Genomic DNA, 115343 nt, shown 5'->3' with positions numbered 1-115343 from the left:
CCCGGCAGCAGCTTCGTGCCCGCGGGCAGCTCGACGTCGCGCCACACCTTCCACTCGTGCTCGTGGCGGACGTTGCCCGCCTCGAACGAGATGGAGCCGGCGTCGATCTCGGCGACGAGGTCGACGATGTGGCGCAGCTCGAGGTCCGTGGTGTGCGGACCGTGCCACGAGCCCCAGCACAGGTGGATGCGGACCTGGTCGCGGGGCAGGCCCGCGATGGCGTGGTTGATCGCGTCGATGCGGGTGCGCAGGAAGGCGCGGTAGTCCGCGACGGACGGCTCGGGGTTGATCTGGTCCCAGCTCTCGGCGAGCGAGGGGTCGTCGAGCTGGACGGTGAGGCCCGCGTCGGTGATCGCCTTGTACTCCTCGCGCATCACGTCCGCCCAGGCCCAGATGTGCTCCTCCTCGGACGCGAAGTAGGAGTTGCCGATGCGAGCCGCGCTGCCCGGCGCCAGCGAGGTGATGAAGCCGGTCTCGAGGCCCGCCGCGTCGAGCCCGCCGCGCAGGTGCGCGATGTCGGAGGCGATCGCATCGTGCCCCCGGTAGGACAGCGGAGCGACGGCCTCGGGCCAGAACGGCGGCTCGCCCATGAGCACACCCGAGGTCGGGTCGAAGTACGCGGCCGCGAAGCGGACCCAGTCCCGACGGTCCTCCATCGAGGTGAGGCGGACGTTGCCGGGCGACGACCGGACGGGACCGGGTCGCGGGGCGTCCGCCTGCGGCAGCGCCAGGCCGGCGGTCCGCTGGAAGGAGTACGACCACCAGGCGCCGAAGTCGTGCGCGGCGGTCATCGCCTTGCCGTACTCGCCGTCGCCGACGATCGTGATGCCGGCGTCCACCTGGCGCTGGACCAGGTCGGTCACGGCCTGGGCCGCGAGCTGCCTGTACTGGTCCGTGAGGACGAGCGTGAAGCCGTCGTCCGCGATGGCGAGCGCCTTGGTGGCCTCCACGAGCTCGGGCGAGCGCGGCAGCGATCCGGCGGTGGTGGTCTGGATGGTGAGATCGGACATCGAGGCTCCTCTATGCGCGGGCGTTCACCCGCAGGTCTGCAGGGACAGCCCGCCGGCAATGCCCACTCGACGTGGATCCGAGGCCTCGTTTGATGCGCGGCGGTGGCGCCATCATGCCCGGTTGCGCGCGCCTCGGCAAAGCGGGAGGGTCAGCCGACGACCGCGGCGGCGGCCACCAGCTCGGGGATGGCCTTCTCGATCGCCTCGGGCGTCGCCGTGAGGCTGAGGCGGAAGTGGCCGGGCCGGTCGAAGAGCGTGCCCGGCATGATGAGCACGCCGCGCTCGGCCAGGCGAGCGGCGAGCGCCTCGCCGTCGCCGCCGGGCGCCTCGGCCCACAGGTAGAACGTCCCTTCGACGGGCGTGAGCCGGTAGCCGGCCTCGGAGAGCGCCCCGTGGAGCCGGTCCCGCCGTCGCTGCAGCTCCCCGACGTCGATCGACACGGACTCGAGGTCCGGCACGGCGTACTGCATGAGCGCGTCCGGGAAGCCCCAGCCGATCGACAGCTGGCCCGGCACGAAAGCATCTCGGAGCGTGGTCCGCACGTCCGCGGGCATGAGGGGACCGAGCGCGAGGTAGCCCAGCCGCTGGCCCGGGGCGAGCAGGATCTTGCCGTAGCTGTAGTCGATGACGGTCCAGGGGTAGACCGCGGCGGGGCTGGTGAAGCCGATGCCGTCGAAGCGGATGCGTCGATAGGGCTCGTCGGAGAGCACCCAGATGCGACGGCCGATGGCCGCGGACCGCTCCTCGAGCGCCGCCGCGAGGCGCTCGAGCTGGTCCCGCGGGTACACGCGGCCGGTGGGGTTCGCGGGAGAGTTCACCACGACGATGCGCGTGCGCGGCGTCACCGCGGCCGCGATCGCGTCGACGTCGAGATCGAAGGTCTCGGGGTCGAGGTCCACGGGCACGGGCACCACACCGCTGATGCGCAGCATCGGGGCGTAGCAGAACCACCCTGGCACCGGCACGATCACCTCGTCGCCCTCGTCGGCGAGGAGGTGGAAGGCCAGGTCGATCGCGCCGAACGCCCCCTGGGTGAGCGCGATGTCGGCGGCCTCGAACGGCAGGTCGAGCTCGTCGCGCAGCCCCGCCGCGATCGCCTCCTGAGCCGGCGCCTCGTTCGTCTTGTACGCGAACCATTGCTCCGAACGCGGCTCCACCCCCGCGCGCAGCGCGTCGACGAGGCCGCTCAGGGGCATCTCGTGCGGGTTGCCGAACGTGAGGTCCGCGATGCCGGGCTCGTCCGCCCGCCGTCCCACCTCCGCGAGGAAGGCCGCCATCGGCCCGATCTCGTCCTCCGCCGCGCGCGCCCGTGCCGACAGCTCCATGACATCCCCCCTGCACCCGGCCCGGTGCCGGCCCCCGTCCATCGTCACCGCCGTGGCGGCGACCCGCAAGCGGGGCGCCGCCTCACGCACGATTCACGCGGGGACGGGCGCCGCCTCGTGGAGATAGCGGGAGTAGGCGGGAAGCGTGAGGAAGGTGGGGAACTCCTCGCCCAGGCACAGCTCGCGCAGCAGCGCGGCCGCGTCGTCGAACCGGTCGTCCGGCGTGCGCTCGAGCCCACCGACGACCTCCCCGATCACGTCCGCGACCCAGCCGGCGGTCACGGCCCGGCCCTCCGCCGTGACCACCCGCAGCTGGATCCACTGCCACAGCTGGGAGCGGCTGATCTCGGCGGTGGCGACGTCCTCCATGAGGTTGTCGATCGCGGCGGCGCCGGTGCCGCGCAGCCAGCTCTCGACGTACCGCAGGCCAGCAGCGACGTTCGCCCGGACGCCCGCGGCCGTCACCTGCGCCCCGGGGATGCGGGTGTCGAGCAGGTCACCCGCGGTGACCCGGACATCGTCGCGGCGTCGGTCCCGCTGGTCCGGGCGGTCGCCCAGCACCGCATCGAACTCCGTGCGCGCGACCTCGACGAGTCCCGGGTGGGCCACCCAGCTGCCGTCGAAGCCGTCGCCGGCCTCGCGGCGCTTGTCCGCCGCGACCTGGGCGAGGGCCCGCGCGGTCGCCTCGGGATCCCTCCGGTTCGGGATGAACGCGCTCATGCCGCCGATGGCCTGCGCGCCGCGCCGGTGGCATGTCGACACGAGCAGCTCGGTGTAGGCGCGCATGAACGGCACGGTCATCGTGATCGCGGACCGGTCGGGCAGCAGGTGGTCCGCGCCCCGGGCGCGGTAGCACTTGATCATCGAGAAGATGTAGTCCCACCGGCCCGCGTTGAGGCCGGCGCAGTGGTCGCGCAGCTCGTAGAGCATCTCCTCCATCTCGAACGCGGCGGGCAGGGTCTCGATGAGCATCGTCACGCGGATCGTGCCGTGCTCGAGGCCCAGGTGCTCCTCCGTGAGCGTGAGGACCTGGTCCCACAGCCGCGCCTCGAGGTGGCTCTCCATCTTGGGCAGGTAGAGGTAGGGCCCCGAGCCAGATGCCACGAGCGCGTGAGCGTTCGTGAGCACGTAGAGGGCCATGTCGACGAGCGACGCCGACGTCGGGTGCCGGTGACCGTGCGGGTCGACGTGGAGCAGATGGCCCTCGACCAGGTGCCACCCCCGCGGCCGGAACACGATCGTCGGCCTCTCCTCTCCCAGGCAGTACTCGCGGCCGTCGGGGCTCGTGTGGGCGATCGTGCCCCGGATCGCGTCCGCGAGGTTGAGCTGGCCCTCGATCATGTTCGCCCAGGTGGGCGTGTTCGCGTCCTCGTGGTCGGCGAGCCACACCCGTGCGCCCGAGTTCATCGCGTTGATCGTCATCTTGCGGTCGGTCGGCCCGGTGATCTCGACGCGGCGGTCCTCGAGGCCCGGACCGGGGCCGGCGACCGCCCAGGCGGGATCCTCGCGGATCGCGCGCGTCTCGGGCAGGAAGCCCGGGTCCGCGCCCGCGGCGATCGCCTCGGCACGCTCCTGGCGGGCGTGGAGGAGCTCCGCCCGGATCCCCGCGAAGCGCCGGTGGAGGCGCGCGAGGAAGGCGAGCGCCTCGTCCGTGAGGATCTCGTCGTACCGGTCCCCCATCGGACCGGCGATCTCGATGCGTGTGTCGCACATGGCTCCTCCTAGAACTGCTCGGCCTCGGTCGAGCCCACGAGCGCGAGCGTCGATGCGGTGGGGTTGAGCGCGGTCGAGATCCGGTCGAAGTACCCGGTGCCCACCTCGGCCTGGTGCTTGGTGGCGGTGTAGCCGCGGGCCTCCGCCGCGAGCTCCGCCTCCTGCAGCCGCACGTAGGCGCTCATCTGGGTGGCGGCGTAGTCCTGCGCCAGCTCGAACATGCCGTGGTTGAGCGAGTGGAAGCCCGCGAGGGTGATGAACTGGAACGCGTAGCCCATCGCGGCCAGCTCGCGCTGGAACGAGGCGATCTGGGCGTCGTCGAGGTGGCGCCGCCAGTTGAAGCTCGGCGAGCAGTTGTACGCGAGGCGCTGCTCCGGGTGCTCCGCATGGATCGCCTCGGCGAACCGGCGCGCCAGCTCGAGGTCCGGCGTCGACGACTCGACCCACAGCAGATCGGCGTACGGCGCGTACGCGAGGCCCCGGGCGATCACCGGCTCGATGCCGCCCCGCACCTCGTAGAACCCCTCCGCCGTGCGCTCCCCGGTGAGGAACTCGCGGTCCCGCTCGTCGACGTCGGACGTGAGGAGCGTCGCGGCGAGCGCGTCGGTCCGCGCGATGATCACGCTGGGGGCGCCGGCGACGTCCGCCGCCAGCCTCGCCGCGTTGAGGGTCCTCACGTGCTGGGAGGTGGGCACGAGCACCTTGCCGCCCATGTGGCCGCACTTCTTCTCCGAGGCGAGCTGGTCCTCCCAGTGCACCCCGGCCGCGCCCGCGCCGATCATCGCCTGCATGAGCTCGTAGGCGTTGAGCGGGCCGCCGAAGCCGGCCTCCGCGTCGGCCACGATGGGTGCGAGCCAGTCGCGCGACGTGGCGCCGGTCTCGGCGTGCTCGATCTGCGCGGCGCGCAGCAGCGCGTTGTTGATGCGGCGCACCACCGCCGGGACGGAGTTGGCCGGGTACAGGCTCTGGTCGGGGTACGTCTGCCCGGCGAGGTTGGCGTCCGCGGCGACCTGCCAGCCGGACAGGTAGATGGCCTTGAGGCCCGCGCGCACCTGCTGGACCGCCTGGTTGCCGGTGAGCGCCCCGAGCGCCGCGACCCACTGCTCGGGACGGCTGCGGTTGGTCTCGATCATGTCCCACAGGTGCTCCGCGCCGCGGCGGGCCAGCGTCGCGTCCTCGCGGACGGGCCCGCGCAGGCGGATCACGTCCTCGGCCGCGTAGTCGCGGCGGACACCGGACCAGCGGGGGTCCCACGCCCACTCGGCCTCGAGGTCGGCGGCGCTCTGGATCTGATCCCCGGGGCGGATCGTGGTGTTCATGTCGGCTCCTGTTCCCGCCACGTCGTCGTGGTCGTGACTCGACCGTAGGCAGCACGGAAGGGACGATGCGGTGGTCGCCCGGGCAGAACTTCGCGCGAATTTCTGGCGAACAGAACACGGGCGTGCCAAGATCGGCCCATGACCACGCCTCCGGCGGGCCTCGACGACGAGGCGGGCCCCACACCCCTGTCCATCGGCCGGCGCGTGCGCGCGCTCCGCCAGGCCCGCGGCATGACCGTCGCGCAGCTCGGCGAGGCCATCGACCGCGCCGCGTCGCAGGTCTCCGTCATCGAGAACGGGCGCCGCGAGCTGCGCGTGTCCGAGCTGCGCACCCTCGCGACCGCGCTCGGCGCCTCGCTCGACGACCTGCTCGACCCGACGCCGCCATCGCGCCGCGACGCCCTCGAGATGGAGCTCGCCCGCGTGCAGGAGGGTCCGCTGTTCGCCTCCCTGCGGCTCCCCCGCCTCGCGGCGCGCAAGTCCCTGCCCGACGAGGCGATCGAGACGATCCTGGCGATGCACGCGGAGCTCGTGCGCCTGCACGAGCGTCGGGCCTCGACCCCCGAGGAGGCGCGCCGCGCCAACACGGAGCTGCGCCAGGTGCAGCGGGGGCGGGCCAACTACTACCCCGAGCTCGAGGCGACCGCCCGGAAGCTCCACGCCGCGATCGGCCACGCCGGCGGGCCGCTGTCGCACTCCGCCGCATCGTCCCTCGCCGCCCACCTGGGCTACACGCTGCACTACGTGCACGACCTGCCGGTGACCACCCGCTCGGTGACCGATGGCCGGCACGGACGCATCTACCTGCCCATCCGCCACGACGGCACCGAGCGCCGCGTGGTCCTGCTGCAGGCGCTCGCCGCGTCGGTGCTCGGTCACGAGGAGCCTCGCGACTATGCGGCGCTGCTGCGCCAACGCGTCGAGGCGAACTACCTCGCGGCGGCGCTGATGATGCCCGAGGAGTCGGCGGTCGGCATGCTCGTCGAGGCCAAGGCCGCGCGCGAGCTGTCCGTCGAGGACCTGCGCGACGCGTTCTCCGTGAGCTACGAGGCCGCGGCGCACCGCTTCTGCAACCTCGCGACGGAGCACCTTGGGCTGCCGGTGCACTTCCTCAAGGTGAACTCCTCGGGCGTGCTGTCGAAGGCCTACGAGAACGACGACGTGCGCTTCCCGCAGGACGCGCTCGGCAACGTCCTGGGCCAGCGCGTGTGCCGGCAGTGGAGCGCGCGGCAGGTGTTCGAGCGCGACGACCGCTACGGCATCTACCACCAGTACACCGACAAGCCGAACGGCACCTACTGGTGCACCTCGGCGGTCCAGACCGACGCGAGCGGCGACTTCTCGGTCTCGGTGGGCACGCAGTACGCGCATTCGAAGTGGTTCCGGGGGCGGGACACCACGACGCGGCGCTACTCGAGCTGCCCCGAGCCGGACTGCTGCGGCGCGCCCTCCCCCGCGCTCGCGGCGCGCTGGGACGGCACCGCGCGCCCGGCCGCCCGCATCAACTCGTCGCTCCTCGCGGCGACGCCGTCGGGCTCCGCGACGGGAATCGACCGGATCGCCGTGTACGAGTTCCTCGAGGAGCACGCGCCGGACGCGTGAGCCGCGGTCACCATGTGCGAGCGAAGACACGCGCGAATGTCCTTCAAATCTTTCTAAAGAATTGGTAACGTCCCTCGCGTGAGCAAGGACGCCACCATCCGCACCCTGCGCCTCATCGGCGCCTCCGTCATCCTGTCCGCCCTGGGATTCCAGGCGTGGGCCGACCTCACGTACGGCACGTTCACGTGGGGGCAGCTGCCGGGATACTTCACGCCGCTCGCCAACCTGGCCGGCATCGTCGCGCTCCTGGCCGCATCCCGCGTGAGCCGCCCCGAGGCGCGGTGGGTCACCGTGCTGCGCGTCAACTCGGCGACCTACCTCGTCGTGGTGGGAGCCGTCTACTGGGCGCTCCTCGCCCCGTTCACCACCCCGTACTTCCCGTGGGCGAACGCGATCCTCCACGGCGGATCGGGCGCGATCCTCGTGCTCGACTGGATCCTCATCGGTGGTCGGCGGAGGCTGCCGCTCGGCACCCTCTGGAGCGTGCTGGGCCTGCCCGCGGCATGGGTGTCCTACCTGCTGTTCCGCGCCTTCCTCGACGGGTGGGTGCCGTACCCGTTCCTCGATCCCGCGCGCGGCCTCGCGGCGATCCTGGCCACGCTCGGCGCGATCGCGGCGGTGGGCCTCGGCGTCTCCGGGATCCTGCGCGTCCTCGCGGTGCTGCGTCCCGCGACCTTCTGGCCGGGGCCCGTCCGGGCGCGCGTCCCCGCGCGGGGTGCGCAGCCGCCCCGCGACTGACGCCATCGTCGCCCTGCGGGCCGCCTCCACGAGGGCTACGTTGATCGAGGGGGAGCTCACCTGGCAGCAGGGCCGAGGAGGGTCATGATGGCATCCGCACGCGACGACCGTGGGACGGAGCCGTCCGGGCCCCACGGCTTCACCAACGACTTCGACGACTTCTCCGAGTCCTGGTTCAGGATCCCGCGAGGGCCCATGCCGCCGCAGATGGCGTACGAGATCGTGCACGAGGAGGCGATGCTCGACGGCAACGCCCGCCTCAACCTCGCGACGTTCGTCGGCACCTGGATGGACGAGCATGCCAACCGGCTGTACGCCGAGACGTTCGACAAGAACATGATCGACAAGGACGAGTATCCCAAGACCGCGGAGATCGAGACCCGGTGCTGGCGAATCCTGGCCGACCTCTGGCATGCCCCGGACCCCGAGAGCACCATCGGCACCTCGACGATCGGATCGTCGGAGGCGGCGATGCTCGCGGGCCTCGCCCTCATGCGACGGTGGAGGGCGCGCCGCCGGGAGGCGGGTCTCCCGACGGACCGCCCCAACCTCGTGATGAGCGCCGCGGTCCAGGTGTGCTGGGAGAAGTTCTGCAACTACTGGGACATCGAGGCCCGGCTGGTGCCCGTCTCGCTCGCGCACCCGACCTTCGACGGCCACGACCTCGCCTCGTACGTCGACGAGAACACCATCGGCGTGGTCGCCATCATGGGCGTCACCTACACCGGCGCGTACGAGCCCGTCGCCGACATCGCCCGTGCGCTCGACCGCATCCAGGAGGACACGGGCCTCGACGTGCCCGTCCACGTGGACGGCGCCTCCGGCGCCATGGTCGCCCCGTTCATCCAGCCCGAGATCGCGTGGGACTTCCAGGTGGACCGGGTGGTATCGATCAACACCTCGGGCCACAAGTACGGCCTCGTGTACCCCGGCCTGGGCTGGGTGGTGTGGCGCACGAGGGACCACCTGCCGGACGACATGATCTTCTCGGTGAGCTACCTCGGCGGCGACATGCCGACGCTCGCCCTCAACTTCTCGCGTCCCGGCGCGCAGGTGCTGCTCCAGTACTACCTGTTCCTCCGGCTCGGCTTCGAGGGCTATCGAGCCGTCCATCAGCACACCCAGGACGTCGCCCTCTTCACGTCCGGAGAGATCGCGCGCATGGGGCCGTTCGAGCTGGTGAGCGACGGCGGCGACATCCCCGTCTTCGCGTGGCGCCTCAAGGACGGCCACACCGACAACTGGACCCTCTACAACCTGTCCGACAAGCTCCGCGCCCGCGGTTGGCAGGTTCCCGCGTACCCCCTGCCCGAGGACATGCAGGACGTCACCGTGCAGCGCATCGTCGTGCGGCGCGGCCGTCGCGTCGCCGCTCGCGACTTCCTCAAGGACTTCCGGGCCTGCGTCGAGTACCTCGACGGCCTCTCCGGCCCCATCCCCGTGGAGCGCGAGGGCTCCGGCTTCCACCACTGACGGTCAGGAGGGCGCGACCTCGGCGGTCGCGCCGGGGCGCACGAGCACGGCGGCGGCGAGGAAGCACAGGCCGCCGAGCACGGTGCCGAGGTTCGCCCACAGCTGGCTCACGAAGGTCGTGGTCTCCGGCACCACGTAGGCGCCGATCGCGGACACCCCGAACGCGACCGAGCCGGCCATGTTGAGCCAGGCCGCCTCGGGCGTGCGCGCGCGGATGTGCCACAGCTCGTCGCGCCGGCGGGAGGCGGCCAGCGCCAGCACCCCGGAGACGAGGAACGCGAGCGATCCCCACGCGTTCGAGCGCCAGCCGATCCCGACCGCGTCGGGAGCGGCGATCGCGGCCAGCAGCGCGACGAACGTGCTGATGTTGAACAGCAGGGTCCCGACGGCCTGGACGGCGGCCGCCCACCAGTCGAGGCGATCGCCCGCGGGGGCACCGCGCCGGGGTGCCCGACGACCGCTGAGGAGCAGCTGGATCAGCCCCGCGGCGGTGAAGAGCAGCGATCCCGTGAAGAACGTCACACCGGTCGCGATCGCACCCACCGCATCGGCGTACCAGGGCAGCGCCCCGACGATGAAGCACAGCGACCCGAGGGCGAAGCCCACCGCCTCCGCCCGCAGCCGGATGTACCTGCGAGGAGACACCGCCTCGCGCCCCTGTGCGGCCATGCTTCGACTCTAGGTCCGCGGCACGCGTACGCGCCGGGCGAGCGGCTGTCCCAGGGGGCCTCGGTCGACAACCGTGAGCCCCCGGATGCATAGCGCATCGAAGGATCCGAGTTGAGTCTCGTAATCAATTTGTTATCTTCTTTCGAGACATTTCAAGGAGTACCGCTTGTTCTTCGCCCGACTGCCCTTCCCCCGCCGTGCCCAGCGCGCCGCCTCCGCCACCGTGGCGGGCGGCGCGCTCAGCCTCGGCTACGCCACCGCCGCGCTCGCCTCCCCCGCGGGCACGCCCGCGGATGCATCGGAGCTGCCGTCGCAGGCGCAGGAGACCGTGCGCACCGCGGAGCTGACCGTCGCGCCGATCTCCGCTGACGCGGAGGCCAGCTGGGGCGGCGCCGAGGTCCCGGAGGTGGAGGTCACGCCCCTCTGGGAGCAGCCGAAGCAGATCGCGAAGGCGCGCCGCCTGGCCTCGGACCCCGAGGTCGTCACCACCGCCGCGGTGCACCTCCGTGCGGACGCGTCGGTGGACGCCGACTCGCTCACCGTCGTTCCCGAAGGGTCCGAGCTCGGCACGGACGCCGATGCGGTCACCCAGGGACGCTTCACCCGCGTCTACACGGAGGACGGGCTCACGGGATTCATCGCGACCCGCCTCCTCGACGACTACGTGGTCGAGGTCGAGGAGACCGCCGCGTCGACCTCGACCTCCTCGTCGTCGGGCTCCAGCACGGCGAGCGGGTCCAGCAGCACCGCCTCGTCGAGCACCGCGTCGTCCGCCAGCTACGCGAGCATCGTCTCGGCCGCGCTGTCGCAGGTGGGCTCCGCGTACGCGTTCGCGTCGGCGACCCCGGGCGCCTTCGACTGCTCGGGCCTGGTGTCGTGGGCGTACGCCCAGGTGGGCAAGAGCGTCCCGCACTCCTCGAGCGCCATCCGCGCCACCGGCACGGTGATCCCCGCCTCGGCCGCGCAGCCGGGCGACATCATCTGGTCCCCGGGGCACGTCTCGATCTACCTCGGCAACGGCCAGCAGGTCGAGGCGGTCGGACCCGGCAGCGGCGTGCAGCAGACGAGCATCTGGCAGTCGAGCCCGGTGTTCCTGCGCTTCTGACGCGGGACGCCGGCACCTCGGGCGCCCGCCGGTCGGCGATCCCGGCCGGGGCGCGGTACGGTCGCGCCATGAGCCACATCTCCGGTACACCGATCACCCTCACCCACGGCGACCAGGTCGCCACGCTCGCGACGATCGGTGCGGCGCTCCGCGCGTACACCGTCGGCGGGCGCGACGTCGTGGTCCCGTTCGGGGCCGACGAGATCGCCCCCGCCTTCCACGGCATGGTGCTCGCCCCGTGGCCCAACCGTCTGCGCGACGGCCGCTACGACTTCGGCGGCCGCGAGCTGCAGGTGGCGCTCACCGAGCCCGGACGAGGCACCGCCCTCCACGGCCTCGTGTGCTGGGAGGACTGGACCGTCGCATCGTCCACCGGCGCGGAGGCGACGCTCACGCTCGACCTGCCCGCGAGTCCCGGCTACCCGTTCCAGCTGTCGCTCGCCGTCACCTACGCGCTGACCGACGACGGCCTCACCATCACCACCGTGGCACGCAACGCCGGCACCGAGGCGCTCCCCTACGGCGTGGGCTTCCACCCGTGGTTCGCGCCGGGCGGCACCCCGCTCGACGAGTGCACGCTCCAGCTCGACGCCTCCTCGCGCGTGACGGTCGACGACCGCCTCCTGCCCGCCGATGTGGTGCCCGTGGACGGCGACTTCGACCTGCGCACGCCGCGCGACCTGCCCGGCGTCGCCTTCGACGACGCCTGGGTGGACCCGATCCTCGACGCCGACGGCCGCTCGTGGGCGCGCCTGGGCTGGGCCGACGGATCGACCGTCGAGATCTGGGCGGACTCCGAGGCGACCGCCTGGCAGATCTGCACGGGCGACGAGGTGCCGGGAGTGAAGCGCGCGGGCGTCGCGATCGAGCCGATGAGCTGCATCGCCGACGCCTTCCGCACCGGCGACCACCTCGTCACCCTCGAGCCGGGCGCGACCCACGCGCTGACGTGGGGCATGCGCCTGCGCTGACCCGGTGCCACGTGCGACGCCCCCGACCTCCGGCCGGGGGCGTCGGCGCGCGGCCCGCGTCCGATCACGCCACGGTGCGGCGACGCGCGACCCCGACGATGACGAGCAGCACGCCCGTGACCGCGACCACGACGAGCGCGGCGATCGCCGCGCCTCCCGGGCCGATGCCGAGGGAGGCGCCGAGCAGCCGCCTGCCGGCATCGGTCGGCAGCAGCAGGACGGACCCGGACAGCGCGGCGGGCACGGTCGACGACGTGCCCACGGCCAGCGTCGCGACGCCCACCATCGCTGCGAGGATCCGCCCGACCCCGCCGAGCGCCGCGGCGAGACCGGCGTTGGCGACGGCGAAGACCGTCCCGATGCCCATGGTCGCCAGGCCGAACAGGACGCGCGGCCCGAGCCCGGCGTCGACGAAGCGAGCGACCGCGATGCCGACGACCGCGCCCTGCGCGAGCCCGACGAGCGCGGACGCGCGCACCGCGCCGCCCGCGATCGCCGCCGTGGAGGCGGCGGTGAGGAGGCGGCGGCGCGGCACGGCACGATGCGCGAGCGCAGCCACGATGCCCCCGACCCACAGGCCGACCACCGCGAACAGCGGGACGGAGACGACGCCGTCGGGCGCGGGCGCCACCGTCGTGGCGACCGGCCGGGAGGCGACCGTCGACAACGTGGCGATCGCGTTGTCCCCGTAGGTGGGGATCTGGTCCGCCGCGTCCGCGAGGCCGTCCGCGAGCTGGCCCGCGCCGTCGTCGAGGTCCGCCGCGCCCGAGTCGACCGACCCCGCGCCCTGCGCGACCTCGGCACCCCCGGCCGCGGAGTCCGCGGCACCCGCGGCGACCTCCTCGCCACCGGCGGCGGACGCGTCCGCCCCGTCGACCAGGCCGGGCATGCCCGCCGCGAGGGCCGCGTTGCCGGCGGCGACCTGGTCGGCGCCGCCGGCCAGCGCATCCACCGCCTGCTGTGCCGAGCGCAGGCGCGCCACCAGCGCGGTGCCACGTGTGCAGCCGGGCTGGCGGGGCCGCGCGCAGAGGTCGGCGACGAACGCGGAGGCCTCCGCGACGCTCGCGCCCAGGACGGCCGCCTCGGTGTCGAGCGCGGCCGCCACCTCGCCCGCCCCGGCCGCGAGCCGGGCGGTCTCCCCCGGCAACGCCTGCACCGAGGCGGCGAGGCGGTCGAGGCCTGCCGCCAGCGTCGCCGCACCCTCGTCGAGCGAGTCCAGCCCGGCCTCGAGCCGGTCGGCACCGGCGGCGAGCTGCTCGGCGCCGGACGCGAGCGAGTCCGCGCCTTCCGCCAGCTGCGCCGCTCCGTCCGCCGCCTGCGCGACCGAGGACTGGATCTGGTTGAAGCCGTCGTAGACGTTCGTGAGGTAGCGCGCGGTGAGCTGCTGGTTGAGGCTCGCGACCGCCGCCTCGACCACCACCTCGGTGAGCGCCGGGTCGAGGAACGCGGTGGCCGGGGTGGTCGTGACGTGGATCGTCGCCGCCACGGCGTCCTTCGCGGGCCCGGACAGCGAGGTCGCGTCGGCGGAGAACGACGGCGGGATCCGCACGATCGCGGCGTACGTGCCGCTGTCCAGCCCCTCCCTCGCGTCGGACTCGTTCGTGAGGACCCAGGTGAAGCTCGGACCGGACGGGGCCGGGCTCGCACTCGCGTCCGGGCCCGGGTCGTCGGGTGCTCCCGTGCCCGCCTGCCCCCCGATGAGCTCGCCCGCGAACTCCCGCCCCAGGGGCACCGTCTGGCCGTCGACCTGCACGGGGTCGTCGGCGTTGACGATGGCAGCGGTGACCCGGTCGAGGTCCTCCGACGGTGCGGCCAGCGCCCACGCGAGCAGGCCCGCCACCACGAGCGGCACGAGCAGAACGCCGAGCAGCGCGCGCCATCCCCAGCGCTCGGCGCCGGCGGTGCCGTCGAACGGCCGCGCGCTCATACGGCGGCCCCCGCCCGCCGCGCCGCGGGCACGGGCCCCAGGTCGACGCCGCGGATGCGCGCACCGGCCGGGAGGAGGCCGACGACGTCGACCTCGTGCTCGCTCGCCAGCACGAGCGTGAGGGCCTCCCCCGTGCGGCCGGGCACGGTCCGACGGAGATCGTCGAGCGCACGTGCCAGCGCCGCCCGGTCGGCGGCATCGGGCGCGAGCGCCGCGCCGTCGACGGCGAGCACCACCGTGCGGTGCCCGGCGGCGGCGTCCGCGAGGCGGGCCGGCGCATCGTCCTCACCCGCGAGCCGCACGTAGCCGGAACGGCTCCTCACCGAGGCTGCCCGCACGGGCAGCACGAGCCCGGCCACCTTCGCACGCCCCACGGCCACGGGTGTGCGACCCGTGAGGCCGAGCAGCACGCGCGTGCGCGCGGCCGCGTCCCCGCCCTCGACGACGAGCACGTCGCCGGGCTCGACGATGGTGGAGAGCGCGCGTGCGGCATCGGGCATCCCGTGGATGCGCACCCCCTCGAGCGCGATCGCGACGCGGTCGCCCGGCACGGGCCAGTCGGCGAGGGCATCCTCCGCGGCAAGTCCGGCTCCCTCGACGTCGAAGTGCGGCAGCGCACGGTCGAGAGACCGGGGGAACCACCACGTCGCATGACCGAAGAGCGCGAGCACCGCGGGGATGAGCGTCATCCGGACCAGGAACGCGTCGCATGCCACGCCGACGGCGAGGCCCAGCGCGATCGGCTGGATGGAGGCCTCCCCACCGCGCACGAAGCCGCCGAACACGGCGGTCATGATGATCGCGGCCGCGGTGACCACCCGCGCCGACCCGACGAAGCCGTGGTGGATGGCGCGCCGCGGCTCCGCCCGGTCGAGGTAGGCCTCGCGCATCCGGCTCACGAGGAACACCTCGTAGTCCATCGCCAGCCCGAACAGCACCCCCATCACGATGATGGGCATGAAGCTGATGATCGACCCGACGTGCGCCACCTCGAGCGGTCCCGTGAGCGCGCCGTCGACGAACACGAGCGACGTCACCCCGAACGCGACCCCGATCGACAGGAGGTAGCCCAGCGCTGCCGTGACGGGCACGACGAGCGACCGGAACACCATCGCGAGGAGCACGAGCGACAGCCCGACGACGAGCAGCGCGAACGGCACCAGCGCGCCGCCCAGCGTGTCGGAGATGTCGATCCCGACCGCGGTGTACCCGGTGACGGACAGCTCGACCGCGTACTCCTCGAGCCACGTCGGCTCGAGCGCGCGCAGCGCGTGCACGAGCCGCTCGGTGCGCTCCGAGTCGGGCGCGCCGGCCGGGATGGCCTGGATGATCGCCGTGTCGCCGGTCTGGTTGGGCGTCGCGAGCGCGATCGAGGCGACTCCGGGGACCGCGGCCACCTCGTCGGCGAGGTCGTCCACGAGCGTGACCGGATCCGTGCTCTGGATGACCGACCCGGTCAGCAGCAGCGGCCCGTTGAAGCCGGGCCCGAAGTGCTCGGCGACAAGGTCGTAGGTGGTCCGTCCCGGCTCGCCCTCCGGAAGGGATCCCGCGTCGGGCAGCGCGAGCCGGAGGTCGAGCGCTGGCACCGCAGCCGCGCCCAGGACCCCGACGACCAGCACGACCGTGACCGGCGGCCACCTCGTGACGGCACGCACCCACCCGCCGAAGAACCCGCCGACCGGCTCCTGCTCCTCGCCCGCGGCGTCGGCGTCATCGTCCACGCCGACGTCGTCGGACACCGCCGCATCGTCCTCGCCTGGCGGCGGTGCGTGGGAGGGCCGGTACCGCCGTCCGACCGCATGCCAGCGGGCGAAGCCGAGCAGCGCCGGGGTGAGCGTGAGCCCGATGAGCGCGGCGGCGGCCACGCCGGCGGCGGCCGCCACGCCCGTGACCGTGAGGAACGGGATGCCGGCGACCGACAGTCCGAGCAGCGCGATGATGACGGTGGTCGCGGCGAAGACGACCGCGGATCCCGCGGTGGCGATCGCGCGCGGCGCGGACTCCTCGGGCGCCATGCCGCGGCGCAGCTGGTCCTGATGGCGGCTGATGACGAAGAGCGCGTAGTCCACGCCCACGGCGAGGCCGAGCATCACGGCCAGCAGCGGCGCGGTCGACGTGATGGTCACCCAGCGCGTCACCGCGAAGACCAGGGCGACAGCGATCCCGACGCCGAGCGTCGCGGTCACGAGCGGCATGCCCGCGGCGATGAGGGAGGCGAACGTGATCGCGAGCACCACGTAGGCGAGACCGAGGCTGGTGACCTCGCTCGCGCCGATGCCCGGATCGGTCTGCGAGAACAGCTGGCCGCCGACCGCGACCCGGGAACCGTCCGGCAGCGCGTCCTCGAGGTGCCGCCCCGCGCGCTGCAGCGCCGCCTCCGTCGACGGGAGCACCTGCGGGACCTGGACCGAGAGCTGGATCGGCACGAGGGCGGCCGAGCCGTCGGGCGCGATGTTGCTGCTCGTGGTGCCGCCATAGGGCGAGGTGGCGCCGGCGACCTGGTCGATCTGCTGGATCTGGTCGACCGCGTCCTCGACCGCCGCCTGGAACCCGCGGCCCGTGACCTCGCGCCCGTCCGGGGCGACCGCGATGAGCTGCGCGGACGTCCCGGAGAACTGCGGGAAGGTGCGCGCGAGGGCGTCGAGGGCGTCCTGCGACTCGGTGCCGGGGAACGTGTAGCTGTTGTTGGTGCCCGTGCCGACGAAGGACGCGAGCGCGATGGCGACCCCGAGCACGACGATCCAGCCCGCGAGCACGAGGCGGCGCGCCTCGTAGGCCCACCGGCCCAGGGCGTAGAGCATCGCGGACATCGGCTCACCTCGCTCCGCTCGCACCGGTGGGGAGGCGGCCCAGTGAGAGGAATCGTCACGAATGCTGCGCGTTCGCCAGGCTACGCCCGGGCTCGGGGCCCGGCAACGGGAGCCGAGGTGCGGCTAGATCTCGGTGAGCGCGAGGCCGTCGATGTCGCGCTGCTCCCACTCGTCGAAGGGGTCGTCGGCGACCGCGGCGCGCGCGATCGGTGCGAGGCGCTCGAAGTCCTCACGCGACTCGAAGATCGCGAGCCCGACGAGCCGGTCCGAGCGCTCATCGGCGAGCGTGTGGATCCGCACCAGGCCCGCCTGGCCGCGGATGGCGGCGCCGTAGCGGTGCATCGAGTCGACGAGAGCGTCGCGGTGCTCCGGGTGGGGGTGATGGACCGACATCAGCACGAACATGAGCCCACCCTAGATCGGTCGGCTCAGTCGCGCTCGACCCACCGGTCGATGGCCCATACCAGGGCGAACGCGAGCCCGGGCTCCACCCCGTCGAGGATGTCGATCGTGTACTTGTCGCGGACGGTCACCCACTTCTGGGTGATCTGCACCGCGACCGTGCCGTCCTCCTTGCGCAGCGTGTAGTCCTTCTCGATCACGTTGCCCTCGAGAAGCCACTCGTCGCCCGATGCGAGGGAGACCTCGATCTTGTCCTTGACGAACTTGAACGGCTGGGCGTGGAGGTGGGCCGCCTGCTCGCCCGCGGGATCGGTGACGTCCATGCGCTTGGGGATGCCGAACATCCTCCCGGTGACCTCGTACAGCAGCGCGCCGTCGGGGCCCTGGACGTCGGCGCGCGGGCGCGGCCCGACCTTGCCGTCGACGAAGAAGAGCTGCTCCTCGGTGTCGGGAGCGAGGATCTGGAAGTCGCGTCCCATGCCGAACTTGCTCTTCATGAGGTAGCGCGTGTACCCCTCGGGGACCGGTGGCAGGGCCATGGTTCGCTCCAATCGCTTCGGTGCCGCCACGGTAGCGCGCGCACCGCCGGGAGACCAGGGACGATGCGGCGTGCCGCTACTCGCGGCCCTCGTCGAGCGGGATCAGCATGGTCCGGAACTCCTCGGCGCCGGCGTGCAGCCCCCAGATGCGGTCCGCGACCTCGTCGAGCGTGTAGCGCAGCTTCGGGATGGCGCCGGGGATGACCAGCTGCACCACCCGAACGCCCTCCTCCGAGAGCGCATCGTGCAGCATCTCGCCATATGCGCTCTCGGCGGGGAACGCGACCGAGGTGCCGGCGAAGCCCGCGCGCGCCTGGACGGACGTCCCGCCGTTGATGAGGACGATGCTGCCCTCGCCGGCCGCGCGCATCGCGGGCAGGACGGCGCGGGCGGCATGGATGAGGCCGAGCGCGGAGAACCGCAGCGCCTCGAGCGCGAGGTCGGGCGTGAGGTCGAGGACGGGCTTGAGATAGTCGCGCGAGGGCAGCGGGCTGTACTGGAGCGCCGTGATCGGGCCGAGCTCTGCCGCCGCGCGTGCCAGCGCATCGTCGAGCGACGCGCCGTCGCGCACGTCGGCGGCGTAGCCGCGGGCCGTGACGCCGTCCCCGGCGAGCTCCTCCGCGAGGGCGTCGAGCCTGCCCTGGTCGCGCGAGATGAGGGCGACCGAGAAGCCCTCGCGGGCGAACCTGCGTGCGACGGCCGCACCGAGTCCTGGTCCTGCTCCGACGATCGCGAGCGTGGGCATGGGTGTCTCCTTCGACTGTTGGGGCTCGCCTCCGACCCTAGCGCGCGCCGTCACCCGGCCTCGAGCCGTCGTCCTTGCGGTCGGCGTCCTCGCCCTCGTCGCGCGTCGCGTCCCCGTGGTCCGGGCCGTCACCGTCGTCCGCGTCGTCCGCCTCCTCGTCCTCCCGTCGCCTCGCGGCCACGGCGCCCGTCTGCGCCGAGTGCGCCGCGGTCGCGGTGCCGAAGTAGAAGGCCGCGACGGCGGTCACGAGCGTGCCGACGGTGGTGACGAGCTGCTTGGCGATGTCGTCGGAGGTCGCGGTGTTGCGCGACGGCGGGTACAGGATCACGTCGTACACGGTCTCGCCGTCGACGAGGCGCGGCGTGGCCTCCTTGAGGAGCTCCGTCGGGATGCCGTTGTACCGGTCCTGCGTGATCCCGGTGAGCTCGCGGACGTCCGCGGTGTCGGCGGTCTGCTGCGTGCTGTTGAAGATGAAGATCGCGGCGATGAAGAACAGCATGATGAGCAGCAGCGCGATCACCGCGCGGATGCTGCCGGCGGGCAGGCCCATCGCCTGCGACGCGTCGTGCAGCTTGAGACGTTTGAGGACGACGGCCAGCGCCGAGATCACGAGGACCAGCACCACGGCCGCCGCCACGAAGACCAGCGACAGCGCCGCCTCCGGGCTGTCCTGCGTCTCGGTGGCGAGGCGTCCGAGCAGGTAGACCGAGGCCCCCAGGACGCCGACGGAGATCACGGCGGAGAGGAACAGCGCCCACAGCGCCGAGTACCGCGGCGTCGCCGTCGCGTCGTGATAGACCCACCGCCTGAACCAGCCGCGCACGCCTGCCATGACAACCCCCTTGGCCCCGCTGCGAAGGGTGATCCCCTCCACTGTAGGTCGGATGCGCGGACCGGGCGCGGCGTGGGACGGGCCCCTCCCGCCGGAGGGGCCCGCGGTGGCGGCGGTCAGGCCGCCGCAGGGTGCTCGATGTGGTCGACGACGCGGTCGAGCCGCGCCTGGACGCGCGCGATCATGGACTTGCGTCCGAGGCGGTAGCTCAGGGTGACGTCCGGGACCCGGACCTCCACCCCGAGGCGCGTGCCTCCGTCCTCCGGCTCGAACGTCCAGATGAACGTGTCGGGCGGGAATCCGTGGTGCGGCCGGTGGTGTCCCCGCATCCACAGGGTCGGGACCGCCTCGAACACGATCCGCTCGTCCGGGACCTCCTCCGTGAAGGTGAAGGCGACGTCCTCGTCCAGCGGGAACGGCGCCGGGTACCGGAGCTGCGCGGTGGTGCCCGGGCCCGCGTCGGTGACATCGGCGTCGACCACCTCGATGGGGTCGCCGTCGTGGAGCTTGCGCGGGTCGCGGCAGTATTCGAACACGGTGTGCACGGGCGCGTCGACGTGAGCCGACAACGCGAAGTAGGGCTGCGTCACAGTCATGTTGCTCACCCCCTCTCGCGACCGAGACGGTGGTGGTGCGCCCACCTCTCCAGCCTACGTCCGCGGCGCCTCCGCCGTCGGGGTGGCCGGACGCTCAGGCACCGCGCTCCGGCAGCGGTCCGGCCGGCGCCCCCTCCACGCGCGCGAGGACGAAGTAGTACGGGATGCGCGGGTCGCCGGCTGCCCGCCCGGCCATCACGCCGAGCAGGGTGTCGCGGTCGACGCGCACGAAGTGGTCGTGGATGGGTCGGGAGTCGTACGTCATGGTCGCCGTGACCTTGCCCCGGTGCGCGCAGTCGGCCAGCCACGCGCCGCCGCCGGCGAGCCCGGCGTCGGCGACCAGCGTGCCGTCGGGGTCGCGGCAGACGATGGGCTGGACGTGGGCGTCGTCGACGAAGTTCTTTCCGAACCATCCGGACCGCTCGAGCGTGCTATGGATGCGGTGGCCGGTGTCGATGCCGGTGCCCCGCCACAGACCGGTGAGATCGGCGGCGCGCGCCTCGGGCAGCACGTCCCACAGGGCGGCGAGCTCGTCGGCGTCGCCCTGCCCGGCCGCCGCGATCGCCCGGACGCGGTCCGCGGCGGTACCGCCGCGCGTCGCCGCCGCACCGGCCGGCGTCGCCCCGTCCTCGCGCATCACGAGCACCGCCTTGACGGCGGCTCCGGTGCGCGCGGCCGCCACCGCATCGTCCAGGCGCGAGAACGGGAAGGGCGAGACCAGCCTCTCCAGCGGGAAGAGGCCCGCGCGCCATAGCCCGACCAGCAGCGGGACGGCCTCGGTAGGGACGGCGTCCCCCTCGATCACGCCCGTGAGCGTGCGCCCCCACAGCAGGGCCGTCTGGCTGACGGTCACCGGGTTGCCTCCCCGCCGCAGCGCGACCGTCGCGCACGTGCCGGGCGTGGCGAGCGCCCCGATCGCGAGGTCGAGGGCCTCCTGGCTGCCGACGGTGTCGAGCGCGTGCTCGAACGACCCGCGGCGCACCTCGAGCTCCGCGGGCGCCAGCGCGCGCGTCGCGCCCAGCGCCAGCGCGAGCTCGCGGCGGGCGGGATCGGGTTCGACGACAGTGACGGCGGCGCACCCGCGTGCCCGCGCGGCCATGAGGCCCGCGAGGCCCACGCTGCCCGCGCCGACGACGAGCAGCCGGTCCTCGTGCGCGGGCGCGAGCACGTTGAGCACCGTCCCGGCGCCGGTGAGCACCCCGCAGCCCAGAGGCGCGGCGAGGGCGAACGGCAGGTCCTCGCCGAGGGGCACCACGTTGGTCTCGCGTGCGATGGCGCGCGTCGCCCACGAGGACTGCGCCATCCATGCGGCGCGGATGGGCTCGCCGGCCCGGTCCGCGACGGTCGCGGAGCCGTCCGGACGCGCGCCGCGGTAGTTGCGCGCCGCGAACTCCTCGCAGTACGCGGGGTGACCGTCCCGGCAGCGGCGGCATCCGCCGCACGAGTCGAACGTGAGCACCACCCGGTCCCCCGGCGCGACGCGCGTCACCGCGTCGCCCACCCGCACCACCGTGCCGGCGCCCTCGTGCCCGAACACCGCGGGGTACGCGAACGGCGAGCCGCCGTCGATCGCGGTGAGGTCCGTATGACAGATGCCGGACGCGGCGACGTCAACGAGCACCTCGTCGGGCCGCAGCGCGTCGAGGCGCACCTCCGCGGTGACGGGCTCGGACCCGCTGGAGTGCACGACGGCGGCGAGGACCGGGGTCTCGAGGCTCATCCCATTCCTTCCGTACGGCGTTGTACGAACACGGACCGCGCCGGTGCGGTCGCGTCCAGTGTGGACTCTCCGGACCCGGATGTCACGGAATTTGTTAATCCGCATTCACATGAGCGGCGGGGGGAGGGCCCCCCGGCGGCGGCGCGACGCGTCCACGTGCCGCGGACGGCCCGGCGGGGCGTCCGCTAGTGTCGCGCTCACCCACGACCCCTCGCGATGGAGCCCCGCCGGCCATGGAACAGCTCGACACGATCGTCATCGGAGCCGGCGTCGCCGGCCTGACCGCGGCACGGCTGCTCGCCGACGCAGGGAGGCGCGTCGCGGTGCTCGAGGCACGTGACCGCATCGGCGGGCGGGTGTGGACCGACCGCAGAGACGGCCTCGGGACGGACCTGGGCGCCTCGTGGATCCACGGCGTCGACGGCTGCCCGGTCGCCGCGGCGGTCGAGGCGTTCGGGATGCGCACCACGGAGTTCACCGTCGGCAGCTACCAGCCCGACGGCCGCCCGATCGCATACTTCTCCCCCGCCGCCGCCCGGCTGACGGACGATGCGGCGGCGCGCTTCGCGGACGACGTGCACGCCGTCGACGCGGTGCTCGCGGGTGAGGTCGCGCGCTCCGGCCCGCACGACTCGTACCGGGACGTCACCGAGCGCGCGCTCGCCGCGCAGGGCTGGGGCGGCGCGCGCACGGCGCGCGTGCGCGAGTTCCTCGAGCACCGGTCCGAGGAGCAGTACGGCGCGTGGATCGAGGACCTCGCCGCGCATGGGCTGGACGACGATGACGTCGAAGGCGACGAGGTCATCTTCCCCGACGGCTACGACCGGCTGCCACAGGCCCTCGCGGACGGGCTGGACGTGCGCCTGGCGCACGTCGTCACGCGGCTGCGCTGGTCCGCCGACGGGGTGCGGGTCGCCACGGCCGCCGGCGCCGAGCTGCGAGCCTCGACCGCCGTGCTCACCGTCCCCGTCGGCGTGCTCAAGTCCGGCGACCTCGCGATCACGCCACCGCTTCCGGAGCCCGTGGCGGGTGCCCTCGCACGGCTGGAGATGAACCGCTTCGAGAAGGTCGTGCTGCGCTTCCCCTCGCGCTTCTGGGACGACGGCGTGCACGCCGTCCGCCAGCAGGGTCCCGAGGGCCGCCGCTGGCACTCCTTCTACGACCTCACCCGCCTGCACGACGCGCCCACCCTGCTGACCTTCGCGGCCGGCCCCACCGCCCGCGAGATCGAGGGATGGGACGATGCGCGGGTCGCGGCCTCCGTGATGGAGCAGCTGCGGCGCCTGTACGGGGAACGCGCCGAGGAGCCGGTCTCCGTCCAGGTGACGGCATGGCATGCCGACCCCTTCGCGCGCGGCTCGTACGCGTACATGACGGTGGGCTCGACCACCGCGGACCACGACGATCTCGCGACCCCCGTGGGCGACGTCCTCCACCTCGCCGGCGAGGCGACGTGGACCGACGACCCGGCCACCGTGCCCGCGGCGATGCTCTCCGGGCATCGCGCGGCCGGGCGGATCCTGGGCCGCACGGTCCCGATCGAACGGCTGTGGTCGCGGGCCTGAAGGTCGAGCGGCTCAGGCCCGGTGATCGTCGAACGCGAGGGTGATGCCTCCGTGGGAGGCGGTGCAGATGAGGACGTAGCCGTCGCGCTCAGCGGTGCCGGTCGCCAGGCCGCTCGCGGCGTCGGGCTGCGCCGTGGCCGCCGCCGCGACGGCCTCGCGCACGATGCCGGCGTCCAGGTCGAGCGAGTCCGCGAGGTGGGCCGCGAGCGCGACCAGGCCCGTCCGCGCGAGCTCGCCGCTCGCGTCGAGCAGCAGCAGTCCGTCCGGCCCGTCGGACACCCGGCCGCCGAGGTCGATGAACCGCTCGACCTCGGCGATGTTGGCATCGAACGCACGGTCGAGGGCCGTGCCGACCGCCGCGACGGGCGCGGCCACCACGCCCTCCTCCAGCGCGGGCGCCGCTCCGGCGCCGGGGATGGCGCACGCCGCGAGCACGACCGCGAGCGCCACCACCACGCCGATCCCGCTGCCGCTCCTGATACCCGTTCCGTCGGGCGTGGTCGTCATGATCCTCAGGCTCCCTCGTGCTCGCGCTGCCGTTCAGCGATGACCCCAGCCTCGCGGGCACGGGCGCCCGCCGCATCGTCCAGCCGTGGTCTTCCCGGCGTACCGCGGCTGCGGTACGGCAGGCCCGATGAGGCCCGCGCGGGATTCCTGCCCGTCGCCCTGGCCACGACGCACCCGGTCACCTTGCGGGGCCGTGCCGACGGTGCTGCAATGGACGGGACGCGAGATGCCGGCGCACCGACCAGGGGGGACGGGAAGCGCATGAGCAGCAACGAGCACCACCGTGATGCGAGCGCCATGAGGCCTGCGTCCACGCCCAGGCTCCCCCACCCTCGCGAGCCGGGCCGCCACCGCCCCGCCTCGATCGCCGCGCCCGAACCCCAGGCCCTGAGCGGCCGGATGCCGGCCTGGGCGCGCATCCCCGGAACATGGGCCGGCACGGCACAGGAACGGTCCCCAGCATGGCCACCACCAGCAGCACCCCCACGCCCTTCTCGGTCGACGCGGAGAGGCTGGGCGAGCTCGGCGCGGTCTTCCGTGGCGCGCTCGTCACGCCCACCGACCCCGGGTACGACGATCTGCGGCGGCTCGACAACGCCGCCATCGACCGTCGACCCGCGCTGATCATCCGGTGCACCGGACCGGCCGACGTCGTCGACGGCGTCAACCTCGCTCGCACCACGGGCGCTCCCCTCGCGATCCGCTCGGGCGGCCACCACGTCGGCGGGCACGGCTCGGTCGACGACGGCATCGTGCTCGACCTGCGCGACATGAAGGGCGTCTGGGTCGATCCCGCCAACCTGACCGTGCGCGTGCAGGGCGGCGCCACCTGGGGCCAGGTCGACCGCGAGACCCAGGCCTTCGGGCTCGCGGTGCCCGGCGGGATCGTGTCGACCACGGGCGTGGGCGGCCTGACCCTCGGCGGCGGGGTCGGCTGGCTCGTCCGGAAGTGGGGGCTGAGCTGCGACAGCCTGCTGTCCGCCCGCATCGTGCTCGCCTCCGGCGAGGTGGTGACCGCGAGCGCGACGGAGCACGCGGACCTGTTCTGGGCGATCCGCGGCGGCGGCGGCAACTTCGGCGTCGCCGTCGACCTCACGTTCCGGGCGCACCCGCTCGGCCCGGAGATCGCGGCGGCCTTCGTGCTCCACCCGCTCGCCGGCTCCGAGGGCGTGCTGCGTGGCTGGCGCGACCTCGCCGTCGACGCGCCCGACGAGGTGACCTCGCGGGCGATGCTGTGGACGATGGCGGACGACGACACCGCGCCGCCGCCGGCCCGCGGGCGCGACGTCCTCATCATCGGCGCGGTCTACGCGGGCGACGCCTCGCGAGGCCGCGAGGCGCTGGCGCCCTACCGCGCGCTCGGCGAGCCGCTCGTCGACATGAGCGACATGCTCGGCGACTACCGGTTCCTCCAGTACGCCCTGGACGGCGACGACACTCCCGTCCACTCGTACTGGAAGTCCCTCTACCTCGATCGTCTCGACGACGAGGCCCTCTCCTTCGTCTATGCCCGTGCGCTCGAGCGGCCGGACCCGAGGATCCTCGTCCACCTCCCCGCGATGGGCGGCGCGTGCGGGCGCGTGGGCGCGGCGGACACCGCCTTCGGCGACCGGAGCGCGCCGTTCATGCTGAGCGTCGACGGCATGACGGAGGACGCGGCGCGCCTGCCCGAGGTGCGCGCCTGGGTGCGCGCCACCGTCGAGGCCGCGCGGGGCCTCGACGGGGCGGGAGGCACGTACCTCAACTTCGTCGGGGACGATGCGTCGGACCGTCAGGTGGTCGACCAGCAGTACGGCGCGAACCTGGGCCGGCTGCGCGAGGTCAAGCGGACCTACGACCCGGACAACCTCTTCCGCATCAACAACAACATCCTCCCGGCCTAGGACGCCGCCGACGCTCCGAAGGGGGTGCCGCAGCCAGGGGTCTGCCAGGTAGCATCGGCCACGAGCGCACGCCCCGCCGCTCGGCCGTCAGAGCACCCAGCGTCGTCGATCCCCAAGGTCCGGAACCGTCGGACCGCCCGGAAGGTGATCCCGTGAGCAGTCGCCGCCCGTCAGCCAGCCGTCTGGCCTGGACCGCGATGCTCGGCGTCGGGGCGGCCGCGCTCGCGATCACCGCGGCGGTCACGCGCGCGGACGCGCCCGCGGCGGCCCCGAGCACGCCCGCCGCCAGCCCGGCAGCGACGTCGCCCACGCCGACACCCTCGCCCACCCCTGCCGATCCGGATGTGCTCGCCGACGTCGAGCTGGACGCGCTCCAGCAGAAGCAGATCGACGCGCTCCGGGACTTCGCGTCCTGGCTCGAGGAGAACGCGGCCGCGGGCTTCATCGGCGAGGTCGGCTGGCCGTCCGCCACCGACAGCGACTGGGACGAGCTGGGCGAGTACTGGTACCTGCTGGCCGACCAGGAGGGCCTGTGGACGGCCGCCTGGGCCGCGGGCAGCCACTGGTCCTCCGGCTACCCGCTCGTCACCTACGGCGACTCTGGGAGCGGTTCGCTCGACACCGCGAGCGGGCAGGCGCGGGTCATCGAGGCGCTGCAGGCGGGGCAGGATGCGGACGGCACGGGCGCCCGCCACGGCGTCTCCCTCGCGGGCCTCGAGTTCGGCACCGAGAACGGGTTCAGCAGCGCCGACCCCGGCACGCTCGGCACCGACTACTTCGCCGAGCCGGTCGCCTCCTACGCGTGGCTCGCCGGGCGCGGAATCGACCTCGTGCGCCTGCCCGTGCGGTGGGAGCGGCTGCAGCCCGCGCTCGAGGGCCGGCTCGACCCCGCCCAGGTCGCCGCGGTCACGGCGCAGCTCGACGCGGCCTCCGCGGCCGGCATCGACGTGATCCTCGACCTGCACAACTACGGGGCCTACGTCACCGACGCCGGCACCCAGCTGCTGGGCTCCGACGCGCTGCCGGGCGCACGCATGACGGACGTGTGGCTGCGGATCGCCCGCACCTGGGGCGACCACCCCGCGCTGCTCGGCTACGGCCTCATGAACGAGCCCCACGACCTCGGCGGCGGCGACGAGCGCGGCGCGGCGGCCGTGTGGGAGCAGATGACCCAGGAGACGGTCGCGGCGTTGCGCGCCGCCGGCGACGAGCACCTGCTCGTCGTCGCGGGGTACGACTGGTCGAGCCTCGCGCGGTGGCGGTCGACCCACCCGACGGGGTGGATCGACGACGCCTCCGGGAACTTCCTCTACGAGGCCCACCACTACTGGGACGCCTACGGCGAGGGCAAGTACGTGCTCCCCTACGCCGACGAGCTGGCGGCGACGCCCGCAGGCTAGGACGCGGCCTTGTCCAGCTCCGACGCCGGCACGGCCACCGCCTCCTGCTCCGCGACGCGGGAGGGCTCCGCGCGCAGCGCCTCGTCCATGAGGCCCGCGACCCTGAGACCGTCGCGCACCGCGTAGTTGGTGCCGCGGTCCTCGGGGAACACCTGGGAGAAGTTCGCGAGGAAGTAGCCGGGCAGGGGCGTGACCATCTCGGGGATGCGCGACTGGAAGGTCACGTCGACGATGTGCTGGGCGTTGCGGAAACGGAAGATGTGCGACTCGGTGACGAGGTCGCGCCGGAACTCGGGCAGAAGCCGCTCGAGGCCGGCGTACCAGCGCTCCCGCAGCTCGTCCTCGTCCATCGTCATGACCTCGTCGTCGTTCTGCACGTAGTCGCCGACGTAGTAGATGTACCGGCCGCCCGTGTTCTCGGTGCCGATGAGCGAGTCCAGGCTGAGGAACACGAGGAAGGGCGCGTCCAGATCGTGGATCTGGTGCCAGTAGGTGTCGGTGATCGGCTCGCTCGTCGTCACGACCATGAGCGCCGCGCCGAGGTAGTCGATGTCCGTGAGCTGCTTCGAGTACTCGGCGGTCATGGCGGGGTGGTCCTTCGCGGCGCGCGCGAGGGCGTTGCTCGGGATGGCCCCCAGCACCGCGTCGAAGCGTCGCTCCTCGCCGTCGATCACCAGCGCGGGCCGGCCGTCGACCTCGGTGAACGCCTGGATGGGCGTGCTGGGGCGCAGCACGGCCCCCCGCGCCTCGAGCTCCTCGAGCCAGCGGTCGACCATGATGCGGAAGCCGCCCTCGAAGTAGCCGAGCCGCTCGGTCTGCTCGCCCTTGATCTTCGACGTCTGGCGCACGTGGATGCGCGTCCACAGCCACGCCATCGTGACCTTGTCCCAGTACACGTCGAACTTGCCCACGAGCAGCGGCTTCCACACGATGTCGGTCGCGCGCTTGCCGTTGACCTTGCACAGCCAGTCGTAGGCCGTGACGGTCGTCAGCGGCTGCCACCTCTTGAGCGACAGGGTGCGCAGCCCGGTGAGGCCGGTGCGGACCCGGTCGACGAACGACAGGGGCTTGAAGGACAGCAGCTCGAGAGGGGTCGTGAAGCCGTACCGCTTGCCCTCGTGGAACGCCTTGATCGAGCTCGGGTAGAAGTCCAGCCTGTCGCGGATGCCGAGCTCCTCGGCCATCCCGATCATCCACTCGTCGGTCGTGTAGAGGAAGTGGTACGCGCGCTCGAGCGGGAAGCCGTCGGCGAGCTCGAAGCCGGCGACGAGCCCCCCGAACGTCGGGGCGGCCTCGTACACCTCGACGTGATGGCCCGCCTTGGCGAGCTCGTAGGCGGCCGTGAGGCCGGTGAAGCCGCCGCCGACGATGGCGACGCGTGCGGGTGCGGTCCCGGTCATGATGCTGTCCCTTCCTCAGGAGTGGCGAACGTGAGCTTCTTGTTGAGCGTGTACTGGAGGATCACGACCACCGGCAGGGTCGCGCCCTTGGCGAGCAGCGCGTCGACGTGCAGCCCGTCCACGAGGACCGCGAGCATGAGCGTGCTCACGACGTACCCGGCGCCGGTGACGAGGGTGAACGACAGGAACCGTGCGACGATGCGGTCCTTCACCTTGAAGTTGAGGAGGCTGTTCGCCGCGAAGCTGACGATCATCGCGACGAACGTCGAGGTCGTATTCGCGAGCACGGGGTGCATCCCGGCTCCGACGGCGAGTAGCGCGTAGATGCCCACGTCGACGGCGAGCGCGCCACCGCCGATCGCGACGTAGAGCAGGAACCGGCGGTAGCGGTCCGCGAGCGCGAGCAGCCGGGCCGATGGGGTGGGGGTGGCGGTGACGGCGTTCATGGGTTCTCCTCGGCGTGCGGGTCAGGCGAGCGGGACGGTGACGTCCGTCGGCAGGCTCCGCTGGAAGCGGTGCCACGAGTAGGTCCAGGCGAAGTCCGCGAGCGTGCTGTCCCACGTACCGGTGTCGGGGTCGATCTGCGACGCGACCTGCGTGCGGTAGAGCGCCGCCGGGTCGTATCCGATGTCGCGCACCTGCGCGACCATCGCGAGCGTGGACCCCGCGGGCAGCCCCGGGGAATCGGCCGCGTAGGACACGAGCTGCGGCACGAGCGTGTCGAGGATGTCGCTCGCGCGCTCCTCGCCGGCCAGCTCCTCGCGCAGCAGGGTCGGCACGAGCCGCAGCGTGTCCTCGCCGAAGCGGTCCGCGCCCGCGCCCGTGAGGCGCGACGCGCGCTCGAGCTCGCCGTCCTGGGTGAGGACCACCCAGTTGGGCACCGTCCCGCGCTCGTCCGCGACGCGCCCGAGGAACGCGTAGCCGTCGTCGACCAGCCGCTGCCAGTCGTGGTCGGGCAGCTCCTCGGCCAGGCGGCGGTACAGCACCGGGTCGAAGTACGAGGGGTTGACGAGCTGGTCGTCGACGGAGCCGTCCGCGGACGAGTCGACGAGGCGCAGCCCGTCGACCGTGAAGGTGCAGCGGCTCCACCAGTCGTCCGCGATGTCCGAGGCCTCGGCCCGGAGCCCGCCGAGCTCCCACGCGTCCGCCGCGTCGAGGAGCAGGCCGATGAAGCGCTGGTCGGCGGCGCACACGGTGTCGGGGCTGGCGAGCTCGCCGTCGCCGAGCTCGTCGGTGATCCACTGCCACGACGCGAGCGAGTCCGCCTCGCGGTGGCGCAGGTGGTCGGTCGTCCAGGCCCAGATGCCGCGGAAGGCCGCCTGGTCGTCCTGCGCGAGCGCCTGCTCGAGCGCGAGGGCCTGGTCCAGCGACGTGGTGGTGCCGGGCTCGTCCTCGAGCACCTGGCCGTACGAGACGAGCCAGTCGTCGCGGAACCGCTCCCATGCGTCCTGCAGCACGATCTCGTTCCGGCTCTTCGTCCGCCACACCTGCACCCAGTCGCCGTTGGTGGAGATGCGCGCGTCGAGGTCGATGAAGCTCGAGGAGCCCGACGTGTACGACGCCACGAGCTCGGAGTGGGCGAGCACCTCGGCCATGCGCGGCACGGTGCCCTGCGCGATCTGGTCGAGCACCTCGTGGGTGAGGACGAGGTACTCGATGTCGCGCCAGTCGTCGGCGTAGGACTCGCGCAGCTCCGGGTCGTACTCGGCGTTGAAGAAGTACATGGTCCCGGAGTAGCCGCCCTCCTGGGCGAGCTCGGGGTAGACGTAGTTGTCCGCGGCGATGACCGCGTCGGGGTCGACCTCCTGCTCGATCCATTCGACGGCCGCGACCTGGTTGGCGGTCTCGTCGGTGACGAGGTGCTTCTGGTCGGCGACCATGACGTAGCCGGCGACGATCGCGACCGCCGCGGCCGAGCCGATCACCGGGCGCAGCGCTCCGGGTGGAGCGATCTCGGTGATCCTCGCCACGAGGATGCCGACCGCGAGCGCGAGGAACGGCAGCGCGGGCACCACGTAGAGGTCGATGACGATGCCGCCGCGCGCGAGGAACAGGCAGTACGACAGGATGAAGACGACGACCGCGACGGTGCCGGCGTCGCGGAAGCGGCGGAGCACCATCATCGCCAGCAGCGCGAGGGTCGCCCCCGCGCCGATCACCATGGTGAACTGGTCCTTCACCAGCCAGGACCCGACGGCGAGCTGGAAGCTGGATTCGGCCTCCCACGGCCACGCGAAGTCGCCGCGCCCCAGCTGCAGCCCGAAGGTGTCGACGAGGCTCACCCGGGCGGGTACGCCGTCCGCGTCGACGGGCGCCGGCAGCAGCTCGTCGTTGAGCATCGCGTACACGAAGAACAGCAGCACCGTCCCGCCGGCGCTCGCGAGCCAGTGCAGCACCGCGTGCTTGCGCTGGGGGCCCGCGGCGCCGGCCCACAGCAGCACGAGGAAGCCGATGCCGAAGAACGCGGCGTTGAGCTTGGTGAGCACTGCGACGCCGAACGCGATGCCGCTGCCGATGGTGCGGCCGAGCGTGAGCGGACGCCGCACCAGCAGGAGGATCGCGAGCAGCACCCACAGCACCATGAGGTTGTCGAGCAGCACGCGTCGCTGGAAGTAGATCCCGAGCGGCGACAGCGCGAACACGAGCGCGGCGATCATGCCGGCGGTGATACGGCCGTGGGTGAGCCGCTTGCCGACGAGGTAGACGAGGAAGGTGTTCGCGACGTGCACGAGCAGCATGAGCACGCGGCCCGCCTCGAGCATCCCGCCGAAGAGCGCGCCGCCGCCGGTCGCGCCGAGCCAGCCGCCGATGCCCATCCACCCGAGCGGGGCGTGGTCGTAGCGGTAGGTGTTGACGTCGAGCTGACCCTCGGTGATGAACGCCCAGCCGCGCGACAGGTAGGTCGCCTCGTCGTTCTCGAAGTAGGGGTAGCCGAACATGTTCCAGGCGTGGAGCACCGCGCTGACCACCAGCACCGCGACCACGAGGACCACCTCGGTGCGACGCGACGCGCGGGGCTTGGCATGCGCCCGGATCGGGCGCACCGCCAGGGTCGTCACGCGGCCTCCTGGGCCATCACGGGTGCGAGCACCGGGCGGGCCTCGGCGGCGCCGATGCGGTGCCGACCGGTGTGGACGGTCTTCTCCCAGCCTCGCCGGCCGGTGACCTCGCGGTAGCCCGCGCGCACCGCGCTGACCATGAGCAGCCCCTGGTACGGGATGAAGCTCACGACGAGCGCGAGGTAGCGGTACGGGGAGATCCGGAGCCCCTGGTCCTTGCCGAACTCGTACAGGCCGAGCACGCTCGTCGCGAGCATCACGACGGCGAGCATGAGCGGCACGAAGGTGAGCAGGCTGACGAGCACGGGCAGCTTCATCGTGAGGCCGATGAGGATGAAGAGCGGCGCGCACGCGATCACGATCGCCATGAAGGTGGGCGCGGTGAGCACGGAGCCGATGAGCACCTTCTGCCGCAGGCTCGGCAGCCGCAGCCAGTCGCCCTTGCGGATGACCTGCAGGAAACCCTGGTTCCAGCGCGTGCGCTGCTTGATGAAGGCGCCGGTCGAGTGCGGCACCTCCTCGCGGGTGACGTGCTCGGCGTCGTACATGACGCCGAACCGCTTCCCGGCGAGGCTCAGCCGGATCCCCAGGTCGGCGTCCTCCGTGAGGCCGTGCTCGTCCCAGCCGTCGACCTCGCGGAGGTCGGAGGCGCGGAAGAACACGGTGTTGCCGCCGAGCGGCACGGCGCCCTCCTTGGCGAAGTAGTGCATCCGGGACTTGAACCAGAAGAAGTACTCGAGCACGTTGTGGGCGCTGAACCAGTGGCTGTCGTGATCCATCAGCTGCACGCCGCACTGGAGCACGTCGATCGCGCGCCGCTGGTAGAGCGTGTCGACGATCGAGAAGATCTCGGGGCTGACGTCGTCCTCCGAGTCGAAGATCGTCACGATCTCGTGCCTCGCCGCCTCGAGCCCCAGGTTCATGGCCCGCGACTTGCCGGGCCGACCGCGGAACACGAGCACGGTGACGTTGGAGAGGTCGTGCTCGCGGGCCGCCTCCTCGGCCGCCGCGATGGTCTCCGTGTCGTCCGCGGTGCAGATCACCATCAGCTCGACGAGGTGGCTGGGATACCGCGCCTCGCCGAGCTTGCGGAGGGTCTCGCCGATGACGTCGGCCTCGTGGCGCGCGGGCAGCAGCACGGTGAAGCCGTGCTTCGGCCGCGCGAAGGTCGCGGGCCTGCCCGCCGCCTGGATCCGCTCGGGCGAGTCCCAGATGTAGAGCGTCTGGACCAGGCTGGCGACGGCCTGCACGAGCAGCACCACCGCGATGGTCAGGACGAAGGCGGTGACGATCTCATGCGACACGGCGCAGCTCCGGGGTGGTCGGGAGGACCGATGGGGTGGTGCCGGAGGTCCGGCGCCGCCAGTCCCAGATGTAGTGGCTGCTCACCCAGTAGTTCACGGTGACGGCGATCGCGATGCCGAGCGCCTGGGCGAAGAGGTAGAAGACGCCGAGGTTGGAGAACACGACGAACGCGCTGAAGATCACCGTCTGGGTGAGGGCGCTCGCCCCCTCGAACTTGAGGAGGTTGGCGAGGATCTGGCGGGCGCCGAGCACCCCGCCGGTACGCCGGTACCGCCGGAACGTGAAGCCGGTGTGCCAGCAGAAGTTCCACAGGATGGAGATCTGGATGGCGGCGGCGGACAGCAGCCAGATGCCGTCGTCCACCGGGTCCTCGGGCATGAGGATCCTGCGCAGCGCCCACAGCGAGCCGAGGTTGACGAGGGTGCCGGAGGCGCCGACGAGCAGGAAGCGCACGAGCTGCTTGAACGGCGAGTCGTCGTTGAGCTGCAGCGCGATCCGGATGAACTCGAGGACGTCCTTGACGCTCGCCTTGGACACGCCGTGCGCCCGCGTGTGGAAGCTGATGGGCACCTCGGTGACCTTCCATCCGCCGCTCGAGAAGGCGTTGGCGAGGAAGATCTGGAAGCCGTAGCCGCGAGCCTTGACGCGGCCGAAGTCGATCGAGGCGAGCACCGTCCGTCGCATCGCTCGGAAGTTCGTGGTGAGCTCGCGCAGCCCCGGATCGATGCCGCCGACCCCGCGCGCCACCGAGCCGGCGACGCGCGTGCGCACGATCTGGCTCAGCGGCCAGTCGCCGGGGATGAGCCCGCCCGGCGTGTACCGCGATCCGACCGCGACGTCGGCACCGTCGGAGATCGCCGCGAGCAGCGGCAGCACGTCGAGCGGCGCGTGCGAGAAGTCGGCGTCCATCGTCATGACGACCTCGTACCCCAGCTCGAGCGCCTCGCCGAACGCGAGCTCGAGGGCCTTGCCCAGCCCCTGCTTGGTGCCCCGCGACAGGAGCAGCCGGCCGCGGTAGCGCCCCGCCGCGAGCTCCTCCACGATCTCGCCGGTGCCGTCGGGCGACCGGTCGTCACGCACGAGGACGTGCAGGTCCCAGCCGGTGCGCTTCCGCGTCGGCAGCGCGAACAGCTGCTCGAGCAGGGCCGCGATGTTGCCCGACTCGTTGTAGGTGGGGACGATCATCAGCGCGGTCCGCGGGGGCGCGGTCCGGCGCGGCTCGTGGTCGGGCTGGATCGGGTAGGAAGCCATCGCCGTGGTCCTCACTGGTTCCGTGGGCAGGGTCCGCGTACAGTCGCCACGAGCCCAGCCGCGAACGGGCACGGCGGAGCGTCAGCAGAGCGGGTGGATTCCGGAGAGGAGTCGACGTATGCGTCGCTCCGATCCTGGCCCCCCCAGCACCGCGGCAACGCTGACAACCGCCAACCTAGCGGCGGTGTAACCGGTTGTATAGGACGAAACGGACATTTAACATACTCGTCACATAGGGTTCGCCTGCGGGTCCCGCCCGCGTCGCGCACCCGCGGGGAATGCGCGGCCCCCGCGCCACCGTTGCCCCTGGCACAGGACGATGCGGGTGCCGGGAGGACGGGAGGCGGGCGTGAGCGACGGCGACGGCGGCGTGACCGACGCGGAGGGCCTCAGCAGCCCGACCGGGGCCGAGCCCTCGCTGCGCGCGGCCCGGGGCCCCGACGGCGCCGCCCCGCGCGTGCTGGTGCTCGGAGCGACGGGCTACATCGGCGGCAGGCTCGTGCCGCGCCTGCTCGCCGGCGGCTACCGCGTGCGCGTGCTGTCGAGGTCCGCGCGCCGCATCGACGCGCTGCCGTGGGCGCATGCCGTCGAGGTGGTGGAGGGCGACGCCTCCGATCCCGAGGCGCTGGGCCGCGCCATGGCGGACGTCGACGTCGTCTACTACCTCGTGCACTCGATGCACGCCGGCCGCGACTACGGCAGGCTCGACCGGGCGATCGCCCTCACCGTCGCGAAGGCGGCGGCGGGGCACGGCGTGGGACGCATCGTCTACCTCAGCGGCCTGCATCCCGACGGCGTCGAGCTCTCCGCGCACCTCGCGTCGCGTCAGGAGGTCGGCGACATCCTCATCGCGTCCGCGACGCCGACGCTCGTGCTCCAGGCCGGGGTGGTCATCGGCTCGGGCTCCGCGTCGTTCGAGATGATCCGCCACCTCACCGAGGTGCTCCCCTACATGCCGGCGCCGCGTTGGGTCCGCAACCGCATCCAGCCGATCGCGGTCCGGGACGTCCTCTACTACCTGCTGGCCGCCGCGCGTGCGGAGGGCGACCTCGACCGCGAGTACGACATCGGCGGGCCCGACGTGATGCGGTACTCCGAGATGATGAACGGCTACGCCGCCGTGGCCGGCCTGCCGACGCGCGTCATCACGGCGCTGCCGGTCCTCACCCCGAGCCTCGCCTCGCACTGGGTGGGGCTCGTCACGCCGGTCCCGCGCCAGATCGCGCGCCCGCTGGTCGAGTCGCTGCTCCACTCGTGCGTCGTGAAGGACGATGCGATCGACGGCCTCATCCCTCCCCCGCCTGGCGGGCTCACCGGCTACGCCGACTCCGTCCGCCTGGCGCTCGGCCGCATCGAGATCGACCGTGTCGAGACCAGCTGGGTCGACGCGCGCGTGCCCGACGCGCCCAGCGACCCCATGCCGAGCGACCCCGACTGGGCCGGGCGGACCGTGTTCAGGGACGCCCGCACCAAGCCGACCAGCGCGACACCCGCGGCCGTGTGGGAGGTGATCTCGCAGATCGGCGGCGCAACCGGCTGGTACTCCGCGTCGGTGCTGTGGGCGGCGCGGGGCCTCGTCGACCGGCTGTCGGGCGGGGTTGGGCTGCGTCGCGGGCGTCGCACCCAGGGCAGCGTCACTGTCGGCGACGCGATCGACGTGTGGCGGGTCGAGCATGTCGAACCGGGGCGGCTGCTGCGTCTGCGTGCCGAGATGCGGGTGCCGGGCAGCGCGTGGCTCGAGCTGGGCGTCGACCCGACCGAGGACGGCTCCACCTACTGGCAGCGTGCCGTCTTCTTCCCCCGCGGCCTCACGGGTCGCCTCTACTGGCTGTCGATGCTGCCGTTCCACGGCCTCATCTTCAGCGGCATGGTCAACCGCATCGTCGCCGAGGCCGAGGGCGAGGCGGCTGTCGCGGGCTGAACCGGGCCTCCGGACCGCCCGGGTGTCAGTTCGCGACCGGCGAGTAAGTGTCGTACTGCTCGATCACCGCGCGCACGCGCGCCACCGCATCGTCACTCAGGTCCGCGTCGCCGGCGACCTGATGGAGCGCGTCCACGGCGAGGTTGCCGTACTTGTGGCCGGCGTCCTCGGGCACGGCGGTCGAGAGGATGAGGTCGATGACACCCTGGAAGGCGGTCACCACCGGGATCCACACCATGTCGTCGCTCACCTGCTCCGAGCGCTGGCCCGGCAGCAGCCACGCCGGCTCGGACCAGATCACGCTGGGCCCGATCCACACGATCGGGTCGTTGCCGTGCTGGAGGTACGCGACGCGGGTGTCCTCCCACGCGCCGGGCAGCGCCTCAAGGCCGCCCCACTCGTCGGACCAGCGGACGTGCTCGCCGTCGTCGAGCACGGGCAGGGAGTACGGGCTGCCCGCGTCGCGGGCGTCCTCCTCCTCGATCCAGATGGGCGTGAACGACGGCGTCCCCGCGAGCACGGCGCCCTCGGTCGAGGCCAGCAGGTCCGCTGCATCGTCGTAGGCCGACTGGATGCCGAAGCTGCCGAGGCTGAGCCCGTACACGAGCAGCTGCGGGCGATCGTCCTCGGGCAGTGCCTCCCACCAGGCGGTGACCGCCCGCACGAGCGCGGTGGTGCCGTCCTGCGACAGGTCCGGGGTGAGGAGGGCCGAGACGGGGCTGCCGGTCGCGCCGTACTGGAGCGTGACGAGCGCGGTGTCGCCCGCGTGCAGGTACTCGAAGCCGTCGATCGCGGCGGGGTCGAGCCAGCCGCTCCCGGTGGTGCCGGCGATCATCAGCACGGAGCGGTCCGCGGCGCCGGTGCGCTCCAGCTCGTCCACCGCGATCTGTGCGCGCTCGTCGAACGTGCCCGGCACGTCCACCCCGACGTAGACGCGGATGGGCTCGACGGCGGGCGCCCCGGTCACGAGCTCGATGTCGGCGGCGGTCGGCCCGCCCGCGACGACCTTCACCCCGGCCTGGCCGAGGTCCTCCCACGCGACGAGGCTGTCGGCGCTGCCCGAGCGGAGCGGGCTCGTCGGCTGGGCGTACTCGGGGTCGTACTGGCGGTTCTTGTGCTCCGAGGCCAGCGTCAGCAGCCACGACAGGACCGACAGCCCGATCGAGAGCACCGCGAGCATCGCGACGACGGTCGCGGCGCCTGTGGCGGACGCGGCCACCCGGGGGCGGGACCCCCGACCGGGGATGCGCGGTGCGATGAGCCGGTGGAGGCTGCGGTAGCCCGCTGCCACGCCGCGGCCGATCGCGAAGGCCAGCCACGCGCCGATCGCGAAGAACACCGCCGCGACGAACCAGTCGAAGCCGTTGGTATCGGGCATCCCGACGGCCTCGCGCACCGAGTTCTGCCAGCCGAGCGCGAAGGGCATGAGCGCCGCCGCGCCCGCGAGCCCGATGAGGGCGACCGCCCACACGGGTGCCTCGGCGGCGGCCGGCAGCCGGCCGCGCGACAGGCGGGCGACGCCGCGCCACAGCAGCACGCCCACGCCGTAGCCGACGGCGAACGCGAGACCCGACACGAAGCCCTGGCCCCACGCGGGACGCGGCAGGAGCGAGGGCGTGAGGGACAGGGCGAGCGCGACGAGCCCGACGGTCGCACCGGCGACGTCCAAGCGGGAGCCGATGCGCACGATCTTGACCATGTACCTCACCTTTCGTCGCCCTCACCCTAGCGGTGACGCGGCCGCGTCCGGCCGCGCATCGTCCGCCGCCGCCACCCTGCGCCGGCGGGGCCCGCGTGTCACGATGAGGCGAGGCCATCGAGGAGGGACACGTGTCGACGTACCCGAGCATCGAGGACCACGGGCTGATCGGCGACCTCCAGACCGCCGCGCTCGTCGCGACCGACGGCAGCGTCGACTGGTTCTGCGCGCCCCGCTTCGACTCGCCGAGCGTCTTCGCGTCCCTGCTCGACGCCGAGCGGGGCGGGCGGTGCCGGATCCGTCCCGTCGCGGAGGACTACGTGAGCCGGCAGCTCTACCTTCCGGACACCGCGGTGCTCGTGACGAGGTTCATGACCGATGGGGGGGTCGGCGAGGTGGTCGACTTCATGCCCGTGGTCGGCACGGCACCCACCGAACGCCATCGCCTCGTCCGGCTCGTCCGCGTGGTGCGCGGCACGATGGAGTTCGAGGGCGAGATCCAGCCGCGCTTCGACTACGGGCGGGCGGGCCACCGGGTGGAGCAGGCCGGCGTGGACGGCGCCGTGGTCGCCTCGCGGGACGCGACGCTCACCGTGCACCGCATCGGCGACGTGGTCACGCACGACGGCAGGCGCGCGGGGGCGATGGCGCCGTCCGGGGACGGGCTGCGCATCTCCGGCACCCTCGCCGCGGGCGACGTCACCGGCGTGGTCCTCGAGACCGGCGGCGCCGCTCCGGCCCGCGTCTCGCCGGAAGAGGTCGAGATCCTGCTGCGGGAGACCACCCGCTTCTGGCGGGAGTGGAACAACCGGTCCACCTACCGGGGCCGCTGGCGGGAGATGGTGTCGCGCTCGGCTATGACGCTGAAGCTGATGACGTACGCCCCCACCGGAGCGCTCGTCGCCGCGCCGACCGCGGGGCTGCCCGAGCAGGTCGGCGGGGAGCGCAACTGGGACTACCGCTACACGTGGGTGAGGGACGCCTCGCTATCGGTGCACGCGCTGCTGGGCCTCGGCTACACGGAGGAGGCCGCCGCCTTCGGGGTGTGGCTGATGGACCGGGTCCACGAGAGCGCCGGCGAGGGCTCCGGCCCGCTCAAGATCATGTACCGCGTCGACGGCACGTCGGATCTCGTGGAGGAGAGCCTCGACCACCTCGACGGGTACAAGGGGTCGCGTCCCGTGCGCATCGGCAACGGGGCCGCCGATCAGCTCCAGCTCGACATCTACGGCGAGGCGCTCGAGGCGATCTTCGTCGCCGTCGAGTCGGGGCTCGAGCTCGCCCACGCCGGCTGGCGCCAGCTCACCGAGCTGCTCACGTGGGTGGCCGAGAACTGGGACCGGCCCGAGGAGGGCATCTGGGAGACGCGCGGCGGCGCGCAGCGCTTCACGTACGGGCGCGTGATGTGCTGGATCGCGCTCGATCGGGGCATCAGGCTCGCCCGCCGTCACGGCCGTCCCGCGCCGGTCGAGGAGTGGACGCGGGCGCGCGACGCGATCTACGGCCGGATCATGGAGCGCGGCTGGGACGGCGAGCGCGGCGCGTTCGTGCAGCACGACCGGACCGACGTCCTCGACGCGTCGCTGCTGCTCATGCCCATCGTCGGGTTCATCGCACCGCTCGACCCCATGTGGCTGTCGACGCTGCGCGCGATGCGCGAGGAGCTCGTGTCGGACAGCCTCGTGTACCGGTACAACCCGAGCGCCTCCCCCGACGGACTGTCCGGCTCCGAGGGGACGTTCACGCTGTGCTCGTTCTTCTATGTCGACGCGCTCGCCCGCTCGGGCTTCCTCGAGGAGGCCGAGCTCACCTTCGGCAAGATGCACACGTACGCCAACCACCTGGGCCTGTACGCCGAGGAGATCGGGCTCACCGGCGAGCAGCTCGGCAACTTCCCGCAGGCCTTCAGCCACCTCGCGCTCATCAACGCCGCGATCGTGCTCGACCGGCACCTCGACGCGGGCCAGGACCTCGTGGGCCCGACGGTGCGGGAGGCGATGCGGCGGCTCGACGAGCCGGGCGCCGGCGACGGATCGTGGCGGGTCCCGGGCACGCCGGGCGACCGGTAGCCGCTCGTCGGTAGAATCGAGCGGGTGTCCGAGACCACCCTCCCCTCCTCGCGCGAGCACCGCATCGACCCCGACGACCTCGCGACCACGCTGCGCGTGCTCGCCTCGCTGAGCGACGTCGGCGAGGACGACCCCGACTTCGCGACCGTGCGCAACGCGACCGCCGCGATGATCAAGTCGGTCAAGCGCAGCCGGCGCCAGGAGCGCCGCGCCGCCATCGCGACCGCCGACAGCGCGGTGGTCGCGGCGACGGCCACCGGCGCCGCGGACCGCATCGACGACGAGACCCGCGGGCTGACCCTCGAGGCGCGGGCGTCGTCGCCGACCGCCGGCACCTACCTCAAGGCACGTCCCTGCTACATCTGCAAGCAGAAGTACACCCAGGTCGACGCGTTCTACCACCAGCTGTGCCCCGCATGCGCGGAGACGGGCCACGCCAAGCGGCACGCCCGCACGGACCTGCGCGGCCGCCGCGCGCTGCTCACGGGCGGGCGCGCGAAGATCGGCATGCACATCGCGCTGCGCCTGCTGCGCGACGGCGCCGACCTCACCGTCACCACCCGCTTCCCCCGCGACGCGGTGCGACGCTTCGCGGCGATGCCCGACGCCGCCGAGTGGCTCCACCGCGTCACCGTGGTCGGCATCGACCTGCGCGATCCCGCGCAGGTGGTCGCGCTCGCGGACTCGGTCGCGGCGCACGGGCCGCTCGACATCCTCATCAACAACGCCGCGCAGACGGTGCGCCGCTCCCCCGGCGCGTACGCCCCGCTCGTCGACGCCGAGCAGGCCCCCATCCCGCACGGGCTGTGGGAGGACGGCCGCGGACCGCAGCTGCTCACCCTGGGCCGCACCAGCGACGCGCACCCGCTGAGCATCGAGTCGTCCGTCGCCACGCATCCGCTGCTCGCGTCCGCGCACCTCGAGGAGATGGGCGCCCACGACGCGCAGCGCCTCACGGACCTCGCGCTCGCGCCCGGATCGTCCTCGCTCGAGAGGCTCGCCGACGGCAGCGCCATCGACGCAGGAGGGCTGGTACCCGACCTGCACGACTCGAACTCGTGGGTGCAGGCCGTGGGCGAGGTCACCCCGCTCGAGCTGCTCGAGGTGCAGCTGTGCAACTCGACCGCGCCGTTCATCCTCATCAACCGCCTGCGTCCGGCCCTCGCGGCGGCGGCCGCCGCATCGTCCACCGGCCGTTCCTACGTGGTCAACGTGTCCGCGATGGAGGGCGTGTTCGAGCGCGGCTACAAGGGGCCGGGCCACCCGCACACCAACATGGCGAAGGCGGCGCTCAACATGCTCACCCGCACCAGCGCGCGGGAGATGTTCGAGTCGGACCGGATCCTCATGACCAGCGTCGACACCGGCTGGATCACCGACGAGCGCCCGCACCCCACCAAGGTGCGGCTCGCGGAGGAGGGCTTCCACGCGCCGCTGGACCTGGTCGACGGCGCGGCGCGGGTCTACGACCCGGTGGTGCGGGGCGAGGCGGGCGAGGACCTCTTCGGGGTGTTCCTCAAGGACTACGTTCCCTCGCGGTGGTGACCCGGTGATCCGCCTCCCCGCGCCCGGACGGCGCGTCGTGGTGCGCTACCTCCTGCCCACCGGGCAGGCGACCGATGCGCTGGGCACCCTCCTCAGCGCGGACGCCGAGGCGGTGGTGGTCGAGACCCGCCGCGGGACCGTGCGCGTCGCCGGGGACGCCATCGTCGCCGCCAAGGAGGTGCCGCCGGCGCCGCCGCGGCGGGCCCCACGGGCGACCGCGGACGGTCGACCGGCAGATTCCTGACCGTCGCATCGTCCCTCGATGCCGCGTTCGGGACCGCGGGCGCCTACGGTGGTCACATGACTTCCGAGAGCGTCGAGACCGACGCAACCGACGCTCCCACGCAGACCTTCGCCGACCTGGGCCTCGACGGGCCCATCCTCAAGGCGCTCAAGGCCGTCGGGTACGAGACCCCGTCCGCCATCCAGGCGGAGACCATCCCGCTGCTGCTCAGCGGCCGCGACGTGGTGGGTCTGGCCCAGACCGGCACGGGCAAGACCGCCGCCTTCGCCCTTCCGATCCTCGCGCGCCTCGACAAGTCCCAGAAGACTCCGCAGGCGCTGGTGCTCGCGCCGACCCGCGAGCTCGCGCTGCAGGTCTGCGAGGCCTTCGAGCGGTACGCGGCGGACCTCAAGGGCGTCCACGTGCTCCCCGTCTACGGCGGGCAGGGCTACGGCGTGCAGCTGTCGGCCCTGCGGCGCGGCGTGCACGTGGTGGTCGGCACCCCCGGCCGCATCATGGACCACCTCGACAAGGGCACGCTCGACCTGTCCGAGCTCAAGTACCTGGTGCTCGACGAGGCCGACGAGATGCTCAAGATGGGCTTCGCCGAGGACGTCGAGACGATCCTCGCGTCCACGCCGGACGACAAGCAGGTCGCGCTGTTCTCCGCGACGATGCCGGCTCAGATCCGCCGGCTGTCGCAGCGCTACCTCGACGACCCAGCCGAGATCACGGTCAAGCGCAAGACCACGACCTCGTCCACGATCACCCAGCGCTACCTCATCGTGTCGTACCAGCAGAAGATGGACGCGCTCACGCGCCTCCTCGAGGTCGAGAACTTCGAGGCGATGATCGTGTTCACGCGTACCAAGAACGACACCGAGACCGTCGCCGAGCGCCTGCGCGCGCGCGGCCTCGCGGCCGCGGCGATCAGCGGCGACGTCGCGCAGGCGCAGCGCGAGCGCACCATCAAGCAGCTCAAGGACGGCAAGCTCGACATCCTCGTCGCGACGGACGTCGCCGCGCGCGGCCTCGACGTCGACCGCATCAGCCACGTCGTCAACTTCGACATCCCGATCGACACCGAGTCGTACGTCCACCGCGTGGGCCGCACCGGCCGCGCGGGCCGCACGGGCGACGCCATCAGCTTCATCACGCCGCGCGAGCGCCGCCTGCTCACGGCGATCGAGAAGGCGACCCGCCAGCCCCTCACGGAGATGCACTGGCCCTCCGCGGACGAGGTCAACGCGACGCGTCTGGCGCGCTTCGACGACTCGATCACGGCCGCGCTCGAGCAGGCCGACCGGATCAGCCGCTTCCGCGACATCATCGCCCACTACGTCGAGCACCACGACGTGCCCGAGGCGGACGTCGCCGCGGCGCTCGCGGTGGTCGCGCAGGGCGACACTCCTCTGCTGCTCGACCCTGCCGACGAGCCCAAGCGGCAGTCCTTCGCCCCCGACCGTCGCGCGCGCGACGCCCGCGGGGACGATGCGCGCGGCGGCCGCGACGACCGCGGCGGCCGCGCCTCGCGGGGCCCGAGCGAGGGCTTCACCGCCTACCGCATCGAGGTGGGCAAGCGTCACAAGGTCGAGCCGAGGCAGATCGTGGGCGCGCTCGCCAACGAGGGCGGCTTCTCGCGCGGCGACTTCGGCAAGATCACGATCCTGCCGGAGTTCTCGCTGGTGGAGCTGCCGTCCTCGCTGCCGCCGTCGGCGTTCGACCGGCTGCGCGGGACCCGCATCTCGGGCCGGCTGATCGAGATCAAGCCCGACGGCGGGGGCCCGTCGCGCAGCGGCGGTGGGCGCGGGGGCTCTCGCGGCGGCTACGGCGACCGCGATGGCGGGTCGCGCGGTGGGCGCTACGGCGACCGCGACCGCGGCGGACGGGAGGACCGCGGACCCCGCAAGCCGCGCCGTTCCTACTAGGGCACGCGCCGCCGTCCGGCAGCGGCTCACGGAGGGGACGGTCCGGCTCACCCCACGATGGTCCGTCGAACGGACGGTCAGCGCGCGACGAGACCGTCCGGGTCGAGGACCTCGGCGGGGGCGGTGAGGACCTGCTCTCCCCCGTCCCAGGTCACCTGGAGGACGACCTCGTCCGCGAGGTCGACCACCTCCGCCAGGTAGTCGCCGGTCCCGTCGAGGTGCCGCGTGTCCCCGACCTCGATGCCGAGCGCGCCGTCCTCCGGGACCTCGTCGTGGGGGGTGCCGGCGGGATAGATCCGGTCGACGCCGTCGACGGGCAGCGTCGCGGCGCCAGCCGGGATGTACGCGTCGAGCGCCTCGTCGAGCACGACGGCCACGGCGACATCGTCCAGCACCTCGTCGGAGATGTTGGCGACGGTGCCGGCGATGCGGAGCGCGGGGCCGTCGTCGGTGGCGACGATCGAGACCGTGGGGTCGGTGAGCGCGAATGCGTCTGCCTCGGTATCGTCCCCATCCGAGCAGCCCGCCAGGGATGCGGACACCAGGACCGCTCCGATCGCCCGCGCGGTCCACCACGAACGTGCTCCCATGATGCCCCCATCCCGCGCATCGTCCTCGGTGACGACGTCGCTGGTAGACAGAGCCTAGCGCCACGTCGCCGGCGCTCCTCCCCGGCGGGTGCCTCGTCCTGGAGGGGCTGACCGTCCGCCCCTGCTCTCCGTCCGCACGGGCTAGAGATCCGCGAGCAGCTCGCTCACCGTCGCGATCACAGCGGGCTGCACCGGCCCTCGGTGGCCGATCTCCACGTGGCTGCCTCCTTCGACGATGGTGAGCTCGGCGTCATAGCCCGCCTCATCGAGCGCCTCGACGAAATCCTCGGAGACGCTCAGGGGCACGTCGTACCAGGCGAAGTCCTCCGCGTCACCGTGGAGCGCCCGCACGACCAGGTCCGGGTTTCCACCGATGTTGGCGTAGGGATCCGCCGCCTCGTCGACAGGCGGGTCGGGCGTCGCACGATCGCGCATGTAGTCGACGGAGGCGATGTCGTAGGGACCCTCGTAGCCGACGAAGCCGGTGGGCAGAGCGTCCTCGTCCGCCGCGACCGCGCAGTCCTCGAGGTGCTCCCCGCCACCGAGGGCGGCGGCCGCGCCCACGCCGGCGCCGAACGAGTGACCCACGAACACGACGCGCGAGGTATCCCCGCCGTGCCGGCCCGCATCGGCCACCGCGGCCGAGACCGCGCACGCGAGATTCTCGACCGCCTCCGGCACGGGGCCCGCTCCGGAGGGCCACGTGAGGTTGTACGTGATCGCGCCGTTCGCCGCGATGCCGGTCGCCCAGCCCTTCAATGCGGAGCGGCTCTGCGCCGTGCCATGCGCCAGGATCACCACCGGCCAGGACCCGTCCTCTACGGGCTCGAGCACCTGCATGTCGTGCAGCACCGATGCGGGCTCGGTGTAGGGCACCGTGCGCGGGTCTGCCACCTCGCAGCCATCGGAGGGACACATCGACCTCGAATCCTGTGCGGAGCAACCTGCCCCGCACAGGGCCAACGCGAGAATCGCTCCCGCATGCTGCAGTCGCATGAGCCACCTCCCACCGGTGGCGAGTCCCTCTTCCATTCTCCTCCTCGCCCACACCCTTGGCGCGGCGGGCCGGTCCGACATGCCCCAGGGTTCCGCTACCCGATCAGGTGTGGCGTGCGGGTGGGGATGGCGCGCATCTTTTGACGGTCTGCCAGGGCGCCCGTACGTTGAAGGGAAGTACGCGCGCGACGCCGCGCCGTTCCAGCGAGGAGCGCCGCCATCCCCGACACCGGCCTGATCCTCATCATCGGAGACGATCCCGCCTGCGCCGCGGAGCTGCAGGAGGTGGTCGAGGCCGGCGGCTACGCGGTCACCACCGCGGCCGGCAGCGCCTTCGCGCTCGACGCCGTCATGCGCGTCTCCCCCGACCTCGTCATGGTCGATCCGAGCATCTCGGGCGTCCACCCGTCCACGTTCATCCGGGACCTCAAGGCGAACCCCCGCACGCAGGACACCCCCGTCATCCTCATCGCCAACGCGGACGACCCCACCTCGCGCGCGCTCGGCCTCGAGGCGGGCGACGACCTGATCAGCCGCCCCTTCGACCCCCGAGAGGTGCTCGCGCGGGTGGAGCGCCAGGTCACCGTCTCGAAGGTGCGCATGGCGCTGCGCGAGTCGGAGGCGAAGTTCAGGTCCGTGATGGAGTCGGCCATCGACGCGATCATCTCGGCGGACGCCCGCGGACGCATCCGGTCGTGGAACACGGCCGCGGCGGCGCTGTTCGGCTACACCGAGGACGAGGTGATCGGACGCCCGCTCGAGCTCATCATCCCGCCGACCTACCGGCAGCAGCACCGTACCGGCGTGGACCGCGTCTCGGGCGGCGGCGAGACCCACGTGATCGGCAAGACTGTCGAGCTCTCCGGGCTGCGCGCGAACGGCACCGAGTTCCCGGTCGAGCTGTCGCTCGCGACCTGGTTCCTCGACGACTCGCGCTACTACACGGGCATCATCCGCGACATCAGCGAGCGCAAGCAGGCCGAGGAGAAGTTCCGGTCCGTCACCGAGTCGGCGATCGACGCGATCATCTCCGCGGACCACTCGGGCGAGATCATCAGCTGGAACAAGGCCGCCACCAGGATCCTCGGCTACACGGAGGACGAGGTGGTCGGGCACCGGCTCGAGATGATCATCCCGCCACGCTTCCACGAGGCGCATCGCGCGGGCATGGCACGCTTCACGGCGACAGGCGAGGCGCACGTGATCGGCAAGACCGTCGAGCTTGCCGCGATCCACCGGTCCGGCGAGGAGCTGCCGATCGAGCTGTCGCTGTCGACCTGGACGGTGCGGGACGCGCGCTACTACACGGGCATCATCCGCGACATCCGCGAACGCAAGCGCGCCGAGGACGCGCTGCGTACCAGCGAGGCCGAGCTGCGCGAGCGCACCGAGGAGCTCGGGCGGAAGAACGATGCGCTGGTCGAGACCCTGGCCCGGTTGAACGAGATGCAGGACCAGCTGGTGATCCAGGAGAAGATGGCCTCGCTGGGCAAGCTCAGCGCCGGGATGGCGCACGAGATCAACAATCCCGCGGCGTCCGCGCAGCGCGGAGCGGCTCAGCTCCGTACGGCCTTCGCGCGGCTCGACCAGATCCACCGGCGGTTGTGCGCGGTCGGCCTGACCTCTCCCCAGCGCGCGGAGATCGATCGGCTCGACACGCTCATCGTCGACCGGGCGCTGCGTCCGGCGGAGCTCAACGCCGTCACGCGCAGCGATCGCGAGGAGCGGCTCGAGGAGTGGCTCGCGGAGCTCGACGGCGAGGTGGCCGGCGACGTGGCCGCATCCCTCGTCAGCCTCGGGTTCACGACCGAGGACTTGGACCGCCTCCGCGCCCTCTTCGACGACGCGGCGATGCCGATCGTGGTCGAGTGGGTCGGATTCACCTACACGATCCATTCGCTCTTCTCCGAGATCGCCGTCGGCACGAGCCGGATCGTCGAGCTGGTGAAGGCGCTGAAGACCTACACCTACATGGACCAGGCACCGGTGCGGGAGACGGACGTGCGCGAGGGCCTCGACAACACCCTGATCATCCTGCAGAACAAGCTGAAGAAGGGCGTGACCGTGGTGCGGGAGTACGAGGAGGACCTGCCCCGGATCCAGGCGTTCGCGAGCGAGCTCAACCAGGTGTGGACGAACATCGTCGACAACGCCGTCGACGCCATGGACGGCGAGGGACGCATCGTCGTACGAGCGTTCCACCGCGACCCGTGGGTGGTGGTGCAGATCGAGGACGACGGCCCCGTGATCCCCCGTGAGGTCAGGTCGCAGATCTTCGACCCGTTCTTCACCACCAAGGGCCCCGGAGAGGGAACCGGCCTGGGTCTCAACATCTCGAGGTCCATCGTCGTGCAGAAGCACCACGGCGAGATCGATGTCACCTCGCGCCCGGGCCAGACCTGCTTCGAGGTCAGGCTCCCGGTCGACTACTCGCCGCCGGAGCTCTAGGGGTTCACCATGGCCAAGCCGATCATCCTCGCCGTCGACGACGAGCCGCACGTCCTGAACGCCGTCGCGCGCGACCTCCAGGAGCGCTACCGCGGCGACTACCGCATCGTGAAGGCGCTGTCCGGGCAGGAGGCCCTCGAGGCGGTCCAGGAGTTCAAGCGGCGCGGCAGCGCGGTCGCCCTGCTCGTGGTGGACCAGCGGATGCCGGGGATGAGCGGCGTGGAGCTGCTGACAGAGGCCATCACCTTGTACCCCGACGCGAAGCGGGTGCTGCTGACGGCGTACGCCGACACCAACGCCGCGATCGCCAGCATCAACGAGGTCGCCCTCGACTACTACCTGATGAAGCCGTGGGATCCTCCGGAGGAACAGCTCTACCCCGTCCTCGACGACCTGCTGGACGGCTGGGCCGCGCACGTCCCCGTGCCCTACGACGGCATCAGGGTCGCGGGCACGCTGTGGTCGCCGCGCTCGCACGCGGTCAAGGAGTTCCTCGCGCGCGGACAGATCCCGTACCAGTGGCTCGACATCGAGAAGGACGACGAGGCGCGCGCCCTCGTCGAGGCGTCCACCGGGGACCGGAGCGTGGTCCCCGTGCTGTTCTTCCCCGACGGGACCCTCCTCGAGGACCCCGACCTGCACGTGCTGGCCGACAAGGTGGGGCTGAGGACGCCGGCGCTCAAGCCGTTCTACGACCTCATCGTCATCGGCGCCGGCCCCGCGGGCCTCGCGGCCGCGGTGTACGGAGCCTCCGAGGGGCTGCGCACGGTGGTGGTCGAGCGGGAGGTCCCGGGAGGGCAGGCGGGGACGAGCGCACGCATCGAGAACTATCTGGGGTTCCCCCAGGGCATCGGGGGCGCGGACCTCGCGAGGCGCGCCGCGACCCAGGCGAGGCGGCTCGGCGCGGAGCTGCTGGTCACGCAAGAGGTCACCGGGGTGCGGTTGGAGGGGCCGTACCGCATCGTCACGCTCGACGACGGCAGCGAGCTGAGGTGTCATGCGCTGCTGATCGCGACCGGCGTGACCCTCCGGACCCTCGACGTCCCTGGGCTCGAGCCGCTGCTCGGCGCATCGGTCTACTACGGCGCGGCCACGTCGGAGGCGTCGAACTACCGCGACCGCGACGTGCTCGTCGTCGGGGGCGCGAACTCCGCCGGGCAGGGCGCGTTGTTCCTGTCGAGGTTCGCGCGCAGCGTCACCATCCTGGTGCGCAAGGACTCGCTCCGCCACAGCATGTCCCAGTACCTGATCGACCAGATCGACCGCACGCCCAACATCGCGGTGAGACCGAGCACGGAGATCTCCGCCGTCACCGGCGACGCGCGTCTCGAGACCGTGACGCTCGTGGACCGTGGGTCCGGCGAGAGCACGACGATGCCGGCCGACGCGATCTTCATCTTCGTGGGCGCGGTCGCGAGGTCGGACCTGGTCGCCGAGCTCGTCGAGCTCGACTCCGCGGGCTTCGTCCTGACCGGACAGGACCTGGTCGCGGGCGGCAGGCGTCCGCGCGGCTGGCACCTGCAGCGTGACCCGCTGCTGATGGAGTCGAGCGTCCCGGGCATCTTCGCCGCGGGCGACGTGCGTCACGATGTGGTGCGCCGGGTCGCCTCCGCCGTGGGCCAGGGCTCGGTCGCGGTGAGCGCGGTGCACCGCTACCTCGAGACCGTCTGAGAGGGTGCGCTCCCGGCGGGGCCGGCGGGCCGGGGTCGGCGACGGCGCCGGCGCCGGCGCTATCGACCCGCGAGGATGTCCCGCCAGTCCTCCGGGACACGACCCGCGGGCCCGGGCGCCGGCTGATCCTCCGGGTGGCTCGTGGGCTCGGCGAGCGGCGGTCCGTCGAGGAAGGTCTCGCCCGGGAAGTCCCAGCACCAGTCCTCCCCCGGCTCGTAGCTCTGGACCACGGGGTGGCCCGTCGCGGCGGCGTGCCGTCGGGCGTGGGTGCTCAGCGATCCGTCGCAGCACCCGACATGACCGCACCGGGCGCAGCGCCGCAGGTGCCACCACCAGCCTCCGGTCTGCTCGCACTCGAGGCAACCGGGCCCGCTCGGCGGCACGGTGGTGTCGAAGGCATCAGCTGCTCCGGTCGGCATCGCATCCTCCTCGTCGAGCGGCAACCCACGGCAGAACCCGTGACCGCCCACCCCGCAGGCGCGGAGCCGGGCGGACCGCTGATGATGAGGGTAACCAGTCGCGACCTTCCTCGGGCGGCGGGCCGAGACGGGAGGCCGGTGAGCATCGCACCGGACCTCGCTACGTCTCCCCGCACCGCTGACGGCGGCTCGAACCCGAGGGTCCGAGCCGCCGCAGCAGTCCAGGGTGCGCGAACGCGCGTCAGTCGCAGAATCCGTCCAAGGCGAGGGCTCCATGCGACCATCGTCAGCAGGGCACGATGCGATGGACCGCCAGGAGGATCCACGTGGCAGCAGTGGGAACGGAGAGCTCCGAGCTCGCGGCGTCGCAGATCTCTCGCGCGCTCGAGGCTCTCGCGGGGCGCAGCATCGCGGTCCTCACCGGCGCCGGCGTGTCGACCGACTCCGGCATCCCAGACTATCGCGGCGACGGTTCCCCTCGGCGCACGCCCATGACGTTCCAGGAGTTCACGGGCGACGAGGCGAAGCGGCGACGCTACTGGGTCGGCTCGCACCTGGGTTGGAGGTCCTTCTCCTCCACGCGCCCGAACCGGGGGCATCGCGCGCTCGCCGCGCTCGAGGCCGCCGGCAAGGTCACCGGCCTCGTCACTCAGAACGTGGACGGGCTCCACCTGCGGGCGGGCTCGCGCGAGGTGGTCGAGCTTCACGGCGACATGCGGAGCGTGTCGTGCCTCTCGTGCGGCACCCGCGTCCCTCGCGAACTGGTCGCCAGGCGCCTCGAGGGCGACAACCCCGCGCTCGCGCGCCCCGACGGCGTCACGCTGGGACCCGATGGCGACGTGCTGCCGCAGTCGTGGGAGAACGTCACGGTGCCGGGGTGCACCGTGTGCGGCGGGATGCTCAAGCCCGACGTGGTCTTCTTCGGGGAGCTCGTCCCCGCCGCGCGGACCCGCGCGGCTGAACGGGTGGTCGACGAGGCCGAGGCCCTCCTGGTCGCGGGATCGTCGCTCGCCGTGAACTCCGGCCTCCGGCTCGTGTCGCGCGCCCATCGGCGCCGGTCGCGGATCGTGATCATCAACCGCGGAGCCACCAAGGGCGACAGCCGTGCCGACGTCAAGATCGACGCCGGCACCACAGAGACCCTCGAGGTTCTCGCGTCCGCGTTGGTGTAGCCCGGCAGCACCGACGACGAGGCTCGCGCGGGCCGCGCGTGGCCTCGACCACGGCCGGCACCTGCTTCCTGCCCGCGGACCAAGGGACCGATGCACTCGGTGACCTGGTGAGCGTGAGCGCCGAGGAGGTGGTGGTGGAGACCAGGCGCGGCACCGTGCGTATCGTCGGCGACACCATGGTCACGGCGAAGGAGGTGCCGCCCGCGCATGGGTGACGGCTCCCGTGGGGGATCCACGCGACTCCACATGCACCGGCCACCACGACCGCCAGGTCGCGACGCCGAGGACTCCCTTGGCCACCCGCGGCTAGGCTTTCATGGTGATCGGCCCCCACCCGCGCATCGTCCCCGCTGGCGCCCGCGCCTGCCCTCGTCGGTGTGTCGACGGCGATGTGATGCGGTGAGCGTGATCTTCGACGCGCTGCGGCGCTGGCCCGATGTCGAGGCTCCCGACCTCGTCGCCGTCGACGCGGCAGATCGTCTGATCTTGGACGAATCCGCGGAGCTGCGCGCGGCTGCCCTGCCGGGCGACATCGTGGTGATCAACGACGCCTACGGCGCTCTCACCCTCGGGGCGGCACATGCCGGTGCGAGCGGGATACGTACGCACATCGACGCCATCACCGGTGAGCGCGCGCTCGAATCGAACGCCTCTCGGGTGGGCCTCACCGGCCGCTTCCGCCCACTGCCCCTCGACGCCGGGTTGGTGAGCGGGGCGCGGATCGCCCTGCTGCGCCTGCCCCGCTCCCTCGACGCACTACGCGACATCGTCGGCCTGATCGCCGCGCACGCCGACCCGAGCGTGGTCGTGGTCGCGGGCGGGCGCCTCAAGCACATGTCGGTGTCGATGAACACGGTGCTGAGCGAGAACTTCGGGCAGCTGGACATCAGCCATGCCCGGCAGAAGTCGCGGGTGCTCATCGCCCGTGCGCCACGGGATGGCCGTGATCCCACTCCTGCCGCCGCGCAGGTCGCGGGTCTCGAGGTGCGGGCGTACGGCGGCGCCTTCGCGGGCGCACGGGTCGACATCGGCACCCGCCTGCTGCTCGAGAACCTGCCCGCTGCTCCGGTCGGCGGGACGCCGAGCGATCCCCTCGTCGATCTGGCCTGCGGCACGGGGATCATCGGTGCGTGGATGGCGACGCGGCATCCCGATGCGCACGTGCACGCGTGCGATCAGTCGGCTATCGCCGTCGCGTCCGCGCGAGCGACGATGGTCGCCAACCGCATCGAGGACCGGGTGACGGTGGTGCGCGACGACATGCTCGGCGCCAGACCTTCCTCCAGCGCCTCTCTCATCACGTTGAACCCGCCGTTCCACTCGGCCGCGGCTGTCACCGACCTCATCGCGCCGCGCATGTTCGCGGACGTGGCCAGGGTCCTGCGCCCCGGAGGTCAGCTGTGGTGCGTGTGGAACTCCGGGCTCAGGTACCGACCGCTGCTCGAGCGCGCGATCGGTCCTACCGAGCAGGTCGCGCGCAACGCCAAGTTCACCGTCACCGTCTCGACGCGTCGCTGAGCGGTACCCGACCGGTCGCTCCGGGATGGCGGCGGCGGGAGCCCACACGATCGCGCCGCGTGTATCCGGTGCCCTTCCCTGGGCCACGGCTCGGACTCAGGTCTGATCGGACAGCAGCAGCACCCACGCCCGACCGGCGTCCAAGCGCGCGAACATGAACGCCGCCTCAGCGCCGTCGGATCTGTGGATCGCCCAGCCCCCCTGGTGGAGCCACCGCCCCGCGTTGGCGGGAGCGGACTCGAGGAGGTCCGCGAGGGCGTGGTCGCCCGCGTCGCGGAGGATCTCGAGGGCGCTGAGCAGCGGGATCAGACGGGCGCAAGCCTCGATGACATCCTCGATCGCGTCCTCGTCCGCATGCATATCGAAGCCCGCCACCAGCGAGTCGACCACGGCATCCGCCAGAGCCGGCCGGTCCGGATGCGAGCGCGCCACGGCGCCGTGGACATCGTCCGCGACCGTGGGGTCCTCCGCGTAGAGCTCGCGGAACTCCTCGATCTCGATCCAGAGCGGGTTGTCGTCGGGCTGGGCGGTGCTCACCCCACCAAGGTAGACGCAGCTGCTGATGGCGCGTCGCCTCGAACGGCACGTGCCCCGTTCACCGGACCCGCGTGATCCACCACGCCACCGGCGGGATCATCGCCGAGCACGTCCGCGACGAGACCCGCGACTACCACCCCAAGAAACGACAAGAGGCCCTCCCCGAAGGGAAGGCCTCTGTCAACGATGCCCCGACACATCACACCGTCGGGCTGACAGGACTTGACCCTGCGACCCCCTGCAGGGACCGGGCATTTCCCGGTCATTCGCGGTCGTCCTGGAATCTCGCGGATTCCCTCGGCTTATTCGGGAGCGTGGCGGCTCCCTCATTCCGACTGTACCCGGTCATCTCCGGTTGGTCCCGGTTGAATCTGATGACAATTCGATGGGGTCACGTTTCCGGTCGCCAACGCTAGGCCGCATGCTCGACTCCGCCGCGCAGCGGCTCATCGGGGTTCATTCGCCCCGGTCGTCGAAGGCGGTGTCGAGGAGCCCTTGCAGCATGTCACGCAGTTCAGGACGGTGGGCGTGCATCTCGAGTCGCGCGACGGCGAGGTCGTAGCACTCGGCGTCGACGCGTGAGCCGACAACCCAGACGACGACGATCGAGTTGTCGGCTTCGACGCGAAACACGATGCGGTACTGGCGATTGCCGACGACGAGTTTGCGCAGCCCGGTAAGGTTTCCCGACGCCCGCGAGCCGAGAGGCGCGCCACGCTGCTCAGGCGAGTCCTTGAGCTTCTTCAGGCCGTTCAAGACTGCCTTGCGGGCGGATCCGTCGAGGGCGCGGATGTCTTCCTGCGCCTCGGGGGTCAGGACGATGGTTGCCAAGGTGGGCCTTCCTGCTTGGCGTCAGTCGTCGAGGTCGACGCCGAGTTCGGAAGCGAACTCCTCCAGGGTCTTCCGGCCGCCGCCGTCGTCGGTGGCGATGCGGGTGAGGGCGACTGCGAGCAATCGCATGTCCTCTTCCCTCTCCGCGACGCGATCGAGTTGTTCCATGTCGGCCATCGGGACGATGGCGACGGAGGGCTCGTTGTTCTTGAGCACGACGACGCGGCTACCGCAGGCGACTCGGGCCGTGATGCTGGCGAAGTCACGTGCGGCCTTCGTCGCACTGACGAGGTCGCGGGTATCAGTCTTCACAGAATCCTCCTCGCTCCCGCAGCGCCTGGCAGCGGGGCGACTGCCCGGCACCTGGCCGGGGTGGAAGTCTCGGCGCCTGGCCGGGACACGGGGGCACCTGGCCCAACTCCATGCGCACAACCATACGTATGATCATGCGCATTGTCGAGCCACTTGACCATCGCCCAGCCCCCGGACTGCCCCGATCACACTCGCGCGTAGCGCGAAATGGACTCGGAAACTGAGTCGTGGCCCGGCACGGCCCCGCGTCAGTTCACTCGAGCCTCTACGAGTCCCGGGGCGCAACATGATCCCGGTTGAATCTGATGAGCAAATGATGACCGGGTCATGTCACTCCATGCAAAAAGTCCTGGCAACCCGTGAGTTACCAGGACTTTCCGCTTGCTACACGTCGGGCTGACAGGATTTGAACCTGCGACCCCTTGACCCCCAGGTGAGCGCCCATGATCCATCGACGTCCATCGCCGTACGTCCATGACGGATTGTCACACCTGGTAAACACTCGTCTTTCATCCCTGGTCGTCCACGAGTGTCCGGCGCGGTCCGTCGACGCACGTCACGGCTGGTTGCTGTACGCGTTGCTGAATCAGGAACGCCGCGCGCGCACACGCCCAAGCACCTCCATCGCCTCGGCCTGACCTTCCGGATGAATGTGGCCGTAGAACGAATCGGTGATCGTGATCGAAGAGTGCCCGAGGATCCTCGAAACCTCGACCATCGGGATCCCTGCCGAAAGCAACTCTGCGGAAGCCGAGTGGCGCAGCGTGTGGACGTTCACGCCTTCCCCGAGGCCTGCCGCCTTCGCGGCGGTCGTCATGAGCCGCAGCACATTGCGCGGCTCGACGGGACGTCCGAACGCAGTGGTGAAGACGAAGCCCGTCTCCTCCCACTCAGGGCCCGCTGTCGCGCGCTCCGCGTCCTGAGCGACCTTCTCCTCCGCAAGGACCTGAAGCGCGACCCCCGGGAGTGCCACCGTTCGACGAGAGCGATCGGACTTGGGATCAGTAACCACCAGCGCCTTGCCCACGCGCGACAGGGTCCCCGCGATACGCGCTTTACCTGCGCTCGCGTCGGCGCTCATCTGAACGTCCTCCCAGCGGAGCGCGAGGGCCTCCCCTCGCCTGACGCCGGTGGCGGCGATGAACTCGAGCACGCGAGCGTAGCGGCGCCCCTTCGCAGCGCTAAGCATGTCACCCACCTCAGCACTCGTCAGGTAACGCTGTTCCTTGCGTGCGACCTGAGGCCTGCCCACCGCAGCGGCCACGTTGCGGGCCACGAGCCCGTCACGCTCGGCCGTAGCGAGCACCTTGTGGAGCACCGTGTAAACCTGCCGCACAGTTGAATCCGAGAGGCCCTCGTCCCGCATCTCGCCGAGCAGACGCTCCACATCCGGCGAGGCGAGCCGGTCGAGGCCGATCGCTCCGATACTCCGGGCGGCGAGGTGCTTGCGTGCGAGAGTGGTGTAGGTGTCGCGCGTAGTCGGTTTGACAGGCGCGACGTCAAGCGTCACCGCCGCCCATTGGTTCACCGCGTAATCACCTAGAGCAATTCGAGCGTCCTTGATCGGCTGATCCCTCTCGATGCGGGCAAGCCTCGCCTTGCGCTTGTCCACAGCCTCACGTCGCGTCGCCCCGGTCGACTCGCTCCGCTTACGCTGTCCCGTCTTCGGGTCTGTGTAGGTGAACGATGCCACCCACTTCCCCGTGTCGCCACGCTGGTAGACGGACCCCTCGCCGTTGCCGCGCTTGCCTGCCTTCGCCACGTCCAACTCCGTTCATCTGGGCACGTTGGGCAGGACCGTACACCATGACCCCTTAACTTCGTTTACACGCGCTGCCATGAACGCCCACTGGAGTCTGAGCAGATCCGCGCTCCCGGCCCACTCCGGATTCGTCAGCACCTCGACGGACCCAAGGAGTCACCATGCCGACGAACTCTCCCCTGCTCTACACCCCCGCCGACGCCGCCCGACTGCTCAGCATCGGGCGTTCGACGCTCTACGAACTCATGGATGAGGGCGTGGTCCCGTTCGTGAAGATCGGCCGGTCGCGGCGCATTCGCACCGAGGCACTCGAGGCCTACGTCGATTCACTCTGACCTGCGCTGCGCCGGCAGCCACCACCGCACAACTCGACAAGCAAAGCCCAATGGGCGCCAGAAACGCCTTCCAACAACCCAAGAGGAAACATGCCCGCCGTAGACACCAATCCCCGCACCTCTGCGGCCGATTCGCTCGCACGCCGCCGACACCTGCGCTTGCAGCCCGAACCCCACGCCCGGCTACTCCGACTGCAGTGCTTCAGCCCGCAAGACGACTGGACGTATCGCGTGACCCTTCCGAGCCCGGCAGTGCTCGCGAATGCGTGGGTACTTCCAGACTTTCGCGACCGCGGCCTGGAGATCCTCTTCCGCCCGGGGGTGACGGGGCTCTATGTCCGACGCATCGGATCGGACGAGGTCCCGCAACCTCTCGACCTCCAGGCGACCGTCACCGCCCAGCGTGAACGCCTCGCGGCCCTCCCCGAAGACAGGCCCGGCGGAACCCACGAGCCCTACCGGGGCGCGCGCATGGCGGCCCTGTACGGGGATCGGACGGCCGTTGAGGACTACTTGCTCGCGGCGGTCAAAGCCACACGGTCGGGAGCGAAACCCTGGACGCCGCCGGAAGATCGGCCGCCTGCTCAGGCGCGCCCCCCAGCGTTCGCCCCGGCCGCGCGTCAGCGAATCCACCGCGCCGGACTCGCCGACCGGCGCACTGCGACATCCGCACAGTGGCTCGCGACGCACCTACGCGACCGCTTCGACACTGAAGAGGGCCCCGAGTTCATGCCCACCTCCACCCTGTGGAGCGAAGCGCTCTCAACCGTCGAGGACCTCGACGACGATCCCGAATTCGCCGCATTTGCGATGCCCGGGCGCAACGGCTTCCTGAAGGTCGTCGATGCGATTCTGGGCGGTCGTCAACGCCGCGCTACTGGCGCGGGATACAGCCTCCCGGCGGGTAACGAACTCCTGCACCTCGTGAGCGACGCCGAGGACCATGCGGATGACGCCGCGGATCGTGCGATCGCTGCGACGCAAGCCGCGCGAGAGGCGGAGCGACAGCGCCTAGCAACCGGTGCCGGCACGCCGGGTCGATCGGAGCCTCCCGGTCGCTGACACTTCTCCGGTCACGATGACGTTGCGCCCCCGTATCTCTATTAGTTGTTTGAGAGTGTTGCCCCTCAACAACGAATAGGAAGATGCGGACGGGTACGTCATCGTGACCGGGGAAGCATCACCCACGGCCGGCGCGCCTCGCGCGGCCCGCTCGGCGAGGGAGGCGCACAGCCTAGGGTTCGATCACGAACTCCCCATCAGACCGATAGGCGATGGCAAACCCGACGCTCCGAACGAGATCGCGAAGATCCTTCACCGGGCGTTCCGGAACCAGCACGCAGCATCGCAATCCCTCGATCGGCACGTGCCGGCGGTAATCGAGGAGTTGTCCGACCGCGAGTCTCACGTCTGACCGCGAAGCCGACGACTTCGCTTCGAAGAGGGTCTTGGTCTCCGCGTCGTAGACATCGGTGAGCAACGGACGCGCACCGCCAGGAAGGCTGATCGCCCAGCGTCCAAGGTCACGACCGAGGTGAGCGACGAAGTCCTCGACGAGCGATGCCTCCTCCTTCGACGCAGTCATCGGCGCCGAACCGCTAACTTCGTAGAACTCAGACGAGTTCACCTCGCGAGCGATCTGCGAGGCCCTCGGCGTCCGCGGAGGCTCGTCCGCCAGCGGCGTGCCCGGCGGAAGCGGCGCTTGCGGCGTGCCACCTTCAGGGATAAGCCGGAAGACCAAGACCGTTCGGGCGCGCCCCTCGCGATCAGGGGCCGGCTCCCGGCGCATTGGCGCATCCGGATCTAGTCGATACGCGCCGAGGTACTCGTGTTCCTTCTGCTGCGATCCCGGAGACGACCCAACCGCGACGAACAGTCGCAACGTCCGATCGTCCTTTGCGTGCTCTATGAGCGAACGGTTTTCGGCTTCTACCTGGTCGCCGACCGTTCCGCGCCCGGTGTAGTAGTACGCATCGCCACTTGGGGAAGGGCCGTCGTACCGATAGCCGTACTTCTCCCCCTCCGCAGGATCCGAGAATACGAGCACGTTCGGCGTCTTCGCCGAAGGCACGATGCCCCCGGAATAGACGCTTCCGCCGTAGTCGCGCACAAGGTCAGCCCGCGTCCGAATCGCGCCAACCGGAAGCGCCCACTGAGCCAGCACCATCGCGAACCCCCAAGTATTTGATCAACCACGAACCTACCGGCTGCGCTCGGCGATCTTGGCGCACGACTCCAGAGTTGGCATCCCGCGAAGGAGGCCAGGCGCGACGCAATCCGCGCAGATTGGACGCAAACCCCAACCTAGAGCCGGGCTACGGGCGTGCGTCGCGCGCGGCCTTGTTCACACATGAGGCATTGTCCGCGCCGCGCGCAGCAGTTCCTCGCGCGTCCCTTTCGCAGCGTCTGCGACGGCGGAGAAGAGTGTCACGATTTGGGTCAGTTCGACGTGGAGCAACCGGTCGTGTCGGCTGCGGTCAGACGCGAAGGCAGCACCCGTGATTCGGCCTGGTTCGTCTTCGGCGCCAGTCCGGATGTCAAAGTAGTACGCCGAGTGCATTAGCCAGTTGAGCAAGTCCCACGCCTTCACCTCCGTAGGCGTGCCCGCGCCCGCGTAGTAATACGTGAGCGGGTTGTAGTCGAGCACATACGATGTGCGCGGCTCCGGGCTACCCTCAGGCAGCGGGAAACCGACAACGGGGATTGCGGCCTCGGTCACCGACCTCGGCACCGCGTCAATTTCGCCGAGGCGCCTTGCACAGAACGCTCCAAACATGACGTCCATCTCCGCGCCGTCGTCCCGCTGCCCGCTGAGAACGTCATCCAGTGCAGCGACTGACTCCCGGAGGCGCTCTACCCACGGCTCGGACTGCATCATGACGGCTCGAATCGGCATGGACAAAAACTAGCCGACGCCTGGCCCCTCGCTCCGGTCGAGCCCGGGCAGCACTCGTCGTTGCCTCACAGGCGCTTAGATGGGTGCGAGCCCACCGCAGAGTCAGGCCGTGACCGCGCACCACGACGCAACACATTCACTCCCGCAGCGCGATGAACAGCAGGCTACGCGTCTCGCACAGAACCGCCCTCGCCGATCGCTGTCGAAATCCGGCCGCCTAGCGATACGACGAGGCACTTATGAAGACGCCCGCTTTCGAATAGCCGTGTGCCCCCAGCATCTGCCGCAGCGCCAACGCGGAGTCTTCTCGGGCGGGGATAGGCCCGACAGCGGCACCAACCAATGGCAGAGCCCCCGGATACTTGCGCTTCCGCCAACCCTGTGCGGAACCCGAGACCCTGAGGAAGGCCGTGACGCCGTATCCAGATGCGCGAAAACTCAGGGCTGCGATGTCGTCATGGTGGAAGACCATCCGCGCTTCTCGCTCGTCGGCATACTCGGGACCCTTCATGTAGATCAGCCCCCGCAACAGAGACATCGCCTGGATCTGGTCAACAGCGGATGCGGGGTCGAATGGCTCGCCGTTTGCGGGCGTTGCATAGGCAATGAACCCAAGCAGCTTCCGCAGCAAGAGTTCTTGGGCGTCTCGGTCGTAGACCACGGCGCGCCACGATTCGTCCTCACGCTCACCCCCGGGCTGTGGCGTACATGTCGCCAGCGGCTCGTGCGGGTCAACGCGGATTGCGTGCGGAGACGCACCGCCGTAGGTACGCCACTGCGTGAGTGAGTCGGGAGCCGCTGATGCAGACAGCACGCAGATCGGCGTGTTGTTGGCGATCTCCAACGCCAGTCCAACGACACCCTCGATCCGCCGCTTCTGCCGAGGATGGAGTCGAGCGGAGAGCCGCGCCATCTCAAGGTGTTCGGCAAGTAGCGTTCGCCCGTACTGCAACTCCATCGAATCATTGAGATGTCTCAGGCCGCTGGCCCAAAACTCGCCGTTCGTGACCACCCCAATCGCGCCAGCCGCATCCGTGTAGTGCCAGAGTTCCTTCACAGAGAGAGGAAAGAACGGCGCCTCGGGAACGAAGAACGAATCTGCGAGAGACTGCTCGCTTCGTTCGCCGAATAGGTCAACCTCCGGTATGCGATTGACTTCATCATCGAGAGGCCAGGGCATCATCGCCCCAGCGAAGTAGTTGCCCACAGGATCCGGCTTGGTTGGCGGCAGAACCTCATAGTCGCCGGCGCAAGAGGAATCGTGCAGTGGCAGTACTCGTCGCGCCTTCGGCGACTCCTCGCGGCGTTCCAGCGACCGGCTGCCGCCCTCCGTTGTATCCGACATCAACGCCTCCGATAGCCAAGCCCCACACACTTGCCGGCCACGCTATCTAGGGCGATCACTTCTGCCTTCGAGCGCCACGCGATAGGGGGCACGACCCCCTCCCTGGGAGCCGATGCCGAGCCCGGTGCGCACGGCGGCTACCACCGCGCGCGGGTTCCGGGGCCCGACACAAATGCTCGAAACGGCCATAACCCGATCGCTCCTGTGATCACGGATGCCAGTTCCCAACGACTAGTGCGGGTTTCGACGAAGCCGTGCCTCGCGAGCGCCCTGATCTCGTATCGCCAGCAACCGTGAGTTCCACCTCTGAAAGCGCCACCAGTGGCCCAGAGCACTTGCGAATCCCGCGAATCCGAGAAACCCCAACCAGACTCCGAGTGAGAGAAAGATCTCGACCCAGGGAGCCTTCAACAAGTCACCTCCCATGACGCCCGCTAGCCCCCACAGAACCAAGGCAGCGAGGTAGACATGCACCACGACGAAGACGTCGTGGACCTCGTCCATATCGCTATCGCGTGCCCGCACGATCTCGCCGACTGGCTCGCTACGGATGAGGTCAGTCGTGTTCTTCCACAGCGTCGCGACCGCTATCGACAGGCTGACACCGACACCGAATGACCAGGTAGCAATGCCAGAGACGGCGCGAATCTCCCAATCTCCCGCTAGCAGGACGAGCGCGGCAACCAGCCCCGACGCCGGCGCCGCCCAGAACTCCCAGGAGTTGGCGGTCCGCCAGAGCCGTTGCAGCCTAGTCGTCGCTCTCTTCATCGGGTCCAGTCTCCACCAACGCACCGACATCAGACGCATCGGGCATCTGAGACACAAGAAGATCCGAGGGAGCCTCATGCGCGCCGCGCCCCTTGACGACACGCTTCGACGGCACGCGCCCAGACTGGCTCTGCGGCTTGACCCAGTTCGACTCGTGCCCGTCCGCTAGCACGCCGGAGATCGTCGCCTTGCCGTAGTTCCGGATCGTGTGATCGAGCGCTTGCTGGAAGATCTCCGACTGGTCGTCGAGGCCGTCGTTCTCCCTGGCACGCGCGGAGATCTTCACATACTCGGCGTGAGTACCCTCAACCATCTTCTCCACGTAGGGACGACCGCCGTAATGCGGATTCGGTCGCTGCATCCGAAACTCGAACGCCACGATGCGCTTCACGCTCGCGCGCCACTCGCTGTAGTCGCTTTGCCGTGCAAGGCCGAGGATCTTCCACTCATAGGGCGAACCCGGCGCATTCAGAAGTGCTTGAAGGGCGCCCGTGAACGTCGTCTCGCGCACAACGCCTGGGATCAACTGATACGTGATCAGGCCATCCGTCTTTCGGAGGATGAACGGGACCACGCGTCCACTCGGCGCCTCACCGTGAACGAAGTCCTTGGCTTCCAGATCGAAGTCGAGGGTCTCCGCCTGACCCGGCACAAGGAATCCGATACGGCCGTAGTAGTAGTCATCCGTCTCCTCGACCACCTTCGTGATCTTCCACGTGCGGCCGTGGCGCGTGATCGACGTGCCTGCAACCCAACTCACCTTGACCGCGCCGTCGACATCATCGAGAAGACTCGTGAATACGGCACGCGCGTAGCCGAGATGGTAGTTGCGAATTTCGTCCGACACTGCGCCCCCCAGGATGGCCACTGATAGCCCTTGTACCTGCGGCTATACAGTACTCATCCGACGCCTTCGCGTATGTCGGCACGCCGACAGCAGCATCGGCCCGCCGGCGCGCCGACGCGACCGGCTGGGAAGCGGTTGCTGCAAGCGTTGCTGTATCGACCCCTTGAGACAGCGAAGAGGGCCATCATCGCTAATGCGAAAATGGCCCTCTACCTGCTGTTTCACTAGTCGGGCTGACAGGATTTGAACCTGCGACCCCTTGACCCCCAGTCAAGTGCGCTACCAAGCTGCGCCACAGCCCGTGACAGCCCGATAACTATATCGGAATCCGGAGGCCGCGCTGACCACTTCGATGCCGTCCGCCCGAGATTCGCGCGATGACAAAGTGATGGAGCCCGCCCAGTACATGCAACGTCCCGCCTGGCAGCCGCCCGCAGCCCTCATCCGAGATGTTCGACGAGCGCGTCGAGGAACGCGCCGGGCCGCTCGAGGTGCGGCGAGTGCCCGCAACCGTCGAACGCGATCTCCCGATAAGCGCCCCCATGAGCGACGTAGCGGTCGAGCACGGCGCGAGTCTGCGCGATCATCGGCTGGGCCGGCGCCTCCTCGACACCTGGCCATCCGGGGATAGCCCCCAGCGCACCCAGGTGGTTGAGGTCGAACAGGGAGGCGTCGGAGACGATCGCGTCCTCGGTCCCGCGCACCCACAGGATCGGCGGCCGCGCCTCCGACTCGGCGATCCCGGACACGTCGAACCAGCATGGCGCCATCGTGTTGAGCACGCCGCGGCGCCCGGGCCCGAAGCCCGGCCATCCCTCCGCGGGCACGGCGTCCCCCGGATAGTTGTCCTCCCCCGTGGCGGTCGTGAGCATCGACTCGACCCACAGGTCCTCGAGCACCGCGGGCTCCGCCGCGGCCGCCACGTACGCGGTCCGGAACACCGAGCGGGGCGACACCGGCTGGTCCGCGGTGCGGACCCCCGCGGCCAGGGCCGCCACGAAGGCCCGGTTCGCGCCCCCGCCGCCGGTGCCGGCGCAGTCCTCCCGCAGCAGGCGCCCCTCCGGCCCGGCCGTGCCGCCGAAGCCGTACGGCGACACGGGAGCCACCAGGGTGAGCCCCGCCACCATCTCGGGACGGTCGAGCAGCAGCTGCATCGCGACGCCGCCGCCCATCGACCAGCCGACCACCTCGACCGGCCCCGTGCCGAGCTCGTCGAGCACCGCGGCGACGTCGTCGGAGAAGTCCCGCACGGCGCGCGTCGCGTCGACCGGCAGCGTCTCGGAGGCGCCGAAGCCGCGCAGGTCGATCGCGAGCGCGCGGATGTCCGCGGGCAGGCCGAGCATGGTCGGCTGCCAGAACAGAGCCGAGGAGACGTTGCCGTGCACGAAGACGACGGTGTGGCGCGGCGCGGCCGCCTCCCTCTCGATGACGTGCGCCGCGAGCCGCGGCGTGCGCACCACGCGCGACGTCAGACCCTCCATGGGCGCGATGCGCCCCTCCTCCGAGACGGTCATGCGGTGCTCCTCTCCCCTGCCAAGACGCCTGCCACGGCGGGGGCGACGGCGTCGGCGCCCTCCGGCGACATCACGAGCGTGTAGTGGTTGACCCCCTCGACACGCTGGTGCCGGACCGCGGGCAGGCCGGCGAGCATCGTCGCCAGGCGGGACTCCTCGTAGAGCCCGGGCTCCTCGTCGAGCAGGCCGCGCGGCGCCGTCAGCATAAGCGTCGGCGTGTCGAGCGACGCGAGCGCCTCCCGCAGCGCGTCCCCGGTGGTGAGGTCGATCGTGTCGTCGACGGTGGTCGCATAGCTCGTGGCCGGGCGCAGACCTCCGTCGCCGGGCACGAGGTCGTAGGCGAAGTACGCCTCGAGCTCGCGGGTCCAGCGCCCCGCGAACGCCGGGTGCTCGTGCCAGAAGTCGAGGTACGCGTCGACGTCCCGGAAGCGCATGGACAACCGCGCCGCCGTCGGGCCGAGGATCGCGGCGACCGTGTCCTCGGCGGACAGGCCCGCGGGTGCGGCGAGCGGCAGCCCGCCATCGATCAGCACCAGGCCGGTCACCCGGTCCGGGGCACGATGCGCGAGCACCACCGCGACGAAGGCCCCCATCGAGTGGCCGACCACGGGCACGGACTCGAGCCCGAAGGCGTCGAGCACGGCCACGAGGTCGCGCGCATGCGCCTCCATCCCCGCCGGGCCACGCACCGCGTGGCTGCCGCCGCGCCCGCGCAGGTCCGGAGCGATGAGCCGCAGACCCGGCAGGCGCCGCGCGAGATGCGTGAAGGCCAGGTGCGAGCTGGTGACGCCGTGCACGAGCAGCGCCGTGCCCTTGGTCTCTCCCGCGGGCTCCCACACGCCGACCGCGAGGTCGCCGCCGTCGACCGGCACCGCGACCCGCCGGTAGCCGGGGCCGCTCATCGCGCCGTCCAGCCGCCGTCGATCGTGTACGAGGCCCCGGTGGCCATGCCGGCCGCGTCCGACGTCAGCCACCCCACCAACGAGGCGACCTCCTCGGGCTCGACCAAGCGCTTGACCGCGGTCTCCGTGAGCATCACCTTCTCCACCACCTGGTCCTCGGGGATGCCGTGCACCCGCGCCTGGTCGGCGATCTGCTTCTCGACCAGCGGCGTGCGCACGTACGCCGGGTTGATGCAGTTGCTCGTGACGCCGTGCGGCCCGCCCTCGAGCGCGGTCACCTTCGACAGCCCCTCGAGCCCGTGCTTGGCGGACACGTACGCCGACTTGTAGGCGGACGCGCGCAGGCCGTGCACCGAGGAGATGTTGACGATGCGCCCCCAGCCACGCGCGTACATGTGCGGCAGCGACGCGCGGATGAGGAGGAACGGAGCGATGAGCATGATGTCGTGCAGCAGACGGAACGCGTCGGGGTCGAACTCGTCGAGCGGCGACACGCGCTGGAGGCCCGCGTTGTTGACGAGCACGTCCACGTCGAGCGCCAGCGTGTCGAGCTCCCGCGTGCGCGACAGGTCGACGGTCCACGCCTCGCCGCCGATCTCCGCGGCCACCGCCTCGGCGGCCTCCGCGTTGATGTCGGCGACGACGACACGGGCGCCGAGCGCGGCGAGCTCCCGCGCGCAGGCGAGGCCGATACCGCTGGCGCCTCCGGTCACCAGGGCCTTGCGCCCCTCGAGATCGGCGGTCATCACCCTTCCCTCCCGGCGGTGAGCGCGTTGCGCACCACCCTCATCACGGACTCGAACACGTCGTCGGGCAGCCCGGGCGCGCCCTCCTCGGTGCGCTCCCACAGCAGATAGCGCATCCCGACGAGCTCGCCGATCCCCATGAGCGTCCACGCGGTGACCTCGGGGTCCAGGCCCGGGTCGACGTCACCCTCGGCCTGCGCGCGGCGCAGGCCCTCCTCGTACCCGGAGACGATGCGCTGGTAGTGCTCGCGCATCGTCCCCGGCGAGACGTACTCGGCCTCGCGCACCACGCGGTACAGCGCGGGGTGCTCCGACGTGAAGCGGAAGAAGCCCGCGAAGCCCGCACGCTCGGCCTCGAGGCGGCTGGCCGCCCCGGCCATCTCCTCGCTCATCGCGTGGCGCACGCGCCGGTTGAGGTCGAGCGCGAGCGCCTCGAAGATCGCCTGCTTGGAGTCGAAGTACAGGTAGAACGTGCCGAGGCCGATGCCGGCGCGCTCGGTGATCTTCACGATCGAGGCCTCGTGGTAGCCCTGGTCGGCGAACACGTGCTCGGCGGCCTCGAGCAGGCGTGCGCGGGTCTTCTCGCCGCGCTTCGTGAGCGGCTTGCCGGCCGTCGACGTGGGCTCCTCGATCTCATCCACGCTCACGGGACACCTCCTCCACGATCCGCGCCGCCCGGTCCCGGAGGACCACGCGGCGCACCTTCTGCGATCCGGTGCGCGGCAGCTCGTCGACGAGCACGATCCGCACCGGCACCTTGAAGCCGGCGAGCCGCGTGCGCGCGTGCGCGAGCAGCTCGTCGGCCGACACGAGCGCGCCCGCGCGCGGCTCGACGAACGCGACGCCGCGCTCGCCCCACACAGGGTCCGGCACCCCCACGACGGCGGCGGCCCCGACGAGCGGGTGCCGCTCGAGCGCCCGCTCCACCTCCGCGGGCGCGACGTTCTCGCCACCCGAGATGTAGATGTCCTTGAGCCGGTCGACCACGCGGTACACGCCGGCGGCGTCCCGCGCGGCGAGGTCGCCGGTGCGCAGCCAGCCGCAGTCGAACGCGCGCGCGGTCGCGTCGGGATCGTCCAGGTAGCCGGCGAACACGCTGGGGCCGCGCACCTGCAGCTCGCCCGTCGCCGCACCCTCGAGCGCGATCCCGGTGCCGGGATCGACCAGCCGGACCTCGACATGCGGATAGGGCCTGCCGACCGCGCCCGGGTGGAGGTCGGCCTCGCCGGCCGGCAGGCACAGCACGTTGGGGCCGGCCTCCGTGAGCCCGTAGCCGGCGGACAGGGTCACGCCGCGCTCCGCCCAGGCGGCCAGCACCTCGGGGTCGGCGGTGGCGCCGCCCACGACCGCGAGCCGCAGCGACGACACGTCCGCGTCCGCCCAGCCCGGGTCGTCGGCGAGCAGGCGGTACTGGGTGGGCACGCCCATCATGCACGTGACGCCGCGCTCCGCGATGAGTCGCAGCACGCGCGACGGCTGGAACGTGCTCTCGAGCACCACCGTCGCGCCGCGCCACCAGGCCAGCAGCGGCTGCACGTTCCACGCGGCGACGTGGAACTGCGGCAGCATCGCCAGCACCACGTCGTCCTCATGCACCGGCAGCGCGCCGGCGAGCGCGAGGTTGTTCCAGAAGCAGCCCTCGTGGGTGAGGACCGCGGCCTTGGGCTCGGCCTCGGAGCCCGACGTGTAGACGATGAGCAGCGCGTCGTCGTCGCGCACGGCCCGCGGCGCGGCGTCCCGGCCGACGTCGGGCACGCGGGCCTCGATCCCCGCGCTGCCGAGCATCGCCACCGGCGGCGGCGCGCCGTCCCACGCCGTCGCGGTCATCGCCTCGGCGACGAGCGTCGAGTGCTCGTCGTCGGCCGCGACGATGGCGGGGCGCGTGCGGACGAGCAGCGCTGCAAGCTCGGTGGAGGTGAGGCGCCACGACAGCGGCACGAACGCGACGCCGGCGAGCGCGCACCCGAAGAACAGCACCACATGGTCCGCGGAGCTCGCCGACACCGTCGCGACACGGTCGCCGGGACCGTACCCCGCCTCCCGCAGCCGCGACGCGAGCGCGGCGGCGCGGTCGGCGAGCGTCCGGTAGTCGACGGTGAGGCCGCGGTCGTCAACAGCGATGCGCTCGGGCGAGCGCGCGGCACGATCGATCAGCCACCGGCCGACGGTGTGCGCGGCCGTCACGAGCGGGACTCCTGCCCGGCGGTCTCGAGCACCTGCTCGGGGCCCTCGATCCGGCCGGCCGGCGCATCGTCCGACATCTCGAGGTCGGCGTGCGCGCTGCCGGCCCGCCGGCGCCGCACCCACGAGTCGACGGTGCCGGCGATGCCGCCCGGCAGGAACATCACGACGAGGATGAACAGCGTGCCGAGGATGAACAGCGGCTCCGACAGCGGCACGCGCAGCACCGACGGCAGCGACGCGATCGCGTCCGAGCCGGCGAGCACCGTGAGGCGCTGGTCGAGGATCGTGTAGACCACACCGCCCACGATCGCACCCCAGCGGTAGCCGACGCCGCCCAGCACCACGATGACGAGCACCGTGATGGTGAGGTCCGCCGACACCGAGCGCGGCACCGTGCCCGACTGGAGGAGCATGTACGCGACGCCGACGAGCGAGGCGCACAGCGCGGCGATGACGAAGACGAGCAGCCGGGCGCGGGCGGGCTCGAGGCCCAGCACCTTTACCCGGAGCTCGTTCTCGCGGGTGGCGCGGGCCAGGTGGCCCAGCCGGGACCGGTCGACCCACACCGCGACGAGGTAGACGACGATGAGCACCGCGAGGGTCGCCCAGTACAGGTTGCGGGTGTTGACCACGCCCACGAGCCAGTCGGGCACGCCGGCGGTGTTGAGGCTGAGCCCCTCCTCGCCGCCGGTCACCGCCGAGTTGCGGCGCACCAGCACGGAGCCGGCCTGCGCGAAGGCGAGCGTCACCATCGCGAACGGGATGCCCGACACGCGCATGGACACGGCGCCCGTGATGAAGGCGATGACGAGCCCGCCGACGAGGGCGACGATCACGCCGGGCCACAGCGGCACGCCGAGGTTCTCGAGCCCGATGCCGAGGCCGTACGCGCCGGCGCCGAAGTACAGCGCGTGGCCGAAGGACAGCATGCCGGCGGTGCCGAGCAGCATGTTGTAGCTGAGCGCCAGCGCCGCGAAGATCATCGCGAGCGACAGCAGGGCGAGGGTGCCGGGCTGATAGGTGGCGGTGGGCAGGATGCCCGGCAGCGAGATGTTGAGCAGCGGCAGGCACGCCATGAGGATGACGAGCCCCACGCCGACGACGAGCGGGACGGGGATGCGGCGCGCGGCCGCGACGGCGGCGGTCATGCGAACCTCCTTCCGAGGAGACCGGACGGTCGCACGAGCAGCACGCCCGCGAGGGCGACGACGACGATGATGTCGCCCGTGCCGCCCAGGTAGTAGTTGGCGAACTGCTGCAGCACCGCGACCATGACGGAGGCGATGGCGGCGCCGGGCAGCGACCCGAGGCCGCCGATGACGGTGACGATGAACGCGAAGATCAGCAGCGTCGAGCCGAGGTGCGCGGAGACGTAGCCCGTGTAGTGGGCGGCGAGCACGCCGCCGACGCCGGCGGCGGAGCCGCCGATAGCGAAGACCAGCAGGAACGCGGTCCGCACGTCGATCCCGAGCGCGGTCACCATGGCGCGGTTCTCGACGCCGGCGCGGATGATCGTGCCGAAGCGCGTGTAGCGCAGGAACACCACGAGGGAGATCAGCAGCGCGGTCGCGGCGGCCATGAGCACCCAGTACGTGTTGGGCACCTGCGCACCGAGCACCCCGGTGGTCTCCCGCATCCAGGCGGGGGCCTGGATGTAGATGGGGTCGGACCCCCAGATCCCCTCGAACAGCGCGACCGCGGCGAACGCGAGGCCCACCGTGACGAGCACCTGCTCGATGTGCCGCTCGTACAGCGGCCGGATGAGCGCGAGCTCGGTGAGGGCCGCGATGCCGGCGCCCACGAGGCCGCCGACGAGGATGGAGACCGCGAAGGCCCACCAGGTGGTGGAGTCGAGCCGGCGTGCCACCTCGAAGCCCATGAAGGCGCCGAGCGTGAGGAACGCGCCGTGCGCGAAGTTGAGGACGTGCATGAGGCCGTAGATGAGGCTGAGGCCGGACGCCACGAGGAAGTACAGCGCGCCGAGCCCGACGCCGGTGAGGAGGACGAGGACGAGGGTGCTCATCGGGCGCCTCCCGTCGCCGGGGCCACGCCCACGCCGAGGAGGCGGTGCGTGAGCTCCTCGTCGCCGAGGATGTCGGCGGCGCGGCCGCTGTGGACCACGCGGCCGCCGCTGATGACGATCGCGTCCGTCGCGAGGCGGCGGACCACGTCGAGGTTCTGCTCGACCAGCAGGATGGGCACGGTGGTGGAGGCCTCCTCGAGGGCGTCGGCCACCTGGTCGACGATGAGGGGCGCGAGCCCCTTGGTCGGCTCGTCCACCAGGAGCAGCCGGTTGTCGTTGATCAGGGCGCGCGCCAGGGACACCATCTGCTGCTGCCCGCCGGACAGCGTGCCCGCCATCTGGCGGCGACGCTGCACGAGGTCGGGGAACAGCGCGTCCACGAGCTCGCGGCGCGGCTGACGCTGGCGGACCGCCAGCTGAAGGTTCTCCTCGACGGTGAGGCTGCCGAAGACCTCACGGTCCTCGGGGACGTAGCCCACGCCCTTGCGGACGATGCGGTGGGTGCGGAGGCCGTCGATCCGCTCGCCCGCGAGGCGCACCTCGCCGGAGCGGTCGATCAGGCCCAGGATGGACCGCAGCGTCGACGTCTTGCCGACGCCGTTGCGACCGAGGACGGCCGTGATGCCCGTGGCGGGCACGGTGAACGACACGTCCTCGACCACCTGCTGGCCGTTGATGGAGCCGTGCAGGCCCTCGACCTCGAGGATGGTGCTCATGCGGCGCTCCCCAGGTAGGCGGCCTGGACCCGAGGGTCGGCCATGATCCGTTCCGGCGTGTCGAAGGCGACGATGCGGCCGGCCACCAGCACCGCGACCTTCTCGACGAGGCCCATGAGGACCTCGAGGTGGTGCTCGACCATGAGCACCGTGCAGCCCTTCACCCGGTGGAGGTCGCGGATGCGCTCGACCAGGCCGGGGACGTCGCCCGAGCCGACGCCGGCCATCGGCTCGTCGAGGAGGACGAGCCGCGCGTCGGTCGCGAGCAGCACGGCGATCTCGAGCTTGCGCTTGTCGCCGTGCGAGATGTCCCCGGCCGGGACGTGGGCGCGGTGCTCGAGCCCCACCTGGGTGAGGGCTTCGTGCGCGGCCGCCGTGGCCGCATCGTCCCCGCGCGGGAAGCGCAGGAGCGAGTAGCTGCCGCCGCGGGCGGCCTGCGCGGCCACCCGGACGTTCTCGAGCACGCTGAGCCGCGGGAAGTTGCTCGAGGTCTGGAAGGTGCGGCCGAGTCCCGCCCGCGCCCTCGCGGGGACCGAGGTCCCCGTGATGTCGCGGTCGTCCATCAGCACGCGGCCCGACGTGGGCGTCACCACCCCGGAGATCGCGTTGAAGAGCGTCGTCTTGCCTGCCCCGTTGGGGCCGATGACGCCGACGAGCGAGCCGGGCGGGATGTCGAGGTCGATGCCGTCGAGGATGGTGGCGCCGCCGATCGTCAGGCCGAGGCCCTCGACGCGGAGCGCGGACGGGACTGCGGTGCTCATGTCTTCCGCTACCCCACCTCTGCCGGCCCCACGTCGGCGGCCGGGACAGTCGCGACGAGCTCGGGCATGTAGGAGTCGCCGTCGGCCACGAGCTTCACCTGGAACATGTCCTGCAGCAGGGCGTGGTCGCCCTCGCGGACGGTCATGGTGCCCTTCGGACCCTCGAACGAGTACCCCTCGAGCGCCGCGATCATCGCGTCGACGTCCCCGGCGCCCTCGGCGATGGCCTGGACCACCATGAGGGCGGCGTTGAAGCCGTCCGGGCTGAACAGGTCGGGGGTGCCGCCCGCCGCCTCGATGTGCTCGACCATCGCCGTGTTGACCTCGTTGTCGGCCGCGCCGGCGAAGTAGTGGTTGAGGAACTTGATCGACTCGGAGGCCTCGCCGTACGCGCCGTACGTCGCCACGTCGCCGAGGCCCGTCACCACCGGCACCTCGTCGAGGACGCCCTGCTGGCTCATCGACTGCCACATCGCGCCCGAGGTGGCACCCGCCCACGCGACGAACACGAGGTCCGGCTCCGCGTCGAGCACCTGCTGCGCGAAGGTGGTGAACTCGGTGATGTCCTCCGCGACCAGCAGCGAGGAGACCTCCGCGCCCTGGGTGCCGAGGATCGCCTCGACGGCCGCGGCGTTGCCCTGGCCGAACGCCGTGTCCTGCGCGAACACGAGCACGCTCTTGCCCGACACGGCGTCGAGGAAGGAGCCGGCGGTGGCGACGTCCTGCGAGCTCTGGCGGCCCGAGCGGAAGGTGTACTCGTTGATGCCGGTGATGGCGTCCGCGGCCGCGGGGCCCGAGATGTAGAGCACCTGGTTCTGCGCGGCCTGCTCGGCGACCGCGAGGGCCACACCCGAGGACACCGTGCCCGTGAGGATGTTCACGCCCGAGCCGATGAGCTCCTTGGCGGCGGTGACGGCCTTGTCGGCGTCGCCGGCGTCGTCGCGGTTCTCGACGACGATGGTGGTGTCGCCCACCATGCTCGTGCCGTCCGTCGCGTAGTCGAGGCCTGCCTCGAAGCCCGCGAGGAACTGCTCGCCGTAGCCGGCGAGGACGCCGGACTCGCTGGTGATGACGCCGACGGTGACCTCGGTCGCCTCGGACATCGCGGACGAGGATGAGGAGCTCTCCGGCTCGGCGCCGGGAGACTCGGAGGTGGGAGCGCAGGCTGCCAGGATGGTGGTCAACGCGGCTACGGCGCCGATGAGCGCCGCCTTCTCTTTACGCATGGGAACTGCCCTTTCGCCATTGAAAGTTGCGTACCTGAAAGACGATTCAGGTTACGGCTCACGCTAGGGGCGTCCGGCACCGGCGTCAAGCCCGACACGTCCCGGAGTGTCGGATCCCGGGCTGGCGGGGCGCGGCTCGCGGCTCAGGCGGCGGGCTCGGCGGCCTGCCCGTGCACCCTCACCGTGTTCCGTCCGGCAGCCTTCGCCTCGTAGAGCGCGGCATCCGCGCGTGCGATGAGGGCGGCGACCGCCGCCCCGTCCTCCACCGGCGCCACCCCGTGGCTCGCGGTCGGCGCCTGCGCGCCGGCGCCGGCCTGGTCCGCCACGAAGCGCCGGGTGACCGCGTCGGCGCGGGCGGCGGCCTCGGTGGGGGTGACGTCGACGAGCAGCGCGACGAACTCGTCGCCTCCCATGCGCCCGATGAGCTCCGCGGGACCGAGCTCGTCGCGCCACGCGCACGCGAACCGCACGAGCGCCCGGTCGCCCTCGGCATGCCCGTGGGTGTCGTTGACGCGCTTGAAGAAGTCGAGATCCGACACGACGACCGCCGCGGGCCGTCCCGCCGCGCGCGCGGCGAGGAGCCGGTCGGCGCGCGCAAGCAGCTCGGCCCGGCCGAGCACGCCGGTGAGGTCGTCGGTGGTCGCGCGGCGGCGCAGCTCGTCGCGGTGGCCGGCCTCCGCGAGATGCGTGACGGCCAGCGTCACGGCGGTCACCGTCGCGATGAGGATGAGCGTGGTGACGCCGGTGCCGGCAACCGACGTGAAGAGGTCGCTGCGCGGGCCCTCGGTGACGTAGATCGCCCACCGCAGCGCGTAGAAGGCCGCGTAGAGGCTGCCGGCGACGGCGAACGTCAGCAGGGCGCCGTGCTCGGACGGCGTCGCGGACCCGCCCAGCCGCAGGCGCCACGTCTCCGCCGCCGCGACGCCGACCGTCGCGCCCATCGCGGCGAGGTAGAACCCTCCACCGGCCCAGGTCTCGCTGCCGGGGCCCTCGACCACGGCCGTCGCCCAGGTGACCGCGAGCGGCACGGCCACCACCCACCAGGGCAGGCCTCGACCCCCCAGCGACCGCGCGGCACGGAGCACCAGCAGCCCGCCGAGCACGCCGGCGGTGTTGGCCGCGGGGACCGTGAGCCATTGGAGCGCCGTCCCGTTGCCGAGGTACAGCACGGTGCTCGCGCCGTACGCGCCGAGCGCGCCCGCCCACCACAGCACCACGGGCGCACCGGACGTCCGGCGCAGCACCAGCAGCGTGTGGATCGCCGCGAGGACCACCACGACGGCGAGCGCGAGGCGCACGCTCGTCGGATCGATCACGGGGACACCGTACGGAACGCCGCACGCCCGCGGGAAGGCCCGTGTGGGCGTTCTCACATCCGCGCACGACGGGCACCAGGGACGATGCGCGGGACACGCCGCGGCGGACCCGACGGACGTCGCGAACCGCCTAATCTGGACGCATGGCCCGCGTCCTCATCACCGCCTTCGAACCGATGCCCGGCGCGACCGCGGAGGCCTCCGCCGACGCCGCCCGGATCCTCGCCGAGACGTGGCACGGCAGCGCGGAGATCGTCCATCGCGACCTCGAGCCGGCGTACAAGGAGGCGGCGCGCCGCCTCCGCGCGTCGGTCGCGAAGCACCTGCCCGACGTCGTGATCGTCGTCGCCACGGCCCCCGGCACCGACGCCGTCACGGTCGAGCGGCTCGCCGTCAACCTCGACGACGCCGCGATCCCGGACGCGTTCGGCGCGCAGCCGGTCGACGTGCCCGTGGTCGAGGGCGCCGCCGCAGCGCTGTGGTCCACGCTGCCGGCGAAGGAGATCGTCGCCGCATTGTCGGCGCGGGGCCTGCCGGCGAGGCTGTCGCTCAACGCCGGCAGCGGGCTCGCGAACCACGTGTTCTACGTCATGCAGCGCGAGCTCGCCGAGTGGGGCGTGCCCAGCGGCCTCGTGCAGATCCCCGCGACCCCGGAGATGGGCGCACCCGGGACCGCACTGCCGGCCGAGGTGCTCGCCGAGGCGCTCCGCACCGTCGTCGACACCGTCATGGGCGAGCAGTCGGAGGCCGAGCTCGAGCCCGAGCTCGACGAGGAGGACGAGTCCGAGGCCACGCAGCCCTTCCTCATGCCGATCACCGCGCCCATCCCGGGCGACACCCCGGAGTTCGGCCTGCCGGTCATGGAGGCCCCCGCACCCGAGCCCGAGCCCGAGCCCGAGTCCGAGCCCGACGAGGTCGCGGAGCCCGCCCCGGCCTCCGCGTGGTCCCCCACCTCCGGCGAGATGCCCGCGGTGGACCGGTCCGCGCCCGACCCGGAGGCCGATGCCGGCAAGGCTGACGAGCCCGCGGCCGCGGGCGACGAGGCGCCGGCCTACCGCCATCCCACCTGGGATGAGATCATCTCCGGCACGCGCACCGACTCCTGAACGCATCGTCCCCCGGAGGAGACATGGCCCACGGCCTCGCCACCAGCGTCACCCTGTCCCTGCCCGCCTGGCTCGTGTCCGAGCTGCCCGAGCTGCCGGACGCGCTCGCGACCGCCGACGAGCAGATGGCGCTCGTGCATCGGCTGGCGGACCGCAACTGGCGCGAGGGCGGCGGCGGCCCGTTCGCCGCGATCGTCTTCGACGCCGCCACGGGCGAGCTCGTCTCCGTGGGCGTCAACGTCGTGCTCGGCACCGGCATCAGCGCCGGGCATGCCGAGGTGATGGCGCTCGCCCTCGCGCAGCGGCGGCTCGGCTCGTGGGACCTCGGCGCCGACCGCGATCTCGCGCTCGTCGTCAACTGGCGTCCGTGCGTGCAGTGCTACGGCGCGACGCTGTGGTCCGGCGTGCGACGGCTGGTCGTCGCGGGCGAGGGTCCCGAGCTCGAGGAGCTCACGCGCTTCGACGAGGGTCCCGTGGTCGCGGACTGGGCCGAGCAGTTCGAGGCGCGCGGCATCGCGGTCACCTCGGATGTGCTGCGCGACGAGGCGCTCGAGGTCTACCGCGCGTACGGCGAGTCCGCGTCGACGGTCTACAACGCCCGCGGCACCGGGCCCGTCGGCTCGCACCCGTGACCGAGCCGGCCGACGCCGCGGCCATCGCGCGGGCCACGGGTCGGGCGTGGCCGGAATGGGTGGCGGCCTTCGAGGCGGCCGGCGGCGCCGCGCTCGACCACCGCGCGCTCGTCGAGGTCGCGGCCAGGGACCTGCGCCATGTCGACAACCCCGGCTGGTGGGCTCAGATGACGGCGGTCGCCTACGAGCGTCACCTCGGCAGGCGGGCCGTCGGTCAGCGCCAGGACGGCAGCTTCGAGGCGTCCGCGAGCCGCACGCTCGGCGGCACCCTCGACGAGGCGATGGACGCGTGGACGGCGGCCACCGCCCCCCGCTCCGAGCTCGCCGGCGTGCCGTACGCCGCCCCTCCCACCGCGACCGCGACGGACGCGTACCGGCGCTGGCGGGTGGCGCTCGACGACGGCACCCGCGTGCTGGCGCAGGCGAGCCTGCGCTCGGGCGGAGCGGTGCTCACGCTGACCTGGTCACGGCTCGGAACCGCGGACGACCGGGAGCGGGCGCGCGCGGCGCTCAAGGAGCTGCTCGCGGGCCTCTGAGGTCTTCGCGCGGGTCAGCGGGCGTCGATCCGCACGAGGAGCATGAGGACGAGGCCGAGCGCGACGACCGAGATGAGGCCCAGCACACCCCAGATGGTCGCCCCCGTCAGCGCGATCGCGAGCGTCCACATGAGCGGCGCGAGGAACGACACCGCGCGGCCGGTGGTGGCGTAGAGGCCGAAGATCTCGCCCTGCTTGCCCGGCGGGCACACGCGTGCGAGCAGCGAGCGCGACGCGGACTGCACCGGCCCCACGAAGAGGCACAGCGTCAGCCCGGCGACCCAGAAGACGATGTCCCCCGCATCGTGCAGGAAGGCCACCGCGAGCCCCGCGACGACCATGCCGCTGAGCGAGGCGATGATGAGGCGCCGCGGGCCGATCCAGTCGTCGATGAGCCCCGCCGCCATGGTCGCGAGGCCCGCGACCAGGTTGGCGGCGATGCCGAACATGATCACCTGAGTCGCGTCGAAGCCGTACGCCACCGAGGCGATGACCGCGCCGAAGGCGAACACCCCGGCCAGGCCGTCGCGGTACACCGCGCTCGCACCCAGGAACCACACCGTGGTCCGCGACTCGCGCCACAGCGCCACGAGGTCGCCCCACAGGCGCGTGTAGCTGCCCAGCAGGGAGACCTGCGGCCGTCCCGTCGCGGGTGCCTCCGGCACGAAGCGGAACACCGGCCACGCGAACAGCACCGCCCACACCGCGCACCCGACCGCGATGACGCGGTACGCCATCCCGTTGGAGGTGTCCATGCCCCACCAGTCGGCGCCGTCCGCGACCACGACGATCACCAGCGCGACGATGCCGCCGACGTACCCGAAGCCCCAGCCCAGGCCCGACACGCGACCCACGTTGCGCGGGCTGCTCACCTGGGAGATGAGGGCGTTGTAGTTGACGCCGCCGATCTCGCCGAAGACGCTGCCGAGCGCGATGAGGCCCACGCCGAGCGCGAAGAAGGGCGGCGCGGCCTGGACGAAGAACAGGCCGAGCATGCACAGCACGAGCAGGCCCGTGAACAGCGCGAGCCAGGCCTTGCGTCGACCGGACGTGTCCGCGCGCTGGCCCAGCACGGGCGCGAGCACCGCGACGAGGATGCCGGCGACGGTCATGCCCGTGCCCAGCCCACCCGCGAGCTGCGACAGCGCCAGGTCGTACGCGGCGTGCCCCTCCCCCAGCGACGCGATCTCGGGATCGAGAAACGCGTCGGAGGTGAGGTAGAGCGCCACGAAGACGAACGTGACGATGACGGAGTTGAACGGCTGCGTCGCCCAGTCCCACAGGGCCCACGCGACGACGCGGCCCCACCGCGTCGGCCGGGCCGCGTCGTCGGGAGCCGCCGCGTGCGAGGTCGCCTCGGAGGTCATGGCCCCAAGAGTGCCGTCCCCGGGTGAACGATGCGCGTCCAACACGCCAACGCACGCTGAACGTCGGGCCCGGAGATGGCACGATCGGGGTATGGACGACCTCGCAACCTGGGGCGACGATGTGCTCGCCGGGTTCGAGGCACGCCCGCTGGGGACCGCGACGCTGGTGCGCGCCGCTCCCCCGCAGGACGCCCCGCGCGGCGCCGTGCTGCACGTGCACGGCTACAACGACTACTTCTTCCAGACCCATCTGGCGGACTTCTTCGGCGGGCTCGGCCTCGCCTTCCACGCGGTCGACGCGAGGCGCGCGGGCCGGTCGCTCCGCCCGGGCGACGTCCCCCACCTCATCCGCGACATCGCCGAGCTCGGGGACGACATCGGAGCCGCGGCGGAGGCGATCGCCGCCGACCTCCCCTCGGTGCCGCTCGTGCTGCACGCCCACTCGACGGGCGGGCTCGCGGCGGCGATCTGGGCCTCCGACCGGCCCTCCGCGACGCTCGCGGGGGTGATCCTCGACAGCCCGTTCTTCGCACGCCCCGACAACCGTCGGGAGCGTGCCATGGCTCGTGCCATCGCGCCGATCGCGCGCGTGCGGCCCGACGCCGTCCTCGCGCACCATCCCTCGCGCTACGCCGCCCACCTGCTGTCCGAGCAGGGCGGAGCCTGGGGCTTCGATCCCGACTGGAAGACGCCGCTCGGGGTGCCGGCCCGCGCCGCGTGGCTCGCGGCGGTCCGCCGCGCACAGCGCCGGGTCGCGCGCGGCCTCGACATCAGGGTCCCCGTGCTCGTCGCGCGCGCCGGGTCGAGCGGCCCCGACTCGCCCGACAACCCGCTGCTCGGCGTCCAGGACACCGCGGTGGACGTCGGCGCGATCGCGCGCCTCGCGCCGCGCCTCGGCCCCGACGTCACGGAGACCGTCGTCACCGGCGGCGTCCACGAGCTGTCGCTGTCGTCCCCCGTGCCCCGCGCCGCGTACCTCGCATCCATCCGCTCCTGGCTCCCAAAGGCGATCCCATGACCCGCGCGCGACCCGACCACCCGTACTTCGACGTCCCCTTCGCCGCGCTCGCCCACCGTGGCTTCTCGCGCGACGGCCTCGAGAACTCCATGACGGCCTTCCAGTCCGCCGTGGACCTGGGCTTCTCGTACGTGGAGACCGACGGGCACGGCACCGCCGACGGCGTCGCCGTCGCCCTGCACGACTCCTCCCTCGACCGCACCACCGATGCCGCGGGCGAGGTGTCCGAGCTGCCGTGGTCCCACGTCAAGGAGGCGCGCATCGGCGGCGTGGAGCCCGTGCCGCTGCTCGAGGACGTGCTGGGGACCTGGCCGGAGCTGCGCGTCAACATCGACGTCAAGGCCGAGTCCGGCATCGTCCCCATCGCGGAGGCGATCGAGCGCACGGGCGCCCACGACCGGGTGTGCGTCGCCTCGTTCTCCGCGGCGCGCCGCCAGGCCACCGTGGGGCGGCTGAGCCGCCCGGTCGCGACGAGCGCGGGCACCAGCGAGGCCGCACGCTTCTTCGTCGGCGGCCTGCTCGGGCTCGGCACGCTGCGCGCGCTCGAGGATGTCCACGGCCTCCAGATCCCGTGGCGCGTGGGGGTCGTCCCGGTGCTCACCGAGCGCCACGTGCGCCTCGCGCACGACGCGGGCCGCGTGGTCCACGTCTGGACGGTCAACAACCGGGCCGAGATGGAGTCCCTGCTCGACGCCGGCGTGGACGGCATCGTGTCCGACCGCGCGGACCTGCTCCGCGAGGTCCTCGAGGCACGCGGCCTGTGGTGAGGTCATGAACAAGACCGTGCCCACCGACGTGCCCGTCGAGGCGTTCGTCGCGGCGGTCGAGCCCGCCAGGCGCCGCGAGGAGGCGGAGCGGATCGTGGCGCTCTTCACCGAGGTCACGGGAGTCGAGCCGGTCATGTGGGGGCCGTCGATCATCGGCTGGGGCTCGATGCACTACCGCTACGCGTCGGGCCGCGAGGGCGACATGCCCGCGCTGGGGTTCTCACCTCGCAAGGCTCAGCTGACGTTCTACGGCTTCAAGGACACTCCCGAGGGCGAGGGCCTCCTGACGCAGCTGGGTCCCCACACCGCGAGCGTGGCCTGCGTGTACGTCAAGCGCCTCGACACGATCGACCTCGAGGTGCTGGCAGACCTGGCCGAGATCACCTTCACCCACGGCGATTCCCAATGACAAGAGTGAACCGTGTGACAACCCGTGCGCGGCCCTGGACCGGGGCGTGCGGGCGATGAGCGATGACGACAGGAAGCCGCCGATCCGGCCGCTGCCCTTCGCCGCGGGCATGCTGCTCGGCTCCGTCACCGGCTTCCTCATCTGGATCGCGACGGACACGTTCGCCCTCTTCCCGGCCTTCGTGAGCATCGGGTTCGTGCTCGGGCTCGTGTTCTCCCGGGCGAGCGGCGGCGGCCCGCAGTAGCCGGCGCCACGCCCTTCACCCGCGACTGTTTCAGCAATCCCTAAGACAGCGCAGCGGGCACCCGACGACTGCCGCGACACACCGATGCGCGCGCGGCCGGCGACCCGGCGGGCGCCCGGGCGCCCCTACACCACGCAACCCTCGCATCGGCCACCCACGATCACACCTGTCACCTGTGTCATTGGCAGTCGACCGACGGCTGTTTCAGCAATTCCTAAAACGGCGGAGCGGGCACCCGACGACTGCCGCGACGCGCCGACGCGCGCGCGGCAGGCGACCCGGCGGGCGCCCGGGCGACGCTACGCCACGCAACCCCCCGCATCGGCCACCCACGATCACACCTGTCACCTGTGTCATTGGCAGTCGGCGCTACTTCTTGCGGCCCCGCTTCTCGCGCACGCGCACCGAGATCTGGATCGGGGTGCCCTCGAAGCCGAACGTCTCGCGCAGGCGACGCTCGATGAAGCGGCGGTACTGCGGGTCCAGGAAGCCGGACGCGAAGATGACGAAGCGCGGCGGGCGGGTGGCCGCCTGCGTCGCGAAGAGGATCTTGGGCTGCTTGCCGCCGCGGACCGGGTGCGGGTGCTCCGCGACGAGCTCGCCCAGGAACGCGTTGAGCTTGCCGGTGGAGATGCGCAGGTCCCAGCTCGACAGCGCCAGCTCGAGCGCGGGCAGCAGGCGGTTGGTGTGCCAGCCCGTCTTGGCGGACAGGTTCACGCGCGGCACCCAGGTGTGCTGGACCATGTCCTGCTCGATCGAGCGCTCGAGCAGGAACCGCTCGTCCTCGCCCACGAGGTCCCACTTGTTGTACACGAAGATCATCGCTCGGCCCGCGTCGACCACCTGCTGCACCACCCGCAGGTCCTGGTCGGTGAGCGGCGTCGAGGCGTCGAGCAGCACGAGCGCGACCTCGGCCCGCTCGATCGCGGTCTGGGTGCGCAGCGACGCGTAGAAGTCGGCGCCCTTGGTCATGTGGACACGGCGGCGGATGCCGGCGGTGTCGACCAGCGTCCACGGGCGGTCGCCGATCTCGACGATCTCGTCGACCGGGTCGCGGGTGGTGCCGGCGATCTCGTTGACGACGACGCGCTCGGAGCCCGCGAGCTTGTTGAGCAGCGAGGACTTGCCCACGTTGGGGCGGCCTACGAGCGCGATGCGGCGCGGAGCGTGCTCGTCGATCTCGATCTGGTGCATCTCCGTGGGCAGGATCGCCATCGCGGCGTCGAGCAGGTCGCCCGTGCCACGGCCGTGCAGCGCGGACACCGGGTAGGGCTCGCCCAGGCCGAGGTTCCACAGCGCGGCGGCCTCGAGCTCTCCCTGCGGGCCGTCGACCTTGTTGGCGGCGAGCACGACGGGCTTGTCCGCCTTGCGCAGGAGGCGCACCACCTGCTCGTCGGTCGCGGTCGCGCCCACCATGGCGTCCACCACGAACAGGACCGCGTCGGCCATCTCGATCGCGGCCTCGGCGGCCTGCGCGACCGAGAGGTCGATGCCCGTGACGTTCTTCTCCCAGCCGCCGGTGTCGAGCAGCGTGAAGTCGCGGCCCGCCCACTCGGCGCGGTAGGCGACGCGGTCGCGGGTCACGCCCGGGGTGTCCTCGACGACCGCGAGGCGCTTGCCGATGATGCGGTTGACGAGGGTCGACTTGCCGACGTTGGGGCGGCCGACGATCGCGAGGACCGGCAGCGCCTCCTCGGTCTCGGGAAGCGGCTCGCCCGCCAGCTCGGCGAGGTCCTCGGGGGTGAGGTCGTACTCGTCGAGGCCCGCGCGGAGCGCGGCCTCGCGGATCTCGTCGAGCGACTCGGGCGCGTCCGACTCGTGGGGCGCCGGAAGCGGCTGCTCGTCCGTCATACGTGGTCCTTCTCTTCGCGCGTCTCGCGGCGCGGGTCGTCGAGCGGAAGCTCGAGGTCTGTCGTGTCAAGGGTACGTGTCACCTGGTCGCGGAGCGTCTCGGCGAGCCTCTCGGCCGCCCACGCCTGCTTGGCGCGGCCGCCGCGGACGTCATCCGGCGGCGTCAGCACCACCGGCTCCCCGAAGGCGACCAGCAGGCGGCGGCCCGGCCGCGGCCACACGTTGACGGACTCCCCGGTGCGACGGGAGCCGACGATCGCGGTGGGCACCACGGGGGCGCCCGACTGGATCGCGAGCCACGCCGCGCCGCCGTGCACCGCCTCGGCGGTGCCGCCGCCGCGCGTGCCCTCGGGGAAGACGCCGATGACGTCGCCCCGGCGCAGCACCGCGAGGCCCTGCGCGAGCGCCTCGCGGCCGGACTCGCGGACCGTGATCTGCTGCGCCGCGTTGAGGATCGTGCCGAGCGGGCCGGACATCATGCCCTCGCGGATGAGGAAGTGCGAGCCGCGCGGGATCACGCCGTGCACCACGGGACCGTCGATGAGCCCCACGTGGTTGCACACGACGATCGCGGCGCCCGTCGCGGGCACGTTGCCGCGCCCGCGCACCTCGGTGCGCCACAGCACGCGCGCGAGGAAGCGGCCCACCCAGCGGGACCAGCGCGGCCCCCAGCGGCTCGGGACGGGTGCGCTCACTCCCCCGCCTCGTCGGCGACGTCGGCCGCGGGGGCCTCGGAAGCCGCGGGAGCCTCCGCCGCATCGTCCCCCCGCACCTCGGCGATGAGGTCGAGCACGGCCTGCACGGCCTCCTCGATGGTGAGGTCGGACGTGTCGAGCGTGTGGACACCGTCGGCCGCGGTGTGGAACGACACCACGGTCGCGTCCTTCTTGTCGCGGCCGAGGACGGCCTCGCGCACGGTGGCGAGGTCCGCGCCCTCGCCGGCACGGCGGGCGACGCGGATCTCCTCGTCGGCGGTCATGAGGATCCGGACGTCGGCGTCGGGCGCGATGATCGTGGTGATGTCGCGGCCCTCGGAGACGATGCCCCGGCCCTCGGAGTAGCCGCCGTCGAGCTCGGAGGCGATGACCTCGCGCTGCCAGTGGCCGAGCGCGGCACGCGCCTCGAGGTTGGTGGCGACCTTGGACACGGTGAGCGCGACGGCGTCGGAGCGGATGAGCGAGGACACGTCCTCGTCCTCGAGCAGCACGCGCGGGTTGCGCGGGTCGAGCACGAGGCCCACGTTCATGGTCTCCACCATGGCGGCGACGTCCGACTCGACGGCCAGGTCGACGCCCTCGCGCATGCACCACAGGGTGGCGACGCGGTAGGTGGCGCCCGTGTCGAAGTACGCGAGCTTGAGCCGGCGGGCGACCTCCTTGGCCACCGTCGACTTGCCGGTCCCCGCGGGGCCGTCGATCGCGATCGAGATTCCGGTCATGATGCAGCGATCTCCCAACCCTGCCGCTCGAGCGCCGCGACGAGGTCGGGCGCGTGCGAGGGCAGCACGTAGAGCGTCGTGAGTCCCACCGGCTGCCGCGGCGAGTGCTCGATGGCGATGTCCTCGACGTTGACGTCGACCTCGGCCGTGTGCGCGAGCAGGCGCAGCAGCTGGCCGGGGGTGTCGGGGACGATGACGGTGACCGGCGTCCAGTCGCGCGTGGCCCCGCCGTGCTTGCCGGGGATGCGCGCGGTCTCGTAGCGGCCGCGGTCGATGAGGTCGGTGAGGGCCTCGCCGATGTCGTCGGCCTCCCTCACCTCCTCGAGGTCGGCGATGATGTGGTCGAGCGTCTCGACCAGGTGCGCGCGGTTGAGGCGCGCGATGTCCGCCCACATGCCCGGCAGCGAGGCCGCGATGCGGGTGACGTCACGCAGGCCCTGGCCGGCGAGGGCGACGTCGTCGGCGTCGAGGATGCCGAGCGCCGCCGCGACGGCCGACGCCGCGACCTGGGGCGCGTGAGAGACGCGGGCGACCGCCGCATCGTGCGCCTCCGCGTCCATCGTCACGACGTCGCACTGCAGCGCCTCGGGCACGCGCGCGACGAGCGCGACGGCGTCCTCGGCGGCGCCGTTCGGGCACAGCACCCACGGGCGCGCCTTGAAGAGGTCGCCCTGCGCGCCGAGCCCGCCGGAGACCTCGCGGCCCGCCATGGGGTGGGAGCCGACGTAGCGGGACGATGCGCCGGTGGCGTGGGCCGCGGCGGCGATAGGGGCCTTGACGCTCGCCACGTCCGTGACGACGGCGTCGGGGAAGCGGCCGAGCGCGGCCGCGACCACGGCGGCGGCGGCGGACGGCGGGACGGCGACGATGACCAGCTCGGGCTGCGCGTCGCCGAGCGCGTCGCCGGCGCCGATCGAGCGCGCGAGGGCCTGCGCCTCGTCGTCGTTGTCCTCGATCGTCACCGACCAGCCCTCGGCGGTGAGGCCGATGCCGATGCTGGCGCCGATGAGTCCGGCGCCGACGATGTGCGTGCGGGGAGACATGCCGCTCCTACTGGGCCAGGTCGCGGCGCAGCTTCACGGCGTCGCGCAGGTACACGTGCGCGACCTCGTCGCGCGGGCGGTCGAGGTACGCGTGCATCATCACGCGCACGACGAGCGGGAGCGCGCCGGGCACGGCCATCTCCTGCGCGCACATGAGCGGGACGGCGCCGAAGCCCATCGCGCGGGCGGCGGCCGCAGGGAAGTCGCTGACGATGTCCGGGGTGCAGGTGAAGACCACGGACACCAGGTCGTCGGTGCTGAGGGAGTTCTCCCGCATCATCGCCTCGACCAGCTCGGTCGTGCGCGCGTGGAGGTGCTCCTTCTCGTCGCGGTCCAGGGTGATGGCGCCACGGATCGCTCGGATTCTCATGGCGACCATCGTATCGGTCGCGGGGGCGCCGTCCGGGCCGCCTGCGGCCGGCCCTGCGGGTAGCGGCCGGTCCCGGCTACATCCCGGCGGCGTCCATGAGCCGGCCGACGTCGACCGGGCCGAGCTCGCGCACCTCGCCGGGCGCGAGCGTGCCGAGTCGGATGGGGCCGAACTGCGTGCGCACGAGCTCGAGGACGGGGTGGCCCATCTGGTCGAGCATGCGGCGCACGATGCGGTTGCGGCCCTCGTGGAGCTCGACCTGGACGAGCGACGAGTCCTGGGTGACGTCGAGGATGTGGCAGGCGGTGGCGCGCACGGGGCCGTCGTCGAGCTCGATGCCCTCCTTGAGGTGCGTGCACAGGTGCTTGGAGACGCGGCCGCGGACCTTCGCGACGTACACCTTCGACACGCCGTGGGTGGGATGCGCGAGACGGTTGGCGAGATCGCCGTCGTTGGTGAGGAGGATGAGGCCCGTGGTCTCGGCGTCGAGGCGGCCCACGTGGAAGAGGCGCTCGTCGTACTGCTGCACGAACTGGTCGAGGGCGGGACGGCCCTGCGGGTCGCTCATCGTGCTCACCACGCCGAAGGGCTTGTTGAGCACCACCGTGATGTGGCTCGCGTCGACCGCGATGCGCTCGCCGTCGACCTCGATGACGACCTCCTCGGGGACGACGCGCACGCCGAGCTGGTCGACGACCTCGCCGTCGACCTTCACGCGTCCGGCCTCGATGAGGTCCTCGCACTTGCGACGCGAGCCGACGCCCGCGGACGCGAGCACCTTCTGCAGGCGGATGCCCTCGGGGCGGTGGATCTCGAGCTCGGCCATCAGCGGCCCTCCCCATCGATGTCGGCCAGGTCGGGCAGGTACGGCGCGAGCGGCGGCAGGTCGTCGAGCGTGGACATGCCCATGCGCTCGAGGAACTCGGTCGACGTGCCGTAGAGGACGGCGCCGGAGCTCTCCCCCACCTCGGTCACGAGCCCGCGCGCGGCGAGCGTCTTCATGACGGAGTCGACGTTGACGCCGCGGATCTGGGACACCTGCCCGCGGGTGACGGGCTGGCGGTAGGCGACGACGGCGAGGGTCTCGAGCGCCGCCTGCGACAGGCGCGCGGACTGGCCCTCGACGATGAAGCGGCCGACGACGTCCGCGAACAGCCGCGACGAGTAGATGCGCCAGCCCCCGTCGACCTCGCGCAGCTCGAAGCCGCGCGGCGCGTCGGGGTCCGCGTACTCGTCGCGCAGCCCCTCGAGCGCGGCCTCGACGTCCGCGACGGGCACCTCGACGGCGGCGGCGAGCTCCGCGGCAGGCACGGGCTCGTCCACGACCATGAGCACCGCCTCGAGCGCGCCTCGCAGGGCTGCTGGGTTCACTGGCTCTCCTCACCGGGTGCGGGCGCCAGGCCCGCGGCCTCCGAGGCGACGCCCATCGCATCGTCCTCGTCGAACTCCGCCGACACCTCGACGGCGGAGTCGCCTCCGGTCCAGCGGACCGTCAGCTCGCCGAGGGAGCGTACCTGATCGAAGGCCACCACGGCCTCGCGGAACAGCTCGAGCAGCGCGAGGAAGCGCGCGACCACCACGCCCGTGCTGCCGGCGTCGCGCACGAGCGAGCGGAACGACACCGCGCCCTCGCGCTGCAGGCGGTTGGTGATGACCGCGGCCTGCTCGCGGACGCTGACGGCGGGGTTGTGCAGGTGCGCGATGCTCACCGTGGGCGCGTCCTTGGGCTGGAGCGCATGGGCCGCGAGCTGGGCGAGCAGCTCGGGAGTCGCGGTCCACACGAGCTCCGGCAGCAGCATCGCGAACTGCGGCTCGAGCGGGACGTCGCGCGGGATGCGGCGCGGCGCCGCGAGCATCGTCTGGAAGGCGCCGGCGGCCTGCTTGAACGCGCGGTACTGGAGCAGCCGCGCGAACAGCAGGTCGCGCGCCTCGAGCAGCTCGAGGTCCTCGAGGTCGTCGACCTCGCCCTGCGGCAACAGCCGCGCGGCCTTGAGGTCGAGCAGCGTCGCGGCCACCACGAGGAACTCCGAGGCCTGCGAGAGGTCCCAGCCGTCCTCGTGCCGCGAGATGGTCGCGAGGAACTCGTCGGTGACCCGCGCGAGCGCCACCTCGGTGATCTCCAGCTGGTGCTTGGAGATGAGGCTGAGGAGCAGGTCGAAGGGGCCCTCGAAGTTGTCGAGGTGGACCTCGAACCCCTTCGAGGACTCGGTCGCGACCTCGGCGGTCACGCTAGGCGGCGACCCCGCGCGCCACGAGCTCGCTGGCGAGCTGACGGTAGGCCTCGGCGCCGGCGTGCGACGGGGCGAACGTGGTGATGGGCTCCGCGGCGACGGTCGCGTCGGGGAACTTCACGGTGCGGTGGATCATCGTCTCGGTGACCTGGTCGCCGAACGCGTCGCGGACGCGCTCCACGACCTCCTGCGCGTGCAGGGTGCGGCCGTCGTAGAGCGTCGGCACGATCGCGTCGATGGTGAGGCGCGTGTTGAGCCGGTCCTGCACCTTGCGGATGGTGTCGACGAGGAGCTTGACGCCGCGCATCGCGAAGTACTCCGCGGCGAGGGGGATGACCACGCCGTGGGCCGCGACGAGCGCGTTGACGGTGAGCAGGCCGAGCGACGGCTGGCAGTCGATGAGGATCGCGTCGTAGTCGTCGAGCACGGGGCGCAGCGCGCGGGCGAGGGCGCTCTCGCGGGCGACCTCGCCGACGAGCTGGACCTCGGCCGCGGACAGGTCGATGTTCGCGGGCAGCAGGTCGAGCCCGGGCACCTTCGTCTCGAGGATGACCTCGCGCGTGGAGACGCCCGTCTCCATGAGGAGGTTGTAGACCGTGCTCTCGAGCGCGTCGGCGTTGATGCCCAGCGCGGCCGAGGCGGCGCCCTGCGGGTCGAAGTCGATGAGCAGCACCTTGCGGCCGTACTCGGCGAGCGCGGCGGCGAGGTTGACCGACGTGGTCGTCTTGCCCACGCCGCCCTTCTGGTTGCACAGCGCGACGACGCGCGCGGGACCGTGGCTGGGAAGGGGCTCGGGTGCAGGGAAGTCGGTCACGCGCCAACCCTACCGCCTGGTCCCGGCCGTCCTCAGCGGGCGCGCGGGTGCGTCGCGGCGTACACCTCGCGCAGGGTGTCGCGGGTCACGAGCGTGTAGATCTGGGTGGTCGTGACGGAGGCGTGGCCGAGCAGCTCCTGCACCACGCGCACGTCCGCCCCGCCGTTGAGCAGGTGGGTCGCGAACGAGTGGCGCAGCGTGTGGGGCGACACGTCCTCGACCCCGGCACGCTCCGCGGCGGCCCGCAGGATCGCCCACGCCGACTGGCGCGACAGGCGCCCGCCGCGCGTGTTGAGGAACAGGGCGGGGGTGCCGCGGCCGGCTTGGGCGAGCGGCGCGCGGGCACGGACCAGGTAGGCGTCGAGCGCGTCGACGGCGTAGCCGCCCACGGGGACGATGCGCTCCTTGCGACCCTTGCCGCGCAGCAGGACCGTCTCCTCGCCGGCGTCGAGCACCACGTCGTCGACGTCGAGGCCGACGGCCTCGGAGATGCGCGCGCCGGTCGCGTACACGAGCTCGAGCAGCGCGCGGTCGCGCAGCGGCGACGGGCCGTCGCCCGCACCCGCCTGGGCGAGGATGCGGTCCACCTCGTCGGTGCTGATGGCCTTGGGCAGCCGCTTGGGGATGGCGCGCGGCTTCACCTGCGCGGACGGGTCGCCGAGCGTCCATCCCTCGAGCACCGCGAAGCGGTGCCAGCCGCGCACCGCCACCACCGTGCGGGAGGCCGATGCGGGGGCGAGGGCGCGGCCGCCGTCGTCGCCCGTGCTCACCCCCTGGGCGAAGGCGGCGACGTCCTCGCGGGTGACGTCCTTGAGGTCCGCGAGCCCGCGCGCGGCCAGGAAGGAGGCGTAGCGGTCGAGGTCGCGGCGGTACGCGGCGACGGTGTTCGGGCTCAGCCCCCGCTCGACGGCGACGTGCGCGAGGTACGCGTCACGCTGCCGCTCGAGCATCGTCAGCGGACCGACAGCACGTCGGTGAGGAAGGGGTCCACCATCACCGCGGCGAAGACGATCGACAGGTAGGTGATCGAGTCGCGGAACAGGCGCATCTCGTGGAGCTTCGAGTGGCCCGCGCGCGAGCGGCGGTACATCCGCACGCAGCCCGCCAGGAACCACGCGCCGGCAGCGGCGGCGATGCCGACGTACACCCAGGTCATGCCGGCCACCCACGCGAGCACGAGCGACGTCGCGACCATCGCCGCGGCGTAGCCGATCATCTCGACCGCGACCGTTCGGGCGGGCGCGATCACGGGCAGCATCGGCACGCGCGCGTTCTCGTAGTCGCCGCGGAACTTCATCGACAGCGGCCAGTAGTGCGGCGGCGTCCAGAAGAAGATGATGAGGAACAGCAGGAACGGCGTCCACGCGAGCTCGTTGGTGACGGCCGCCCAGCCGATGAGCACCGGCATGCAGCCGGCGATGCCGCCCCACACGATGTTCTGCGCGGTGCGGCGCTTGAGGATCATCGTGTAGCCGACGACGTAGCCGAGGATCGCGAGCACCGACAGCACGGCCGCGAGCGGCGATCCGACGACGAGCCAGAACCACAGCGTCGACACGACCGACAGGACCCACGCGAAGACGAGCGCGCCGCGCTCCGAGACGGCCCCCGTGACGAGCGGGCGGCGGCGGGTGCGCTTCATCACCGCGTCGATGTCGCGGTCGAGGTAGCTGTTGAACACCTGGGCGCCCCCGGCGGACAGCGATCCGCCGATCAGGGTGCCCGCGAGGAGACCCACCGAGGGCCAGCCGTCGGCCGCGAGGACCATCGTCGGGATGGTGGTGACGAGCAGCAGCTCGATGATGCGCGGCTTCGTGAGCGCGACGTACGCCCCGATGGTCGCCCACACCCGGCGGGGGGCCGCGACGGGCACGGCGGCATGAGCCTCGGTGGTGGCGATCGGCATGCGGACAAGTGTAACCGCGCGCACCGGGACCAGGGTCCGTGGCGGCGCCGTCCCGACGCGTGGGATGGCACCGCTCACAGAAATGTGAACGTACTACAAAGCCGCCCGGCCCTTGTAGGCTGGCCCCCGTACCCGCTACCTGTCGAGGGAGACACCTGTGACCATCAACTGGACCGACGTCGACCGCCGGGCGGTCGACACCCTCCGCGTCCTCGCGGCGGACGCCGTCGAGAAGGTCGGCAACGGCCACCCCGGCACGGCCATCTCGCTGGCCCCCGCCGCCTACCTGCTCTTCCAGAACGTGATGAAGCACGACCCGGCGGACTCGCACTGGCTCGGCCGCGACCGCTTCGTGCTGTCCGCGGGTCACTCGTCGCTGACGCTCTACCTGCAGCTCTTCGCCTCCGGCTACCAGCTCTCGCTCGACGACCTCAAGTCGCTGCGCACCGAGGGCTCGCTCACCCCTGGCCACCCCGAGTACGGCCACACCGACGGCGTCGAGATCACGACCGGCCCGCTGGGCACCGGCATCGCGTCCTCGGTCGGCATGGCGATGGCGTCGCGCCGCGAGCGCGGCCTCCTCGACCCCGACGCCGCCCCCGGCACCTCGCCGTTCGACCACCACATCTACGTGATCGCGGGCGACGGCTGCCTCCAGGAGGGCGTCGCGCACGAGGCCTCGGCGCTCGCCGGCACGCAGGAGCTCGGCAACCTCATCGTCATCTGGGACGACAACAAGATCTCGATCGAGCACGAGACCGACATCTCCTTCACCGAGGACGTGCTGGGCCGCTACGAGGCGTACGGCTGGCACACCCAGAAGGTCTCGTGGGTCAAGGAGGACGGCTACCAGGAGGACCCGCAGGCCCTCTACGACGCCATCGAGGCCGCCAAGGCCGAGACCGGCAAGCCCTCCATCATCGCGCTCAGCACCATCATCGGCTGGCCGTCGCCCACCAAGCAGAACACGGGCGGCGTGCACGGCTCGGCGCTCGGCTCCGCCGAGGTCGCCGGCCTCAAGGAGGTGCTCGGCTTCGACCCCGAGCAGTCCTTCGTGGTGGAGCCCGAGGTGCTCGCGCACATGCACCTGGTCAAGGACCGCGGACAGGCCGCCCACTCCGAGTGGAACGCCGCGTTCTCCCGCTGGGAGGCCGAGAACCCCGAGCGCGCCGCGCTGCTCGCGCGCCTCGTGAACCGCGAGCTGCCCGAGGGCTGGGACGATGCGCTCCCCACCTTCGAGGTCGGCTCCAAGGTCGCGACCCGCGCCGCGTCGGGCAAGGTCCTCACGGCCCTCGCGCCGGTGCTGCCCGAGCTGTGGGGCGGCTCGGCCGACCTCGCGGGCTCGAACAACACCACCATGGCCGGCGAGCCCTCGTTCCTCCCGCCGCACCACTCCACCCACTCGTGGCCCGACGGCCAGTGGTACGGCCGCACGCTGCACTTCGGCATCCGCGAGTTCGGCATGGGCGCGATCCTCAACGGCATCACGCTGCACGGCCTCACCCGCGTCTACGGCGGCACGTTCCTGGTGTTCTCCGACTACATGCGCGCCTCGGTCCGCCTCGCGGCCCTCATGCAGATCCCGACCACGTTCGTGTGGACGCACGACTCGGTGGGCCTCGGCGAGGACGGCCCGACCCACCAGCCGATCGAGCACATCGCGACGCTGCGCGCGATCCCCGGCCTCGACGTGATCCGCCCCGCGGACGCGAACGAGACCGCGGCCGCGTGGAAGGCGATCCTGGAGACCACCGACCGTCCGTCGGCGATCATCCTGTCGCGCCAGAACCTCCCCGTGCTCGAGGGCACGTCGACCGAGGGCGTGCTCAAGGGCGCCTACGTCGTCGCGGGTGCCGACGAGGACGCCGACGTGCTCCTCATCGCCACCGGCTCCGAGGTCGCGGTCGCGGTCGAGGCGCGCGAGCTGCTCGCCGCCGAGGGCGTCAAGGCCCGCGTCGTGTCGATGCCGTCGCGCGAGCGCTTCTCGCGCCAGGACGCCGCGTACCGCGAGTCGGTGCTGCCCGCCGGGCTCAAGGCGCGCGTGTCGGTCGAGGCCGGCTCGGCGCTGGGCTGGCGCGACCTGGTCGGCGACGCCGGCCGCACGGTCGCGGTCGACCACTTCGGCGAGTCCGCCGACGGCGCGCTGCTGCTGAAGAAGTACGGCTTCAACCCGGAGAACGTCGCCGCCCAGGCGCGCGAGAGCATCGCCGCCGCGGGCTGACCCGCACCATCCACGACGAGGGGCTCCGCTGCGGCGGGGCCCCTCGTCGCGTCTCCCCTGCCCCCCGGGGGCCTCTCCACGCCGATGAGTCGCTCCTCCACCAGGAGACCCCGTCATCGGCCGCGATCCGCACCGGCGAACGTTCACATTGCGCGGCGCGTGTGGAGGGGCGCACGGCGCCGCCCGTCTCACCAGGTGGCGCCGTCGCATCGTGCCCGCGCAATAGGATGGCGGGAGCGTTCCTGTCCGTCTCGGCGTCCCCCCTGGAAGGTCACAGAGTGAACAATCCCCTGCGCGATCCGCGCGATCGTCGCCTGCCCCGCATCGCCGGCTCCTGCGGCCTCGTGATGTTCGGCGTCACCGGCGACCTCGCGCGCAAGAAGCTCATGCCCGCGGTGTACGACCTCGCGAACCGCGGCCTGTTGCCGCCGGCCTTCGCGCTCACGGGCTTCGCCCGCCGCGACTGGGACGAGCAGGACTTCGCGCAGGTGGTCCACGACTCGGTGAAGAAGTACGCGCGCACGCCGTTCCGCGAGGAGACCTGGCAGCAGCTCGCCGAGGGCATCCGCTTCGTGCAGGGCACGTTCGACGATCCGGAGGCGTTCAAGCGCCTGCGCGAGACCGTCGAGGAGCTCGACCGGGAGCGCGGCACGGGCGGCAACCACGCGTTCTACCTGTCGATCCCGCCGTCGGCGTTCCCGCAGGTGGTGACCCAGCTGCGCGAGTCCGGCCTGTCGGACCCGCGCGAGGGAACGTGGCGGCGCGTCGTCATCGAGAAGCCGTTCGGCCACAACCTCGAGTCCGCCGAGGAGCTCGACGCGGTGGTGTCGGACGTGTTCCCGCCCGACTCGGTGTTCCGCATCGACCACTACCTCGGCAAGGAGACGGTGCAGAACCTGCTGGCGCTGCGCTTCGCGAACCAACTGTTCGAGCCGATCTGGAACTCGCAGTACATCGACCACGTGCAGATCACGATGGCCGAGGACATCGGCATCGGGTCGCGAGCCGGCTACTTCGACGGCATCGGCACCGCCCGCGACGTCATCCAGAACCACCTGCTTCAGCTCTTCGCGCTCACCGCGATGGAGGAGCCCGCGAGCTTCGAGGCCGACGACCTCCGCATGGAGAAGGAGAAGGTGCTGCGCTCCACCGTCCTGCCCGCGGACCTGGGCGAGGGCACCGCGCGCGGCCAGTACGCGGCCGGCTGGCGCGGCGGCGAGCAGGTGGGCGGCTTCCTCGACGAGGACGGCATCTCCCCCGACTCGATCACCGAGACGTACGCCGCGATCCGCCTCGAGGTGCCCAACCGCCGCTGGGCCGGCACCCCGTTCTACCTGCGCGCCGGCAAGCGCCTCGGGCGCCGCGTCACCGAGATCGCGCTGGTGTTCAAGAAGGCGCCGTCGCCCCACTTCCAGGAGGTGAGCGGCGGCGACGCCGGCTCGAACGCCCTGGTCATCCGCGTCCAGCCGGACGAGGGCGTGACGCTGCGCTTCGGCTCCAAGGTGCCGGGCACCGCGATGGAGGTGCGCGACGTCACGATGGACTTCGCGTACGGCAACGCGTTCACCGAGAGCTCGCCGGAGGCCTACGAGCGCCTCATCCTCGACGTGCTGCTCGGCGACCCGCCGCTGTTCCCCCGCCAGGAGGAGGTCGCCCTCTCCTGGAAGATCCTCGACCCCATCACCGACTTCTGGTCCACCCAGGGGCAGCCCGAGCCCTACCGCTCCGGCACCTGGGGCCCGCCCAGCTCGGATGCGATGATGGCCCGCGACGGACGTGCCTGGAGGCGCCCATGATCATCGAGATCCCCGACACCACCACCGGCGAGATCAACAAGCGCCTGGTCGACTCGCGCAAGGAGGGCGGCGTCATCACACTCGCCCGCGTCATGACGCTCGTCATCGACGCGACCGGCGCGGACGCCGAGCAGGCGATCGCGACCGCGAACGTGGCCTCGCGCGAGCACCCGTGCCGGATCATCGTCATCGCGCCCGGCACCTCCGACGAGGCGCGCCTCGACGCGGAGATCCGCGTGGGCGGCGACGCCGGTGCGTCCGAGGTGATCGTGCTGCGTCCGTCCGGCGCGCAGATCGGCCACGACGACACCCTCGTCACCCCGCTGCTGCTGCCCGACGCGCCCATCGTCGTGTGGTGGCCCGCCGCGGTCCCCGACGACATGGCGGAGTGCGCGCTGGGCCGCATGGCGCAGCGCCGCATCACCGATACCAAGGGCGAGGCGGACCCCGTCGCGACGCTGCTGTCCCTCGCGCACTGCTACCGCCCGGGCGACACCGACCTCGCGTGGACGCGCCTCACCCGCTGGCGTGCGCTGCTGGCGGTGGCGCTCGAGCAGGTGCCGGACCCGCAGGTGACGCGCGCACGCATCCACGGCGACACCAACAGCCCGTCGATCCTGCTGCTCGGCGCATGGCTCAAGCGCGTGCTCGGCTGCGAGGTCGAGGCGGAGTACGACGACTCGGTCGCCGCGCTCCAGAGCATCGTGCTCGAGACGCCGTCCGGGCAGATCTCGATCAGCCGTCCGGACCGCTACAACGCCCGCATCACGCAGCCCGGGCAGCCGGACCACGTGATCGCGCTGCCCGCGCGCTCGCTCGAGGAGGCGCTGGCCGAGGAGCTGCGCCGCCTCGACTCCGACGAGGTCTACGGCGAGGCGCTCGCCTCGTTCACCGCCGAGACGGTGGTGCCGCTGTGACCGGCGTCTCCGACCACGCGACCCGCGTCGTCGTCCACCCGTCGGCCGAGGCTGTCACCGACGCGACCGCCGCGCGCCTGCTGGTGACGCTCATCGACACGCTGTCGGTGCAGGACCGCGCCGACGTGGTGCTGACGGGCGGCACGGTGGGCATCGCGACCCTCGCCGCGGCCGCCCGCTCACCCCTGGCGTCCGCCATCGACTGGACGAGCGTGCACCTGTGGTGGGGTGACGAGCGCTTCGTGCCCGCCGGCGACGCCGACCGCAACGAGGGCCAGGCGCAGGAGGCGCTGCTGGGCTCGCTGCCGCTGCCCGAGGAGAACATCCACCGGATGGGAGCCTCCTCCGCCTTCGCCTCCGCCGAGGAGGCCGCGGCCGCGTACGCCGACGACATCGCCGCCGCGGGCGCCCCCGCGTGGGACGTGCTCATGCTCGGCATGGGCCCCGACGGCCACGTGGCCTCGCTGTTCCCCGGCCACGCCGGCTACGAGGCGCGAGGATCCGAGGCCATCGCGGTGCACGACTCCCCCAAGCCGCCGCCCACCCGAGTCTCGCTCACCCTCGAGTCGATCCGCCGGGCCAAGCGCGTATGGATCGTCGCAGCGGGTGCCGCGAAGGCGGACGTGGTCGCGCGATCGCTGCACGGCGACCTCGAACTGCCGGCCGCGGCCGCGCGGGGGACGGCGGAGACGCTGTGGCTGGTCGACGCGGAGGCCGTGGCCAAGGTGTAGCCCGACGGCGTTGACCTCTCCACGCCGGTGAGGCGCTCCTCCACCAGAAACGCGGATGTGAACGAACACATCCGCATTTCGGTCGAGTGCATGGCGCTCGCGCGTGGAGAGGTCCCCGCGGGGCGGGCGGGGAAGGCTAGTGGCGCTTGCCCATCAGCAGGTCGCGACCCTCGGCGTCGACGCCCTCGCGCGCCGGCAGCTTCCCGCGGACCGTCTCCACGATGCCGTCGATGTCGAACTCGGCGGGCTTGGCGTAGATCTCCTCGCCGTCGGCCCGGAACGTGAACACGCCCTTGCGGCCGGTCTTGAGGGTCACGCCGGTGAGCGCGTTGCCGAACTCCTCCAGCAGCCGGGTCTGGGCGGCGGTGGCGCGCGGCAGGTAGCCGCAGGGCACGCAGTACTCGATCTCGATCTGCACGGTGGTTCCTTTCGTTCGTGCTGGGGCCAACCGTAGCGGGCCCCGGGAGATTCCCGCGGCGGGACGATGCGGCGCCCGGGTACGACGAAGGGGCCGCCCTCCCCGTCAAGGGAAGGGCGGCCCCTTCGTCACGACCGTGTCAGTCGGCGACCGCGAGATCGCCGCGACGGACGCGGAGCGAGGTGAGCGCCTCGTCGAGAAGGGCGGCGCCCTCCTCGTCACTGCGACGCTCCTTCACATACGCGAGGTGCGTCTTGTACGGCTCGTTGCGGATCGGCTCCGGAGGGTTGTCCGGGTCCAGACCGCCGGGGAGCCCGCAGCGCGGGCAGTCCCACTCGACCGGGATCTCCTGGTCGTCGCCGGTGGCGAAGCTCGGCGAGGTCACATGACCTCGCGCACAGTAGTAGGAGACGACCTGACGCGGCGCGGATTCGCCCCGCTCGTCCTCTCCCATGGGCCCGGCGCCTACGCGCGAGCCTCGGATGGCGTTGCCCCCTGCCATGGGTACGACCTCCGTCGCCTGCTAGAGGGAGAACCGGGACACGAGACCGAGCAGCACGACCACGGCCACCCAGACGATCGCGGTGCCCCACGTGATGCGCGTGAGGTTGCGCTCGCCTACGGCGGACGACTGGACGCCGGACGCGAGCCCGCCGCCGAACATGTCCGTGATGCCGCCGCCACGACCGCGGTGGATGAGCACCAGCGCGATGATGAGCAGCGAGGTCACGACAAGCATGACCCACAGGATGGTCTCAAGGATGTCCACTGTTCTCCCAGATGATGGATTGCGCTCACAAGGATACGCGACGCACAGCACCGGGCCGGCCCCGCGAGGGGCCGGCCCGGTGGTGGATCACATCGCGACGTTGTGCGCCTTGAATCGAGCGATCTTCGAGAACTCCTCGGGGTCGAGCGAGGCGCCGCCGACGAGGCCGCCGTCGACGTCCTCCTCCGCCATGAGCTGGGCGATCGACGAGGACTTCACCGAGCCGCCGTACAGGACGCGGACGCCGTCCGCCAGCTCCTGGTCGTACAGCTCCGCGAGACGGCCACGGATGGCCGCGCAGACCTCCTGCGCGTCCGCCGGGGTCGCGACCTCGCCGGTGCCGATGGCCCACACGGGCTCGTAGGCGATGACGACGTCCTTGGCCTGCTCCGCGGGGAGGTCGACCAGCGCGCCGTCGACCTGAGCGAGCGTGTAGGACACGTGCTCGCCGGCCTTGCGGATGTCGAGGCCCTCGCCGACGCAGACGATCGGCACGATGCCGTGCTCGAAGGCCGCCTTCGTCTTGGCCGCGACGACCTCGTCGGTCTCGCCGTGGTACTGGCGGCGCTCCGAGTGGCCGACGGCCACGAAGGACACGCCGAGCTTCGACAGCTGCGTGCCGGAGACCTCGCCGGTGTAGGCGCCCGAGGTGTGCTCGGAGATGTCCTGCGCGCCGTACTTGAGCTCGAGCTGGTCGGCGTCCACGAGGGTCTGCACGGAGCGCAGCGACGTGAACGACGGCAGCACGGCGACCTCGACCTCGGAGAAGTCGTGCTTGGCGTCGCGGAGCAGCCAGGCGAGCTTCTGGACGGTGTGCGTCGCCTCGAGGTGGTCGAGGTTGAGCTTCCAGTTGCCGGCGATCAGCGGGGTACGTGCCATGGTGTTCAGTCCTCCAGAACGGCGAGGCCCGGCAGGACCTTGCCCTCGAGCAGCTCGAGCGACGCGCCGCCGCCCGTGGAAATGTGGCCGAAGCCGGCCTCGTCGAAGCCGAGCAGGCGCACGGCCGCGGCCGAGTCGCCGCCGCCGACGACCGAGAAGCCCTCGGAGTCGATCATGGCCTGCGCGACGGCCTTGGTGCCGGCCGCGAAGGCCTCCATCTCGAACACGCCCATGGGGCCGTTCCAGACGATGGTCTTCGCGTCGGCGAGCTTGGACGCGAACAGCGCAGCCGAGTCGGGGCCGATGTCGAGGCCCATGCGGTCCGCGGGGATCGCGTCCGCGGCGACGACGAGCGCGTCGGCGTCGGCGGCGAACTTGTCCGCGGCGACGATGTCGGTCGGGAGCACGATCTCGACGCCGCTCTCCTCCGCCGTGGCCAGGTAGCCCTTGACGGTGTCGATCTGGTCGGACTCGAGCAGCGAGCTGCCGACCTCGTAGCCCTTGGCGGCGAGGAACGTGAAGACCATGCCGCCGCCGATGAGGAGGCGGTCGGCCTTGGTGAGCAGGTTCGCGATGACGCCGAGCTTGTCGGAGACCTTCGAGCCGCCGAGGACCACCGCGTACGGGCGGGCCGGGTCGGTGACGGCCTTGCCGAGCGACACGACCTCCTTCTCGACGAGGGTGCCGGCCGCGGCGGGCAGCTTCTTCGCGATGTCGTAGACCGAGGCCTGCTTGCGGTGGACGACGCCGAAGCCGTCCGAGACGAACGCGTCGGCGAGCTCGGCGAGCTCGGCGGCGAGCGCCTCGCGCTCCTCGTCCACCTTCGAGGTCTCGCGTGCGTCGAAGCGCACGTTCTCGAGCATCGCGACCTGGCCGGGCTCGAGCGCGGCGACGACTGCCTTGGCCGAGTCGCCGACGAGGTCCTCGGCGAGGGTGACGGGACGGCCGAGCAGCTCCGCGAGGCGGGCCGCGGCGGGCGCGAGCGAGTACTTGGCGTCGGGCTCGCCCTTGGGGCGGCCGAGGTGCGCGGTGACGATGACGGCGGCGCCGGCGTCGAGGAGCTTCTGGATCGTCGGGACGGAGGCGCGCACGCGGCCGTCGTCCGTGATCGTGGTGCCGTCGAGCGGGACGTTGAGGTCCGAGCGGACGAGCACCTTCTTGCCGGCGAGGTCGCCCAGCGAGTCGATGGTCTTCATGGAGGTTCCTGTCCTAGTGGAGATGGAAGGGAGAGCAGGGTGACGCGACGACGGCCGCACACGCCAGAGCGTGCACGGCCGTCGCAACGATCACATCGAGAGTGCTTAGAGGCGCTCGCCGACGTAGTTCGTGAGCTTGGCGAGCGACGCCGAGTAGCCCCACTCGTTGTCGTACCACGACACGACCTTGACGGTGGAGCCGGTCACGCGGGTGAGCTTGGCGTCGAAGATCGACTGGTGCGGGTCGCCCACGATGTCCGACGAGACGATGTCGTCCTCGGTGTAGGCGAGCGTGCCGGCCATCGCGCCCTCGGCGGCAGCCTTGATCGCGGCGTTGACCTCCTCGACGGTGGTCTCACGCGAGGCCTCGAAGGTGAGGTCGGTCGCCGAGCCGGTGATGGTCGGGACGCGCATCGCGAAGCCGTCGAGCTTGCCCTTGAGCTCGGGGAGCACGAGGGCCACGGCCTTGGCGGCACCGGTCGAGGTCGGCACGATGTTCTGCGCGGCCGCACGGGCGCGGCGCAGGTCCTTGTGCGGGCCGTCCTGGAGGTTCTGGTCGCCGGTGTAGGCGTGGATCGTGGTCATGAGGCCACGCTCGATGCCGATGGCGTCGTTGAGGGCCTTCGCGAACGGCGCGAGGCAGTTGGTGGTGCACGACGCGTTCGAGATGACGTTGTGGGCGGCCGGGTCGTAGTCGGTGTGGTTGACACCGACGACGAAGGTCGCGTCCTCGTTCTTCGCCGGGGCGGAGATGATGACCTTCTTGGCGCCGGCGGCGATGTGCGCCTTGGCCTTCTCGGCGTCGGTGAAGAAGCCGGTCGACTCGATCACGATGTCGGCGCCGAGCTCGCCCCACGGGAGGGCGGCGGGGTCGCGCTCCGCGAGAGCCTTGATCGCCTTGCCGTCGACGTAGATGTTGTCGTCGTCGTAGGAGACCTCACCGGGGAACTTGCCCAGCACGGTGTCGTACTTGAGGAGGTGGGCGAGGGTCTTGTTGTCCGTGAGGTCGTTGACGCCAACAACCTCGAAGTCGAAGCCGAGCTCACGCGCGGCGCGGAAGAAGTTACGTCCGATGCGGCCGAAGCCGTTGATGCCGACCTTGATGGTCACAGTGTGTCTCCTCCGTGCGTCGCCGGGGCGACGCGGTTGTGGATGTTGTGAGGTGCGCACGCCCACGTGCGCCGGACGCCGCTCGGGAGCGGGCCACTGCTTGAGAGCCTACTACTTCGCCGTTGAGCCGCCAGCCGGACAGAAGTCCCAGGTGAGGGCCCCGCGGAGGCCCTAGTCGTCCTCGAGGAGCTCCTGGCTGATGCCCGCCTCGGTGTCCGGGATGCCCAGCTCCTCGGCACGCTTGTCGGCGGTCGCGAGCAGGCGTCGGATGCGCCCCGCGACCGCGTCCTTGGTGAGCGGCGGGTCGGCGAGCTTGCCCAGCTCCTCGAGCGATGCCTCGCGGTTCGCGAGCCGCAGCTCGCCGGCCTCGCGCAGGTGCTCGGGCAGGTCCTCGCCGAGGATGTCGAAGGCGCGTGCGACGCGTGCTCCGGCCGCGACCGCGGCACGCGCGGAGCGGCGCAGGTTCGCGTCGTCGAAGTTCGCGAGCCGGTTCGCGGTGCCGCGCACCTCGCGGCGCGTGCGCTTCTCCTCCCACGCGAGGACCGAGTCGTGCGCGCCGAGCCTCGTCAGCAGCGAGGCGATCGCGTCGCCGTCACGGATGACGACCCGGTCGACGCCGCGCACCTCGCGGGACTTCGCGCCGATGCCGAGCCGGCGGGCCGCTCCGACGAGGGCGAGGGCCGCCTCGGGTCCGGGCGACGTCACCTCGAGCGCCGACGACCGGCCGGGCTCGGTGAGGGAGCCGTGCGCGAGGAACGCGCCGCGCCATGCCGCGACGGTGTCGTCGATGGCGCCTCCCACGACGTGCGGCGGCAGCCCGCGCACGGGTCGGCCGCGGTGGTCGAGCAGGCCGGTCTGGCGCGCGAGCGCCTCGCCCTCCTTCACCACCCGCACCACGTAGCGGTTGCCCTTCTTGAGCGCCCCGCCCGAGACCACGATGATCTCCGACCCGAGGCCGTAGGTCTCGTGGATGAACGTCCGTAGACGCCGCGCCGCGGCGGCGGTGTCGAGCTCCGCCTCGATGACGATGCGCCCGGAGACGATGTGCAGACCCCCCGCGAAGCGGAGCGTCGCCGCGATCTCCGCCTTGCGTGCGGAGACCTTCTCGACCGGGACGCGCGCGAGCTCGTCCTTCACCTGTGCCGTCAAAGCCATGGCGACAATCCTGCCATCTGTCAGCGCGCCGGCGCGCCGCCGCTGCGCACCCAGGTCACGAGCGACCGGTACTGCTCGCTCAGCAGCGCGGAATCGTGCCGGTCGACCGTGCCCGGCTCGCGCATCGGCGCCACGACGTAGCGGGCCCCCCAGGACTCGACGGCGGCCCTCAGCGCCGCATCGTCCTCCGTGGCGTCCACGAGCACCGCGGCGGGGACGAAGCCGGGAGCGGCGTCGCGCAGCGCGGCGATGTCGTCGATGCGGTCCGTGCCGGCCGTCTCCTCGTCCTCGTGCGCGATGTTGAGGGTGAGGATGGTGCGCGGGCCGGCCGCGACGAGGGCCGCCGCGACGCGCGGCACCAGGAAGTGCGTGAGGACCGACGTGTACCAGCTGCCGGGTCCGAGGATGATCGCGTCGGCCTCGGCGAGCGCCTCGAGCGTCGCGGCCGGGACGGCGGGATCGACCGGGTCGATCGCCAGGCACTGCATGCGTCCCGGCGCGGTCGCGACGGCGACCTGGCCGACCGCCCGCTCGACCCGTTGCCCGACGGTGAAGTCGGCGCTCACCGTGATGGGCTCGGTGGACACGGGCAGGACCCGCCCCTCGCATCGCAGCAGCCGCGCGACCCAGTCGAGACCGTCGACGATGCCTCCGGTGCGGTCCCACAGGCCCGCGATGAGCAGGTTGCCGACCGCGTGGCCGTCGAGCGGGCCGGAGGTCGCGAAGCGCCACTGCAGGACGTCGCGCCACGTGCGTCCCCAGTCGGTGTCCTCGCACAGCGCGGACAGCGCCATGCGCAGGTCGCCGGGCGGCGGCACCGGCATCTCGGCGCGGATGCGGCCGGACGAGCCGCCGTCGTCCGCGACCGTGACGACGGCGGTGAGCGTCTCGCACGCGCCGCGCAGCGCGGTCAGCGAGGCGTAGAGGCCGTGCCCGCCGCCGAGGGCGACGACGTGGGGGCCGGTCATCGCGGATCCCGGTCACGATGCGTGACGCGCACCTGGTAGCCGCGCTCGCCGAGCACGCGGCCCAGCTCCTCGGCCACCGCCACGGAGCGGTGCTTGCCGCCCGTGCACCCCACGCCGATCGTGACCGAGTGCTTGTCGTGCGCCCGGTAGCGGTCGAGGACGCCGGCGATCACGTCGGCGTAGCCGTCGACGAACTCGCGCGCGCCGTCCGAGGCGAGCACGTAGTCCCGTACCGGCGCATCCAGGCCTGTGAGCGGGCGCAGCTCGGGCTCCCAGTGCGGGTTCTGCAGGAACCGCACGTCGGCCACGAAGTCGGCGTCGTGCGGAGAGCCGTTCTTGAAGCCGAAGGACTGCACGTTGACCTGGAGCGGGCGCTCGGTCTCCCCCGCCACCTCGGTCATGACGTCCCGGAGCTGGTGCACGTTGAGCCGGCTGGTGTCGACCACCTCGGTGGACCGCTCGCGGACGGCGGTGAGCGCGGCGCGCTCGCGCGCGATGCCCTCGAGCAGGGTGCCGTCGCCCTGGAGCGGGTGCGGCCGGCGCGCCTCCTCGAAGCGGTGCACGAGCGCGGCGTCCGAGGCGTCGAGGAACACCAGGCGCACCGTGATGCCCCGCTCCTCGAGGTCGTCGAGCACCGCGATGACGTCCTGGAAGAAGTCGCCGCCGCGCACGTCGACCACGGCGGCCAGGCGGTGGTGGCGGCCGCGCCCCACCATCTCGACGAGGCCGGCGAGCAGCTGCGGCGGGAGGTTGTCGACCACGTACCAGCCGAGGTCCGCCAGGGCGGCTGCGGCCCTGGTCCGCCCGGCTCCCGACATGCCGGTGAGGACCATCACCTCGGCGTCGACGCCGGTCATGTCGAGCGCGGGGCGCGGGATGCCGGAGGGGAAGGTGACCGGGGGGACCTCGTCCATCATGCGTCCAGCATGCCAGCCTCGCCCCGCAGCGCCTGGTAGACAGTCCGTGCGGTGCCCGTGCCGACTCCCGGCACGAGCGCGATCTGCTCGATCGAGGCTTCCTTGAGCCGCGCGAGCGAGCCGAAGTGCGTGAGCAGCGCCTTCGCGCGGCCCGGGCCGACGCCGGGCACCTCGTCGAGCTGCGACACCTTCATCGCCTTGGTGCGCTTGGCGCGGTGGTGCTTGATCGCGAAGCGGTGGGCCTCGTCGCGCACCCGCTGGAGCAGGTACAGCGCCTCGGAGCCGCGCGGCAGGATGACCGGGAAGTCGTCGCCGGGGATCCACACCTCCTCGAGGCGCTTCGCGAGGCCGACCACCGCGATGTCCGGCACCCCGACCTCGTCGAGGGTCCGCCGCGCCGCGTTCACCTGCGGGAGGCCGCCGTCGACCACCACGAGCTGCGGCGGGTACGCGAACCGCGCGGTCTCGCGCTCCTCGGGGGGCAGCTGCGACTCCTCGAGGTAGCGGCGGAAGCGGCGGGACAGCACCTCGTGCATCGCGGCGGTGTCGTCGACCGCGTCGGCGATCGAGAACTGGCGGTACTCCGGCTTGCGCGCGATCGCGTCCTCGAACACCACCATCGAGCCGACCTGGTTGGTGCCCTGAGTGTGGGAGATGTCGTAGCACTCGATGCGCAGCGGCGCCTCGGCGAGCCCGAGCGCCTCCTGCAGCTCCTGCAGCGCGGCAGAGCGCGTGGTGAGGTCGGAGGCGCGCTTGAGCCGGTGCTGCTCGAGCACCTGGCGCGCGTTGCCGTGGCCGGTCTGGGCCAGCTCCGCTTTCTTGCCGCGGGCGGGCACGCGCATCGTCACCCTGGCGCCGCGCAGCCCGCTCAGCCACTCGGTGAGGATCGCGGAGTCGTCGGGCAGGTGCGGGACGAGGACCTCGGGCGGGATCTCCTCCGCGTCGGCCGCGCCGTACGCCTCCTCGAGGAGTCGCACCACCATGCCGGCCGGGCCCAGCGGCTCCGGCTTGTCGACCACCCAGCCGCGCTCGCCGGCGATGCGCCCGTCGCGCACGTGGAACACGTGCGCCGCGGCCTCGAGCTCGTCGTCGTCGAGGGAGAAGATGTCCGCGTCCACGCCCGCGTCGAGCACGATCGCGTTGCGCGCCATCACCGAGTCGAGTGCGCGCAGGCGGTCGCGGGCCCGTGCCGCCGCCTCGAAGTCCTCGCGCTCGGCGGCCGCCTGCATCGAGGCCGTGAGGTCCCGCACGAGCGACTTGGCGTCGCCCGCGAGCACCTGGCATGCCCGCTCGGCGAGGGCCTTGTGGTCCTCGGGCGAGATGCGTCCCACGCACGGCGCGGCGCACTTGTCGATGTAGCCCAGGAGGCACGGCCGGCCCTGGCGCTCGGCCTTGCGGAACACCCCTGGCGCGCAGGTGCGCACCGGGAGCGCGGTGAGGAGCGTGTCGACGGTCTCGCGGATCGCCCACGCCTTCGCGTAGGGCCCGAAGTACCGCACGCCCTTCTTGCGCTCGCCGCGCATCACCTGCATGCGCGGGAACCTCTCGTTCATCGTGACGGCGAGGTACGGGTACGACTTGTCGTCGCGGAAGACGACGTTGAACCGCGGGTCGTACTGCTTGATCCACGTGTGCTCGAGGATGAGCGCCTCGACCTCGTTGCGCACCACCGTCCATTCGACGGACGATGCGGTGGTCACCATGGCGCGGGTGCGCGGGTGGAGCTGGGCGGGGTCCTGGAAGTAGTTCGCGAGACGCGCGCGGAGGCTCTTCGCCTTGCCCACGTAGACCACGCGGCCGTGCGGGTCCCGGAACCGGTACACGCCCGGCTGGGTCGGGATCGTGCCGGGCGCGGGGCGGTACGAGGCGGGGTCGGTCACGTCGCCAGCCTAGGGATCAGGCGGGGGCCGGCGCGCCGAGGATCTCCGCGAGGAACGCACCCGTGTGGGAGCCCTCCGCGCCCGCGACCTGCTCCGGGGTGCCCTCCGCGATGACCATGCCGCCGCCCGAGCCTCCCTCGGGGCCCATGTCGATGACCCAGTCCGAGGACTTGATGACGTCGAGGTTGTGCTCGATCACGATGACCGTGTTGCCCTTCTCGACGAGCCCCTGGAGCACGCCGAGCAGCTTGCGGACGTCCTCGAAGTGCAGCCCGGTCGTGGGCTCGTCGAGCACGTAGACCGTCCGTCCCGTGGAGCGCCGCTGGAGCTCGGAGGCGAGCTTGACGCGCTGCGCCTCGCCGCCCGAGAGGGTGGGCGCGGGCTGGCCGAGACGCACGTAGCCGAGACCCACGTCGACGAGCGTCGTGAGGTGGCGCGCGATCGACGGGATCGCCTCGAAGAAGTGCGAGGCCTCCTCGATCGGCATGTCGAGCACGTCGGCCACGTTCTTGCCCTTGAAGTGCACCTCGAGCGTCTCCCGGTTGTACCGGGCGCCCTTGCACACCTCGCACGGCACGTAGACGTCGGGAAGGAAGTTCATCTCGATCTTGAGCGTGCCGTCGCCCGCGCACGCCTCGCATCGTCCGCCCTTGACGTTGAACGAGAAGCGGCCGGGGCCGTAGCCGCGGACCTTCGCCTCCTGCGTGTCCGCGAAGAGCTTGCGCACCTTGTCCCACACGCCCGTGTAGGTGGCGGGGTTGGAGCGCGGCGTGCGGCCGATGGGGCCCTGGTCGACGTGGACGATCTTGTCGAGCTGGTCCGTGCCGGTGATGCGGGTGTGGCGGCCGGCGACCTGGCGGGCGCCGTTGAGCGTGTTCGCGAGGCTCGTGTAGAGGATGGAGTTGACGAGCGTCGACTTGCCGGAGCCGGACACGCCGGTCACCGCGGTGAGGACGCCGAGCGGGAAGCTCACGTCGATGCCGCGGAGGTTGTGCTCGCGCGCGCCCACGACGGTGACCTGCCGCTTGCGGTCGATCGCACGCCGCGACTCGGGCAGCTCGATGGTGCGGCGGCCGGCGACGTACGCGCCGGTGATGGAGCGGTCGTTGGACAGGAGGTCGTCGTACGTGCCCGAGTGGACCACCTCTCCCCCGTGCTCGCCTGCGCCGGGGCCGATGTCGACGACCCAGTCCGCGGTGCGGATGGTGTCCTCGTCGTGCTCGACGACGATGAGCGTGTTGCCGAGGTCGCGCAGGCGCGTGAGGGTGTCGATGAGGCGGCGGTTGTCGCGCTGGTGCAGGCCGATGCTCGGCTCGTCCAGCACGTAGAGCACGCCCACCAGGCCGGAGCCGATCTGGGTGGCGAGGCGGATGCGCTGCGCCTCGCCGCCCGACAGCGTGCCGGCCGCGCGTGCGAGCGTGAGGTAGTCGAGACCCACGTCGAGCAGGAAGCCGAGACGGGCGTCGATCTCCTTGAGGACCTGGACGGCGATCTGGCGCCCGGGCTCGTCGAGCTCGGCGGTCAGGAGGAAGTCGCGCGCCTCCGCGATGGAGAGCTCGCAGACCTCGGCGATGGACCGGCCGCCGATCGTCACCGACAGCACCTCGGGCTTGAGGCGCGCGCCGCGGCACACGGGGCACGGCACCTCACGCATGTACGACTCGTACTTCTCGCGCGACCACTCGGACTCGGTCTGCTCGTGGAGGCGCTCGATCCAGGTGATGACGCCCTCGAAGCCGGTCGTGTACTGACGCTCGCGTCCGTAGCGGTTCCGGAACTTCACGTGGACCTTGTAGTCCTTGCCCGTGAGGATCGCCGTCTGCGCCTCCTTGGGAAGGTCCTTCCACGGGGTCTCCATGTCGAAGCCCAGATCGTCGGCGAGCGCGGTGAGGGTGCGGGTGAAGTAGTCCGAGCTGGTGGCGGCCCAGGGCGCGACGGCGCCGTCGCGCAGCGACAGCTCGCGGTCCGGGATCACGAGGTCGGGGTCGACCTCGAGCCGGATGCCGATGCCGGTGCACTCGGGGCACGCGCCGTACGGGGCGTTGAAGGAGAAGGTGCGCGGCTCCATCTCCTCGAGCGTGAGGACGTGGTCGTTGGGGCACGCGCGCTTCTCCGAGTAGCGGCGGGGCTCCATCTCGCCGTCGACGGGGTCGATGATGACCAGGCCGTCGGCGATGCGCAGCGCGGTCTCGACCGAGTCCGTGAGGCGCTGACGCACGCCGTCACGCGCGACGAGGCGGTCGACCACGACCTCGATGTCGTGCTTGAGCTTCTTCTCGAGCTTGGGCGGCTCGGTGAGCTGGACCGTCTCGCCGTCGACGCGGGCGCGGGCGAAGCCCTGCTGCTGGAGGTCCTCGAACAGATCCTGGTACTCGCCCTTGCGGCCGCGGACCACAGGCGCGAGCACCTGGTAGCGGGTGCCCTCGGGCAGCGCGAGCACGGAGTCGACGATCTGCTGCGGGGTCTGCGCCTGGATCTGCTCGCCGCACACCGGGCAGTGCGGGGTGCCGACCCGCGCGAACAGCAGGCGGAGGTAGTCGTAGACCTCGGTGATGGTGCCGACGGTCGAGCGCGGGTTGCGGTTGGTCGACTTCTGGTCGATCGACACCGCGGGCGACAGGCCCTCGATGAAGTCGACGTCGGGCTTGTCCATCTGGCCGAGGAACTGGCGCGCGTACGCGCTCAGCGACTCGACGTAGCGGCGCTGGCCCTCGGCGAAGATGGTGTCGAACGCGAGGGACGACTTGCCGGAGCCGGAGAGGCCGGAGAAGACGATGAGGGCGTCGCGGGGAAGGTCGAGGTCGACACCCTTGAGGTTGTGCTCACGCGCACCGCGGACGAGGAGACGGTCGTTCACCCGGCCATGCTACGCGGAATCCGCTTCGAACACACGTTCGATCCGGCGTGTCGTGGGCGCGGCGTCCCGTTCGCGCCACGCCACCGCCCGGCCCCCGCTGCCTGCGGCACCGCCGCTGCTGCGCCCTCGCGCGCCTCGCCGCGGGCCAGGCAGGCGCGCTCGAGTGCAAGTCGTGCACGCGAATTTCAGGAATCGCTTGGACAGCCCCGCCGGAGGGACGGTTCCGCTCCCCGTTGCGGGGCCTGTTCAAGCCTGCGTTGAAATACGCGGACATGAAGTGCGCACCCGCGCGCCGACACGCCACCGCCCCGATGCCCCGACCCGCCCGCGCGCGGCGCCGGACGCGCTGGGGCGGCCGTGCCGAGGCGCGGGTCGTGCAAGATGGGCGCATGAGCCTCTACGCGATCCACTACGTCTACGACGACCGCGCCGCCGAGCGCGAGGAGATGCGCCCCCTGCACCGCGCCTGGATGCTCGGCCTGGCCGAGCAGGGCATCGCCAAGGTCTTCGGCCGCTACGAGGACGAGGGCCAGCCCGGCGCGCTGCTGGTCTTCGAGGCGGAGAGCGCCGCGGCCGTCGAGGAGCTGCTCGCCGCGGACCCGTACCAGGCCGCCGGGCTCGTGGTCGGGCACACGGTACGCGACTGGCCGGCCGGAGGCCCCTGGACCGCCTGACCAGCCGAGGGTTCAGTCGTCCTCGGCGGACTCGACAGGCTCGGGATGCGCCGCGTGCTGCGACCGGCGGTCGCGCCCGCCGCGGGTGACCCGCACGCTCGCCAGCGCCGCGACGCCGATCACCACGATGATCACCAGCAGGGACTGGTTCGAGGACGGCACCCACACGTCGAAGGGCTCGCCGCCGTTGAGGAACGGCAGCGAGTTCTCGTGCAGCGCCTCGAGCACCAGCTTGACGCCGATGAAGCCCAGCACCACCGAGAGTCCGTAGGACAGGTAGACCAGGCGCGCGAGCAGCCCGTCGACCAGGAAGAACAGCTGGCGCAGGCCCAGGAGCGCGAACGCGTTGGCCGTGAACACGATGTACGGGTCCTGCGTGAGCCCGAAGATCGCCGGGATCGAGTCCAGCGCGAACAGCACGTCGGTGCCGCCGATCGCGAGCACGACGAGCAGCAGCGGCGTGATGGCGCGGCGCCCGGCGTCGCGGATGACGAACCGGCCGTCGCGGTAGCCGTCGGTGACCGGCAGGAGGCGCCGCGCGGTGCGGACGAGGAGGTTCTCCTTGTACTCGACGTCGCCCTCCTCGGCGCCGCCCTCGCGCGCGATCACGATCGCCGTGTAGAGCAGGAACGCGCCGAACAGGTAGAACGTCCAGCTGAAGGTCGACAGCGCCGCCGCACCCGCCGCGATGAAGACGCCGCGCAGCACGAGCGCGATCGCGATGCCGATGAGGAGCACGCGCTGCCGGAGCTTCGGCGGCACCGCGAAGCGCGACAGGATCACCAGGAAGACGAAGAGGTTGTCGATCGACAGCGACTTCTCGGTGATGAAGCCGGCGATGAACTCGGTGCCCTTCGCGGGCGAGTTCCACCACCACATCGACGCGCCGAACGCGAACGCCAACGCGATGTAGAAGACCGACCACCACGCCGACTCCCGGAACGAGGGCACGTGCGGCTTCGCCACCACGACCACGAAGTCGAACACGAACAGTCCGACGATGCCGGCGATCGTGATCGCCCAGACGAGCCCAGATTCCACCGGACCATCCTAGGGGCGCGAGGATGCGGCGGGGGTGCGCGGGCGCGAGGATGCAGTGCGGGCGCGCGCCGTCAGCCCGCGTTGATCATCTGGCGCAGCTCCTTCTTGAGCTCGCCGATCTCGTCGCGCAGGCGCGCCGCGATCTCGAACTGCAGATCCGCGGCCGCGGCGCGCATCTGGTCGGACAGGTCCTCGATGAGCTGCGACAGCTCCTCCGCGGGGCGCTGCGCGAGCAGCGTCTTCTTGCCGTCTCCGCCCGGCGTGGGCGCGCGCTTGGCCTGCTCGAGGGCCTCGGCGGTGTCCGCCTCCTCGCGCGCAAGCATCTCCGTGATGTCGCCGATGCGCTTGCGCAGCGGCTGCGGGTCGATGCCGTTCGCCTCGTTGAACGCGACCTGGAGCTCGCGGCGGCGGTTGGTCTCGTCGATCGCGGAGGCCATCGAGTCCGTGACGGTGTCCGCGTACATGTGGACCTCGCCTGAAACGTTGCGGGCCGCGCGCCCGATGGTCTGGATGAGCGACGTGCCCGACCGCAGGAAGCCCTCCTTGTCCGCGTCGAGGATCGACACGAGCGACACCTCGGGCAGGTCGAGGCCCTCGCGCAGCAGGTTGATGCCCACGAGCACGTCGTAGCGGCCCATGCGCAGCTCCCGGAGCAGCTCGACGCGGCGCAGCGTGTCGACGTCGGAGTGCAGGTACTCGACGCGCACGCCGCGGTCGCCGAGGTACTCGGTGAGGTCCTCGGCCATCTTCTTGGTGAGCGTGGTGACGAGGACGCGCTCGTCGCGCTCGACCCGCGCGCGGATGCACTCGAGGAGGTCGTCGATCTGCCCCTCGGTGGGCTTGACCACGACCTTGGGGTCGACGAGGCCCGTGGGACGGATGATCTGCTCGACCACGCCGTCGGAGCGCTCGAGCTCGTACCTGCCCGGCGTGGCCGACAGGTACACGGTCTGCCCGATCCGCTCCTGGAACTCGGGCCACTTGAGGGGCCGGTTGTCGAGCGCCGAGGGCAGGCGGAAGCCGTGCTCGACGAGCGTGCGCTTGCGCGAGGTGTCGCCCTCGTACATCGCGCCGATCTGGGGCACGGTCACGTGCGACTCGTCGATCACCAGGAGGAAGTCGTCCGGGAAGTAGTCGAGCAGCGTGTGCGGCGGCGTCCCCGCCTCCCGCTGCTCGATGTGCCGTGAGTAGTTCTCGATGCCCGAGCACGTCCCGACCGAGCGCATCATCTCGAGGTCGAAGGTGGTGCGCATCTTGAGGCGCTGCGCCTCGAGCAGCTTGTTCTGCCGCTCGAGCTCCTGCAGCCGCTCCCCCAGCTCGATCTCGATGGTCGAGATCGCGCGGTTCATCCGCTCCTCGCTCGCGACGTAGTGCGACGCGGGGAAGATGTGCACCTGCTGGCGCCGCTCCACCACCTCGCCGGTGAGCGGGTGCAGCGTGTACAGCGCCTCGACCTCGTCGCCGAACATCTCGATGCGGATCGCCAGCTCCTCGTACACCGGGATGATCTCGACGGTGTCGCCGCGCACCCGGAAGGTCCCGCGCGTGAACGCGAGGTCGTTGCGCGAGTACTGCATCTGCACGAACTCCCGCAGCAGCGAGTCCCGGTCGAGCACGTCGCCGATCGCGAGCGTGACCATGCCCTGGATGTACTCCTCGGGCGTGCCGAGGCCGTAGATGCACGAGACCGACGACACCACCACCACGTCGCGCCTGGTGAGAAGCGAGTTGGTGGCCGAGTAGCGCAGCCGCTCGACCTCCTCGTTGATCGACGAGTCCTTCTCGATGAACGTGTCCGTCTGCGGGACGTAGGCCTCGGGCTGGTAGTAGTCGTAGTAGCTGACGAAGTACTCGACCGCGTTGTTCGGCAGCAGGTCGCGGAACTCGTTCGCCAGCTGCGCCGCGAGCGTCTTGTTGTGCGCCATCACGAGCGTGGGCCGCTGCAGCCGCTCCACCAGCCACGCGGTGGTGGCGGACTTGCCGGTACCCGTCGCTCCCAGCAGCACCACGTCCTGCTCCCCCGCCTGGAGGCGCCGCGCGAGCTCGTCGATGGCCTTCGGCTGGTCGCCGGAGGGCTTGTACTCGGACACCACCTGGAAGGGGGCCTCGCTGCGGCGGAGGTCGGGGCTGCTCATGCGACTACGGTACGCCGGGGCTCCGACAGGACGATGCGAGGGTCAGCGCGGCACGTTGAGGTCCCAGAACGCGTCGACCTGCCGGTCGAGCCCCTCGACCGCGCCGGAGCCGTCGAGGACGACGTCCGCGATCGCGGCGCGCTCCTCGTCGGTGGCCTGCGCGCGGATCCGGGCCAGCGCATCGTGCTCCGTCATGCCGCGGGTCGCGACCATCCGGCTCACGCGCACCTGCTCCGGCGCCTCGACGGTGACGACCAGGTCGAAGTCGGGCCCTTGGCCGCTCTCGAGCAGCAGCGGGATGTCGTGCACGATCACCGCCACGCCCTCGCGGCGCGCCTGCCGGTCCGCGGCCGCGCCCATCGCGATGACGTAGGGGTGCACGATCGCGTTGAGCCGCTCGCGCGCGCTCTCGTCGTGGAAGACGATCGCGGCGAGCGCGCGCCGGTCGAGCGCATCGTCCCTCAGCACCCGGTCCCCGAACTCGGAGACGATGTCGACGAGACCGGCCGAGCCGGGCTCGACCGCCCTGCGGGCGAGCTCGTCGTGGTCGATGACGCGGGCGCCGCGCGCACGGAAGCGCGCGGACGCCGTTGACTTGCCGGAGGCGATCCCGCCGGTGAGGCCGATGCGAAGCACGACGGCAGTCAAACACGCCGGTCCGACAGGCGCCAACCCAGGGCGGATACGACGAAGGCCGCCACCCCCGCAGGGGTGACGGCCTTCGTACGGGACTGGCTTAGTTGCCGGTCAGCTTCTCGCGGAGAGCGGCGAGGCGCTCGTCCGAGGCAAGCGTGCCCTGGTCGCCCGACTCGTCGTGCGACGAGTACGAGGTCGGACCGTCGGCCTTGCGGCCGGCACCCTTGCGCGGGGCGGCGGCGGCCGGAGCGGCAGCCTCGGCCTCGGCGGCCTGGGCGTCCTGCTTGGCGACGAACGCCTTGTGGGCCTCCCAGCGCTCGTGCGCCTTCGCGTACTCGGCCTCCCAGGCCTCGCGCTCGGACTCGAAGCCCTCGCGCCACTCCTGGGTCTCCGGGTCGAAGCCCTCGGGGTACTTGTAGTTGCCCTGGGCGTCGTACTCGGCGGTCATGCCGTAGAGCGCGGGGTCGAAGTCCTCGCCCTGCGGGTCGACACCCTCGTTCGCCTGCTTGATCGAGAGCGAGATGCGGCGACGCTCGAGGTCGATGTCGATGATCTTGACGAAGACGTCCTCGTCGGCCGACACGACCTGCTCGGGCAGCTCGACGTGGCGGGTCGCCAGCTCCGAGATGTGCACGAGGCCCTCGATGCCCTCGAAGACGCGGACGAACGCGCCGAACGGGACGAGCTTGGTGACCTTGCCCGGGACGATCTGGCCGATCGCGTGGGTGCGGGCGTAGACCGCCCACGGGTCCTCCTGGGTCGCCTTGAGCGACAGCGAGACGCGCTCGCGGTCCATCTCGACGGTGAGGACCTCGACCTCGACCTCCTGGCCGACCGAGACGACCTCGGACGGGTGGTCGATGTGCTTCCACGACAGCTCGGAGACGTGCACGAGGCCGTCCACGCCGCCGAGGTCGACGAACGCACCGAAGTTGACGATCGACGAGACGACACCCTTGCGGACCTGGCCGGGGGCCAGCGCGGTGAGGAAGGACGAGCGGACCTCGGACTGCGTCTGCTCGAGGAAGGCACGGCGCGACAGGACCACGTTGTTGCGGTTCTTGTCGAGCTCGATGATCTTCGCCTCGATGGACTGGCCGATGTACGGCGCGAGGTCGCGCACGCGGCGCATCTCGACGAGCGAGGCCGGGAGGAAGCCGCGGAGACCGATGTCCACGATGAGGCCGCCCTTGACGACCTCGATGACGGTGCCGGAGACGACGCCGTCCTCTTCCTTGATCTTCTCGATCGAGCCCCACGCGCGCTCGTACTGCGCACGCTTCTTCGAGAGGATCAGGCGACCCTCCTTGTCCTCCTTGGTGAGGACGAGCGCCTCGACGGTGTCGCCGACGTTGACGACCTCATCCGGGTTGGCGTCGTGGCGGATCGAAAGCTCGCGCGAGGGGATGACACCCTCGGTCTTGTAGCCGATGTCGAGGAGGACCTCGTCACGGTCGACCTTGACGATGGTGCCCTCGACGAGGTCACCGTCGTCGAAGTTCTTGATGGTCGCGTCGACGGCAGCGAGGAAATCCTCAGCGGTGCCGATGTCGTTGACGGCGATTGCGGACTCGGGGGTGGAAACGGACATTAAGGAATTGCTCCGGTGGACAGGGAATCGTATGGATATGGTTGGCCGGGCACGCGGGCGCACCAGACCAACGGATATCCTACCGCGTTCCACCGGTTCCGGGCAATGCGGCCACCGGCGTGGCGGCGGGACGATGCGCCTGGTCGCCGCCGCATCGTCCCGGCGCCGTCGCGCGGGTCAGAGACCGCGCGCCGCCATGAGCAGCTCGTCCGGCACCCACTTGGTCTTGCCCATCATCGTGTCGAAGGGCTCGAGCACGATGTGGTCGCCCTGCAGCGCCGTGAACTTGTGCGACTCCCCCGCGACGATGCCGTCGATCGCGCGGACGCCCATGCGCGTGCCGAGGAGGCGGTCCGCCGCGGTCGGGACGCCGCCGCGCTGGACGTAGCCCAGGACCGTGAGGCGCGTGGTGAAGCCGGTGGCCGCCTCGATCGCCTTGGTGACCTCGTGGCCGATCGAGCCGGCGATCGGGTTGCCCTTCTCGTCGAGGGTCTGCTTGCCGGCCCAGGACGACCCCTCGGCGGGGATCGCGCCCTCGGCGACCGCGACGATCGAGAAGTTCTTGTAGCGGTGGCGGTGCTTGATGCGCTTGGCGATCACGTCGATGTCGAACGGCTCCTCGGGCGCGAGGATGATGTCCGCGCCGCCCGCGATGCCCGCGGTCACCGCGATCCAGCCGCTGTGGCGGCCCATGACCTCGACGACCATGACGCGGTTGTGGGACTCCGCCGTGGAGTGGAGGCGATCGATCGCCTCGGTCGCGATGGACACGGCGGTGTCGAAGCCGATCGCCGCGTCGGTGCCGACCACGTCGTTGTCGATGGTCTTCGGGATGCCGATGACGGGCACGCCGAGGGCCTTCGACACCTTGCCGGCCGCCTTGAGCGTGCCGTCGCCGCCGATGCAGATGAAGCCGTCGAGCTTCTCGTTCTCGAAGGTCTCCTGGACGGCCTCCATGCCTCCCTCGACCTTGTGGGGGTGGCAGCGCGCGGTGCCGAGCATCGTGCCGCCGTGGACGAGGATCCCGGAGACGTCGTCGCGCGTCATGGGCCGGGCATCGCCGTCGATGACGCCCTGCCAGCCGTTGTTGAAGCCGACGATGGAGCAGCCGAGCTCCGACGTGCCGCGCTTGACGACGGCTCTGATCGCCGCGTTGAGACCGGGGCAGTCCCCGCCACCCGTGAGAAGACCGATTCGCATGCCACCAACCCTAGTGTCCAGCGGTGCGCCAGTCACCGCCCGTTCCGACGTTGACATCGAGAGGGACGCTGAGGTCGCCGGCGGCGCGCATCTCCTCCCGGAGAATGGTCTCGACCGCCGCGCGTTCTCCGGGGGCTGTCTCGACCACGAGCTCATCATGCACCTGAAGTACCTGCCGTGATGCCAGACCTTCGTCCTTGAGACGCGCCTCGACGCCCAGCATCGCGCGCTTGATCAGGTCCGCGGCGGAGCCCTGGATGGGCGCGTTGAGCGCGACCCGCTCGGCGATGTCGCGGCGCTGGCGGTTGGTCGACGTGAGGTCCGGGACGTAGCGGCGGCGGCCGAAGATCGTCTCCGTGTAGCCGTCCTTGCGGGCCTGCTCGACGACCGCGTGGAGGTAGTCGCGCACGCCGCCGAAACGGGAGAAGTAGTCGTCCATGAGCGCCTGCGCGGCGCCCACCGGAAGCCCGAGCTGGCGCGCGAGCCCGAACGACGACAGCCCGTACGCGAGGCCGTACGACATCGCCTTCACCTGGGAGCGCATCTCCGGGGTGACGCCCTCCGGCGCGACGCCGAACACGCGCGACCCGACGAAGCGGTGGAGGTCCTCCCCCGCCGCGAAGGCCTCGATGAGGCCCGAGTCGCCCGACAGGTGCGCCATGATGCGCATCTCGATCTGCGAGTAGTCCGCCGTCACGAGCGTGTCGAAGCCCTCGCCCACGACGAACGCCTCGCGGATCCGGTGCCCCTCGGGCGTCCGGATCGGGATGTTCTGCAGGTTGGGGTCCTTCGAGCTGAGGCGCCCCGTCGCCGCGACCACCTGCGAGAAGGTGGTGTGGATGCGGCCGTCGGGCTGCACCGCCTGCGCGAGCGTCTCGATGATCTGCGACAGCTTGGACGCGTCACGGTGCGCGAGCAAGGCCGTGAGGAACGGGTGCGGGGCCTTCTCGTTGAGGTCGTGGAGGGACGATGCGTCGGTCGAGTAGCCCGTCTTGATCTTCTTGGTCTTGGGCATGCCGAGGCGGTCGAACAGCACCTCCTGGAGCTGCTTGGGCGAGCCGAGGTTGACGCGGTCGCCGCCGATCGCGGCGTACGCGTCCTCGGCGGCACGGTCGGCGCGGCCCCGCGCCTCGTCGGACAGCGCGCCGAGCTTCTCGCGGTCGACCGCCATGCCGGCGTGCTCCATCCGCGCCAGCACGCTCACCAGGGGGATCTCCAGGTCCGCGTAGAGGTCCGCCATGCCGCGCTCGGCGACCATGGGGTCGAGCACGGCGGCCAGCGCCCGCACGTGCGCGGCACGTTCGCCGGCGCCCTCCGCGGCCGAGCCGCCGAGGCCGAGGTCGAGCTCCCCGGACGCCGCGGCGGAGTCGAGCGTGAGCCCGAGGTGGCGCTGGAGGATCTGGTCGAGCTCGAAGCCGCGCTGGTCGGGGTTGA

Annotated in this window: 104 protein-coding genes and 1 tRNA gene (2 of these 105 cut by a window edge); 32 read left to right on the top strand and 73 right to left on the bottom strand. The window is 71.7% G+C overall.

All coding sequences use genetic code 11. The features are described 5' to 3' along the window. From QQX09_RS00780 to aceA, 4 genes are all read right to left on the bottom strand, one after another. On the bottom strand, nt 1-1010 hold the 5' portion of the coding sequence (locus tag QQX09_RS00780; RefSeq protein WP_301130805.1) for a cobalamin-independent methionine synthase II family protein. It extends 208 nt beyond the left edge of the window; only the first 1010 of its 1218 coding nucleotides appear in the window; its start codon is at nt 1008-1010; its stop codon lies off the left edge, out of view. A 149-nt stretch (nt 1011-1159) separates the two neighbouring features. Beyond that, nucleotides 1160-2335, bottom strand: a complete 1176-nt coding sequence (locus QQX09_RS00775; protein WP_301130804.1) for a pyridoxal phosphate-dependent aminotransferase — start codon at nt 2333-2335, stop codon at nt 1160-1162. Between the two features lie 93 nt (nt 2336-2428). Next, nucleotides 2429-4048 (bottom strand): malate synthase A, encoded by a 1620-nt coding sequence (gene aceB, locus QQX09_RS00770; protein WP_301130803.1) that lies wholly within the window; start codon nt 4046-4048, stop codon nt 2429-2431. A gap of 8 nt (nt 4049-4056) precedes the next feature. Beyond that, nucleotides 4057-5367 (bottom strand): isocitrate lyase, encoded by a 1311-nt coding sequence (gene aceA / locus QQX09_RS00765; RefSeq protein ID WP_301130802.1) that lies wholly within the window; start codon nt 5365-5367, stop codon nt 4057-4059. Nucleotides 5368-5505: 138 nt separating this feature from the next. Between aceA and QQX09_RS00760 the strand changes: the two genes are divergently transcribed. The 3 genes from QQX09_RS00760 to gad all read left to right on the top strand — a co-directional run bounded on the left by QQX09_RS00760 (nt 5506) and on the right by gad (nt 9180). Continuing rightward, a complete protein-coding gene (locus QQX09_RS00760; RefSeq protein WP_301130801.1) occupies nt 5506-6969 on the top strand; it encodes a helix-turn-helix transcriptional regulator in 1464 nt (487 codons plus the stop codon). 78 nt (nt 6970-7047) lie between these two features. Then, on the top strand, nt 7048-7707 hold the full coding sequence (locus QQX09_RS00755; RefSeq protein WP_301130800.1) for a Pr6Pr family membrane protein: 660 nt from the start codon (nt 7048-7050) through the stop codon (nt 7705-7707). 87 nt (nt 7708-7794) lie between these two features. Beyond that, nucleotides 7795-9180: a glutamate decarboxylase gene (gene gad, locus QQX09_RS00750; protein ID WP_301130799.1), complete on the top strand. Its 1386-nt coding sequence runs from the start codon at nt 7795-7797 to the stop codon at nt 9178-9180. Between the two features lie 3 nt (nt 9181-9183). Here the strand turns inward: gad and QQX09_RS00745 are convergent, their stop codons facing one another. After that, entirely contained in the window at nt 9184-9849 is a 666-nt protein-coding gene (locus tag QQX09_RS00745; RefSeq protein ID WP_301130798.1) for a hypothetical protein, read from the bottom strand. A 166-nt stretch (nt 9850-10015) separates the two neighbouring features. Between QQX09_RS00745 and QQX09_RS00740 the strand changes: the two genes are divergently transcribed. Further along, nucleotides 10016-10954 (top strand): C40 family peptidase, encoded by a 939-nt coding sequence (locus QQX09_RS00740; protein ID WP_301130797.1) that lies wholly within the window; start codon nt 10016-10018, stop codon nt 10952-10954. Nucleotides 10955-11022: 68 nt separating this feature from the next. Then, nucleotides 11023-11925: an aldose 1-epimerase family protein gene (locus tag QQX09_RS00735; RefSeq protein ID WP_301130796.1), complete on the top strand. Its 903-nt coding sequence runs from the start codon at nt 11023-11025 to the stop codon at nt 11923-11925. A gap of 64 nt (nt 11926-11989) precedes the next feature. Here the strand turns inward: QQX09_RS00735 and QQX09_RS00730 are convergent, their stop codons facing one another. From QQX09_RS00730 to QQX09_RS00695, 8 genes are all read right to left on the bottom strand, one after another. Continuing rightward, on the bottom strand, nt 11990-13852 hold the full coding sequence (locus QQX09_RS00730) for a hypothetical protein (protein ID WP_301130795.1): 1863 nt from the start codon (nt 13850-13852) through the stop codon (nt 11990-11992). After that, a complete protein-coding gene (locus tag QQX09_RS00725; RefSeq protein WP_301130794.1) occupies nt 13849-16662 on the bottom strand; it encodes an MMPL family transporter in 2814 nt (937 codons plus the stop codon). Before QQX09_RS00725 ends, QQX09_RS00730 begins: the two co-directional genes overlap by 4 nt. 123 nt (nt 16663-16785) lie before the next feature. Further along, a complete protein-coding gene (locus QQX09_RS00720; protein WP_301130793.1) occupies nt 16786-17067 on the bottom strand; it encodes a hypothetical protein in 282 nt (93 codons plus the stop codon). Nucleotides 17068-17090: 23 nt separating this feature from the next. Beyond that, the gene (locus QQX09_RS00715; RefSeq protein WP_301130792.1) at nt 17091-17603 is read right to left on the bottom strand and encodes an LURP-one-related/scramblase family protein; all 513 of its coding nucleotides are present in this window, start codon (nt 17601-17603) and stop codon (nt 17091-17093) included. Nucleotides 17604-17679: 76 nt separating this feature from the next. Then, nucleotides 17680-18348: an SDR family NAD(P)-dependent oxidoreductase gene (locus QQX09_RS00710; RefSeq protein ID WP_301130791.1), complete on the bottom strand. Its 669-nt coding sequence runs from the start codon at nt 18346-18348 to the stop codon at nt 17680-17682. Between the two features lie 37 nt (nt 18349-18385). Continuing rightward, nucleotides 18386-19180 (bottom strand): hypothetical protein, encoded by a 795-nt coding sequence (locus tag QQX09_RS00705; protein ID WP_301130790.1) that lies wholly within the window; start codon nt 19178-19180, stop codon nt 18386-18388. A gap of 116 nt (nt 19181-19296) precedes the next feature. After that, nucleotides 19297-19776: an SRPBCC family protein gene (locus QQX09_RS00700; RefSeq protein WP_301130789.1), complete on the bottom strand. Its 480-nt coding sequence runs from the start codon at nt 19774-19776 to the stop codon at nt 19297-19299. Between the two features lie 94 nt (nt 19777-19870). After that, the gene (locus QQX09_RS00695; RefSeq protein WP_301130788.1) at nt 19871-21496 is read right to left on the bottom strand and encodes an alcohol dehydrogenase catalytic domain-containing protein; all 1626 of its coding nucleotides are present in this window, start codon (nt 21494-21496) and stop codon (nt 19871-19873) included. Nucleotides 21497-21729: 233 nt separating this feature from the next. Here QQX09_RS00695 and QQX09_RS00690 point away from each other — a divergent pair, with 233 nt between their 5' ends. Next, nucleotides 21730-23061: a flavin monoamine oxidase family protein gene (locus tag QQX09_RS00690; RefSeq protein ID WP_301130787.1), complete on the top strand. Its 1332-nt coding sequence runs from the start codon at nt 21730-21732 to the stop codon at nt 23059-23061. A 12-nt stretch (nt 23062-23073) separates the two neighbouring features. On the opposite strand, the gene QQX09_RS00685 is transcribed toward QQX09_RS00690, so the two are convergent. After that, nucleotides 23074-23568 carry a hypothetical protein gene (locus QQX09_RS00685; RefSeq protein WP_301130786.1) on the bottom strand — a complete coding sequence of 165 codons (495 nt, stop codon included), beginning with the start codon at nt 23566-23568 and terminating at the stop codon, nt 23074-23076. Nucleotides 23569-24029: 461 nt separating this feature from the next. On the opposite strand from QQX09_RS00685, the gene QQX09_RS00680 reads away from it, so the two are divergent. Both QQX09_RS00680 and QQX09_RS00675 read left to right on the top strand, forming a co-directional pair. Beyond that, on the top strand, nt 24030-25451 hold the full coding sequence (locus QQX09_RS00680; protein ID WP_301130785.1) for an FAD-binding oxidoreductase: 1422 nt from the start codon (nt 24030-24032) through the stop codon (nt 25449-25451). A 152-nt stretch (nt 25452-25603) separates the two neighbouring features. Continuing rightward, nucleotides 25604-26851 carry a glycoside hydrolase family 5 protein gene (locus tag QQX09_RS00675; RefSeq protein WP_301130784.1) on the top strand — a complete coding sequence of 416 codons (1248 nt, stop codon included), beginning with the start codon at nt 25604-25606 and terminating at the stop codon, nt 26849-26851. Here the strand turns inward: QQX09_RS00675 and QQX09_RS00670 are convergent. The 5 genes from QQX09_RS00670 to QQX09_RS00650 are packed head-to-tail and all read right to left on the bottom strand — an operon-like array spanning nt 26848 to nt 33866. After that, entirely contained in the window at nt 26848-28251 is a 1404-nt protein-coding gene (locus QQX09_RS00670) for an NAD(P)/FAD-dependent oxidoreductase (RefSeq protein ID WP_301130783.1), read from the bottom strand. The two genes, QQX09_RS00675 and QQX09_RS00670, sit on opposite strands and share 4 nt — an antisense overlap. Continuing rightward, nucleotides 28248-28697: a GtrA family protein gene (locus QQX09_RS00665; protein WP_301130782.1), complete on the bottom strand. Its 450-nt coding sequence runs from the start codon at nt 28695-28697 to the stop codon at nt 28248-28250. Before QQX09_RS00665 ends, QQX09_RS00670 begins: the two co-directional genes overlap by 4 nt. A gap of 21 nt (nt 28698-28718) precedes the next feature. Beyond that, a complete protein-coding gene (locus tag QQX09_RS00660; RefSeq protein WP_301130781.1) occupies nt 28719-31310 on the bottom strand; it encodes a glycosyl hydrolase family 8 in 2592 nt (863 codons plus the stop codon). Beyond that, on the bottom strand, nt 31307-32614 hold the full coding sequence (locus QQX09_RS00655) for a glycosyltransferase (protein ID WP_301130780.1): 1308 nt from the start codon (nt 32612-32614) through the stop codon (nt 31307-31309). The genes QQX09_RS00660 and QQX09_RS00655 overlap by 4 nt, the downstream gene beginning before the upstream one ends. Further along, complete coding sequence (locus QQX09_RS00650; RefSeq protein WP_301130779.1) at nt 32604-33866, bottom strand: glycosyltransferase; 1263 nt, start codon at nt 33864-33866, stop codon at nt 32604-32606. The genes QQX09_RS00655 and QQX09_RS00650 overlap by 11 nt, the downstream gene beginning before the upstream one ends. Before the next feature lie 349 nt (nt 33867-34215). Here QQX09_RS00650 and QQX09_RS00645 point away from each other — a divergent pair, with 349 nt between their 5' ends. Further along, entirely contained in the window at nt 34216-35787 is a 1572-nt protein-coding gene (locus QQX09_RS00645; RefSeq protein WP_301130778.1) for an SDR family oxidoreductase, read from the top strand. A gap of 25 nt (nt 35788-35812) precedes the next feature. Here the strand turns inward: QQX09_RS00645 and QQX09_RS00640 are convergent, their stop codons facing one another. After that, nucleotides 35813-37486: an alpha/beta-hydrolase family protein gene (locus QQX09_RS00640; protein WP_301130777.1), complete on the bottom strand. Its 1674-nt coding sequence runs from the start codon at nt 37484-37486 to the stop codon at nt 35813-35815. 131 nt (nt 37487-37617) lie between these two features. On the opposite strand from QQX09_RS00640, the gene QQX09_RS00635 reads away from it, so the two are divergent. From QQX09_RS00635 to QQX09_RS00620, 4 genes are read left to right on the top strand one after another with little or no spacing between them, the layout of a single operon-like run. Continuing rightward, nucleotides 37618-39555, top strand: coding sequence for a glycoside hydrolase family 15 protein (locus tag QQX09_RS00635; RefSeq protein WP_301130776.1), 1938 nt, complete (start codon nt 37618-37620; stop codon nt 39553-39555). Between the two features lie 24 nt (nt 39556-39579). Further along, nucleotides 39580-41100, top strand: coding sequence for an SDR family NAD(P)-dependent oxidoreductase (locus QQX09_RS00630; protein ID WP_301130775.1), 1521 nt, complete (start codon nt 39580-39582; stop codon nt 41098-41100). A gap of 4 nt (nt 41101-41104) precedes the next feature. Continuing rightward, on the top strand, nt 41105-41344 hold the full coding sequence (locus QQX09_RS00625; RefSeq protein WP_301130774.1) for a putative acetyltransferase: 240 nt from the start codon (nt 41105-41107) through the stop codon (nt 41342-41344). Between the two features lie 56 nt (nt 41345-41400). After that, nucleotides 41401-43251: a DEAD/DEAH box helicase gene (locus QQX09_RS00620; RefSeq protein ID WP_301130773.1), complete on the top strand. Its 1851-nt coding sequence runs from the start codon at nt 41401-41403 to the stop codon at nt 43249-43251. A gap of 77 nt (nt 43252-43328) precedes the next feature. Here the strand turns inward: QQX09_RS00620 and QQX09_RS00615 are convergent, their stop codons facing one another. Further along, on the bottom strand, nt 43329-43841 hold the full coding sequence (locus QQX09_RS00615; protein WP_301130772.1) for a hypothetical protein: 513 nt from the start codon (nt 43839-43841) through the stop codon (nt 43329-43331). A gap of 141 nt (nt 43842-43982) precedes the next feature. After that, on the bottom strand, nt 43983-44735 hold the full coding sequence (locus tag QQX09_RS00610) for a hypothetical protein (protein WP_301130771.1): 753 nt from the start codon (nt 44733-44735) through the stop codon (nt 43983-43985). Between the two features lie 321 nt (nt 44736-45056). Between QQX09_RS00610 and QQX09_RS00605 the strand changes: the two genes are divergently transcribed. Both QQX09_RS00605 and QQX09_RS00600 read left to right on the top strand, forming a co-directional pair. After that, complete coding sequence (locus QQX09_RS00605) at nt 45057-47285, top strand: PAS domain S-box protein (protein ID WP_367307540.1); 2229 nt, start codon at nt 45057-45059, stop codon at nt 47283-47285. Nucleotides 47286-47294: 9 nt separating this feature from the next. Further along, nucleotides 47295-48956 (top strand): FAD-dependent oxidoreductase, encoded by a 1662-nt coding sequence (locus tag QQX09_RS00600; protein WP_301130770.1) that lies wholly within the window; start codon nt 47295-47297, stop codon nt 48954-48956. Between the two features lie 59 nt (nt 48957-49015). Here QQX09_RS00600 and QQX09_RS00595 read toward each other — a convergent pair whose 3' ends face one another. After that, nucleotides 49016-49375: a UBP-type zinc finger domain-containing protein gene (locus QQX09_RS00595; protein ID WP_301130769.1), complete on the bottom strand. Its 360-nt coding sequence runs from the start codon at nt 49373-49375 to the stop codon at nt 49016-49018. A 326-nt stretch (nt 49376-49701) separates the two neighbouring features. Here QQX09_RS00595 and QQX09_RS00590 point away from each other — a divergent pair, with 326 nt between their 5' ends. The 3 genes from QQX09_RS00590 (at nt 49702) to QQX09_RS00580 (ending at nt 52065) form a co-directional block, all read left to right on the top strand. Next, nucleotides 49702-50547, top strand: coding sequence for a Sir2 family NAD-dependent protein deacetylase (locus QQX09_RS00590; RefSeq protein ID WP_301130768.1), 846 nt, complete (start codon nt 49702-49704; stop codon nt 50545-50547). Nucleotides 50548-50585: 38 nt separating this feature from the next. After that, a complete protein-coding gene (locus tag QQX09_RS00585) occupies nt 50586-50762 on the top strand; it encodes a hypothetical protein (protein ID WP_301130767.1) in 177 nt (58 codons plus the stop codon). A gap of 184 nt (nt 50763-50946) precedes the next feature. Then, on the top strand, nt 50947-52065 hold the full coding sequence (locus QQX09_RS00580) for a class I SAM-dependent methyltransferase (RefSeq protein WP_301131145.1): 1119 nt from the start codon (nt 50947-50949) through the stop codon (nt 52063-52065). Between the two features lie 96 nt (nt 52066-52161). On the opposite strand, the gene QQX09_RS00575 is transcribed toward QQX09_RS00580, so the two are convergent. The 4 genes from QQX09_RS00575 to QQX09_RS00560 form a co-directional block, all read right to left on the bottom strand. Continuing rightward, nucleotides 52162-52602: a hypothetical protein gene (locus QQX09_RS00575; protein ID WP_301130766.1), complete on the bottom strand. Its 441-nt coding sequence runs from the start codon at nt 52600-52602 to the stop codon at nt 52162-52164. 456 nt (nt 52603-53058) lie between these two features. Beyond that, complete coding sequence (locus QQX09_RS00570) at nt 53059-53433, bottom strand: type II toxin-antitoxin system RelE family toxin (RefSeq protein WP_301130765.1); 375 nt, start codon at nt 53431-53433, stop codon at nt 53059-53061. Between the two features lie 21 nt (nt 53434-53454). Beyond that, complete coding sequence (locus QQX09_RS00565) at nt 53455-53745, bottom strand: type II toxin-antitoxin system prevent-host-death family antitoxin (RefSeq protein WP_301130764.1); 291 nt, start codon at nt 53743-53745, stop codon at nt 53455-53457. Nucleotides 53746-54331: 586 nt separating this feature from the next. Continuing rightward, complete coding sequence (locus QQX09_RS00560; RefSeq protein ID WP_301130763.1) at nt 54332-55507, bottom strand: tyrosine-type recombinase/integrase; 1176 nt, start codon at nt 55505-55507, stop codon at nt 54332-54334. Between the two features lie 161 nt (nt 55508-55668). Between QQX09_RS00560 and QQX09_RS00555 the strand changes: the two genes are divergently transcribed. Both QQX09_RS00555 and QQX09_RS00550 read left to right on the top strand, forming a co-directional pair. Beyond that, complete coding sequence (locus QQX09_RS00555; RefSeq protein ID WP_301130762.1) at nt 55669-55842, top strand: helix-turn-helix domain-containing protein; 174 nt, start codon at nt 55669-55671, stop codon at nt 55840-55842. A 90-nt stretch (nt 55843-55932) separates the two neighbouring features. Next, nucleotides 55933-56904 carry a hypothetical protein gene (locus QQX09_RS00550; protein WP_301130761.1) on the top strand — a complete coding sequence of 324 codons (972 nt, stop codon included), beginning with the start codon at nt 55933-55935 and terminating at the stop codon, nt 56902-56904. A gap of 172 nt (nt 56905-57076) precedes the next feature. On the opposite strand, the gene QQX09_RS00545 is transcribed toward QQX09_RS00550, so the two are convergent. From QQX09_RS00545 to QQX09_RS00465, 17 genes are all read right to left on the bottom strand, one after another. Then, on the bottom strand, nt 57077-58009 hold the full coding sequence (locus QQX09_RS00545) for an SRA domain-containing endonuclease (RefSeq protein ID WP_301130760.1): 933 nt from the start codon (nt 58007-58009) through the stop codon (nt 57077-57079). A 177-nt stretch (nt 58010-58186) separates the two neighbouring features. Next, the gene (locus tag QQX09_RS00540) at nt 58187-58738 is read right to left on the bottom strand and encodes a hypothetical protein (protein WP_301130759.1); all 552 of its coding nucleotides are present in this window, start codon (nt 58736-58738) and stop codon (nt 58187-58189) included. A gap of 217 nt (nt 58739-58955) precedes the next feature. Continuing rightward, a complete protein-coding gene (locus QQX09_RS00535; protein ID WP_301130758.1) occupies nt 58956-60083 on the bottom strand; it encodes a hypothetical protein in 1128 nt (375 codons plus the stop codon). 231 nt (nt 60084-60314) lie between these two features. Then, nucleotides 60315-60851 (bottom strand): hypothetical protein, encoded by a 537-nt coding sequence (locus QQX09_RS00530; RefSeq protein WP_301130757.1) that lies wholly within the window; start codon nt 60849-60851, stop codon nt 60315-60317. Further along, nucleotides 60832-61719 (bottom strand): DUF4747 family protein, encoded by an 888-nt coding sequence (locus QQX09_RS00525; RefSeq protein ID WP_301130756.1) that lies wholly within the window; start codon nt 61717-61719, stop codon nt 60832-60834. Before QQX09_RS00525 ends, QQX09_RS00530 begins: the two co-directional genes overlap by 20 nt. A gap of 207 nt (nt 61720-61926) precedes the next feature. After that, a tRNA-Pro gene (locus QQX09_RS00520) sits at nt 61927-62000 on the bottom strand. Between the two features lie 138 nt (nt 62001-62138). Beyond that, nucleotides 62139-63212, bottom strand: a complete 1074-nt coding sequence (locus tag QQX09_RS00515; protein ID WP_301130755.1) for an alpha/beta fold hydrolase — start codon at nt 63210-63212, stop codon at nt 62139-62141. Continuing rightward, a complete protein-coding gene (locus tag QQX09_RS00510) occupies nt 63209-64114 on the bottom strand; it encodes an alpha/beta fold hydrolase (protein ID WP_301130754.1) in 906 nt (301 codons plus the stop codon). The genes QQX09_RS00515 and QQX09_RS00510 overlap by 4 nt, the downstream gene beginning before the upstream one ends. Further along, nucleotides 64111-64860 (bottom strand): 3-hydroxybutyrate dehydrogenase, encoded by a 750-nt coding sequence (locus QQX09_RS00505; protein WP_301130753.1) that lies wholly within the window; start codon nt 64858-64860, stop codon nt 64111-64113. Before QQX09_RS00505 ends, QQX09_RS00510 begins: the two co-directional genes overlap by 4 nt. Beyond that, nucleotides 64860-65507 (bottom strand): TetR/AcrR family transcriptional regulator, encoded by a 648-nt coding sequence (locus tag QQX09_RS00500; RefSeq protein ID WP_301130752.1) that lies wholly within the window; start codon nt 65505-65507, stop codon nt 64860-64862. Before QQX09_RS00500 ends, QQX09_RS00505 begins: the two co-directional genes overlap by 1 nt. Beyond that, nucleotides 65494-67044: a class I adenylate-forming enzyme family protein gene (locus tag QQX09_RS00495; RefSeq protein ID WP_301130751.1), complete on the bottom strand. Its 1551-nt coding sequence runs from the start codon at nt 67042-67044 to the stop codon at nt 65494-65496. Before QQX09_RS00495 ends, QQX09_RS00500 begins: the two co-directional genes overlap by 14 nt. Next, nucleotides 67041-68192: a branched-chain amino acid ABC transporter permease gene (locus QQX09_RS00490; protein ID WP_301130750.1), complete on the bottom strand. Its 1152-nt coding sequence runs from the start codon at nt 68190-68192 to the stop codon at nt 67041-67043. The genes QQX09_RS00495 and QQX09_RS00490 overlap by 4 nt, the downstream gene beginning before the upstream one ends. Next, nucleotides 68189-69067, bottom strand: coding sequence for a branched-chain amino acid ABC transporter permease (locus tag QQX09_RS00485; protein WP_301130749.1), 879 nt, complete (start codon nt 69065-69067; stop codon nt 68189-68191). The genes QQX09_RS00490 and QQX09_RS00485 overlap by 4 nt, the downstream gene beginning before the upstream one ends. Beyond that, nucleotides 69064-69783 carry an ABC transporter ATP-binding protein gene (locus tag QQX09_RS00480; protein ID WP_301130748.1) on the bottom strand — a complete coding sequence of 240 codons (720 nt, stop codon included), beginning with the start codon at nt 69781-69783 and terminating at the stop codon, nt 69064-69066. Before QQX09_RS00480 ends, QQX09_RS00485 begins: the two co-directional genes overlap by 4 nt. After that, nucleotides 69780-70544 (bottom strand): ABC transporter ATP-binding protein, encoded by a 765-nt coding sequence (locus QQX09_RS00475; RefSeq protein WP_301130747.1) that lies wholly within the window; start codon nt 70542-70544, stop codon nt 69780-69782. The genes QQX09_RS00480 and QQX09_RS00475 overlap by 4 nt, the downstream gene beginning before the upstream one ends. Before the next feature lie 8 nt (nt 70545-70552). Further along, nucleotides 70553-71770 (bottom strand): substrate-binding domain-containing protein, encoded by a 1218-nt coding sequence (locus tag QQX09_RS00470; RefSeq protein ID WP_301130746.1) that lies wholly within the window; start codon nt 71768-71770, stop codon nt 70553-70555. Between the two features lie 143 nt (nt 71771-71913). Then, nucleotides 71914-73086, bottom strand: a complete 1173-nt coding sequence (locus QQX09_RS00465) for a GGDEF domain-containing protein (RefSeq protein WP_301130745.1) — start codon at nt 73084-73086, stop codon at nt 71914-71916. Nucleotides 73087-73229: 143 nt separating this feature from the next. Between QQX09_RS00465 and QQX09_RS00460 the strand changes: the two genes are divergently transcribed. From QQX09_RS00460 to QQX09_RS00450, 3 genes are read left to right on the top strand one after another with little or no spacing between them, the layout of a single operon-like run. Further along, entirely contained in the window at nt 73230-74192 is a 963-nt protein-coding gene (locus QQX09_RS00460; RefSeq protein WP_301130744.1) for a pyroglutamyl-peptidase I, read from the top strand. 23 nt (nt 74193-74215) lie between these two features. Then, nucleotides 74216-74824, top strand: a complete 609-nt coding sequence (locus QQX09_RS00455; RefSeq protein ID WP_301130743.1) for a nucleoside deaminase — start codon at nt 74216-74218, stop codon at nt 74822-74824. Next, the gene (locus QQX09_RS00450) at nt 74821-75360 is read left to right on the top strand and encodes a hypothetical protein (protein WP_301130742.1); all 540 of its coding nucleotides are present in this window, start codon (nt 74821-74823) and stop codon (nt 75358-75360) included. The genes QQX09_RS00455 and QQX09_RS00450 overlap by 4 nt, the downstream gene beginning before the upstream one ends. A gap of 14 nt (nt 75361-75374) precedes the next feature. Here QQX09_RS00450 and QQX09_RS00445 read toward each other — a convergent pair whose 3' ends face one another. Then, complete coding sequence (locus QQX09_RS00445) at nt 75375-76727, bottom strand: MFS transporter (RefSeq protein ID WP_301130741.1); 1353 nt, start codon at nt 76725-76727, stop codon at nt 75375-75377. Between the two features lie 91 nt (nt 76728-76818). Between QQX09_RS00445 and QQX09_RS00440 the strand changes: the two genes are divergently transcribed. The 4 genes from QQX09_RS00440 to QQX09_RS00425 are packed head-to-tail and all read left to right on the top strand — an operon-like array spanning nt 76819 to nt 79165. Further along, nucleotides 76819-77745 (top strand): alpha/beta hydrolase, encoded by a 927-nt coding sequence (locus tag QQX09_RS00440; protein ID WP_301130740.1) that lies wholly within the window; start codon nt 76819-76821, stop codon nt 77743-77745. Next, on the top strand, nt 77742-78512 hold the full coding sequence (locus tag QQX09_RS00435; protein ID WP_301130739.1) for a glycerophosphodiester phosphodiesterase family protein: 771 nt from the start codon (nt 77742-77744) through the stop codon (nt 78510-78512). Before QQX09_RS00440 ends, QQX09_RS00435 begins: the two co-directional genes overlap by 4 nt. 4 nt (nt 78513-78516) lie before the next feature. Next, entirely contained in the window at nt 78517-78921 is a 405-nt protein-coding gene (locus QQX09_RS00430; RefSeq protein ID WP_301130738.1) for a DUF1801 domain-containing protein, read from the top strand. Nucleotides 78922-78976: 55 nt separating this feature from the next. Beyond that, nucleotides 78977-79165: a hypothetical protein gene (locus QQX09_RS00425; RefSeq protein ID WP_301130737.1), complete on the top strand. Its 189-nt coding sequence runs from the start codon at nt 78977-78979 to the stop codon at nt 79163-79165. A gap of 369 nt (nt 79166-79534) precedes the next feature. Here the strand turns inward: QQX09_RS00425 and der are convergent, their stop codons facing one another. From der to QQX09_RS00370, 11 genes are all read right to left on the bottom strand, one after another. Next, a complete protein-coding gene (gene der, locus QQX09_RS00420) occupies nt 79535-81016 on the bottom strand; it encodes a ribosome biogenesis GTPase Der (protein WP_301130736.1) in 1482 nt (493 codons plus the stop codon). Then, a complete protein-coding gene (locus QQX09_RS00415; RefSeq protein ID WP_301130735.1) occupies nt 81013-81711 on the bottom strand; it encodes a lysophospholipid acyltransferase family protein in 699 nt (232 codons plus the stop codon). The genes der and QQX09_RS00415 overlap by 4 nt, the downstream gene beginning before the upstream one ends. Further along, on the bottom strand, nt 81708-82454 hold the full coding sequence (gene cmk / locus QQX09_RS00410) for a (d)CMP kinase (RefSeq protein WP_301130734.1): 747 nt from the start codon (nt 82452-82454) through the stop codon (nt 81708-81710). The genes QQX09_RS00415 and cmk overlap by 4 nt, the downstream gene beginning before the upstream one ends. Continuing rightward, nucleotides 82451-83497 carry a prephenate dehydrogenase gene (locus QQX09_RS00405; protein WP_301130733.1) on the bottom strand — a complete coding sequence of 349 codons (1047 nt, stop codon included), beginning with the start codon at nt 83495-83497 and terminating at the stop codon, nt 82451-82453. The genes cmk and QQX09_RS00405 overlap by 4 nt, the downstream gene beginning before the upstream one ends. Before the next feature lie 7 nt (nt 83498-83504). After that, complete coding sequence (aroH, locus tag QQX09_RS00400; protein ID WP_301130732.1) at nt 83505-83867, bottom strand: chorismate mutase; 363 nt, start codon at nt 83865-83867, stop codon at nt 83505-83507. Nucleotides 83868-83943: 76 nt separating this feature from the next. Next, nucleotides 83944-84693: a pseudouridine synthase gene (locus QQX09_RS00395; RefSeq protein ID WP_301130731.1), complete on the bottom strand. Its 750-nt coding sequence runs from the start codon at nt 84691-84693 to the stop codon at nt 83944-83946. Beyond that, entirely contained in the window at nt 84693-85238 is a 546-nt protein-coding gene (gene scpB / locus QQX09_RS00390) for an SMC-Scp complex subunit ScpB (protein WP_301130730.1), read from the bottom strand. The genes QQX09_RS00395 and scpB overlap by 1 nt, the downstream gene beginning before the upstream one ends. Next, complete coding sequence (locus QQX09_RS00385) at nt 85235-86095, bottom strand: segregation and condensation protein A (RefSeq protein ID WP_301130729.1); 861 nt, start codon at nt 86093-86095, stop codon at nt 85235-85237. Before QQX09_RS00385 ends, scpB begins: the two co-directional genes overlap by 4 nt. 1 nt (nt 86096) lies before the next feature. Then, nucleotides 86097-86912, bottom strand: a complete 816-nt coding sequence (locus QQX09_RS00380) for a ParA family protein (protein ID WP_301130728.1) — start codon at nt 86910-86912, stop codon at nt 86097-86099. A 32-nt stretch (nt 86913-86944) separates the two neighbouring features. Further along, a complete protein-coding gene (xerD, locus tag QQX09_RS00375) occupies nt 86945-87862 on the bottom strand; it encodes a site-specific tyrosine recombinase XerD (RefSeq protein ID WP_301130727.1) in 918 nt (305 codons plus the stop codon). A 2-nt stretch (nt 87863-87864) separates the two neighbouring features. Next, the gene (locus QQX09_RS00370) at nt 87865-88818 is read right to left on the bottom strand and encodes a heme o synthase (protein WP_301130726.1); all 954 of its coding nucleotides are present in this window, start codon (nt 88816-88818) and stop codon (nt 87865-87867) included. Nucleotides 88819-88957: 139 nt separating this feature from the next. Between QQX09_RS00370 and tkt the strand changes: the two genes are divergently transcribed. The 4 genes from tkt (at nt 88958) to pgl (ending at nt 94483) form a co-directional block, all read left to right on the top strand. Further along, complete coding sequence (gene tkt, locus QQX09_RS00365; protein ID WP_436969036.1) at nt 88958-91039, top strand: transketolase; 2082 nt, start codon at nt 88958-88960, stop codon at nt 91037-91039. A gap of 227 nt (nt 91040-91266) precedes the next feature. Then, nucleotides 91267-92835, top strand: a complete 1569-nt coding sequence (gene zwf / locus QQX09_RS00360; RefSeq protein WP_436969028.1) for a glucose-6-phosphate dehydrogenase — start codon at nt 91267-91269, stop codon at nt 92833-92835. After that, nucleotides 92832-93752 (top strand): glucose-6-phosphate dehydrogenase assembly protein OpcA, encoded by a 921-nt coding sequence (locus QQX09_RS00355; RefSeq protein ID WP_301130723.1) that lies wholly within the window; start codon nt 92832-92834, stop codon nt 93750-93752. The genes zwf and QQX09_RS00355 overlap by 4 nt, the downstream gene beginning before the upstream one ends. Beyond that, a complete protein-coding gene (pgl, locus tag QQX09_RS00350; RefSeq protein WP_301130722.1) occupies nt 93749-94483 on the top strand; it encodes a 6-phosphogluconolactonase in 735 nt (244 codons plus the stop codon). The genes QQX09_RS00355 and pgl overlap by 4 nt, the downstream gene beginning before the upstream one ends. Before the next feature lie 136 nt (nt 94484-94619). Here the strand turns inward: pgl and QQX09_RS00345 are convergent, their stop codons facing one another. The 11 genes from QQX09_RS00345 to uvrA form a co-directional block, all read right to left on the bottom strand. Continuing rightward, on the bottom strand, nt 94620-94901 hold the full coding sequence (locus tag QQX09_RS00345; protein WP_301130721.1) for a SelT/SelW/SelH family protein: 282 nt from the start codon (nt 94899-94901) through the stop codon (nt 94620-94622). Between the two features lie 139 nt (nt 94902-95040). Continuing rightward, nucleotides 95041-95403: an RNA polymerase-binding protein RbpA gene (locus tag QQX09_RS00340; RefSeq protein WP_062295965.1), complete on the bottom strand. Its 363-nt coding sequence runs from the start codon at nt 95401-95403 to the stop codon at nt 95041-95043. 21 nt (nt 95404-95424) lie between these two features. Continuing rightward, nucleotides 95425-95670 carry a preprotein translocase subunit SecG gene (gene secG / locus QQX09_RS00335; RefSeq protein ID WP_301130720.1) on the bottom strand — a complete coding sequence of 82 codons (246 nt, stop codon included), beginning with the start codon at nt 95668-95670 and terminating at the stop codon, nt 95425-95427. An 87-nt stretch (nt 95671-95757) separates the two neighbouring features. Continuing rightward, nucleotides 95758-96549, bottom strand: a complete 792-nt coding sequence (gene tpiA / locus QQX09_RS00330) for a triose-phosphate isomerase (RefSeq protein ID WP_301130719.1) — start codon at nt 96547-96549, stop codon at nt 95758-95760. Between the two features lie 5 nt (nt 96550-96554). Then, nucleotides 96555-97745, bottom strand: coding sequence for a phosphoglycerate kinase (locus QQX09_RS00325; protein WP_301130718.1), 1191 nt, complete (start codon nt 97743-97745; stop codon nt 96555-96557). Nucleotides 97746-97850: 105 nt separating this feature from the next. Beyond that, nucleotides 97851-98855, bottom strand: coding sequence for a type I glyceraldehyde-3-phosphate dehydrogenase (gene gap / locus QQX09_RS00320; RefSeq protein ID WP_301130717.1), 1005 nt, complete (start codon nt 98853-98855; stop codon nt 97851-97853). 171 nt (nt 98856-99026) lie between these two features. Continuing rightward, on the bottom strand, nt 99027-100010 hold the full coding sequence (whiA, locus tag QQX09_RS00315) for a DNA-binding protein WhiA (protein ID WP_301130716.1): 984 nt from the start codon (nt 100008-100010) through the stop codon (nt 99027-99029). A 20-nt stretch (nt 100011-100030) separates the two neighbouring features. After that, nucleotides 100031-100978, bottom strand: coding sequence for a gluconeogenesis factor YvcK family protein (locus QQX09_RS00310; RefSeq protein ID WP_301130715.1), 948 nt, complete (start codon nt 100976-100978; stop codon nt 100031-100033). Then, nucleotides 100975-101895: an RNase adapter RapZ gene (gene rapZ, locus QQX09_RS00305; protein ID WP_301130714.1), complete on the bottom strand. Its 921-nt coding sequence runs from the start codon at nt 101893-101895 to the stop codon at nt 100975-100977. Before rapZ ends, QQX09_RS00310 begins: the two co-directional genes overlap by 4 nt. After that, nucleotides 101892-103775, bottom strand: a complete 1884-nt coding sequence (gene uvrC / locus QQX09_RS00300; protein ID WP_301130713.1) for an excinuclease ABC subunit UvrC — start codon at nt 103773-103775, stop codon at nt 101892-101894. The genes rapZ and uvrC overlap by 4 nt, the downstream gene beginning before the upstream one ends. Nucleotides 103776-103791: 16 nt before the next feature. Further along, nucleotides 103792-106632 (bottom strand): excinuclease ABC subunit UvrA, encoded by a 2841-nt coding sequence (gene uvrA, locus QQX09_RS00295; protein ID WP_301130712.1) that lies wholly within the window; start codon nt 106630-106632, stop codon nt 103792-103794. Between the two features lie 389 nt (nt 106633-107021). Between uvrA and QQX09_RS00290 the strand changes: the two genes are divergently transcribed. Beyond that, nucleotides 107022-107306: a YciI family protein gene (locus tag QQX09_RS00290; protein ID WP_301130711.1), complete on the top strand. Its 285-nt coding sequence runs from the start codon at nt 107022-107024 to the stop codon at nt 107304-107306. A gap of 12 nt (nt 107307-107318) precedes the next feature. Here the strand turns inward: QQX09_RS00290 and QQX09_RS00285 are convergent, their stop codons facing one another. The 6 genes from QQX09_RS00285 to polA form a co-directional block, all read right to left on the bottom strand. Then, nucleotides 107319-108347 carry a TerC family protein gene (locus QQX09_RS00285; protein WP_301130710.1) on the bottom strand — a complete coding sequence of 343 codons (1029 nt, stop codon included), beginning with the start codon at nt 108345-108347 and terminating at the stop codon, nt 107319-107321. Between the two features lie 71 nt (nt 108348-108418). Then, on the bottom strand, nt 108419-110482 hold the full coding sequence (gene uvrB, locus QQX09_RS00280; RefSeq protein WP_301130709.1) for an excinuclease ABC subunit UvrB: 2064 nt from the start codon (nt 110480-110482) through the stop codon (nt 108419-108421). Between the two features lie 42 nt (nt 110483-110524). Further along, nucleotides 110525-111118, bottom strand: coding sequence for a dephospho-CoA kinase (gene coaE, locus QQX09_RS00275; RefSeq protein WP_301130708.1), 594 nt, complete (start codon nt 111116-111118; stop codon nt 110525-110527). Nucleotides 111119-111218: 100 nt separating this feature from the next. After that, nucleotides 111219-112709: a 30S ribosomal protein S1 gene (rpsA, locus tag QQX09_RS00270; protein ID WP_301130707.1), complete on the bottom strand. Its 1491-nt coding sequence runs from the start codon at nt 112707-112709 to the stop codon at nt 111219-111221. A 177-nt stretch (nt 112710-112886) separates the two neighbouring features. Beyond that, nucleotides 112887-113909 (bottom strand): 6-phosphofructokinase, encoded by a 1023-nt coding sequence (locus QQX09_RS00265; protein WP_301130706.1) that lies wholly within the window; start codon nt 113907-113909, stop codon nt 112887-112889. 10 nt (nt 113910-113919) lie between these two features. Further along, nucleotides 113920-115343, bottom strand: the 3' portion of a protein-coding gene (polA, locus tag QQX09_RS00260; protein ID WP_301130705.1) for a DNA polymerase I. It continues 1258 nt past the right edge of the window; 1424 of the gene's 2682 nt are visible here — the last part of the coding sequence; the start codon falls outside the window, past its right edge — the gene reads right to left on this strand; it ends in the stop codon at nt 113920-113922.

Origin of the sequence: Demequina litoralis (genome assembly GCF_030418455.1) — a bacterium.
Taxonomy (GTDB): domain Bacteria; phylum Actinomycetota; class Actinomycetes; order Actinomycetales; family Demequinaceae; genus Demequina; species Demequina litoralis.
The sequence above is the reverse complement of the archived record's forward strand: the minus strand, read 5'-3'. Positions and strand labels throughout refer to the sequence as shown.

Coding starts and splice junctions, on each gene's coding strand:
- QQX09_RS00685 (WP_301130786.1), bottom strand. CDS start 23,568: ATGACGACCACGCCCGACGGAACGGGTATCAGGAGCGGCAGCGGGATC.
- QQX09_RS00775 (WP_301130804.1), bottom strand. CDS start 2,335: ATGGAGCTGTCGGCACGGGCGCGCGCGGCGGAGGACGAGATCGGGCCG.
- QQX09_RS00705 (WP_301130790.1), bottom strand. CDS start 19,180: ATGGCAGGCGTGCGCGGCTGGTTCAGGCGGTGGGTCTATCACGACGCG.
- aceA (WP_301130802.1), bottom strand. CDS start 5,367: ATGAACACCACGATCCGCCCCGGGGATCAGATCCAGAGCGCCGCCGAC.
- QQX09_RS00640 (WP_301130777.1), bottom strand. CDS start 37,486: ATGGTCAAGATCGTGCGCATCGGCTCCCGCTTGGACGTCGCCGGTGCG.
- QQX09_RS00425 (WP_301130737.1), top strand. CDS start 78,977: ATGAGCGATGACGACAGGAAGCCGCCGATCCGGCCGCTGCCCTTCGCC.
- QQX09_RS00715 (WP_301130792.1), bottom strand. CDS start 17,603: ATGGCCCTGCCACCGGTCCCCGAGGGGTACACGCGCTACCTCATGAAG.
- QQX09_RS00530 (WP_301130757.1), bottom strand. CDS start 60,851: ATGAAGAGAGCGACGACTAGGCTGCAACGGCTCTGGCGGACCGCCAAC.
- QQX09_RS00510 (WP_301130754.1), bottom strand. CDS start 64,114: ATGAGCGGCCCCGGCTACCGGCGGGTCGCGGTGCCGGTCGACGGCGGC.
- QQX09_RS00290 (WP_301130711.1), top strand. CDS start 107,022: ATGAGCCTCTACGCGATCCACTACGTCTACGACGACCGCGCCGCCGAG.
- QQX09_RS00665 (WP_301130782.1), bottom strand. CDS start 28,697: ATGAACGCCGTCACCGCCACCCCCACCCCATCGGCCCGGCTGCTCGCG.
- QQX09_RS00620 (WP_301130773.1), top strand. CDS start 41,401: ATGACTTCCGAGAGCGTCGAGACCGACGCAACCGACGCTCCCACGCAG.
- rpsA (WP_301130707.1), bottom strand. CDS start 112,709: ATGTCCGTTTCCACCCCCGAGTCCGCAATCGCCGTCAACGACATCGGC.
- QQX09_RS00515 (WP_301130755.1), bottom strand. CDS start 63,212: ATGACCGTCTCGGAGGAGGGGCGCATCGCGCCCATGGAGGGTCTGACG.
- QQX09_RS00440 (WP_301130740.1), top strand. CDS start 76,819: ATGGACGACCTCGCAACCTGGGGCGACGATGTGCTCGCCGGGTTCGAG.
- QQX09_RS00340 (WP_062295965.1), bottom strand. CDS start 95,403: ATGGCAGGGGGCAACGCCATCCGAGGCTCGCGCGTAGGCGCCGGGCCC.
- QQX09_RS00615 (WP_301130772.1), bottom strand. CDS start 43,841: ATGGGAGCACGTTCGTGGTGGACCGCGCGGGCGATCGGAGCGGTCCTG.
- QQX09_RS00310 (WP_301130715.1), bottom strand. CDS start 100,978: ATGACCGGCCCCCACGTCGTCGCCCTCGGCGGCGGGCACGGCCTCTAC.
- QQX09_RS00485 (WP_301130749.1), bottom strand. CDS start 69,067: ATGAGCACCCTCGTCCTCGTCCTCCTCACCGGCGTCGGGCTCGGCGCG.
- rapZ (WP_301130714.1), bottom strand. CDS start 101,895: ATGATGGACGAGGTCCCCCCGGTCACCTTCCCCTCCGGCATCCCGCGC.
- cmk (WP_301130734.1), bottom strand. CDS start 82,454: ATGACCGGAATCTCGATCGCGATCGACGGCCCCGCGGGGACCGGCAAG.
- QQX09_RS00650 (WP_301130779.1), bottom strand. CDS start 33,866: ATGGCTTCCTACCCGATCCAGCCCGACCACGAGCCGCGCCGGACCGCG.
- QQX09_RS00725 (WP_301130794.1), bottom strand. CDS start 16,662: ATGTCCGCGATGCTCTACGCCCTGGGCCGGTGGGCCTACGAGGCGCGC.
- QQX09_RS00405 (WP_301130733.1), bottom strand. CDS start 83,497: ATGTCTCCCCGCACGCACATCGTCGGCGCCGGACTCATCGGCGCCAGC.
- QQX09_RS00700 (WP_301130789.1), bottom strand. CDS start 19,776: ATGACTGTGACGCAGCCCTACTTCGCGTTGTCGGCTCACGTCGACGCG.
- QQX09_RS00745 (WP_301130798.1), bottom strand. CDS start 9,849: ATGGCCGCACAGGGGCGCGAGGCGGTGTCTCCTCGCAGGTACATCCGG.
- QQX09_RS00670 (WP_301130783.1), bottom strand. CDS start 28,251: ATGACCGGGACCGCACCCGCACGCGTCGCCATCGTCGGCGGCGGCTTC.
- QQX09_RS00460 (WP_301130744.1), top strand. CDS start 73,230: ATGGCCCGCGTCCTCATCACCGCCTTCGAACCGATGCCCGGCGCGACC.
- QQX09_RS00395 (WP_301130731.1), bottom strand. CDS start 84,693: ATGGCCGAGCTCGAGATCCACCGCCCCGAGGGCATCCGCCTGCAGAAG.
- gad (WP_301130799.1), top strand. CDS start 7,795: ATGGCATCCGCACGCGACGACCGTGGGACGGAGCCGTCCGGGCCCCAC.
- QQX09_RS00455 (WP_301130743.1), top strand. CDS start 74,216: ATGGCCCACGGCCTCGCCACCAGCGTCACCCTGTCCCTGCCCGCCTGG.
- QQX09_RS00535 (WP_301130758.1), bottom strand. CDS start 60,083: ATGTCGGATACAACGGAGGGCGGCAGCCGGTCGCTGGAACGCCGCGAG.
- QQX09_RS00265 (WP_301130706.1), bottom strand. CDS start 113,909: ATGCGAATCGGTCTTCTCACGGGTGGCGGGGACTGCCCCGGTCTCAAC.
- der (WP_301130736.1), bottom strand. CDS start 81,016: ATGACGGACGAGCAGCCGCTTCCGGCGCCCCACGAGTCGGACGCGCCC.
- QQX09_RS00730 (WP_301130795.1), bottom strand. CDS start 13,852: ATGAGCGCGCGGCCGTTCGACGGCACCGCCGGCGCCGAGCGCTGGGGA.
- whiA (WP_301130716.1), bottom strand. CDS start 100,010: ATGGCTTTGACGGCACAGGTGAAGGACGAGCTCGCGCGCGTCCCGGTC.
- QQX09_RS00760 (WP_301130801.1), top strand. CDS start 5,506: ATGACCACGCCTCCGGCGGGCCTCGACGACGAGGCGGGCCCCACACCC.
- QQX09_RS00680 (WP_301130785.1), top strand. CDS start 24,030: ATGGCCACCACCAGCAGCACCCCCACGCCCTTCTCGGTCGACGCGGAG.
- QQX09_RS00595 (WP_301130769.1), bottom strand. CDS start 49,375: ATGCCGACCGGAGCAGCTGATGCCTTCGACACCACCGTGCCGCCGAGC.
- QQX09_RS00435 (WP_301130739.1), top strand. CDS start 77,742: ATGACCCGCGCGCGACCCGACCACCCGTACTTCGACGTCCCCTTCGCC.
- QQX09_RS00445 (WP_301130741.1), bottom strand. CDS start 76,727: ATGACCTCCGAGGCGACCTCGCACGCGGCGGCTCCCGACGACGCGGCC.
- tpiA (WP_301130719.1), bottom strand. CDS start 96,549: ATGGCACGTACCCCGCTGATCGCCGGCAACTGGAAGCTCAACCTCGAC.
- QQX09_RS00475 (WP_301130747.1), bottom strand. CDS start 70,544: ATGAGCACCGCAGTCCCGTCCGCGCTCCGCGTCGAGGGCCTCGGCCTG.
- QQX09_RS00735 (WP_301130796.1), top strand. CDS start 11,023: ATGAGCCACATCTCCGGTACACCGATCACCCTCACCCACGGCGACCAG.
- QQX09_RS00720 (WP_301130793.1), bottom strand. CDS start 17,067: ATGTTCGTGCTGATGTCGGTCCATCACCCCCACCCGGAGCACCGCGAC.
- QQX09_RS00490 (WP_301130750.1), bottom strand. CDS start 68,192: ATGACCGCCGCCGTCGCGGCCGCGCGCCGCATCCCCGTCCCGCTCGTC.
- QQX09_RS00470 (WP_301130746.1), bottom strand. CDS start 71,770: ATGCGTAAAGAGAAGGCGGCGCTCATCGGCGCCGTAGCCGCGTTGACC.
- aceB (WP_301130803.1), bottom strand. CDS start 4,048: ATGTGCGACACACGCATCGAGATCGCCGGTCCGATGGGGGACCGGTAC.
- QQX09_RS00695 (WP_301130788.1), bottom strand. CDS start 21,496: ATGAGCCTCGAGACCCCGGTCCTCGCCGCCGTCGTGCACTCCAGCGGG.
- zwf (WP_436969028.1), top strand. CDS start 91,267: ATGGCGGGAGCGTTCCTGTCCGTCTCGGCGTCCCCCCTGGAAGGTCAC.
- QQX09_RS00540 (WP_301130759.1), bottom strand. CDS start 58,738: ATGCCGATTCGAGCCGTCATGATGCAGTCCGAGCCGTGGGTAGAGCGC.
- QQX09_RS00370 (WP_301130726.1), bottom strand. CDS start 88,818: ATGCCGATCGCCACCACCGAGGCTCATGCCGCCGTGCCCGTCGCGGCC.
- QQX09_RS00480 (WP_301130748.1), bottom strand. CDS start 69,783: ATGAGCACCATCCTCGAGGTCGAGGGCCTGCACGGCTCCATCAACGGC.
- QQX09_RS00555 (WP_301130762.1), top strand. CDS start 55,669: ATGCCGACGAACTCTCCCCTGCTCTACACCCCCGCCGACGCCGCCCGA.
- QQX09_RS00505 (WP_301130753.1), bottom strand. CDS start 64,860: ATGACCGCCGATCTCGAGGGGCGCAAGGCCCTGGTGACCGGAGGCGCC.
- QQX09_RS00545 (WP_301130760.1), bottom strand. CDS start 58,009: ATGGTGCTGGCTCAGTGGGCGCTTCCGGTTGGCGCGATTCGGACGCGG.
- uvrB (WP_301130709.1), bottom strand. CDS start 110,482: ATGAGCAGCCCCGACCTCCGCCGCAGCGAGGCCCCCTTCCAGGTGGTG.
- QQX09_RS00430 (WP_301130738.1), top strand. CDS start 78,517: ATGAACAAGACCGTGCCCACCGACGTGCCCGTCGAGGCGTTCGTCGCG.
- aroH (WP_301130732.1), bottom strand. CDS start 83,867: ATGAGAATCCGAGCGATCCGTGGCGCCATCACCCTGGACCGCGACGAG.
- QQX09_RS00325 (WP_301130718.1), bottom strand. CDS start 97,745: ATGAAGACCATCGACTCGCTGGGCGACCTCGCCGGCAAGAAGGTGCTC.
- QQX09_RS00355 (WP_301130723.1), top strand. CDS start 92,832: ATGATCATCGAGATCCCCGACACCACCACCGGCGAGATCAACAAGCGC.
- QQX09_RS00690 (WP_301130787.1), top strand. CDS start 21,730: ATGGAACAGCTCGACACGATCGTCATCGGAGCCGGCGTCGCCGGCCTG.
- xerD (WP_301130727.1), bottom strand. CDS start 87,862: ATGCTCGAGCGGCAGCGTGACGCGTACCTCGCGCACGTCGCCGTCGAG.
- QQX09_RS00600 (WP_301130770.1), top strand. CDS start 47,295: ATGGCCAAGCCGATCATCCTCGCCGTCGACGACGAGCCGCACGTCCTG.
- QQX09_RS00550 (WP_301130761.1), top strand. CDS start 55,933: ATGCCCGCCGTAGACACCAATCCCCGCACCTCTGCGGCCGATTCGCTC.
- QQX09_RS00710 (WP_301130791.1), bottom strand. CDS start 18,348: ATGCCCACGCTCGCGATCGTCGGAGCAGGACCAGGACTCGGTGCGGCC.